General features: G+C 38.8%; 99 protein-coding genes, 3 tRNA genes, 3 rRNA genes, 4 pseudogenes and 1 other annotated feature (2 of these 110 running past the window's edge). Of the genes and pseudogenes, 99 read left to right on the top strand and 10 right to left on the bottom strand.

Annotated features, from left to right (window positions below; translation table 11 throughout):
- The 23 genes and pseudogenes from G7084_RS07580 to G7084_RS07470 all read left to right on the top strand — a co-directional run.
- Nucleotides 1-421: the 3' portion of a hypothetical protein gene (locus G7084_RS07580; RefSeq protein ID WP_166011478.1), read on the top strand. It extends 68 nt beyond the left edge of the window; only the last 421 of its 489 coding nucleotides appear in the window; its start codon lies off the left edge, out of view; it ends in the stop codon at nucleotides 419-421.
- A 115-nt stretch (nucleotides 422-536) separates the two neighbouring features.
- Nucleotides 537-923 (top strand): hypothetical protein, encoded by a 387-nt coding sequence (locus tag G7084_RS07575; protein WP_166011476.1) that lies wholly within the window; start codon nucleotides 537-539, stop codon nucleotides 921-923.
- 18 nt (nucleotides 924-941) lie between these two features.
- Complete coding sequence (locus tag G7084_RS07570) at nucleotides 942-1,283, top strand: hypothetical protein (protein ID WP_166011474.1); 342 nt, start codon at nucleotides 942-944, stop codon at nucleotides 1,281-1,283.
- 198 nt (nucleotides 1,284-1,481) lie between these two features.
- On the top strand, nucleotides 1,482-4,337 hold the full coding sequence (uvrA, locus tag G7084_RS07565) for an excinuclease ABC subunit UvrA (protein ID WP_166011472.1): 2,856 nt from the start codon (nucleotides 1,482-1,484) through the stop codon (nucleotides 4,335-4,337).
- Between the two features lie 151 nt (nucleotides 4,338-4,488).
- Nucleotides 4,489-4,608: a putative metal homeostasis protein gene (locus G7084_RS07560; RefSeq protein WP_006844941.1), complete on the top strand. Its 120-nt coding sequence runs from the start codon at nucleotides 4,489-4,491 to the stop codon at nucleotides 4,606-4,608.
- Nucleotides 4,609-4,924: 316 nt separating this feature from the next.
- Nucleotides 4,925-6,756: pseudogene (locus G7084_RS07555) on the top strand (APC family permease).
- A gap of 175 nt (nucleotides 6,757-6,931) precedes the next feature.
- Complete coding sequence (locus tag G7084_RS07550; protein WP_166011470.1) at nucleotides 6,932-7,915, top strand: DUF2785 domain-containing protein; 984 nt, start codon at nucleotides 6,932-6,934, stop codon at nucleotides 7,913-7,915.
- 62 nt (nucleotides 7,916-7,977) lie between these two features.
- Nucleotides 7,978-9,126, top strand: coding sequence for a D-alanine--D-alanine ligase family protein (locus G7084_RS07545; protein ID WP_166011468.1), 1,149 nt, complete (start codon nucleotides 7,978-7,980; stop codon nucleotides 9,124-9,126).
- Nucleotides 9,127-9,596: 470 nt separating this feature from the next.
- Entirely contained in the window at nucleotides 9,597-10,994 is a 1,398-nt protein-coding gene (locus G7084_RS07540; RefSeq protein WP_166011466.1) for an Nramp family divalent metal transporter, read from the top strand.
- 24 nt (nucleotides 10,995-11,018) lie between these two features.
- Nucleotides 11,019-11,492 (top strand): universal stress protein, encoded by a 474-nt coding sequence (locus G7084_RS07535; protein ID WP_166011463.1) that lies wholly within the window; start codon nucleotides 11,019-11,021, stop codon nucleotides 11,490-11,492.
- A gap of 149 nt (nucleotides 11,493-11,641) precedes the next feature.
- On the top strand, nucleotides 11,642-12,541 hold the full coding sequence (gene rapZ, locus G7084_RS07530) for an RNase adapter RapZ (protein ID WP_166011461.1): 900 nt from the start codon (nucleotides 11,642-11,644) through the stop codon (nucleotides 12,539-12,541).
- Nucleotides 12,538-13,545: a gluconeogenesis factor YvcK family protein gene (locus G7084_RS07525; RefSeq protein ID WP_166011459.1), complete on the top strand. Its 1,008-nt coding sequence runs from the start codon at nucleotides 12,538-12,540 to the stop codon at nucleotides 13,543-13,545. Before rapZ ends, G7084_RS07525 begins: the two co-directional genes overlap by 4 nt.
- A 121-nt stretch (nucleotides 13,546-13,666) precedes the next feature.
- Complete coding sequence (gene whiA, locus G7084_RS07520; protein WP_166011457.1) at nucleotides 13,667-14,623, top strand: DNA-binding protein WhiA; 957 nt, start codon at nucleotides 13,667-13,669, stop codon at nucleotides 14,621-14,623.
- 62 nt (nucleotides 14,624-14,685) lie between these two features.
- Nucleotides 14,686-15,276: an ATP-dependent Clp protease proteolytic subunit gene (locus tag G7084_RS07515; RefSeq protein ID WP_166011455.1), complete on the top strand. Its 591-nt coding sequence runs from the start codon at nucleotides 14,686-14,688 to the stop codon at nucleotides 15,274-15,276.
- Between the two features lie 157 nt (nucleotides 15,277-15,433).
- Nucleotides 15,434-15,685: a hypothetical protein gene (locus G7084_RS07510; RefSeq protein WP_166011453.1), complete on the top strand. Its 252-nt coding sequence runs from the start codon at nucleotides 15,434-15,436 to the stop codon at nucleotides 15,683-15,685.
- Between the two features lie 18 nt (nucleotides 15,686-15,703).
- Entirely contained in the window at nucleotides 15,704-15,964 is a 261-nt protein-coding gene (locus G7084_RS07505; RefSeq protein WP_166011451.1) for a zinc ribbon domain-containing protein, read from the top strand.
- 29 nt (nucleotides 15,965-15,993) lie between these two features.
- Nucleotides 15,994-16,374: an SMU1112c/YaeR family gloxylase I-like metalloprotein gene (gene gloA2 / locus G7084_RS07500; protein WP_166011449.1), complete on the top strand. Its 381-nt coding sequence runs from the start codon at nucleotides 15,994-15,996 to the stop codon at nucleotides 16,372-16,374.
- A 67-nt stretch (nucleotides 16,375-16,441) separates the two neighbouring features.
- A tRNA-Gln gene (locus G7084_RS07495) sits at nucleotides 16,442-16,513 on the top strand.
- A gap of 421 nt (nucleotides 16,514-16,934) precedes the next feature.
- Complete coding sequence (locus G7084_RS07490) at nucleotides 16,935-19,205, top strand: MucBP domain-containing protein (protein WP_166011447.1); 2,271 nt, start codon at nucleotides 16,935-16,937, stop codon at nucleotides 19,203-19,205.
- A 196-nt stretch (nucleotides 19,206-19,401) separates the two neighbouring features.
- Nucleotides 19,402-19,839, top strand: coding sequence for a GNAT family N-acetyltransferase (locus G7084_RS07485; RefSeq protein ID WP_206212038.1), 438 nt, complete (start codon nucleotides 19,402-19,404; stop codon nucleotides 19,837-19,839).
- A 98-nt stretch (nucleotides 19,840-19,937) separates the two neighbouring features.
- Nucleotides 19,938-20,528, top strand: a complete 591-nt coding sequence (locus tag G7084_RS07480) for a TMEM175 family protein (RefSeq protein WP_166011445.1) — start codon at nucleotides 19,938-19,940, stop codon at nucleotides 20,526-20,528.
- A 238-nt stretch (nucleotides 20,529-20,766) separates the two neighbouring features.
- On the top strand, nucleotides 20,767-21,357 hold the full coding sequence (locus tag G7084_RS07475; protein ID WP_166011443.1) for a pentapeptide repeat-containing protein: 591 nt from the start codon (nucleotides 20,767-20,769) through the stop codon (nucleotides 21,355-21,357).
- Nucleotides 21,358-21,566: 209 nt separating this feature from the next.
- Complete coding sequence (locus G7084_RS07470; protein ID WP_166011441.1) at nucleotides 21,567-22,076, top strand: GNAT family N-acetyltransferase; 510 nt, start codon at nucleotides 21,567-21,569, stop codon at nucleotides 22,074-22,076.
- A gap of 194 nt (nucleotides 22,077-22,270) precedes the next feature.
- Here the strand turns inward: G7084_RS07470 and G7084_RS07465 are convergent, their stop codons facing one another.
- The 5 genes from G7084_RS07465 to G7084_RS07445 form a co-directional block, all read right to left on the bottom strand.
- Nucleotides 22,271-22,669 (bottom strand): cupin domain-containing protein, encoded by a 399-nt coding sequence (locus G7084_RS07465; protein ID WP_166011439.1) that lies wholly within the window; start codon nucleotides 22,667-22,669, stop codon nucleotides 22,271-22,273.
- A gap of 100 nt (nucleotides 22,670-22,769) precedes the next feature.
- Nucleotides 22,770-23,456 (bottom strand): energy-coupling factor ABC transporter ATP-binding protein, encoded by a 687-nt coding sequence (locus G7084_RS07460; protein WP_166011436.1) that lies wholly within the window; start codon nucleotides 23,454-23,456, stop codon nucleotides 22,770-22,772.
- Nucleotides 23,457-23,458: 2 nt separating this feature from the next.
- Nucleotides 23,459-24,202 (bottom strand): CbiQ family ECF transporter T component, encoded by a 744-nt coding sequence (locus tag G7084_RS07455; protein ID WP_166011434.1) that lies wholly within the window; start codon nucleotides 24,200-24,202, stop codon nucleotides 23,459-23,461.
- Nucleotides 24,203-24,256: 54 nt separating this feature from the next.
- Nucleotides 24,257-25,129, bottom strand: a complete 873-nt coding sequence (gene cbiM, locus G7084_RS07450) for a cobalt transporter CbiM (RefSeq protein WP_166011432.1) — start codon at nucleotides 25,127-25,129, stop codon at nucleotides 24,257-24,259.
- 55 nt (nucleotides 25,130-25,184) lie between these two features.
- The gene (locus G7084_RS07445; protein WP_166011429.1) at nucleotides 25,185-25,856 is read right to left on the bottom strand and encodes a Crp/Fnr family transcriptional regulator; all 672 of its coding nucleotides are present in this window, start codon (nucleotides 25,854-25,856) and stop codon (nucleotides 25,185-25,187) included.
- A 215-nt stretch (nucleotides 25,857-26,071) separates the two neighbouring features.
- On the opposite strand from G7084_RS07445, the gene larA reads away from it, so the two are divergent.
- From larA to G7084_RS07320, 25 genes are all read left to right on the top strand, one after another.
- Nucleotides 26,072-27,352, top strand: coding sequence for a nickel-dependent lactate racemase (gene larA, locus G7084_RS07440; RefSeq protein ID WP_166011427.1), 1,281 nt, complete (start codon nucleotides 26,072-26,074; stop codon nucleotides 27,350-27,352).
- Nucleotides 27,353-27,355: 3 nt separating this feature from the next.
- The gene (gene larB, locus G7084_RS07435; protein WP_166011425.1) at nucleotides 27,356-28,108 is read left to right on the top strand and encodes a nickel pincer cofactor biosynthesis protein LarB; all 753 of its coding nucleotides are present in this window, start codon (nucleotides 27,356-27,358) and stop codon (nucleotides 28,106-28,108) included.
- A complete protein-coding gene (gene larC / locus G7084_RS07430) occupies nucleotides 28,105-29,397 on the top strand; it encodes a nickel pincer cofactor biosynthesis protein LarC (protein ID WP_166011422.1) in 1,293 nt (430 codons plus the stop codon). The genes larB and larC overlap by 4 nt, the downstream gene beginning before the upstream one ends.
- Before the next feature lie 2 nt (nucleotides 29,398-29,399).
- Nucleotides 29,400-30,230 carry an ATP-dependent sacrificial sulfur transferase LarE gene (larE, locus tag G7084_RS07425; RefSeq protein ID WP_166011420.1) on the top strand — a complete coding sequence of 277 codons (831 nt, stop codon included), beginning with the start codon at nucleotides 29,400-29,402 and terminating at the stop codon, nucleotides 30,228-30,230.
- A 135-nt stretch (nucleotides 30,231-30,365) separates the two neighbouring features.
- Nucleotides 30,366-31,079 (top strand): D/L-lactic acid transporter LarD, encoded by a 714-nt coding sequence (gene larD / locus G7084_RS07420; RefSeq protein WP_166011418.1) that lies wholly within the window; start codon nucleotides 30,366-30,368, stop codon nucleotides 31,077-31,079.
- 101 nt (nucleotides 31,080-31,180) lie between these two features.
- Entirely contained in the window at nucleotides 31,181-31,801 is a 621-nt protein-coding gene (locus G7084_RS07415) for a sugar O-acetyltransferase (protein WP_166011416.1), read from the top strand.
- A 186-nt stretch (nucleotides 31,802-31,987) separates the two neighbouring features.
- Nucleotides 31,988-32,161, top strand: coding sequence for a 50S ribosomal protein L32 (gene rpmF / locus G7084_RS07410; protein WP_166011414.1), 174 nt, complete (start codon nucleotides 31,988-31,990; stop codon nucleotides 32,159-32,161).
- 300 nt (nucleotides 32,162-32,461) lie between these two features.
- Complete coding sequence (locus G7084_RS07405; RefSeq protein WP_166011413.1) at nucleotides 32,462-34,528, top strand: ATP-dependent Clp protease ATP-binding subunit; 2,067 nt, start codon at nucleotides 32,462-32,464, stop codon at nucleotides 34,526-34,528.
- A 114-nt stretch (nucleotides 34,529-34,642) separates the two neighbouring features.
- Nucleotides 34,643-34,939, top strand: coding sequence for a GNAT family N-acetyltransferase (locus tag G7084_RS07400; RefSeq protein WP_166011410.1), 297 nt, complete (start codon nucleotides 34,643-34,645; stop codon nucleotides 34,937-34,939).
- A gap of 161 nt (nucleotides 34,940-35,100) precedes the next feature.
- Entirely contained in the window at nucleotides 35,101-35,640 is a 540-nt protein-coding gene (locus tag G7084_RS07395; RefSeq protein WP_166011408.1) for a dCTP deaminase/dUTPase family protein, read from the top strand.
- A 2-nt stretch (nucleotides 35,641-35,642) separates the two neighbouring features.
- Nucleotides 35,643-37,013, top strand: a complete 1,371-nt coding sequence (gene radA / locus G7084_RS07390; protein WP_166011406.1) for a DNA repair protein RadA — start codon at nucleotides 35,643-35,645, stop codon at nucleotides 37,011-37,013.
- A 29-nt stretch (nucleotides 37,014-37,042) separates the two neighbouring features.
- Nucleotides 37,043-38,167, top strand: a complete 1,125-nt coding sequence (locus tag G7084_RS07385; RefSeq protein WP_166011404.1) for a PIN/TRAM domain-containing protein — start codon at nucleotides 37,043-37,045, stop codon at nucleotides 38,165-38,167.
- A 77-nt stretch (nucleotides 38,168-38,244) separates the two neighbouring features.
- Nucleotides 38,245-39,741, top strand: coding sequence for a glutamate--tRNA ligase (gltX, locus tag G7084_RS07380; protein WP_166011402.1), 1,497 nt, complete (start codon nucleotides 38,245-38,247; stop codon nucleotides 39,739-39,741).
- 62 nt (nucleotides 39,742-39,803) lie between these two features.
- Nucleotides 39,804-40,010: a binding site (T-box leader), on the top strand.
- 62 nt (nucleotides 40,011-40,072) lie between these two features.
- A complete protein-coding gene (pheS, locus tag G7084_RS07375; RefSeq protein ID WP_166011400.1) occupies nucleotides 40,073-41,116 on the top strand; it encodes a phenylalanine--tRNA ligase subunit alpha in 1,044 nt (347 codons plus the stop codon).
- A gap of 5 nt (nucleotides 41,117-41,121) precedes the next feature.
- Nucleotides 41,122-43,542, top strand: coding sequence for a phenylalanine--tRNA ligase subunit beta (pheT, locus tag G7084_RS07370; protein ID WP_166011398.1), 2,421 nt, complete (start codon nucleotides 41,122-41,124; stop codon nucleotides 43,540-43,542).
- 309 nt (nucleotides 43,543-43,851) lie between these two features.
- Entirely contained in the window at nucleotides 43,852-45,516 is a 1,665-nt protein-coding gene (mltG, locus tag G7084_RS07365; protein WP_166011396.1) for an endolytic transglycosylase MltG, read from the top strand.
- An 11-nt stretch (nucleotides 45,517-45,527) separates the two neighbouring features.
- The gene (locus tag G7084_RS07360) at nucleotides 45,528-48,113 is read left to right on the top strand and encodes a YfhO family protein (RefSeq protein WP_246163793.1); all 2,586 of its coding nucleotides are present in this window, start codon (nucleotides 45,528-45,530) and stop codon (nucleotides 48,111-48,113) included.
- 157 nt (nucleotides 48,114-48,270) lie between these two features.
- Nucleotides 48,271-48,753 (top strand): transcription elongation factor GreA, encoded by a 483-nt coding sequence (gene greA / locus G7084_RS07355; protein WP_166011393.1) that lies wholly within the window; start codon nucleotides 48,271-48,273, stop codon nucleotides 48,751-48,753.
- Nucleotides 48,754-48,934: 181 nt separating this feature from the next.
- Nucleotides 48,935-50,962 carry a penicillin-binding transpeptidase domain-containing protein gene (locus tag G7084_RS07350; protein ID WP_166011391.1) on the top strand — a complete coding sequence of 676 codons (2,028 nt, stop codon included), beginning with the start codon at nucleotides 48,935-48,937 and terminating at the stop codon, nucleotides 50,960-50,962.
- 126 nt (nucleotides 50,963-51,088) lie between these two features.
- Nucleotides 51,089-51,640, top strand: coding sequence for a 5-formyltetrahydrofolate cyclo-ligase (locus G7084_RS07345; RefSeq protein ID WP_166011389.1), 552 nt, complete (start codon nucleotides 51,089-51,091; stop codon nucleotides 51,638-51,640).
- Between the two features lie 78 nt (nucleotides 51,641-51,718).
- Complete coding sequence (locus tag G7084_RS07340; RefSeq protein WP_166011387.1) at nucleotides 51,719-51,934, top strand: YqgQ family protein; 216 nt, start codon at nucleotides 51,719-51,721, stop codon at nucleotides 51,932-51,934.
- A 92-nt stretch (nucleotides 51,935-52,026) separates the two neighbouring features.
- The gene (locus G7084_RS07335) at nucleotides 52,027-52,992 is read left to right on the top strand and encodes an ROK family glucokinase (RefSeq protein ID WP_166011385.1); all 966 of its coding nucleotides are present in this window, start codon (nucleotides 52,027-52,029) and stop codon (nucleotides 52,990-52,992) included.
- Nucleotides 52,993-53,406: 414 nt separating this feature from the next.
- The gene (locus G7084_RS07330; RefSeq protein WP_166011383.1) at nucleotides 53,407-55,293 is read left to right on the top strand and encodes an NlpC/P60 family protein; all 1,887 of its coding nucleotides are present in this window, start codon (nucleotides 53,407-53,409) and stop codon (nucleotides 55,291-55,293) included.
- An 80-nt stretch (nucleotides 55,294-55,373) separates the two neighbouring features.
- Nucleotides 55,374-55,883, top strand: coding sequence for an NUDIX domain-containing protein (locus tag G7084_RS07325; RefSeq protein WP_166011381.1), 510 nt, complete (start codon nucleotides 55,374-55,376; stop codon nucleotides 55,881-55,883).
- A gap of 67 nt (nucleotides 55,884-55,950) precedes the next feature.
- Nucleotides 55,951-56,331, top strand: coding sequence for a rhodanese-like domain-containing protein (locus G7084_RS07320; RefSeq protein ID WP_166011379.1), 381 nt, complete (start codon nucleotides 55,951-55,953; stop codon nucleotides 56,329-56,331).
- A 56-nt stretch (nucleotides 56,332-56,387) separates the two neighbouring features.
- Here the strand turns inward: G7084_RS07320 and G7084_RS07315 are convergent, their stop codons facing one another.
- A complete protein-coding gene (locus G7084_RS07315; protein WP_166011377.1) occupies nucleotides 56,388-56,570 on the bottom strand; it encodes a DUF3042 family protein in 183 nt (60 codons plus the stop codon).
- Between the two features lie 83 nt (nucleotides 56,571-56,653).
- Between G7084_RS07315 and miaA the strand changes: the two genes are divergently transcribed.
- The 6 genes from miaA (at nucleotide 56,654) to G7084_RS07285 (ending at nucleotide 61,937) form a co-directional block, all read left to right on the top strand.
- On the top strand, nucleotides 56,654-57,577 hold the full coding sequence (miaA, locus tag G7084_RS07310) for a tRNA (adenosine(37)-N6)-dimethylallyltransferase MiaA (RefSeq protein ID WP_166011376.1): 924 nt from the start codon (nucleotides 56,654-56,656) through the stop codon (nucleotides 57,575-57,577).
- A gap of 77 nt (nucleotides 57,578-57,654) precedes the next feature.
- The gene (locus G7084_RS07305; RefSeq protein WP_166011374.1) at nucleotides 57,655-58,008 is read left to right on the top strand and encodes a MerR family transcriptional regulator; all 354 of its coding nucleotides are present in this window, start codon (nucleotides 57,655-57,657) and stop codon (nucleotides 58,006-58,008) included.
- A complete protein-coding gene (gene glnA / locus G7084_RS07300) occupies nucleotides 58,005-59,351 on the top strand; it encodes a type I glutamate--ammonia ligase (RefSeq protein WP_166011372.1) in 1,347 nt (448 codons plus the stop codon). Before G7084_RS07305 ends, glnA begins: the two co-directional genes overlap by 4 nt.
- A 204-nt stretch (nucleotides 59,352-59,555) precedes the next feature.
- On the top strand, nucleotides 59,556-60,449 hold the full coding sequence (locus tag G7084_RS07295; protein WP_166011370.1) for a hypothetical protein: 894 nt from the start codon (nucleotides 59,556-59,558) through the stop codon (nucleotides 60,447-60,449).
- On the top strand, nucleotides 60,442-61,425 hold the full coding sequence (locus G7084_RS07290) for a hypothetical protein (protein WP_166011368.1): 984 nt from the start codon (nucleotides 60,442-60,444) through the stop codon (nucleotides 61,423-61,425). The genes G7084_RS07295 and G7084_RS07290 overlap by 8 nt, the downstream gene beginning before the upstream one ends.
- A 2-nt stretch (nucleotides 61,426-61,427) precedes the next feature.
- A complete protein-coding gene (locus tag G7084_RS07285; RefSeq protein ID WP_166011366.1) occupies nucleotides 61,428-61,937 on the top strand; it encodes a dUTPase in 510 nt (169 codons plus the stop codon).
- Between the two features lie 64 nt (nucleotides 61,938-62,001).
- Here the strand turns inward: G7084_RS07285 and G7084_RS07280 are convergent, their stop codons facing one another.
- The gene (locus tag G7084_RS07280; RefSeq protein WP_166011364.1) at nucleotides 62,002-62,913 is read right to left on the bottom strand and encodes a DMT family transporter; all 912 of its coding nucleotides are present in this window, start codon (nucleotides 62,911-62,913) and stop codon (nucleotides 62,002-62,004) included.
- Between the two features lie 174 nt (nucleotides 62,914-63,087).
- Here G7084_RS07280 and G7084_RS07275 point away from each other — a divergent pair, with 174 nt between their 5' ends.
- Both G7084_RS07275 and G7084_RS07270 read left to right on the top strand, forming a co-directional pair.
- Nucleotides 63,088-63,582, top strand: coding sequence for a QueT transporter family protein (locus tag G7084_RS07275; RefSeq protein ID WP_166011362.1), 495 nt, complete (start codon nucleotides 63,088-63,090; stop codon nucleotides 63,580-63,582).
- A 15-nt stretch (nucleotides 63,583-63,597) separates the two neighbouring features.
- Nucleotides 63,598-64,329 (top strand): 3-oxoacyl-ACP reductase, encoded by a 732-nt coding sequence (locus tag G7084_RS07270; protein ID WP_166011361.1) that lies wholly within the window; start codon nucleotides 63,598-63,600, stop codon nucleotides 64,327-64,329.
- A 227-nt stretch (nucleotides 64,330-64,556) separates the two neighbouring features.
- Here G7084_RS07270 and G7084_RS07265 read toward each other — a convergent pair.
- Nucleotides 64,557-64,628 (bottom strand) — tRNA-Arg (locus tag G7084_RS07265).
- A 270-nt stretch (nucleotides 64,629-64,898) separates the two neighbouring features.
- On the opposite strand from G7084_RS07265, the gene G7084_RS07260 reads away from it, so the two are divergent.
- The 7 genes and pseudogenes from G7084_RS07260 to G7084_RS07230 all read left to right on the top strand — a co-directional run bounded on the left by G7084_RS07260 (nucleotide 64,899) and on the right by G7084_RS07230 (nucleotide 72,151).
- Nucleotides 64,899-66,245 carry an ATP-binding cassette domain-containing protein gene (locus tag G7084_RS07260; RefSeq protein ID WP_166011359.1) on the top strand — a complete coding sequence of 449 codons (1,347 nt, stop codon included), beginning with the start codon at nucleotides 64,899-64,901 and terminating at the stop codon, nucleotides 66,243-66,245.
- A gap of 40 nt (nucleotides 66,246-66,285) precedes the next feature.
- A complete protein-coding gene (locus G7084_RS07255) occupies nucleotides 66,286-66,846 on the top strand; it encodes an XRE family transcriptional regulator (protein WP_166011356.1) in 561 nt (186 codons plus the stop codon).
- Nucleotides 66,847-67,049: 203 nt separating this feature from the next.
- Nucleotides 67,050-67,907: a 4-(cytidine 5'-diphospho)-2-C-methyl-D-erythritol kinase gene (gene ispE / locus G7084_RS07250; protein ID WP_166011354.1), complete on the top strand. Its 858-nt coding sequence runs from the start codon at nucleotides 67,050-67,052 to the stop codon at nucleotides 67,905-67,907.
- Between the two features lie 87 nt (nucleotides 67,908-67,994).
- Nucleotides 67,995-69,168, top strand: a pseudogene (gene nagA, locus G7084_RS07245) (N-acetylglucosamine-6-phosphate deacetylase).
- Nucleotides 69,169-69,178: 10 nt separating this feature from the next.
- Nucleotides 69,179-69,871, top strand: coding sequence for a GntR family transcriptional regulator (locus tag G7084_RS07240; RefSeq protein ID WP_166011352.1), 693 nt, complete (start codon nucleotides 69,179-69,181; stop codon nucleotides 69,869-69,871).
- Between the two features lie 227 nt (nucleotides 69,872-70,098).
- Nucleotides 70,099-70,710, top strand: coding sequence for a 30S ribosomal protein S4 (rpsD, locus tag G7084_RS07235; protein ID WP_166011350.1), 612 nt, complete (start codon nucleotides 70,099-70,101; stop codon nucleotides 70,708-70,710).
- A 283-nt stretch (nucleotides 70,711-70,993) separates the two neighbouring features.
- Complete coding sequence (locus tag G7084_RS07230; RefSeq protein ID WP_166011348.1) at nucleotides 70,994-72,151, top strand: DUF998 domain-containing protein; 1,158 nt, start codon at nucleotides 70,994-70,996, stop codon at nucleotides 72,149-72,151.
- Nucleotides 72,152-72,205: 54 nt separating this feature from the next.
- Here G7084_RS07230 and G7084_RS07225 read toward each other — a convergent pair whose 3' ends face one another.
- On the bottom strand, nucleotides 72,206-73,513 hold the full coding sequence (locus G7084_RS07225) for an NCS2 family permease (RefSeq protein WP_166011346.1): 1,308 nt from the start codon (nucleotides 73,511-73,513) through the stop codon (nucleotides 72,206-72,208).
- A gap of 260 nt (nucleotides 73,514-73,773) precedes the next feature.
- Here G7084_RS07225 and G7084_RS07220 point away from each other — a divergent pair, with 260 nt between their 5' ends.
- The 4 genes from G7084_RS07220 (at nucleotide 73,774) to G7084_RS07205 (ending at nucleotide 78,347) form a co-directional block, all read left to right on the top strand.
- A complete protein-coding gene (locus tag G7084_RS07220; RefSeq protein ID WP_166011344.1) occupies nucleotides 73,774-75,078 on the top strand; it encodes an adenylosuccinate synthase in 1,305 nt (434 codons plus the stop codon).
- Nucleotides 75,078-75,620 (top strand): hypoxanthine phosphoribosyltransferase, encoded by a 543-nt coding sequence (gene hpt / locus G7084_RS07215; RefSeq protein WP_166011342.1) that lies wholly within the window; start codon nucleotides 75,078-75,080, stop codon nucleotides 75,618-75,620. The genes G7084_RS07220 and hpt overlap by 1 nt, the downstream gene beginning before the upstream one ends.
- A gap of 236 nt (nucleotides 75,621-75,856) precedes the next feature.
- Nucleotides 75,857-76,750: an ABC transporter ATP-binding protein gene (locus G7084_RS07210; RefSeq protein ID WP_166011747.1), complete on the top strand. Its 894-nt coding sequence runs from the start codon at nucleotides 75,857-75,859 to the stop codon at nucleotides 76,748-76,750.
- The gene (locus G7084_RS07205; RefSeq protein WP_166011340.1) at nucleotides 76,740-78,347 is read left to right on the top strand and encodes an ABC transporter permease; all 1,608 of its coding nucleotides are present in this window, start codon (nucleotides 76,740-76,742) and stop codon (nucleotides 78,345-78,347) included. The genes G7084_RS07210 and G7084_RS07205 overlap by 11 nt, the downstream gene beginning before the upstream one ends.
- 46 nt (nucleotides 78,348-78,393) lie before the next feature.
- On the opposite strand, the gene G7084_RS07200 is transcribed toward G7084_RS07205, so the two are convergent.
- Nucleotides 78,394-79,182: a hypothetical protein gene (locus G7084_RS07200; RefSeq protein WP_166011338.1), complete on the bottom strand. Its 789-nt coding sequence runs from the start codon at nucleotides 79,180-79,182 to the stop codon at nucleotides 78,394-78,396.
- Between the two features lie 268 nt (nucleotides 79,183-79,450).
- Here G7084_RS07200 and G7084_RS07195 point away from each other — a divergent pair, with 268 nt between their 5' ends.
- The 32 genes and pseudogenes from G7084_RS07195 to smpB form a co-directional block, all read left to right on the top strand.
- Nucleotides 79,451-79,882: a GtrA family protein gene (locus G7084_RS07195; protein ID WP_166011745.1), complete on the top strand. Its 432-nt coding sequence runs from the start codon at nucleotides 79,451-79,453 to the stop codon at nucleotides 79,880-79,882.
- Entirely contained in the window at nucleotides 79,872-80,693 is an 822-nt protein-coding gene (locus G7084_RS07190; protein WP_166011336.1) for a Cof-type HAD-IIB family hydrolase, read from the top strand. The genes G7084_RS07195 and G7084_RS07190 overlap by 11 nt, the downstream gene beginning before the upstream one ends.
- A 23-nt stretch (nucleotides 80,694-80,716) precedes the next feature.
- On the top strand, nucleotides 80,717-81,487 hold the full coding sequence (gene uppS, locus G7084_RS07185) for an undecaprenyl pyrophosphate synthase (RefSeq protein WP_166011335.1): 771 nt from the start codon (nucleotides 80,717-80,719) through the stop codon (nucleotides 81,485-81,487).
- 14 nt (nucleotides 81,488-81,501) lie between these two features.
- Entirely contained in the window at nucleotides 81,502-82,302 is an 801-nt protein-coding gene (locus G7084_RS07180) for a phosphatidate cytidylyltransferase (protein WP_166011333.1), read from the top strand.
- A 157-nt stretch (nucleotides 82,303-82,459) separates the two neighbouring features.
- A complete protein-coding gene (locus G7084_RS07175; protein WP_166011331.1) occupies nucleotides 82,460-84,181 on the top strand; it encodes a proline--tRNA ligase in 1,722 nt (573 codons plus the stop codon).
- Between the two features lie 161 nt (nucleotides 84,182-84,342).
- Nucleotides 84,343-84,966 (top strand): DUF1361 domain-containing protein, encoded by a 624-nt coding sequence (locus tag G7084_RS07170; RefSeq protein ID WP_166011329.1) that lies wholly within the window; start codon nucleotides 84,343-84,345, stop codon nucleotides 84,964-84,966.
- Between the two features lie 13 nt (nucleotides 84,967-84,979).
- Nucleotides 84,980-89,552 (top strand): annotated as a pseudogene (locus G7084_RS07165) (PolC-type DNA polymerase III).
- Nucleotides 89,553-90,099: 547 nt separating this feature from the next.
- Nucleotides 90,100-91,680 (top strand): 16S ribosomal RNA (locus G7084_RS07160).
- A 77-nt stretch (nucleotides 91,681-91,757) separates the two neighbouring features.
- A tRNA-Ala gene (locus G7084_RS07155) sits at nucleotides 91,758-91,830 on the top strand.
- Nucleotides 91,831-92,085: 255 nt separating this feature from the next.
- Nucleotides 92,086-94,999 (top strand): 23S ribosomal RNA (locus G7084_RS07150).
- A gap of 93 nt (nucleotides 95,000-95,092) precedes the next feature.
- A 5S ribosomal RNA gene (gene rrf, locus G7084_RS07145) occupies nucleotides 95,093-95,209 on the top strand.
- Together the 16S, 23S and 5S rRNA genes with 1 tRNA gene alongside form the textbook arrangement of a ribosomal RNA operon.
- 356 nt (nucleotides 95,210-95,565) lie before the next feature.
- Nucleotides 95,566-96,594: a DEAD/DEAH box helicase family protein gene (locus G7084_RS07140; RefSeq protein WP_246163792.1), complete on the top strand. Its 1,029-nt coding sequence runs from the start codon at nucleotides 95,566-95,568 to the stop codon at nucleotides 96,592-96,594.
- Nucleotides 96,584-97,258, top strand: coding sequence for a ComF family protein (locus G7084_RS07135; RefSeq protein ID WP_166011325.1), 675 nt, complete (start codon nucleotides 96,584-96,586; stop codon nucleotides 97,256-97,258). The genes G7084_RS07140 and G7084_RS07135 overlap by 11 nt, the downstream gene beginning before the upstream one ends.
- Nucleotides 97,259-97,396: 138 nt before the next feature.
- Nucleotides 97,397-97,960, top strand: coding sequence for a ribosome hibernation-promoting factor, HPF/YfiA family (hpf, locus tag G7084_RS07130; RefSeq protein WP_166011323.1), 564 nt, complete (start codon nucleotides 97,397-97,399; stop codon nucleotides 97,958-97,960).
- 169 nt (nucleotides 97,961-98,129) lie between these two features.
- Nucleotides 98,130-99,230, top strand: coding sequence for a M24 family metallopeptidase (locus G7084_RS07125; RefSeq protein ID WP_166011321.1), 1,101 nt, complete (start codon nucleotides 98,130-98,132; stop codon nucleotides 99,228-99,230).
- A gap of 5 nt (nucleotides 99,231-99,235) precedes the next feature.
- Complete coding sequence (locus G7084_RS07120; protein WP_166011319.1) at nucleotides 99,236-99,853, top strand: metallophosphoesterase; 618 nt, start codon at nucleotides 99,236-99,238, stop codon at nucleotides 99,851-99,853.
- 20 nt (nucleotides 99,854-99,873) lie between these two features.
- Nucleotides 99,874-101,256, top strand: coding sequence for a bifunctional metallophosphatase/5'-nucleotidase (locus tag G7084_RS07115; RefSeq protein ID WP_246163791.1), 1,383 nt, complete (start codon nucleotides 99,874-99,876; stop codon nucleotides 101,254-101,256).
- 18 nt (nucleotides 101,257-101,274) lie between these two features.
- Nucleotides 101,275-101,856, top strand: a complete 582-nt coding sequence (locus G7084_RS07110; RefSeq protein WP_166011317.1) for a YutD family protein — start codon at nucleotides 101,275-101,277, stop codon at nucleotides 101,854-101,856.
- Nucleotides 101,856-102,626: a TIGR01457 family HAD-type hydrolase gene (locus G7084_RS07105; RefSeq protein WP_166011314.1), complete on the top strand. Its 771-nt coding sequence runs from the start codon at nucleotides 101,856-101,858 to the stop codon at nucleotides 102,624-102,626. Before G7084_RS07110 ends, G7084_RS07105 begins: the two co-directional genes overlap by 1 nt.
- A gap of 196 nt (nucleotides 102,627-102,822) precedes the next feature.
- Nucleotides 102,823-103,695, top strand: a complete 873-nt coding sequence (locus G7084_RS07100) for a phosphate ABC transporter substrate-binding protein (RefSeq protein WP_166011312.1) — start codon at nucleotides 102,823-102,825, stop codon at nucleotides 103,693-103,695.
- Nucleotides 103,696-103,707: 12 nt separating this feature from the next.
- Nucleotides 103,708-104,625, top strand: coding sequence for a phosphate ABC transporter permease subunit PstC (gene pstC, locus G7084_RS07095; protein ID WP_166011309.1), 918 nt, complete (start codon nucleotides 103,708-103,710; stop codon nucleotides 104,623-104,625).
- Between the two features lie 3 nt (nucleotides 104,626-104,628).
- Nucleotides 104,629-105,519, top strand: coding sequence for a phosphate ABC transporter permease PstA (gene pstA, locus G7084_RS07090; RefSeq protein ID WP_166011307.1), 891 nt, complete (start codon nucleotides 104,629-104,631; stop codon nucleotides 105,517-105,519).
- A gap of 47 nt (nucleotides 105,520-105,566) precedes the next feature.
- On the top strand, nucleotides 105,567-106,355 hold the full coding sequence (pstB, locus tag G7084_RS07085; protein ID WP_425508995.1) for a phosphate ABC transporter ATP-binding protein PstB: 789 nt from the start codon (nucleotides 105,567-105,569) through the stop codon (nucleotides 106,353-106,355).
- A gap of 11 nt (nucleotides 106,356-106,366) precedes the next feature.
- A complete protein-coding gene (gene pstB / locus G7084_RS07080; protein WP_166011303.1) occupies nucleotides 106,367-107,125 on the top strand; it encodes a phosphate ABC transporter ATP-binding protein PstB in 759 nt (252 codons plus the stop codon).
- 21 nt (nucleotides 107,126-107,146) lie between these two features.
- The gene (gene phoU / locus G7084_RS07075; RefSeq protein WP_166011301.1) at nucleotides 107,147-107,821 is read left to right on the top strand and encodes a phosphate signaling complex protein PhoU; all 675 of its coding nucleotides are present in this window, start codon (nucleotides 107,147-107,149) and stop codon (nucleotides 107,819-107,821) included.
- A gap of 177 nt (nucleotides 107,822-107,998) precedes the next feature.
- Entirely contained in the window at nucleotides 107,999-108,625 is a 627-nt protein-coding gene (locus G7084_RS07070; protein WP_246163790.1) for a sulfite exporter TauE/SafE family protein, read from the top strand.
- Nucleotides 108,626-108,639: 14 nt separating this feature from the next.
- A complete protein-coding gene (locus tag G7084_RS08300) occupies nucleotides 108,640-108,897 on the top strand; it encodes a hypothetical protein (protein ID WP_246163788.1) in 258 nt (85 codons plus the stop codon).
- Between the two features lie 241 nt (nucleotides 108,898-109,138).
- On the top strand, nucleotides 109,139-110,848 hold the full coding sequence (locus G7084_RS07065; protein WP_166011299.1) for a septation ring formation regulator EzrA: 1,710 nt from the start codon (nucleotides 109,139-109,141) through the stop codon (nucleotides 110,846-110,848).
- A gap of 309 nt (nucleotides 110,849-111,157) precedes the next feature.
- On the top strand, nucleotides 111,158-112,411 hold the full coding sequence (gene tyrS, locus G7084_RS07060; RefSeq protein WP_166011297.1) for a tyrosine--tRNA ligase: 1,254 nt from the start codon (nucleotides 111,158-111,160) through the stop codon (nucleotides 112,409-112,411).
- Between the two features lie 96 nt (nucleotides 112,412-112,507).
- On the top strand, nucleotides 112,508-112,744 hold the full coding sequence (gene secG / locus G7084_RS07055) for a preprotein translocase subunit SecG (RefSeq protein WP_166011295.1): 237 nt from the start codon (nucleotides 112,508-112,510) through the stop codon (nucleotides 112,742-112,744).
- A 72-nt stretch (nucleotides 112,745-112,816) separates the two neighbouring features.
- Nucleotides 112,817-115,194 (top strand): annotated as a pseudogene (rnr, locus tag G7084_RS07050) (ribonuclease R).
- A gap of 16 nt (nucleotides 115,195-115,210) precedes the next feature.
- Nucleotides 115,211-115,343: the start of an SsrA-binding protein SmpB gene (smpB, locus tag G7084_RS07045; RefSeq protein ID WP_166011291.1), read on the top strand. 341 nt of this gene lie beyond the right edge of the window; 133 of the gene's 474 nt are visible here — the first part of the coding sequence; it begins with the start codon at nucleotides 115,211-115,213; its stop codon lies beyond the right edge, outside the window.

The following is a 115,343-nucleotide window of genomic DNA, read 5'->3' as shown; positions in this document are numbered from 1 at the left end:
TAATTCTGATTTTGAAGATCGTCAGCAGGTTTGTCGGGAAAAAATTTGGCGTCTCTTGCAGCAACAACCAGACCTGAAAGCCAAAGATAATCCGTACCTATTTATGATTCTCATAAATATCATGCGTGATTTTGGTCGAAAGCAGGCACGCACAGAGGCACTTCAAGCGCATTTAGAAGGGTCTTTCAAAACAACTAAGCCTACTAATAATGAACTACAATCAGTCCATTTTGCAATTGATTTAGCAGCATTTGAGCAGATGTTACCTACGGCGGAATTGAAAATAATTTTCCAAGATATACGGTGCTTTCCAGATGCGAAAATTAATGAACGCTGTCAGAGATTGGGACTCGCCCGAACGACTTTTAAGCGCAGACAAAAACGAATAGGACGGTTATATTTACGATGGTTACAGGAATAAATTAGTGAATCAGCCATTGAATTCCTAATTTCATGCTAAAATAGAATTTGAATAAAAAAATAATTACTGATCTTATGTAAAGTAGATCTGGTAGCAAATAATTAGAGGATCGAAAATGGCAAAAAAAACAAATAAAGTGGAAGCAGAACGTTTTTTAGCAATGCTTTTACAATACAGTCGTGATGGACATTTTAACCATATTATTTTTAGTGTACGTTTAAATCGTAATCCGGCATATACCAGACAAGTTATGAATGTCGATTTAAAACGAATTTCAAAGAAATATGGAAATGATGAACGTTCGTATGTCTCAATGACTGCCGAAGAGGCCAGTCAAATTTTAGCGCTCATTAATCGATTAAAGGAAGCAATGTTTGCTAATAGTGCCGAAAAAATTGTTTGGGAATCTGACTTGTTAGCTCGGCATGAACAAGAGTTTGGCTATCACCAAATTCGGGAACGTGATCAATACGATAATTTAGAATTTGAACTATTGCTGTAGTTGGGAAGGAGTCTGAACATGTTGCAACATCAAAATAAAAGTTGGTGGCAACAAATGATCGAACATATCATTTCAATGATTTTAATGGTGATCATGGTGCTCTGTGCAGCCTTAGCTCTGACAATTTTAATTGTTCTAATTGAAGAAATGATCGTTTTTATTGCTAAAGGGCGTTTGATTAATACATACACCAATGTCTATGGCAATGCGCTAGGTGTGATTGGTTGGCATTTCCTGATTATCTTTTTTATTGTAGCGTATTGGTCGTTATTAGATGTTTTTCATCCACGGGTTCCACAAGGTCAATATGATGTGGCTCAATATTTAAAAGAACCGAATAATCAACAAATAAAAAAGTAGATCATAAATAAATTGTTAAAAGTGGTTAGAACGAAAAGTTTCGTTTTTGACCGCTTTTTGATTTGGATAATTTGCATAATAGATCTGTATTTTTAATGTTTTTGATTTAAAATTTGAGGTTTAAAAAGTTAAAATTAGGTTTTATTTAATTTTTTGGTATAATATTAGTAATAAAAACATATGAAAAGAGGGAAGGTAATGGCAAATGATTGGATCACGATTCATGGGGCACGGACACATAATCTGAAAAATGTTGATGTTAAGATGCCACGCGATCAGTTTGTAGTAGTTACAGGTTTATCTGGTTCAGGAAAAAGTTCGCTGGCTTTTGATACCTTATATGCAGAAGGACAAAGGCGCTACGTGGAAAGTTTATCAGCTTATGCTCGGCAATTTTTAGGTCAAGCTGATAAACCAGATGTTGATTCGATTGATGGCTTAAGCCCGGCTATCTCAATTGACCAAAAAACCACCTCTAAAAATCCCCGATCAACGGTGGGAACGGTCACAGAGATTAACGATTATTATCGACTTTTGTATGCCCGCGTTGGTAAACCGGATCAACCCGCTGATGGGACGATCATCAAGCCATCAATTGATCAGATGTTGAATTATGTCACGGAGAACTTACCAGAAGGCAGTAAGTTACAAATATTGTCACCCATTGTTCAACATAAGCGTGGTTCCCATGCAACGGCGTTTGAGCGTATTAAAAAAGAGGGTTATATTCGGGTAATGGTGGATGGAGAACTCCATGATTTGTCGGATGATTTGCAACTTGATAAGAATAAATATCACGATGTCGCGATTGTAGTCGACCGAATTGTCCTTCGTGATGCGGCCCGTGCCCGTTTATTTGAATCATTTGAGGCGGCGATGACAATGGCGGAGGGTGTTGTAGCAGTGGCGGTTGTGGATGGACCTACCTTGCAATTTTCAGATCATTATACTGGCGTATTGAAAAATTTTGGAGTGGGAAAACTTTCACCGGCCTTATTTTCGTTTAACGCCCCCATGGGAGCATGTGAAGTTTGTGGTGGTTTGGGAGTTAAAGTTGAAGTGGATCTAGATTTAGTGGTACCGGATCCTACGCTAACCCTAGAAGAGGGTGCAATCGCAGCATGGAACCCAATTTCATCGAAATATTATCCTGAAATGTTACGACAATTTGCAGAACAATTTGATATTCCGATGGATCTGGCATTTCAAGAATTATCGAATGAACAAAAAGATTTAATTTTATATGGTGCCGGAGATAAAACTTTTCATTTCCATTATCAAAATGACTTTGGTGGTGTCCGAGATATTGACTCCGAATTTGAGGGAGTGATTAATAATATTAACCGCCGCTATCAAGAATCAAATTCAGATTTCACCCGGGAAGTAATGCAAGGGTATATGACGGCTTTGCCATGTAGTACCTGTCACGGTTATCGCTTAAACGCAGGGGCTTTATCCGTTAAAATTGGAGAAAAGCATATTGGTCAAGTTTCTGAAATGTCGATTGAAGATGAATTGGATTTCTTTGAAAATTTGCAATTTAGCGAACAGGATGCAGAAGTTGCGCGACCAATTACTAAGGAAATTCGCGACCGATTGAGCTTTTTGAAAAATGTGGGCTTAGAGTATTTGACGCTATCTCGCTCAGCGCGAACCCTCTCTGGTGGGGAAGCCCAACGGATTCGATTGGCAACGCAAATTGGTTCTAATTTATCGGGAGTGATGTATGTTTTGGATGAACCTTCGATTGGATTACATCAACGTGATAACAATCGATTAATTGCATCGCTCCAAAAGATGCGTGACTTAGGAAATACGTTGATTGTTGTTGAACATGATGAAGACACGATGCTGGCCGCTGATTATTTGATTGATGTGGGACCTGGCGCTGGTGAACATGGGGGTGAAATTATGGCCTATGGGACACCAGATGAAGTTAGAAATAATCCGCGCTCTTTGACGGGGCAGTATTTACGTGGTGAAAAGTTTATTCCGGTGCCACAAGAGCGCCGAACTGGTAATGGTCAATTTTTGAAAGTTCAAGGTGCCAGTGAAAATAATTTAAAAAATATTAATGTAGAAATTCCCTTAGGTGAATTTGTTGTTGTGACAGGTGTCTCAGGTTCAGGTAAATCTTCTTTAGTTAATTCAGTTATTAAAAAGGCGTTGAAACGTGAAATTAATCGTAATACTGAAAAACCTGGTGCCTATAAAGAAATGACGGGATGGGAGCAATTAGATAAGATTGTCGATATTGACCAGAGTCCCATTGGACGAACTCCACGTTCGAACCCTGCGACCTACACGGGAGTTTTTGATGATATTCGAGACTTATTTGCCCAAACCAATGAGGCTAAGATTCGAGGCTATAAAAAGGGTCGATTCTCCTTTAATACCAAAGGAGGGCGTTGTGAGGCCTGTAAAGGAGACGGCGTTTTAAAGATTGAGATGAACTTCTTACCTGATGTTTACGTTAAATGTGAAGTTTGTGGTGGAACCCGATTTAATTCAGAAACCCTTGAAGTAACATATCGAGGATTAAACATTGCCCAAGTTTTGGATCTGACAGCGGAACAAGCTCTCGACTTCTTCAACGCTATTCCAAAAATTCGGCGGAAGTTACAAACGATTGTTGATGTTGGCTTGGGTTACGTGCAACTTGGTCAGGCGGCCACCACGTTATCTGGTGGTGAGGCGCAGCGGATGAAATTAGCTTCTGAATTACAACGACGTTCAACTGGAAAAACAATTTATATCTTAGATGAACCAACAACCGGTTTGCATGTAGATGATATTTCACGACTATTAGAAGTCTTACAACGTTTAGTTGATAGTGGCAATACTGTCTTAGTTATTGAACATAATTTGGATGTAATTAAGACGGCAGATTGGTTGATTGATCTTGGGCCAGAAGGTGGTCAAGGAGGCGGAAAAATCTTAGTAGCTGGTCCTCCAGAAAAGATTGCTCGAACGAAAAAGTCGTATACTGGTAAATATTTAGGCCCCTTGATGAAGCGCGATATTGAGCGAGCTAAGAAGAAAATTCAGGCCTAGTTAAAGCTGGAGTTAAAATTAGGATCAGACTAATGAGCCCTTGCTAAAAATTAAATTAACAGTTATACTTATTTATAGTAAGTATTGGATTGCTAGGATCAATTTGATCCCGTCCCTTTTGCAATGATTCAAAAAAAAGGAGATCTCACCTATGACTGAAAGATTAGATTTAGCGTCAGCACGCCGGAAGATGAAGAGTCCTAATATTAAAACACGAAAACGTGCTTTAAAAGCTTTACATGATGCAAGGAAGCAAACTGTAAAGAAATAGGATCAATTAATTTTAGCGTGTTAGATTAGAAAAATTTATTGCACATAGCGTTTTTTACAAAAATGAAAAGGCCTAGATTGGATGGTCAAGTTTCAACTACCGTTTGTTCGGATAACAGTGGAATTTGGCTCTAACAATTGGGGCCTTTTTGTGTACTTTTAATTTCTATCCTGACAATGATTCTTATCACAATTTTTCAATAATAAACGATGAAATAATTTAGCTAAAAAAGATTGGTGGTTCGCCCATAGACAAAGCTAAATAAATGGATTAGAATAGCACTCTGTAGGAATATAAATATTAGGAGATAATGAGTATGTGGCGCTATTTGAAACGGTTTTTAATTGGGAAGCCATTAAAAACGTTGGAAGAAGGTTCACAACATTTAAGTCGGGGAAAGCTTTAGCTTTATTGTCCTCAGATGCATTGTCATCAGTGGCTTATGGTACGGAACAAATTACGACTGCTTTAATTGCAGCGGGAGCCATGGCTCTGTGGCTACAGATTCCGATTGCCATCTTGGTTTTGGTGTTATTAGGGGCAATTACTTTATCATATCAGCAGATTATTCATGAATATCCATCTGGTGGTGGCGCGTATTTGGTAACATCTAGGAACTGGGGTCAAAAGCCAGGACTGGTGGCTGGTGGCTCACTATTAGTTGATTATATGTTGACGGTTGCAGTTTCAGTCACAGCCGGAACGGCTGCGATTACTTCAGCGATTCCATGGTTAGGACGTTATTCCATTGCGATCGCAATTCTTTTGGTTTTGTTGTTGATGGCAGTTAATTTACGTGGTGTTCGTGAATCCGCTGGATTCCTAACTCTACCCGTATATGCCTTTATCATAATGATGGTCATTATGATAATAATGGGTTTGTATAACATTTTGACTGGTCAGGTAGAGTATCAAGCACCTGCAGCAGTGGGAACGAGTTTCAGTGGTCTTTCACTGGTCTTAATTCTACGCGCTTTCTCGAGCGGTTCTTCATCTTTGACGGGTGTCGAGGCTATTTCGAATGCAGTACCAAATTTCAAAGCGCCAAAGGCACACAACGCTGCATCAACTTTGGTTATCATGTCATTGATTTTAGCTTTCTTCTTTGGTGGCGTGACCTTCTTGTCATACTGGTATGGGATTACACCGAATGCTGATGTGACGGTCCTAGCACAAATTGGGCAAAATGTATTTGGACATGGTGTGATTTTTTACCTCTTCCAAATTTCGACGGCTTTAATTTTGGCAGTGGCAGCCAATACTGGTTTTTCCGCTTTTCCACAATTGGCTTTTAATTTGGCCAAGGACAAATTTATGCCACATATCTACATGGACAAGGGTGATCGGTTAGGCTATTCAAACGGGATTGTATCCTTAGCCTTGGGATCAATTGTTTTAATTTTAATTTTTGGTGGTTCAACAGAGGCCTTAATTCCACTCTATGCCGTTGGAGTTTTTGTGCCGTTTACATTATCCCAATCGGGGATGATCATTCATTGGTGGCGCGAACGGGATGGCTTTTGGGTTGGTAAAGCTATTATCAACTTTATTGGGGCCATCATTTCAGCTTCATTAGTCGTGATTTTATTTGCGTTACATTTTACCAATGTTTGGCCATATTTGATTATTATGCCGATTCTGCTCTATATGTTCATGAGCATTCGAGGTCATTATCGTAAAATTGGAAAGCAATTGCGTGTCTTGTCAAAAGAACCAATTAAGCGTCGGCATTATGAAGGGGCTGAGGTTGTTATTTTAGTGTCAAACCTTACCCGAGTTACTGCTGAAGCTGTTGATTACGCCAAGTCTATTGGAGATAATGTGATGGCGTTACACGTTTCATTTGATTCTAATCCGGAACGTGAGTATCGTTTAGGAGTTGAATTCAAGCGAGAATTCCCAGATGTTCGTTATGTCGACGTACACACTTCATATCGTTCGATTACAGTGCCTGCGTTACGGTTTGTTGATGAAATTTCTAAAGGGGCTAAGGAACGGAATCGGTCATTGACCGTTTTGATTCCGCAATTTATTCCCCATTCATCTTGGCAAAATGCTTTGCACAATCAAAATAGTTTACGTCTACGGACTGCACTGGCTAAAAGAGATGTAACGATTTCAACTTATTATTTCCATTTATCAGAATAATTCATAGCGAAGATTAAACCAATTTATTTGATTCATGTTTTATTGACAGAATCATAAATTGGTTTTTTAATTTAAATCGGTATTTCAAAGATTCATAAAAGTGAAAATAGTTCACTTAAATATATTTTTGTTTTAAACTAGAGATACATATTGTAACTAGAAAGGAGTCCAACAAGTGGTCAATCAAACAAGTGAAGTGAAGTTAGAAGTTGCTGATCTGCGCCAACGAGTTCATGCGGGCGAATTATTGGATTCTTTAGGGACGGTTGTTGGCAAACTATTAGATAAGTTGGAAACCGCACCTAGCACGCCAGTTACTCAATTTTCGAGCAAAGATGAATTATTACTTTTTGCCCGAGTTGATCAGTTTAAACAGCATTTGATGGAAGAAACAGTAGCAGAGTTAACCGAAAAAGATTTAAAAATATTGTTGGTCGGACTAAAGCAAACTAATCCACAGATAAGAGATCAAGGAGTCTTTATCTCGTTGATGCAAGGAATACAGCAGGGTGCGTTTAGCGTCACACAAGAACAATTTATGATTCAAGAATTATTGCAAGATAAGGTCTTATTTAATCATATTAATGAATCTGAAAATGATGGAGCTTTCCAACGTTCTTTTGCTATTTTTTTGTTGGCATTACTTATTTTCTCTGGTCGGCGTAAGAATGTTGAATTGTTAAACGCTCAGCAGTGGCACATAATGATTGAGCAAATTGGTGTTTATATTGTGCTGGAACGCGATACAAGAGGCTATGTAGCCGATAAAGGGTGGGTTCACGCGTTTACGCATTTAGGAAATTTATTGGATGAAATTAATGTGAGTCCGCAAGTGAACCGAGCGGATAAAATTTTACTAGAAACATTATTGGTGGAACGGATTAAGCGGTTGAATACGGCCTTAGTGATGGGTGAAGTAGAAAGAATGGCTCGTTATATGGTTAATCTGGCCAAAATGAACGATTTATATTTACAGTATATTTTGAACCAATTAAAACAGTGGCGCCCTGAGTTGATGCGCCAGATGCAGACAGAAAACGTAGTGAGCTGGACGCGGCACTACAATCAGACGCATCTTTTATCCGCAATGCTTTTGCAGAAAGATTTACCCCCACTGTTATATGAATATTTAGATGAAGGAAGAGCATTTTTAATTTAAAAAAGCTATTCAATTGGACCAGACTAAGGTAAGATAAAAGAAAAAATAGGAGCATAAAAACCATGACTGAAAAATTAAATGTGGCGATGTTATTTGGTGGTAATTCATCAGAGCATGATGTTTCAAAGCGTTCTGCACATAATATCTATGATGCAATGGATAAGGAAAAATACAATGTAACGATCTTTTTGATTTCAAAGGCGGGCTACATCATGAATCCAGAGGATTCATGGCGAGTCTTTGAAGGTGCGGACGAGGATCCAATCGTGGCTGCAGCCATGCAAAATCTGGATGTTAAAAACCCATTGGCACCCATTATTAACTTGGGTCAAATTGACCAAATTGATCTTTTCTATCCCGTTGTGCATGGTAATTTAGGTGAAGATGGAACGCTACAAGCGCTATTCCGACTACTACAAAAGCCTTACATCGGAGCGGGAACCGCTGCATCGGCCATATCATTTGATAAAGATTTGACTAAGCGTATTTTAGATCAAGCTGGAGTGCGAAACACCAAGTATGTTTTGCTGACAGATCAAAATAGCCAAGACTACTCGTATGAAAAACTAGTGAACGAGCTTGGAACGAAGGTGCTTTTTGTTAAGGCCGCTAAACAAGGTTCTTCAGTTGGAATTGCACGAGTAACCAATGAGAAAGAATATCAACGGGGGCTTCAAGAAGCTTTCCAGTATGATTATAAAGTCCTTGTGGAAGCTGGATTGACACGACCTCGTGAAGTGTTTATTTCAGTATTAGGAAATGAAAAGCCTCGTGTTTCAAAAATTGGGGGAATCATTTTGCCAGAAAATGACGAATGGTATGACTATAATAATAAATTCGTCGATGCATCTGGAATGGTCTTTGAATTACCTGCTGAATTACCTGAGACAACTGTCACAGAGATTCAACAAATGGCCTTGAAGGCATATAAAGCGTTGGGATTAGTAGGCTTAACACGGATGGACTTTATGTTGGATGAAGATGGAACGCCATATTTGGGTGAACCTAATACGTTACCAGGCTTTACGAATATTTCACTTTATCCGCAAATGTGGCAAGTCTCAGGAATTAGCTATTCAGAATTAATTGATGAAATTATTAATTATGGTTTGGCTGAATTTGAACGGAATGCAGCCTTATCTTATGACTTCGTGTCATTAGGTGAGGAACGTGTTGGTGAGAAAAAGTATAATGCTGATGTGAAAGAGTAAACACTATCGGTTGTATTTGAACATAACATATAAGGGTTTCGACATGTTTGCGAAGCCTTTTTGATTGCCAAGAAATAAATCTATGTTAGTGATTTTTAACGGATCGGTTGAACGATTAACGCTACATTATTCAAACGTGTTAAAATTATCATAATTAAAGATAACGCTTACATTAAATTTATCTTAAAATTTGATTGACAATTTGTGAAATTAGATAGACAATGAAACCAGCCAAGAGAGATAGGGCGCGAGTTAGGTATCATTCATAAGCTTTCAACTAATGGTTGAATGAAAACCTTTATGAATTATATTTAGCCAAGTTTTCAATAAAGACCGTATATTAACTGAGGTTAAAGTTACGGACAGGTTAGTTGCGAGACCGGTAGAACTCGCTCCTAGATCAAATGGTCAAATAATTTAATAGACGTACAGATATGTAAATATCTCAATAGTCGAAAAGGAGATTTGAAATGGTCGAAGCTACGAAGAAGCATCACATGATTGAAGATGCTGGGGATGATTTGAGCTTAGAGGAGGTCAATGGTTCCGTTGATACTCCGATGTCTGGCTCGTTTTGGCGGAAGTTAGCCGCTTTCTCTGGACCTGGTGCACTGGTGGCAGTGGGCTATATGGATCCTGGAAACTGGGTGACCTCTGTTGGTGGTGGGGCGCAATATCACTACCTTTTATTGTCAATCATCCTGATTTCATCGCTAATTGCGATGTTGTTACAGCACATGGCTGGAAAGTTGGGAATGGTTAAGCAGGAAGACTTAGCACAGGCCACGCGAGCTCGAACTGGTAAGAAAACGGGAATCGCGCTGTGGATTATGACTGAGCTGGCCTTAATGGCAACCGATATTGCTGAAGTAATTGGTGGGGCGATCGCGCTACATTTGTTGTTTGGCTGGTCAATGATTGCTTCGGTTTTGACAACTGCACTAGATGTATTTTTATTGCTATTATTAATGAAGTTCGGTTTCCGCAAAATCGAAGCAATTGTCATGACCTTGATTCTAACAATTTTAGCCATTTTCGCATATTTGGTTGTATTATCACAGCCAGATATTGTGGCCATGTTTAAGGGTTATCTACCATCGCTGCAAACTATGAATAATGGGCATGCAGTTGGCGGTGGTGAGACTCGTTTGATGTTAAGTTTGGGAATTATTGGGGCCACAGTTATGCCTCACAATTTGTATTTACACTCTTCGATTTCACAAACTCGTAAAATTGATCGTGAAAATAAAACAGAATTAAAAGAAGCGGTACGCTTCATGACTTGGGATTCAAATATTCAATTATCATTAGCTTTTGTGATTAATTCATTGCTTTTGATTTTGGGAGCAGCGCTCTTCTTTGGACATGCCGATCAAGTCGGAACATTTGGAGCAATGTACAATGCGCTACAAGATAATACGATTGCTGGAGCAGTTGCTTCACCTGTCCTATCAACTTTGTTTGCGGTTGCTTTGTTAGCCTCAGGTCAGAATTCAACAATTACAGGAACACTAACTGGAGAAGTCATCATGCAAGGATTCTTGCATTTGAAAGTTCCTATGTGGGTTCGGCGTCTAGTAACGCGTGGATTGGCTTTGTTACCAGTTATCATCTTTACCGTTATTTATGGGGGAAATGAAGCTAAATTAGACCAACTTTTGATTTATTCACAAGTCTTTCTATCAGTCGCCCTGCCATTTGCGATGGCACCATTGATTTACTTTACTTCTTCAAAGAAAATTATGGGTGAAGATTTTGTTAATCCAAAGTGGATGATCGTACTATCATGGTTAATTTTCATCATTTTAACGGGATTAAATATTCAGTTGGTAATTGATATTATTGGAAAAATTATTGCTATATTCTAATTTTCAAAAGATGGGAGAACTAATATGAGTGGATTAAATTTTGATGTTGAACCTAACCAATTTAAGACAATTTTAGTTGGGGTTGATGAATCCGAACAAGGATACTTTGCTTTGATCAATGCAGTTCATCAGGCTCGTGAAGATAATTCGAAATTAGTTATTGCAACGGTTTTGGAAATGGGTGATCTTTCAACGTTAGAGGCAATGTCATTATCAGCGGTAAAAGAAAAACGTGGTGAATATGAAGCTAACTTAGAACGTTATCGTGACTATGCCCAGTCAAAAGGAGTCAAAGATATTGAAGTGGTCTTTGAAGATGGTGCCAAAGCGGGTGACATTTTAGTCCACGAAATCGCACCTAAGGTTCAAGCCGACTTAATTGTTGTTGGTGCTCATTCACATGAAGGCTTCTGGGATTCATTAGGATCACAAGCGGCTTATGTGGCACGACATGCTCGCGTATCAACTTTAGTGGCGCGTCAATTATACCGGCATTAAGTAAGACTATTAATTTATAAATTTCAAATGTAGAACACCTCTGGTTTTGTTATCAGAGGTGTTTTTTATTTGGATGATTTAAGTATCTCAGTACAGGTCATGGTATAATTTTAGCTATAGTATACGAATAGTTGAAGGGGGGATTTGTAGTGCGTAAACCAGAATTAGTTGTCATAACCGGTGTGTCCGGAGCTGGTAAAACCGTCGCAATGCGGGCATTTGAAGATTTAAATTACTTCACAACGGATAACCTGCCGGCAGAAATGCTACCAGAATATTGGCGGTTGATGCAAAAACAAAATCCAGTGATTAATGCAGCCGTCGTAATTGATTTGCGTTCGGAAAAAATTTTTACAGATCTAAGTCACGTTGTGCAAAAAATGTTGAACCAAAATCAAGATCAGGCCTATCAACTTAAAATTCTATTTTTGGATGCCACTGATGCAGAGTTAGTGGCCCGTTATAAAGAAACTCGACGACATCATCCACTTAGTGCAGGGGCAGGAACGCTTGATGATATTAAAAAAGAACGGCATTTGCTTGATAATATTAAAAGCTTGGCGACTGAAGTGATTGATACATCTAACTTTGGTCCACGCGAGCTCCGTAAAAATATTTTGGGACAATATGGTGACCGTCAAGCACACTCGAATTTATTTAAGGTTCAAGTAATGAGCTTTGGTTTTAAGTACGGGGCCCCGCTCGATGCTGATTTAGTTGTGGATGTTCGTTTCTTAGATAATCCGTATTATGACCCGAAATTACGGAATCATACCGGGATTGATCAAGATGTTTATAATTACGTTTGGCAATCGACGGGTGCTGAAGAATTTTATCAAAAAGAATTGGATCTAATCAATTGGGCGTTGCCACGTTATAAGACAGAAGGGCGATCAACATTGACGATTGCTTTTGGCTGTACCGGTGGACAGCATCGTTCGGTTGCTTTTGCACATCGAATGACGCAAGCTTTACAGAATAATGACTGGCCCGTGACTGAATATCATCGTGATATGCAGCGACGAAAGGACAATGGCCAACAAGTATGAGTGATATTATTGGTAAAAAAACCAAAAAAAATGAAGGAAAGGTCGTCGTAATTGGTGGTGGGACCGGGCAATCCGTTTTATTAGGGGGGTTACGTTCATATCCTCTTGATCTCACCGCGATTATCACAGTTGCAGATGACGGTGGATCGTCTGGGACGCTTCGGGATTATTTAAGAATGGTTCCACCAGGTGATATTCGGAATGTAATGGCGACCCTCTCAAATGCATCGAATGATTTTTTGCACCTATTTCAGTATCGTTTTAATAGTGAAGCGGGATTTTTAGCTAACCATACAATTGGTAATATTATGATTGCTGCTTTAGCTCAGGAACATCAAGATATCAATGCGGCAATTCAAAGTTTATCAGTTATGATGGATGTTCAGGGGCATGTCTATCCAGTTGTGAATGAACCCTTGACCCTGTGTGCAACCTTTACTGATAAAACGACGATTAAAGGTGAAGCAGAAATTACGCATGCTCATAAAAAAATTCATAAAATTTGGGTTGAAGATGGAAATGGTGCTGAGCCTAAATCAGCCCCAGAAGTAATTAATGCTATTTTAGGGGCAGATGTCATTGTTTTGGGACCAGGTTCTCTATATACCAGTATTCTACCAAATATTAGTATTCCAAACGTGGCCGCTGCTTTGCGAATTACTCCTGCTAAAATTGTATACATTTCAAATATAATGACCCAAAAAGGTGAAACCGATGATTTTTCAGATAGTGATCATGTCCGCGTCTTAAATCAACAAGTCGGAGCGAATATTATTGATACTGTTATCATGAATTCGGGGCTTGTTCCTGAGGACTATATTGATTGGCAACGCTGGAATGAAATTTCACATCAGGTCAAATCGGATCCTGATGAAGTTCGTAAACAAGGCGCAGTACCGATTATGGGTGATTTAATCGAATTACGAGATGAAGGAGTCTTTCATGATTCTAAAAAAATCTCAGAACTATTGTATGCTATTATTAAAGATCCAGGAATGAAATAGCCCACAGAGTGTCTGATTAAATTAGTTTAGATTGTTGGAAGTTAATAGATGAAAAAGAACGAGGCTACGACGTAAATGTTTCAGCTCGTTCATTTTTTGATTAAAATGAAAGGAGGGGCTTATGTCGTTTGCCAGTGATGTCAAAAAAGAACTAACGATGTTAGAAATTACGAAGGCCCCCAATGCCAAAGCTGAATTATCAGCCTTGTTGCGAATGAATGGGGCTTTAGGCTTAAGTAATATGCAATGGACTTTGAATGTTCAGACAGAAAATGCGGCAACCGCGCGCCGGATATTAACGTTATTGCAGCAATTTTATGATGTGGAAGCTGAAATATCAGTCCGTCGGCAGATGAAATTAAAAAAGAATAATGTCTATATTGTCCGAATTAATCAAAATGTGAATGAGCTATTAAATGACTTACATATTTTTGAATCTGGTGAAATTACGGCAACGGTCTCCAATGCTTGGTTAGCAGATGAAGGAATGATTCGTTCATATTTACGGGGTGCTTTTCTTGCAGCTGGATCGGTGAACAATCCTGAAACGTCCCGCTATCATTTAGAAATCTACTCGCTTTATATCGAGCAGGCGGAGCAACTGGCTCAGTTAATTGATCAATTTGGTATGAAACCCAAGGTTGTTGAACGACGTTCAGGCTACATTGTTTATTTAAAAGAGTCCGAAAAAATTGTGGATCTTTTAAATTTAATGGGAGCGACAGTGGCAATGCTTAAATTCGAAGATATTCGCATTATGCGAGATATGCGAAATTCAGTCAATCGTTTGGTTAATGCTGAAAATGCAAATATTGATAAAACCGTCAGTGCGAGTCAAAAACAAGTTCAAGATATTGAATTTTTGGATGAAGAAATTGGCTTGGATCGCTTACCAATTAAATTAAGGGAGATTGCCGAGATTCGGTTAGCTCATCGTGATGACCCTTTGTCTGAGTTGGGTCAATATGTACATTCTGGTAAAATTACTAAGTCGGGAGTGAATCATCGCTTACGTAAAATTTCAGAATTAGCTGAAAGTTTGCGTGGGGGCGGGCAATTACCAAAAACGATTAAGTGATTGACCTTAAAACAAATAAAATATAGAATGAAGCAATACACATTCATAGGAGGTTTTACATAATGAATCCAATTCCATACGTCATTGAACAATCCGCTCGCGGTGAACGTTCATATGATATTTATTCACGTCTATTAATTGACCGTATTATTATGTTAACGGGTGAGATTAACTCAGCCATGGCAGCAACAATTAAAGCACAATTATTGTTCTTAGATGCGCAAGATCCTGATAAAGATATCTATATGTATATTGACTCACCAGGTGGTGAAGTCATTGCTGGGATGTCAATTTATGATACGATGAATTTTGTGCATGCTGATGTCCAAACAATTGTTGTTGGTTTGGCAGCATCAATGGCTTCTATTTTAGCTTCATCAGGAACGAAAGGTAAACGTTTTATGTTGCCTAACTCTGAATTCTTAATTCACCAACCAATGGGTGGAACACAGGGACAAGAAACTGAAATGAAGATTGCCTATGAGCAAATTTTCAAAACAAGGAAACGCTTAGCGCAAGTTTTGGCTGATAATTCTGGTCAACCTTTAGAACGCGTCAATGAAGATATTGAACGTGATCACTGGCTGGATGCTAATGAATCATTAGAATACGGCTTAATTGACAAAGTTCTAAAAAACGTTAGTGATAAATAAAGCATCAAACAGACCAGGGATTGAGGCATTTTTGCTTTGACCCCTGATTTATTTAGATTCAAAAGAAAACTTGATACAATAGAGATGTGGATTATTATGAATCATATCTTCAAGGTAGATTTTTAATGTAAAACAGCGGATTGATTGAGGTTATTTTATGCAAGAATATATCGCAGTACCAGAGCCAAACGACGGTGGACATATTTTAATTGCCCCAGTTGATCAAACTGATCAACCGATTACTTGGGGGCAACTGGCTGATTTATTAAAAGATGATGCCACGTATCAATTATTATTTGAACAAAATCGCGCTTATTTTGAAAACGTTAATTTTAAAAATGTTTTAGTTGGCTTTCGGCGGGAAGCTGATGCAGTTGTTTTACTAGAAATTTTAAATCAAGATGATTAAGGGATGGTCAATTAATTTATGGAAAAGTTTTGTCAAAGTTGCGCGATGCCACTAAATACCAATATTTTAGGCACAGAAGCTGATGGATCACGTAGTCAAAAATACTGTACGCAATGTTATTTAAATGGTCAATTTGTACAACCTAATTTAACGTTTGATGAGATGGTAGCAATTGGAATTAAAGGAATTGATCAAACTCGTGGTAATCGAATTGCGAAGTGGATGATGAAAAAATCTTATCCCATGATGCTAAAAAATACTGAAAGATTTAAACGTTAATGTATTTTAAAATTCAAGGAGTGAAGTAAATGCAATTTTCAGTCATTCACCATATTGCTATTAATGCATCGGATTATGTGGCAACGAAAAAATTTTATGTTGATCAATTAGGGTTTGAAGTGATTCGAGAAACGCCACGCCCAGCAAAAAATGATATTAAATTAGATTTGCAATTGGGTACACAAGAATTAGAAATTTTTATTGCGGATCATTTCCCTAAGCGTTTAACTTATCCGGAAGCTTTGGGGTTGCGGCATTTAGCTTTTAAGGTCGATCAGATTGAAGTCGCTTTGGCGGAATTAGCTAGTCAAGGAATTGAATTTGAACCAGTTCGCATTGATGAAGTGACGGATAAGAAGATGACTTTTTTCTTTGATCCAGATGGGTTACCATTAGAACTTCATGAATAGTTTAATAAATTGATGATTTAGTTCTTGAAATTGCCAATACGCTTGTTATATAATAGAGTGTATTGATTGGGTATTAGCCAAGCGGTAAGGCACTAGTTTCTGGTACTAGCATGCGCTGGTTCGAATCCAGCATACCCAGTATTTAACCTAATAGTAGGTATAAATAGCTATAAAAAAACTTGTGTAACAACGGTTTAACTGTAAATGGCTATAAATAGGTATAACCTAATTTGGTGCTTAAAAATTAAAGATTTGCCCGCTGGCATGTTCGCTTTGACTTAATTGTTGAAGCTTTTTTGTTAGAACTTGCAACGCTAACGTGAACGCTAAAATTTAGTTCTTTAACAAAGCTCAAGCAAAAAGTGACAAATGTGACGTTTTTAAAACGAAAAATACGTTCATCTCATGAAAAAAGCAATACTAATATACGTAATTTTTAATATATAATTTCGAAGTTGATATTAAATGAAATATAAAATTATCTATATATTAATTAGGAGTAGTCGAGATGAAAGTAAGTAAGTAAGTATTTATTATTAAGCACCACTATTTTAGGATTGATGAATCCCTTGGTGGCCTTAGCTGATGACCAATCGCATATTAGTAGTGATTCAAGTAGTCAAAGTGCATCCGAACAAATTAACAAAAACAATAACCAAGCCACTCAAAAAAGTAAGCAACAAAACAATGTTGATTCAAAAACTAATAAAGCAACTTCAGAAACTGAAGATGCGACACTGAATGGGTTACCTTACTCATACGATGCAACCACTAAGACGGTGACATATCATACTGGAACATATAACATTACTCGTGACGATTCCGTTATTAATGGGGATATTGCAGATATTAATAATGCCGAGCATGTTGTCATTGATGGTAAAATCAATTTTGTTCGTGATAATGACTACTATAATATTGCCTTATTTAGAGCTTCATCAGAAGCAAATACAATTGAAGGTCTTAAAAATGTTGATTTTTCAGGCGCTGGCCCATATACACTAAAAAGTTTATTTTTAAATACTCATTATCGTTCATTAGATCTTAGTAGTCTAGGAACTGCATCAATTGATAACACCACTGAAATGTTTAGAAATATGCCTAATTTAGAACATGTTGATTTAACAGCATTAGATATGAGCAATGTGACCAGAACTGAATCGATGTTTGCCTTTGATCCATCGCTGAAATCAGTAAAATTTGGTAAGCAAAATTTAAGTAATGTACATCGAATGACTAAGATGTTTTTCCATGATGTTAATCTTGAATCTGTAGATACTGAGAATTGGACTACTTCAGATCAATTAGATGGTGTTAAAAACATGTTTAATGGTGACTCAGCCATGAAAAAGTTAGATATATCAACCATCAATATGACGAATACTGCTATGTTAACAAGCGATAGTAAAACACAAGAACCCGGGACAGGAACTGGAGGAGGGGACTGGACACCTGGTGAGGGTTTGAATTCAATGTTGGCTAATATGATACAATTGAAGGAATTAAAGGTAGGGGTCAATAATAATTTTAAAAGTGTGGATGGTGCGGGTAACCATTATAATGTTGGTTTGCACGCCGTGGGTGAAAAAGATCTAAATGGGTATGAATATCTTGGAGGTTGGCGCAATATTGGCGCAGGAACCGTTGATAACCCCGCTGGTGAAAATTCATGGTCATCAGAGAATTTTATGCGCTTTTTCGATAGATCAAAAGATGCAGGTACTTATGTTTGGGACCCACGAAAAGCAGATGATGTAACCGTCAGATATGTTGATGAAAACAATAATTATCTCGAAAAACCCATCGTAATTCAGGGCAATGTGGGCGACCCTTATAGTACAAAGCAAAAAGTGTTTGAGGGATATACCTTTCATGATGTTCAGGGGGATGTGTCCGGTCGACTTACAGACAGTGTAAAACCTATCATATATACTTATTACAAGAATAATGGGTCAAATCATACTGTTAATTTTTATGATATGAATGGTAAAAAGATTGCTGATCAGATTAACAGAACTGGAACCTATCAAGATTCGTATGATCTAACGGATCAAGTTAATAAAACTTTGGCGGCCTTAAAAGCCAAGGGCTATCAGTCAGTTTCCAATTATGGGGTCATTAAGGGAAACTTTGGCAAAGTTCATGATGGCGCGGGCTACATCTTAACGAAGTTACCGGCCAGCGAAGTTGGAACCGTCAAAGCCAACTACGTTGATGAACAAGGCAAGACCATTACCGATAGTGAAATTAAGGGTGGAAAATTAGGTTCAAATTATAAGACCGAAAAGAAAGACATTAAAGGCTACACCTTTAAAGCCGTCAAAGGAAATGAAACAGGTCAAATTACCAAGCAAGAACAAACAGTAACTTACGTTTATACTAAGAATCCTGAAAAAGGTGCGGATGTAACCGTCAAGTATACGGATGAAAATGGTCAGGAGCTTGCCAAATCAGAAGTGAAGACTGGAAATGTTGGCGATAAGTATACGACTGAAAAGAAAGAGCTTACTGGATATACTTTCAAGGAAGTTAAGGGATCAACCAACGGCGAGTTTACTGATAAGGCACAAACCGTGACATATATTTATACTAAGAATGATGACAATAGTGTAAAACCAAGTGAACCAGCTCAGCCAAATACACCGGATAACCAGACGGATTCAAATACTAATGCCAAGAACGATACAACGAATAATATTGTAAACCAGGTAGTTAATAACGTTGAAACGATGTTACCGAAGACCTCAGCGCAAAAATTGACGTTCGCCGGTATCGTTAGTGTGGCTTTAGCCAGTATAGCTGGAATAATGATTTGGAAGAAACGCCAATAACAATTTATGATACAAAAAGGCCAAGAGATTAATGCACTTGGCTTTTTATTTATCACCGGAGATTGATTCAATGTAAAAACATTAAACAAAAATTATATTTTTATAACATCATGTTTTATTATTGTTTTCATTCTTACTATAAACCAATGATAGAGGTGGCTTTTTTTGTTATACTGTAATCTTTGGAGGTATTAGTATGTTAGAGAAGAGAATTGCTAAAAAAGTTGATTACCCAGATGTTGTTGGAGTTTGGGATAGATCAGTTAGAGCGACACATCACTTTTTATCTCAAGAGGACAAGGAATTTTACCAAAACCTTATCCCAAATTTTTTTGATGCGGTCGAATTAATGTTATGGTATGAAAATGATAATTTAATTGGATTTAGTGGTGTAGACGGATATGAGTTAGTAATGTTATTTTTGGATCCTAAATTTATTGGGAATCATTACGGAACTAACATCATCACTTGGTTGAAATCCAATAAAGGTATTAATAAGATTGATGTGAATGAACAAAATGAAAAAGCCTTGCAATTTTATTTGAAACAAGGCTTTGAAATAGATTCGAGAAGCCAGGCAGATGGTTTCGATAAACCATATCCAATTTTACATTTAAAACGAAAAGGCGATTAAGAATTATTTAGCTGGAATTTGAAATATATAATTGGGGTTAGGAACAATAATATCAAAGGATAGTCATATTAAAAAATAAATTATTGAAGGATTTTAGGATGAATAAAAGTAGGATCGAAGCATTTACAGATGCCATTATTGCGATTATTGCCACGATTATGGTTTTAGAATTTAAAACGCCAGAAACGTATCATTTGTCTGGGATTATTGAAGAATTACCTTATCTTTTTGCGTACGCTACTAGTTTTGCGTTTATCTTAGTGGCTTGGTATAACCATCATTATATGTTTTCAATTGCAGAACGGATTACGAAAAAAATTTATTGGGTTAATAATTTATGGTTATTTTCTATGTCCTTAATTCCAGTATCAACAGCTTGGGTGGGTGAATATGTTGATAAAACCGTACCCGAATTGTTTTACTTTTTTGTGTTTTTAGTTTGGTCGATTGCTTATCTTTGGTTATCTCATGAAATTGTTAAGGCGTTAGCTACTAGTAGTAAAGAGAAAGCACTGCAAATTCAAAATATGTCCGCAAATCGATTACTTAGTAATAAATATTTACTGTTGGCGCTCGCAACGGCTGCCTTATTGACGTTTGTATTTCCACCGATTATGATTATCGCGACGGCGATTGAATTGATTATCATGGGAATATCAACCCCGGCCGATGGAGATCAACTTTATTAATAGTAAAAAAATCACTCGAACTGTAGAGTGTTTTTTTATTTTTTTAAATACCATTGGCAAGAATAAAGGTATCATATTCTGGTATTAAATTGAGTTAGTACTTGATTGAGTGAAATTCATAGGTTCGATACAGCAATTGAACATGCCGATCAACTAGTGAATTGATTTATTAACAGGATCGTTTGCTATAATTTAGTAAATACAAATTAATTAACTGATGAATAAAAAGGAGAATGGTTTGATTGAAAATAAGGTAATGAGTTTGGATGAGGTTGAGATTGGTGAAAAGTATTTTAAATGTGAATTTACATTTTCAAATGGTAATCTCTTACTGGATGACATAACTTTTGATAGCTGTATTTTTAAGCAAGATGATTTTAGTTTAGCTGATATCTTGGATTGTACATTTATTAATTGTGATCTCTCTAATTTTTTGTTTAATGAAAGCAATATTTATCGCACTAAGTTTAAAAATGATCGTCTTTTGGGATCTTCTTGGATTGGTGCAAATCTTAAGGATATCAAAATTGAAGCATGTCAAGGTGACCTAAGTAATTTTTCTGCAGCTAAAATTACCAAGAGTGTTTTTTCAGATACCGCTTTACAAGAAGCATATTTTCAAGATGTTGAATTTAAAAATCAGATTATTTTTGATCACTGTAATATTGATGCCATTGATGTTACAAACACAAAATTAAAACAGGTGCAGGTAGCAAGTAGTAGTTTTTCTGCTATTTCGTTTAGTCCGGAATTGATGAAGGGGCTTCAACTAAATATTCAACAGGGTATGATTATTTTAAATGCGTTAGGGTTAGACGTTAAGGATTGAAATTATGCAAGTTAGAAATGTAAAATAATCTTTAATCGTGTTACAGCATCGTTTTGGATGTGGTAAACTTCAATTTAATCAAATCTAAAAAGGAGAATGGTAAATATGACAATTGTAATGGAACGGGGAGCTATCGCTTTCTAGAAATTTAATCACAGCTCCCCGAATCTAATGAAGTTACCGATATCATTAAATTAGGAGATTATATTTTGGAAATATTAACATATAATGACACAATGCATGAAGCAGTGAGTCATTTAATTCGAACTGCTTTTACTGCGACCGATCATGGATATGATGGTGAGGTTGAATTAACAGATGCTTTAAGAATTAGTTCAACTGTGACTTTTGAATTGGTGGCATTCAATGAGCGTAAACCAGTGGGTTATGCGATGCTTAGTGTAGCGACCATTAATTCAGACTCAGACCAACAAGGGTTAGTCTTAGCGCCATTGAGTGTGGCACCGGAATTTCAGAATCAAGGAGTGGGAAGTCATCTAATGCATGTAGTCGAAAATTTGGCGCTGCAAAGAGAATACCAGTTTATTAGTATTTTGGGTTCTCCGGATTTTTATCATCGGTTTGGCTATACTGCGGCTAGCCGGTTTGGTATCCAAGCTCCAATGGAAATTCCAGATGAATTTTTTATGTTGAAGCCAATGACCTTAAATCATAAATTTAATGGCATGTTGAATTACGCACCTGAATTTGGAATATGAAAAGATTAGCTTAAAAAGATCCTAAGGGATCTTTTTTAGATTTCAAACAAATTAGAGTGATTCATTTTTCCTGACATCGCTTGATTAGACACCTTAAGGATGATAATCATGGATTAAGATGTGCTATAAGTGATTTTATGTTAGGAATAAACGCGTAAAAAAACGCCATATTTCAGGCGTTAGTTCGAATTATATTATGATGGTTTATGTTCTTGAACAATTCCAGCTGGGTGTTGTACTGGTGCATAAACCGAGATTACTTGCATGGGAGCATCGCCGGAATTAGTAATATTGTGCCAAATGTTTTTGGGGACAATAACGGTATCGCCGGCCTTGACGGTTTTTTTAATGGTAATATGATCTTTATGATCACCCATCTGTACGGTTCCAGTTCCAGCTGCTAAGAAGAGCAGTTGATCATGCGTGGGATGAATTTCCATACCGATGTCACCATGACCAGCTGGAATACTCATCAACGTTACCTGCATCTCTTCGCCTGTCCAAATTGCTTCACGGTAATTGGTATTTTGCTTGGCCATTTCAATCATATTTTGAATAAAAGGCGTCTTACCCGTATCGCTAAATTGTTGCATAAAAGAACCTCCTATGTTGACAATGAAAACGGTTACAAAATCATTATAACATGCTTTTTTGAATTAAATTGAGATACTAAATATTAAATAACTATGAAAGTTAGTAGGTATTAGCTAGTTGAATAATGTCGGTTATATCTTTTATTGGGACGTTATTTTGACCGTTCTCAACGATCAAAACCTCATCAATCAAATTAATAATTGATTGAAAATCGTGATGGGCAATAATTATTTTATGTGTTTGTTTATATTCTTGTAAAACTTTTAAGATTAGATTACTATTTTCGAGGGAGAGTCCCCCAAATGGTTCGTCTAAAATTAAGAGCTGTGGTTGATTAATTAAAATACAGGCAATGCTGACTAATTTTTTTTGACCACCTGAAAGTTGGGTGGGTGATAAATTTAAAAGTGGTTCTAAGGCGAAAGTTTGTGCAGTTTTTTGAACCATGCTTTGCACTTTGGTGGCGGGAAAGTTTTGACTGGGTCCATAGGCTAATTCATCAAAAACAGTTGAGTTAAAGAGCATTGTTTCGGGGTTTTGCAATACGATCCCAATATTTTGGTAAAAATCACAAGGTAATTCACGAGCGTTAATCAATTGTTGTTGAAAATAAATAGAACCCTTAGCGGGGCTAGTTAAGCCGGCCATTAATCGAATTAAGGTTGATTTACCAGCGCCGTTAGCCCCTAAGATGGCGGTAATACCAGTGTTGGTCAATGTGAAATCGAATTTAAAGGTAGTTGATTGATTAGGGTATTGATATTGAACTGCTTCGAATTTAAACATCATCATTCTCCTAGAAATAAGAAACTACTAAGGCAAGTCAGGATTAGGACAGCTATATACCGATATCTGAAGCGCTCCATCGTTGGATTGATTTGCCGAATTTTCAATCCAGCGGCATGGTGCTGGCTATTAATATGAATTTTTTCCACCAAAGTTCCTAACAAATGACTGCTTTTTTGAAAAGAAAATCGAGTTAACTTAAGCGTGCGAATTTGTTGTGCTTCAAGTAATCTTACTAAGTTTTGGGCGCCATCCTGGATACTAATCAAAGAAATATTGAGTGCGAAAATCATTGTCCGAGGCAATCCAATTTCTTCAAGGGCATGTGAAAACTCTGCGATTGAAGTATTTAGTTGATATTGGATAATCAGGATTAAATTAATCGCTAAACGTAAAATAAACCGCTCAGCAAATGATGGATTTGACCAAAAAATGGTGGGTAAAACTAAAATACTGCTAAAAAAAAATAATGAGAAAAATCTCTGACTAAATTGAAAAATCCAAGTAAGAGAATGGCAGACGGTCATAATTAATAAACCGAGGCAAATGACGATCAAAAATTTGATCGGGATAATTTGAGCCGTGACTATTAAAAAACAAACTAAAGTAATTAACCGCCAAGCAGCGATCCTGACTGGGCGGTTAATTTTTTTTACAGTTGGCTGTGATTCTAAAAAATTTAGAAGCTGATTTAGTCGAAAGCGATTTTGTTGTAAAACTGATTTATGCTCTTTTTTGATCCACATAGTGTAGTCCTCTGATGAGAATGATCAGGATTAGTATCAAGACCAACGCAATAATTAATGCTGATGTAAAACTCTGCATTGAACCAACTTGGTAATCAGGGAGCAGGGCATGATATTTTTGGGTGGTTTGCATCCCCTGTGGAATATGACCTTTGAAGTAGTCCACGGACCATTCCCCCAGGCGGGCGCGGAGATGAGTGTACCAAGAGGGGTTAGCACGCCTAGACCAATTAATCCCAACACTAATGGTTTAATTTTTACGGTTTGTTGGATGATTATCTTTGGATTATGGTGTAGCACATAAGAATAAATTATCATGGCAAAGGCCCCTTCAATGATTCCAACAATGAATAAATGAGTACCCATCATCGCTGTAATCGTGATGGGTAGGGGATAGGGGTTGTATAGTGGCTGTCCGTGCGTAGTGTGAAACAATATTGGTTGTAAACCTAACTCAATTGCCACAAAGAGCGCTGCTAAATTAATTCCTAAATACGAGCCGAGGGCGACTGCTATTTTAGGGAACCCCCATTTATGGATGATCGAGTAAATTCCATAACCAAATAAAGGCATAATGACGGCCATATTAATGATATTGGCCCCTAATGCTAGAACTCCACCATCCCCAAAGATAAAAGCTTGGAGAATGAGCGCAAGGGTTAGCGCTAAAACTGCTTCATACGGGCCTAATAGAATTGCTAGAATGGTCGCGCCGACTGCATGTGCCGATGTCCCACCCGGAATTGGTAAATTTAGCATCATAATTAGAAACGAACAGGCTGCACCAATTCCGATCAGGGCAATGCGGTCTGGGGCGTTTTTGATTTTATTGGCAACTTGTTTAGTGGCGTAAGTGACAATGGGAAACGCTGTGGCGTACATTAAAAAACAGGTTTCAGGGCTCAGATATCCATCTGGAATATGCATTTTTTGATCTCCTAATTTTGTAATAAATTTAGTTTAGATCAGATGTTTAAATCAATTAAATGGCCACATTATCTAATAAGTAATCCATATCCTTAATAATAATGTGGTGATTCTTTATATCAATCACCCCCTGTTGACGGAGCGAGGTAAGAATTCGATTTACTGAAGATTGTGAATTGATTCCACAAAATCCAGCGATGTCTTCATTAGTTACCATGAAATCAATATAAGTTCCTTGACGATCCGGCAGTCGTTTACCAAAGAGGGTATTTAATTCATATAAAAAAGCACAGACAGCTCCAGCTTTACCATTCATCATAATCCGTTGGAGGTGAACAATATTTTGAGATAATTTATTGCGATAGTACTCCTTGACATAGGATTGAAGACCTTCGTCAGCGTTAACCAAGCGCCAAAAATCAACTCGGTCAATTTTATAAAATTCAGCAAACTCAGATTCAATTCGAACGTTGAAAGGTTGATCAGTATATTTGGAAACTTCATCACGTAAAAGACTGATAACGTCAGGTTTAGTAATATATGAAATGTTAAATTCTCGTCCATCTTGCAAAATAGTGGAGTTTTTCACAATTCCATTTTTCAAGATATAAGTGCTACTTTCTTCAAAACCATGATAAGTCAAATAGGTATGTCTTTTTTTTCGAACAACTGGGACGCCTTCTCGTTCTAGAGAGTTAAGTAAGTATTCAATATGGCTAAGAACCATCATAAACCTCCGGTAAGTCAAGATGATAAACATCTGATCTTTTAATATGATACTTTTAAAAAAATTTTACCACACTCCTAAATCTTTATAACAAATCATATAAATAAATGAAGATGTCTAATTACAATAATGAATCTTGTTTTTTTAAACCAAAATACGCCCTACAATGAATGTCAGTTTCACGAATGTAATATATTTCAAGGGGAGCGTTTTACATGATTGATATTGAACTACCATACGACAAAAAGACCATTACCGCACATATTGCGGATGAAAATTTTGCTGGTAAATTGGTTTCGAAAGCGGCTAATTTTAAAGCGAAATTTGATGAAAAAGAATTAGTGGAACGATCTTTGGATGAAGCAATTGGCGGACCAACGTTAGAGGAACGGGCCCAAGGCAAAAAAAATATTGTGATTATTTCATCGGATCATACTCGCCCGGTCCCATCGCATATCATTACGCCGATTTTGTTACGCCGGTTGCGGGCGGTTGCACCTGAAGCTCGGATTCGAATTTTGGTGGCGACGGGGTTCCATCGTCCGTCCACACAGGAAGAGTTGATTAATAAATATGGTGCTGCCATTGTCGAAAACGAAGAAATTGTGATGCATAAGTCTGAAGTTGACGCGGATATGGTTAAAATTGGAACTTTACCGTCTGGCGGGGAACTTATTATTAATAAAGTAGCAGCCGAAGCGGATCTTTTAATTGCTGAAGGTTTCATTGAATCGCATTTTTTCGCTGGCTTTTCAGGTGGTCGTAAATCAGTCTTACCAGGAATTGCTTCATACAAAACGATTATGGCTAACCATTCGGGTGAATTTATTGATGATCAACACTCACGCACAGGTAATTTGCACCATAATTTAATTCATGAGGATATGGTGTACGCCGCTAAGCAGGCGCACTTAGAATTTATTTTAAATGTTGTGCTTGATGAAAATAAAAAAATTATTGGTTCATTTGCTGGTGATATTGAGGCAGCTCATCAAAAAGGAACTGACTTTGTGGCTTCGTTGTCGCAAGTCAAGGCCGTTAAGTCTGAAATAACAATTTCGACTAATGGTGGTTATCCTTTAGACCAAAATATCTATCAAGCCGTAAAAGGAATGACTGCCGCTGAAGCTTCCAACCAAGATCACGGCACGATTATTATGGTCGCTGGAATGCGTGATGGGCATGGAGGAGAAGGTTTTTATCATAATATTGCGGATGTCAAAGAACCAAAAATGTTTTTGGATAAAGCCACACATACCCCACGGTTAAAAACGGTTCCGGATCAATGGACCGCTCAAATTCTAGCTCGTATTTTAGTTCATCATCGAGTCATCATGGTATCAGATTTAGTTGAGCCTAAATTAATTACTGATATGCATATGGAATTAGCTTCAACTCTTGAGGAGGCCTTAGATATGGCCTATCAAAAAGAAGGTCAACGGGCCAAGGTAACAGTAATTCCCGATGGTCTAGGTGTAATTATTTCAGAGGATTAGAAAATGCAAAAGGAACAGATGACGCAAATATTGCAAGCGGTGGCCGCTCAAGAGATTGATGTTGACCAAGCTCAAAAAAAAATATTGAATCAAGGGTTTACTGAATTAGATTTTGCGAAGATTGATTTTGATCGGCAGAAACGTACAGGCTACCCCGAGGTTATTTATGGGGCTGGAAAGACTGTGACAGAACTGAAAAAAATTATTTTTGCGATGCTTGAACAGAATCTACCAATTTTAGTAACTAGAGTAGATGCTATGAAAGCCGCAATTTTGGGTGAGCAATTTCCCACTCTGCACTATAATGCCCGCGCCGAAGTATTAGCTACTAAACCAGCCCAGGAGTTGGTTGGTAAAATTGCGATCGTGACGGCTGGGACTTCGGACCTTAAAGTTGCAGAAGAGGCGGCAGAAACGGCCTTATTTTTAGGCAATCAAGTTAATCGAATTTATGATGTGGGGGTGGCAGGCATTCACCGCTTATTTGCGCGCCTTGATGAAATTCGGGCGGCGCAAGTTGTGATTGTGATTGCGGGGATGGAAGGTGCTCTAGCAAGTGTGGTTGGCGGTTTGGTTGCTAAACCGGTAATTGCGGTTCCGACAAGTATTGGCTACGGATCAAATTTTGGAGGAATGACGGCGTTGTTAACGATGCTAAATTCTTGTGCGTCGGGAATTACAGTCGTTAATATCGATAACGGTTTCGGTGCAGCTTATTCAGCCAGTATGATTAATCAGATCGGGGTAGCAAAATGAAAACTCTATATTTAGATCCATTTTCAGGTGTAGCAGGAGATATGCTCGTTGGGGCGTTACTAGACTTGGGCTTAGATTTTGAACAGTGGCAAGTCCAATTGCAACGCTTAAATATCACTGGTTATCATTTGTCGATCGAAAAAACTAAGGTCTCAGCCATTAATGGGACCAAGTTTCATGTGCAATTAGTTGATCATAAACAAAAGATTGATACGGGATTAACCGCGTTGGAGCAGACTTCGACAGTGGATGCGCATGCTAATCAATCAGTTAAGCATCATCACCATCATCATGGACGAAATTTAGAAATGATTACAAGCATCATTGAAACCAGCGGACTTTCAACCTATGTCAAAGAATCAGCCATTGCCGTTTTTCAAGAGATTGCCCAAGCAGAAGCGCAGGTGCATGGCTTGGCAATGAACGAAATTCACTTTCATGAAGTGGGCGCTGTAGATTCGATCGTGGATATTGTTGGAACTTTAATTGCCATTGAAATGTTAGAGGTTGATCAGATTGTCTGTGGTGAAATTTATGATGGGACGGGATTAATCCAGGTAGCGCATGGAATGATGCCCGTTCCAGTTCCCGCAGTCATGATCTTACGCCAGGGAGCCGATTTGCCAATGCGTCAACGTGCTGATGTAAAGACGGAATTAGTTACCCCCACGGGGCTGGCGTTACTTAAATTTTTAGTGAATGAATTTGGACCGCAACCGCAGGATATGATTTTACTGGGCGTAGGCTATGGATTTGGGAGTCGAGAAACTGGAGCATTAAACGCGCTACGGATTAGTTTGTTTGATTCCAAAATGAGTAAAAAGATTCAACAAAGGCAGAGCGATGCGGTATTAGAATTGCATACGAATTTAGATGATGAAACGGGTGAAGCGATCGGGGCGATCACAAACCATTTAATGAATTTAGGTGTCTATGATGTCTTTTGCACGCCCATTTTTATGAAAAAGAATCGGCCGGCTTATGAACTAACTGTTATTCTTCCTGCCCGCCTCCAAAATAGCGTAATCGAATTATTATTTAGAAAAACGTCCACGGTGGGAGTTCGGTGGCAAAATATGCAACGGGCCATGATGGAACGTTCCTTTGAACAGATTGAAACCACTTTGGGGCTGGTTCAGGTTAAAAATTTTACATATCACGGTATTGAGAAATTCAGTTTTGAATTTGATGATATAAATCAGATCGCTGAAAAACATCATCTAACGTTAACTAAAGTTAAGCAAATAGTAATGCAACAAATCAAGCAAGATAAGTACAGGGAGCTTTAAAAATGAATATTTTAGATAAACAAAATCAAGTTATAAGTATGTTAAAAGAGTCAAAAAAAGTATTAGTAGCTTTTTCAGGAGGGATTGATTCAACGCTGGTATTAAAACTAGCGGTGGATACTTTAGGCACCCAAAACGTTAAGGCGGTCGTAGCAAATTCAGTGTTATTTACCCAGGTCGAATTTGATCAGGCGGTCGGATTGGGAAAGACGATGGGGGTGGAAGTAATTCAGACGGAAATTGATTACTTAACGAATGAATCCATTAAATATAATAAACCAACATCATGGTATTGGATGAAAAAATTATTTTACCAACGGCTTAATGAAATTGCTAAAGAAGAACAAGTTGATGCTGTATTAGACGGGATGATCATGGATGATCAACAGGACTTTCGTCCCGGATTACGGGCTCGTGATGAGGAAGGGGCGATCTCATTACTTCAAGCAGCTGATTTTTATAAAAGTGATGTCCGTAATTTGGCGACACAATTGGGTTTGAAAAATTGGAATAAGGTCGCTTCTTGTTCTGTCTCATCACGGTTCCCATATAATACTGAGTTGACCGTGGTGGCGATTGAACGTTTGAAGCAAGCTGAAGCCTTTTTGCGAAGTTTGGGGTTCGCAACCGTACGGGTACGAGTGCAAGATTTAACTGCTCGAATTGAGGTGCCTTTGACACAGGTAAATGAATTGATTCAACAAGCAGGCCAAATTAATGCGCAATTAAAAGAATATGGCTATCAGTTTGTGACTGTTGATCTACAAGGATTTAAGTCGGGGCGTATGAATGATCAATTATCAAATGAAGTGAAAAACGCTTTGGTAGATTAGCATTATGAGATATCAAGATGAAACCGAGATGGAATCAAGCTTGAGGTGTTCATGTGGGTGTCATTGCATTGAAGCTTAATGGGTTTAAGGCTGATCGTTTCAAGTTGATGAGTTGATAGAAAAGGAGTTTTTGGTATGTTGCACAGTTTATTTGCGGAGTTTTTAAGCACTGCACTCATGGTTGTTTTTGGAGTTGGCGTTCATGCAGATACCGTCTTGAATGATACTAAATATCACGGTTCTGGACATTTATTTGCGATCACCACCTGGGGATTTGGAATTTCCGTTGCCCTGTTTATTTTTGGAGGGGGTTGTATGAATCCAGCCATGGTCTTAGCTCAAAATATTTTGGGTTTGTTACCTTGGTCGGATTTGGTACCATATTCGATTGCTGAAGTTCTCGGTGGGGTTATTGGTTCGATGATTGTCTGGGTGATGTATGCCGATCAATTTCGCTCTTCGGAAGATAAAATTGACCCTAATGTGATTCGGAATATGTTTTCAACGGCACCGGCCATTCGTAATTTACCCCGGAATTTTTTCGTAGAATTCTTTGCTACCTTTGTTTTTATTACTGGTATTTTTGCGATTTCACAGATTAAGGTTCCAGGCGTCACACCGATTGGCGTTGGTTTATTGGTCTGGGCCATCGGAATGGGTTTGGGGGGGCCAACGGGATTTGCGATGAATTTAGCGCGTGATATGGGTCCTCGAATTGCGCATCGGTTGCTACCTATTAAAAATAAAGCTGAATCTGATTGGCAATATGGAGTTATCGTTCCTGGAATCGCACCATTCTTGGGCGCAGCAGTAGCGGCATTATTTGTTAAATATTTTTTATCTATCTAAATTTTTATAAATCAAGACAGTATTTAATTTAAGCGCATACATGGACTCTCGAATATGCTATAATTTGTTCGTATAAATAAATTAGGAGATAATTTATCCAGATGAATAAACACATGCAAGATCCTGATGTTAAAAAATTAATGCAAAAAGATGTTTTTAAAAAGGTTGATGATGGTGATTGGTACCAGTATGGTCATGAACCACAGTTACAAGCGATCGTTAAAAAAAGTGCCCAACAGATTCAAAAAATTAACCAAATAGCGATTGAAGATGATCGCAAAGCGACCGACCAATTACGTCAGTTTTTGCCGCATCTTGCCGCAGATGTTGATATATATTTTCCGATTAATTCAATCGAATACCCTGAAAAATTATCAGTGGGTTCGCGGACGTTTATAAATGCAAATTTACAGATTTTAAGTGCTGGGCAAGTAACTATCGGCCAAGATTGTTTTATCGGTCCAAATTGTCAATTGTATACGCCGAATCATCACCCTTCAAATCCGAAGCTCCGTCGGGCAGGTTGGCAATATGACTTACCGATTAAAATTGGAGATGATTGCTGGTTTGGTGGATCGGTAATTGTTTTGCCGGGTGTCACAATTGGCGATAATGTAGTGATTGGAGCTGGGAGTGTGGTTACCAAAGATATCCCAAGTCATACCATGGCGGCCGGAAATCCAGCCCGTGTCATCAAACAAATGCCCAAAATTCAGGAATGAGGGTTGAATGTTGAATTAACCATGTTAGAATGGGATAAGTGATGTTCAGTTATAGCTTTTTTGTTGATTGTTATCTTGACAAAATATAAAAAAACATGTAAATTAGAACAGTTGAAAAATAATCGATTATTAATTAATGCTGCCTCCTCAGTTTAGGCTTGGTAGCGTAAAAAGGAGGATACAACTATGGCAGTTCCAACACATAAAACTTCAAAGGCTAAGAAGCGTTCACGTCGTGGAGGACGCGGTGGAATCCAAACCACTGCAATCCACATGAACGAAAATGGTGTTTACGTACGTAACCACCACGTAGCCGCTGATGGTTCATATAAGGGTAAGCAAGTTATCGAAACTAAGTAATTTTAGTTGATAATTTAAAAGATAGAAGAGCTGATGAATTTTTAATTCGTCAGCTTTTTTTGTTGGTATTAACGATGAAAAATGTGACATGGTCAAAAAAATATATTAAAATAAGATTATAACAAAATGTTATTTAACACAGAAAAACATTAGAAATTCCGTAAAATGACTTGCACTCTATATGGTATAGTGCTAAAATAATCATGTAAGGTTAGGAAAGGTCAAAATTAAAATTAAAGTATGTGAACGCGGTGACCTTTAAACTCATAAGAATAATTTAAAAATAGGAGGATATACAATATGGCAAATTATGACCCATTTAGTTTCTCGAATTTTGATGATATTTTTAATGCGATGAACGGAACCAATGACACAGCACGGCAACGAGCGCAAATGCAGCGGGCGCAGATGCAACGAGCAGCACAAGAACAAGCTAGTCGGCAACGACAGGCTGAAGTGGCTGAAAATCAACAAAATGAAGGTTTATTAGAACAGTTTGGAATTAATATGACCGAAATGGCTCGTAAAGGTAAATTTGATCCAGTAATTGGTCGTGATGATGAAATTCAACGAGTGATTGAAATTTTGAATCGACGGACGAAAAATAATCCCGTTTTGATCGGAGAGGCTGGAGTTGGTAAGACTGCAGTTGTTGAGGGCTTAGCACAAGCAATCGTTGATGGACAAGTTCCCGTTAAATTACAGGGTAAAGAAGTAATACGTTTAGATGTTGTTTCAATGGTGCAAGGGACTGGTGTACGTGGACAATTTGAAGAACGAATGCAAAAGCTAATGGAAGAAGTTACAAAACGTGAAGATGTTGTTTTGTTTATTGATGAAATCCATGAAATTATGGGAGCTGGTTCCGCCGGTGAAGGTGGAATGGACGCTGGAAATATTTTGAAGCCAGCATTAGCTCGTGGTGAATTCCAATTAATTGGAGCAACTACATTAAATGAATATCGACAAATTGAGAAGGATGCGGCGATTGCACGACGTTTCCAAACGGTTCAAGTTGATGAACCTAGTGCAGAAGAAGCGCTTCAAATTTTGGAAGGAATTCGAGGACGTTATGAAGATTATCATAAGGTTAAATATAGCGATGATGCTTTAAAGGCTGCAGTGGAGCTGTCAGACCGGTACATCCCTGAGCGCTTCTTACCAGATAAAGCCATTGACTTAATGGATGAAGCAGGTTCCCGAAAAAACTTAGCGATTAAGGTGGATGATCCAAAGAAATTAGAAAATCAAATTAAATATGCAGAAGATATGAAACAACAGTCAATTGATGCAGAAGATTATGAAAAGGCCGGTTATTGGAAGGCACAGGTAGAACAACTCAACCGCCAGAAGCAAGCGGCGCATGATTCGCAACCTGTTGATAGTCAAGTGCAGACAATTGGGGTTGATGACATTCAAAAAATTGTTGAAGAAAAGACAGGGATTCCAGTTGGTGATTTACAGAATGCCGAACAAAAGCAATTACAAAACTTAGCGGATAATCTAGCGGATCACGTGATTGGTCAAACTGAGGCTACTAAGAAGGTAGCGCGGGCCATTCGACGGAATCGGGTGGGCTTTAATAAAGCCAATCGACCAATTGGAAGCTTCTTATTTGTTGGTCCAACTGGAGTTGGTAAGACTGAAACTGCTAAACAATTAGCTAAAGAATTATTTGGAACAACTGATAGTCTAATTCGATTTGATATGTCGGAATATATGGAAAAACATAGTGTCTCTAAGTTGATCGGAGCGCCTGCCGGTTATATTGGTTATGAAGAGGCGGGTCAATTAACAGAAGCTGTTCGGCGGCATCCTTACTCATTGATTTTGCTAGATGAGGTGGAAAAAGCACATCCTGATGTAATGAATATGTTCTTACAAATTCTCGATGATGGGCGTTTGACTGATGCCCAAGGGCATACAGTATCATTTAAAGATACAATTATTATTATGACTTCAAACGCTGGAACGCAAAATCATGTTTCAGAAGATGAATCTGAAATTAAGCTGATGGATCGTCTTGCACCATACTTTAAACCTGAATTCTTGAATCGATTTGATGGTATTGTAGAATTTAATGCGTTGACTAAGTCAGACTTGATGAAGATTGTACGATTGATGTTAACAGATATGAATCAAATGATTGCCCCAACGGGATTGACCATTGAGGTTGATGAGAAAGTTCAAGCTAAGTTGGTCGATTTAGGTTATGATCCCGCAATGGGGGCGCGACCATTACGTCGAGTGATTCAAGAACAATTAGAAGACCAGATTGCCGACTTCTATTTGGATCATCCAACAGAACATGAGCTAGTAGCACACTTAAAAGATGATAAAATTGTTATTGAGAGTGCTAAAAAATAATTAACTTGGTTGTGTTTAGATTATTAAATATTAGTTATGTAAGAAAATAGCTTTAATTTGAAATTTAATTAATTCAAGTTCGGATGACTTTCCTGTTTTGAAAGGTGGTGTGAAATGGAATTTGAAATTGAACCAGGACGCTTACTTCACCGTAACGAGCAGGGAGAAATAGATGCTGAGCTAATTTTCTCGGTTATTGAAGATGGACGAGTTTGGTCGATTGATTCGACCAATGTTGCTGTACAATTGCGGGGCCAAGGAGTTGCTGGTGCCATGTTGACGCAACTTTTTGAGATGGCACAGCAAGAGCATAAGTTATTACGACCGGTGTGTTCGTATGCTAAAAAGAAGTTCTTTGTTACGCCGGAGTATCAAAAAATCGAGTGGCATGATGGTATGCCTTTAGTGTAAATTTAATACTATTTAAGCGTCCTTTTAGGAGGACGCTTTATTATTTTTAAAATAGCAGGCGATATATATTTTATTAAATCTTAAAATCTGAGATAGATAACATTATTTTGGTTAAAGTTAGGTATAATAAGAAACAGACAATTTATTTAGGAGGATTGATGATGGGGAGAAGCTTTGCAATTGTTGAAAAGTATCAAAAAGCCGATTTGAAATTACCACAAAGAAGTACTAAGTTTGCTGCGGGGTATGATTTTCAAGCTGCTGAAGATTTTGTCGTACCATCAATTTGGCGGCACAATGTACTACAAGTGATTTGGTCAATTTGGCGTCAAAATCGAGTGACTGATGAAGCGTATCAAGGCGCTCATAAAGATTTTAAACCAGTTTTAGTACCAACTGGAGTGAAAGTTTATTTAGAAGATGACGAATATTTGATGGTAGCCAATCGTTCATCGAATCCATTAAAACGTGGATTAGTCTTGCCTAACGGGGTGGGAATTATTGATGCTGATTATGTAGATAATCCTAGTAACGAAGGTGAACTGTTCATTCAAATGACTAATTTTGGTCTACGTGATCTGAAAATTAAAAAGGGTGAGCGAATTGGGCAAGGTATTTTCATGAAATATTTAGTGACTGATCAAGATGCTCAAGACGAAAAGAATGTTCGCCAAAATGGCTTTGGTTCAACGGGGGTTTAAAGATGGCAAAAGCGAAAACCCATTTTGTTTGTTCCAATTGTGGTGACATTTCACAACGCTATTTAGGACGTTGTAGTAATTGTGGTGCTTGGGGCACTTTGGTGGAGGAAGTTGTACCAAGTGATAAAGTTGATCGAAAAAATCGAGTAAATTTAGCCGGTCAAGTGGCTAAAGTTGAGCGACTGAATCAAGTTGCGTTAGAAGAAGTTCCACGAGTTAAAACTAAAATTGAAGAATTTAATCGTGTTTTGGGGGGTGGAATTGTTCCCGGATCAATGGTCCTGATTGGTGGTGACCCGGGAATTGGTAAGTCGACCCTTTTACTCCAAGTTTCAGGTCAATTAGCTGGTCAAGGCGTGGTTTTGTACGTTTCCGGCGAAGAGAGTGCCGCACAAATTAAACTGCGGGCCGAACGATTAGGGGTCGAAGATGATCATAATTTTTTGATTTATCCTGAGACTGATATGACGCAAATTCGAAAAGCCATTGATGATTATGGACCTGAGTATGTGATTATTGATTCGATTCAAACGATGCAACAACCAGATGTCAATTCAGCGGTTGGCTCGGTGGCTCAAATTCGGGAAACAACTGCTGAGCTACTTCAAATTGCCAAAACGAACGGGATCACCATTTTTGTGGTAGGGCACGTAACCAAAGAAGGGGCCATTGCCGGGCCCAAAATTCTTGAGCACATGGTGGATACCGTTCTCTATTTTGAAGGTGATAATCAACGAAGCTATCGCTTGTTACGGGCTGTTAAAAATCGATTTGGATCAACGAATGAGTTGGGTGTCTTTGAAATGCAACAAGAGGGCCTGACAGAAGTGTTAAATCCTTCGGAAATGTTCTTAGAGGAACGGATGGAAGCGACGACTGGTTCGGCGGTAGTGGTTGCACTTGAAGGAACGCGACCGATTTTAGTGGAATTGCAGGCCCTGGTGACCCCGACGGTCTTTGGGAACGCCCAAAGGACTAGTTCGGGAATTGATCGAAATCGAGTATCATTAATCATGGCAGTGTTAGAAAAACGCACAAACATGTTGTTACAAAACCAAGATGCGTATGTTCGTGCGGCTGGGGGTGTTAAGCTGAATGAGCCAGCGGTTGATCTAGCTTTGGCAGTGGCGATTGCTTCAAGCTATCGTGAAGCTGAGACCCGCCTTACGGATGCATTCGTAGGTGAAATTGGTTTGACCGGTGAAATTCGGCGCGTACCCCATATTGAAGAACGAATTACTGAAGCACATAAGTTAGGTTTCAAACGTATTTTTATTCCCAAAAATAGTTTGAAGAACACCTTGCATGTGGAAGGAATTCAAGTAATTACTGTAAAGACTCTCCGTGAGGCCTTGGATCTGGCGTTGAGTTAGTTAATAAACAGACATAGGAGGAAGTTGACATGCGCAAAAGAATTATTCAATTAGCGTATATCCTCGGTGGTGGGGCACTTGGAATTGCCTATCTACCGGACCTGTGGAATTTAATAGGTTATTCACATATTTTATGGATCAATAATCCAGTTTCAGGATTTATCCTTGGTGCAATTATTTTTTACCTATTGAGTTTATTCACATGGTCATTTTTTGATCGTTTGCTAAGGGGGGTGGAACAAACCTTAACGGAAGAGCCACCACTTAAATTATTATTGGGGAGTTTAGGAACAATTATTGGGTTGGCGCTCGCTTTCTTAGCAACGGCACCTCTACGGAGTATTCCTAACCTATTCTTCAATACTGGAATCCCATTGTTGGCCATGATTGTTTTAGGTTATTTGGGTTATCGTATTGGGACGGGAAGAATGGATGAAGTTTATCACTTCATGACAAGTCTAATGTCACGCCTTCGGATTCGATCAACGCGAGGGAATTCTGAAGAAACCATCGTCAATGAACCACTGGATGAAGCTAATTTTCATCATTATAAAATTTTAGATACTAATATTTTGATTGATGGTCGTATTTTGGAATTAGTCAAGACGGGTTGGATTGAAGGAACGTTATTAGTGCCAAATTTTGTCTTGTATGAATTACAATACATTGCAGATGCAGGTGAACCGTTAAAACGAGTCCGCGGACGGCGGGGCTTAGATATCTTAAATGAGTTGCGTGATACACAGACGATCCCTCTTGAAATGTGGGACGGTGACTATGAGGATATTAAAGAGGTCGATGAAAAATTAATTCGGCTCGCACAGGAATTGGGTGGTGTTTTGGTGACCAATGATTATAACCTAAATAAGGTCACCACATTTCAAAATGTTGAGGTTTTGAATTTGAACGCGTTAGCCAGTGCTTTACGTGCCCAAGTAGCGGTTGGCGATCAATTACAGGTAGTTTTGGTCAAGAATGGGCGGGAACGCCAGCAAGCAATTGGTTATTTAGATGATGGAACCATGGTAGTGGTAGAGGATGGGAAAAAACATCTACAACAACACGTTAAAGTAGAAGTTACGTCCAGCTTGCAAACTGACGCCGGTCGCATGATCTTTGGTGATTATTTGGCGACGGTTGCGCTTGAAAAGTAAGCGTGAATAGCGTAAATTAATATTGTTTTGGAAATTGTTGAGATTATTAAAAAATTAATTAAAGAAGGTAGAATGGAATGACTGAAGCCACAGATAAAAAAGTACGGGTACGATATGCCCCTTCACCAACGGGTTATTTACACATTGGAAATACGCGAACAGCTTTGTTTAATTGGTTGTTTGCGCGGCATTTTAACGGTGAATTTATCATTCGAATCGAAGACACTGATACATCAAGAAATATAGATGATGGTGAAGAATCACAATTTGATAACTTAGAATGGTTAGGGCTTGATTGGGATGAATCACCCCGTAATCCCGGAAAATATGGACCCTATCGTCAGTCTGAACGGTTAGATATTTATAAACGATATATTCAAGAGTTATTAGATCGTGGGTTAGCATATTATTCTTATAAAACTTCAGAAGAGCTTGAGGCTGAGCGTGAAGCGCAAGTAGCCGCAAAGCAAGCGCCACATTATGTTTATGAATATGAAGGAATGAGCGATGCTGAAATTGTTGTTGCTCAAGAAGCGGCCCAAGCAAAAGGGTTACCTGCAGTTGTACGTTTCCGTGTTCCTAAAGAGCAACTTTTTGCGTGGGAAGACCTTGTGAAAGGGCATGTGGAGATTGGTGCGGAACAAGTGGGTGGCGATTGGGTAATTCAAAAAGCCGATGGTATGCCAACTTATAATTTTGCCGTAGTTGTGGACGATCATTTGATGGAAATTTCGCATGTTTTACGTGGGGATGAACATGTTTCAAATACACCTAAGCAATTGATGATTTATGAAGCATTTGACTGGGAAGCACCTGTTTATGGGCACATGACGCTGATTTTGAATGCAGAAACTGGTAAGAAGTTGTCAAAGCGTGACAACAATGTGATTGCTTTTATCTCGCAATATCGATCAATGGGTTATTTACCTGAAGCTATGTTGAACTTCATTTCATTGTTAGGTTGGTCACCAGTTGGTGAAAAAGAAATTTTCACCAAGAAGCAATTGATTAAAATGTTTGATCCAGCACGATTATCTAAATCACCCGCTAAATTTGATAATAAAAAATTGGAATGGGTTAATAATCAATGGGTTAAAAAGATTGATGAAGGGGTCTTATTTGATAAATTAATCCATGAATTAATTGATGCCAAGTTGATCACATCGGCTGAATTAACAACGGAAAAATTGCAATGGGTTCGGCGTGTCATGGCACTCCATCAAGATGGAATTTCATACACATCGCAAATTGTTCCTTTGGTTAAACCGGTTTTCTTTGACTTAACGACGAAGGCCGATTTAGGGGAAGATTCGATGGAATGGATGGAAAAAGACTACGTTAAAGCACTTTTGACGCGTTGGCTAGAGATGCTTGAAGAGATGCCTGTTTTTGATGCCGGTTCGATTGTGGCGTCAATTCGGAATCTACAAAATGAAACGGGTGTTAAGGGGCGTGATCTATGGATGCCATTACGAATTTCGGCTTCACGGGTCAATGAAGGTCCAAACTTAGGTGATGTGATGGAATTGTTAGGACGTGACACCTCATTGAAAAATATCCGTGAATTTATATAAGCGAATGATTATTGATAACAAGTTTCCTTGTATTTTAAAAGGAAGCTTGTATACTTTAAGTTGTAGAAACTTTGAACGGTCTAGTAGATTTTAAATCAGGATTTAGAGAGCGACGGATGGTGGAAAGTCGCCTTGATTAAGATTGAATTTCAGCCGGGAGTTGATTAATTGATAAGATTAATCCGGGTCATTTCCGTTAATGAATGCCGTAAGTGTAGTGATTTTACCTACAAAACTTGGGTGGTACCACGTTAATTAACGTCCCTTTGGCTTTTTGGCCGAAGGGACGTTTTATTTATAAGCGAGTTCGATAAAAAAGAGGAGTGTGAAAATGAGTCTAATTCAAGATTTAGAAAAATTACGCCAACAAGCTTTGCAAGATATTGATGAAAAAAGTGAAAATGCGCAGGATCTACAAAATGCTCGGGTTAATTGGTTAGGTAAGAAGGGTTCGTTAACTAATATTTTACGGGGAATGAAGGATTTAACGCCCGAAGAACGGCCCACGGTTGGTTCGATGGCCAATGAAATTCGAGATGTCATTTCAGCTGCCATTGCAGAACGCCAGGCTGAGTTTGAAGCTGCCGCTTTAAAATATCAATTACAAAAGGAAACGCTCGACGTGACTTTACCAGGGCGTAAAGTCAAGCAAGGTCAACCCCATGTTTTACAACAAATTATTGATGAATTAGAAGATCAATTTATTGGAATGGGTTATCAAGTTATCGCCGGACCAGAAGTCGAACAGGATAAATATAATTTTGAAATGATGAATTTACCAAAAGATCATCCTGCTCGTGATATGCAGGATACCTTTTATATTACATCTGAGATTCTAATGCGGACTCAAACTTCACCAGTCCAAGCACGGACTTTAGAACAACATGATTTCACGACAGGACCTTTGAAAATGATTTCGCCAGGACGAGTTTATCGCCGTGATACGGACGACGCAACACACTCGCATCAATTTCATCAGGTCGAAGGGTTAGTCATCGATCGTAATATTACGATGGGAGATTTGAAGGGGACTTTATTAGCTGTTGCCCATCAATTATTTGGCGCAGATCATGAAATTCGGTTACGTCCGTCATATTTCCCGTTTACAGAACCTTCAGTTGAAGTAGATATTTCGTGGGGTGCCGTCACAGCAGATACGAAGCCAGAAGATATTGAATGGATTGAAGTTTTGGGGGCCGGGATGGTGCATCCTAATGTTTTGAAGGCTGCTGGAGTTGATCCAAACGTTTATGGTGGATTTGCCTTTGGAATGGGACCCGATCGATTTGCGATGTTGAAGTATGGCGTGGAAGATATTCGTAACTTCTATCTCAATGATATGCGCTTCTTAACGCAATTTGACCAGAAAGGATAATTAACATGAAAGTATCAACTAATTGGCTCAAAGATTATATGACGATTGATTTACCAGTCAATGAGCTAGCTGAAAAAATTTCGCGAACTTCTGTTGAAATTGAAGGCAACTCACAAATGCAAGGTAAGATGAAAAAAGTAGTCATCGCTAAAGTTCTTACCGTTGAGCCTCATCCAGATTCAGACCATATGGTGATTACGCAGGTAGATGCGGGTGAAGATGAACCCATCCAAATTGTTACAGGTGCCCCTAATATTGCTGAAGGGCAAACCGTAATTTTAGCTAAACATGGATCAGTGATTGGTGATGGTATTAAAATTAAAAAGGGTAAGTTACGTGGTGTCCGTTCAAATGGAATGCTTTGTGCATTACAAGAAATTGGACTAGATGATAATTTAGCACCTAAAGAATTAGAAGCCGGTATTTGGGTTTTCAATGCAGAAGATGCTAAAGATCTTGTGCCTGGGGAGGATGCTTTCCATGTTCTAGGAATGGATGATCATGTTTTGGAAACTGGAATTACACCAAATCGTGCTGATATGTTATCGATGAATGGAACGGCATTTGAAGTGGCAGCAATGTTGGATGTACCACTCAGTTTACCGCAATTCAATTTACGTGAAATTGAGCAAAAGACAAGTGAGATCTTAGCAGTGGAAGCGCCTAGTGAATTAGCTTCCACTTATAGTGTACGGGTAATTAAGGATGTGAAGGTTCAAGATTCCCCACTATGGATGCAAAAGCGTCTTTGGAATATGGGGATTCGGCCGATTAATAATGTTGTTGATACTACTAATTATTTAATGTTAATGTATGGACAACCTTTACACGCTTTTGATTTTGACCAATTGCCTAGTCCTCATTTACAGGTTCGGGCGGCTAGAGATGGTGAAAAATTGACGACTCTTGATGATATTGAGCGAGAGACAAGTGCGGGCGATATTTTAATCACCGCTAATGATCAACCCTTGATGTTTGCCGGAGTGATGGGGGGGACTTCAACAAAAGTTACCGAACAGACGACTACGATTGTGTTAGAAGCTGCTATTTTTGAACCAACCGCCATTCGCCATACGGCACGGGATCAGAGTTTACATTCTGAGGCCTCACAACGATTTGAACGTGGGGTTGATGCGTCAATGACCTTAGTGGCTTTGGATCATGCGGCGACTTTGATTGCGGAACTTGGCACCGGAGAGATCTTATCGGAACCGATTATTGCACAAGCTAAAACAGTTGAATTACCCGTTGTTTCAGTCACTTTGAATCATGTTCAAAGAGTCTTGGGAATTAAAATTTCAACCAGTGAAGTGGGAGCAATCTTTGACCGGCTGCAATTTTCTTACCAAGAAAATAGTGATGAATTCAAGGTTGTAATCCCAACCCGGCGTTGGGATATTTCAATTGCTGCTGATTTGATCGAAGAAATTGCGCGAATGTATGGGTATGATAATTTACCAACAACTTTGCCAGTGGGTGAAATGACACCGGGTGGTTTAACCACGGCACAAACTTTGATGCGGGCTAGTCGCCATGTGCTAGAAGGATTAGGCTTAAACCAAGCTATGTCGTATGTGTTAACTACTCCCGAAAAAGCACAACATTTCCAACTTGAACCAGGAACGCCAGTCCAACTGAACTATCCAATGTCTCAGGATCGACAACAAACGCGTAGCTCATTGTTGACTGGTCTGTTGGACGATGTGGCTTATAATGTCGCTCACAATCAAAAGGATATAGCCCTATATGAACAAGGCCGAATTTTCATTGCTGATTCTGATCAACAGCAGCCTCGAGAAATTGAGCACTTGGCAGGGGTGATTTCAGGCAATTGGGAAGAACGTTCATGGATTGATCAAGCAGAAAATGTTGATTTTTACACTTTGAAGGGGATTGTAGAACGTTTGTTAGCAAATTATCAATTTAAACAACCGTTCAAATTTGTAGCAACCGACCAACATGCACAAATGCATCCAGGACGTACAGCGGATATTTATGTTGGGGATACTTATATTGGTATGTTGGGACAAATTCATCCATTAACTGCAAAAAGTTATAAAATCAATGAAACCTTTGGATTTGAATTAAACTTGGATACAATTATTGCTTTGCCAAAGTTAAAAACACAATATAACGCAATTTCGCGTTATCCTGAAATTGCGCGTGATATGGCTATTTTGGTGGATAAAGACTTGGATGCTGCGACACTACAGCAAGTGATTATCCAAGCTGGCGGGCGTTATCTTGAAAAAATCGAACTCTTTGATGTGTATACCGGTGTTAATGTCAGCGGAAGTCAAAAATCATTAGCGTATGCCTTAACTTTCGTTGATCGCGAAAACACATTAACTGATGAAGTAGTAACGGGAGCGATGGATTCAATTACTTCAACCTTGAAAGAAACTTTTAGAGCGGAAATTCGTTAAAATTAGCCACTTTTGTTTAAACAAATTAGGTGTTTTAGTGTTGAGATGGTAAAATAAATGAGATTGGGATATTTATGCCTAATCTCATTTTTAATAATCATTTTTAAAAGTGTTTTAAATAAACTGAAATTTTTATAAATAAAATGGAACCATTGAGAAAACAACCGGAGTATGCAGGACTATTTATAATTTTCGTTGATCTAAATTTTTCAAACAGATCACGAATGAATAATAATGTTTTTATATTGATAGAAACTTATTGTTGAAACCGTAGACTAAAATTATATAAAAGCAATCGAGGAAGTGAATATGCCATTTGAACCGCGAAATTCGCGTTATGAGAAAAAGAAAAAAGGTTTTTTAAAACGTGATAAACCAAAAGTAGAACCAAAAAAAGAGGTTGAAAAAAGTTCAAAGGTAGCTCCAAAAAGGGTTAAGCCAGATGAATCTTCGCGCGCAATGCAAAAAGAACAACCATCAATTACACAAACCACGTCAGTCAATTTACCAAATGGGGCTGAGACGAAAGCCAAGTCGGATTTAAGTCAACCAGTTGCTAACCCGGATTCAGCCCTTAAGGAGTTAAAGGCTGATCAAGTGAGCCCCATGACGACTAATCAACCTGATATGCGGTTAACTTCTAGCGAAGCATTGACCGTTGAACATCAAACGGCATCCAATCAGGTGACGCCGGTTAGTAAGACTTTATCGCGACGTGCCCGTTTGAATGAGCAAAAAACTGGTAATCATGTTATGCGCTCAAAAAAGTCGTCTCGAAAAGGGAAGCGGACGAACAATGCAACAGCCATTCGACCGGTTAAGAAAAACAAGTTAAATCGGGGTAAACAGCAACGACGACCACAAATGACTGCTAAAAATGGTAAGCGTCGATTTGTGTGGATTGTCCTGACCTTGGTGGTTTTGTTGGTAGGGATTTTAGGTTGGCGTGGCATTAGTTCTTACCGTCAATCAAATGACTACAGTGCGATGCAGCCTAAGAATGGTAAAAAGCAGGAAGTATATATTCCCCAAGGAGCGACAGTGCAACAGATCGGCCAAATATTAGTGAATAAGCATTTGGTCCATTCGAATAAAGCTTTTCTACATTATGTCAGCACGCATGATGCTAGCAACATGTTAGCGGGTTACTACCAATTAAGCCCCTCAATGCCAATGAAAACTTTGGTCGATCATCTCTTAAAAGGTGGTTCTGATACTCCAGTAAATCATGATATGGTCTTAACAATGACTGAAGGGGAAGGGATTGCGAGTTTTGCTAAAAAAGTTGGCAATTCAAATAAATTCACAGAAAGTGATTTTTTAGCCAAGGTTAATGATCAAACTTTCTTAGAAAAGTTAGCGAAAAATTATCCTAAGTTATTAACTTCAGCAATGGCGGCAAAAGATACACGTTATCGGTTGGAAGGTTACCTCTATCCGGCAACCTACGACTATGCGCAGTATCAAACAGTGGAAGATCTAATTACTGCCATGGTCGCTAAAACAGATAGTGAAATGCAACCATACTATAGTAAAATTAAGAAAAGCAATATGAGCGTTCAAGAATTGATGACTGTTGCCTCGTTGGTTCAAGGTGAAGGTGTCGGTGATAAGGACATGCGGATTATTGCCGGTGTATTCTTAAATCGTTTGGACATTAATATGCCAATTCAATCAGACGTTGCTATTAAATATGCGTTGCAGACTGATCGAGTTAATTTATCAGTTGACGATACGATGGTTGATTCACCATTTAACTTATATCGAAATTCCGGTTATGGACCAGGACCAATGAATAATCCAAGCATTCAGGCTGTGAAAGCAGTTTTGAATCCAAAAGATCGTGATAAGAAGTACCTATTCTTTGTGGCTAATCTAAAAACGGGTGCCATTACTTATACGAAGAATCAAAAAGATCACGATGAAGCTGTGGCTAAAGTTGATAAGATCAATCAAGGGATGGAAAATAGATAAAAGGATTAGACATGCACAAGAAAACGATTAATATGAATCCGTTACAGTGGCGTGCAAACACTCAAGCCTTATGGCTTAGCTTTTTAGGACCGGCTATTTTTATAGCCGGTTATTTTGCGTTTCGAGGTGTAGCACCCTTTGGTGATAATACAGTTTTAACAGTTGATTTAGGACAACAATACATTGATTTTATTGCCTATCTTAAAGGCAGTTTAAGTCATGATCCGAGTCGTCTACTATATAGTTTTAGTAAAGGATTAGGAGGTAATTTTTATAGTGATGGGGCCTACTATCTTTTTAGCCCACTGAATCTATTGTTGCTGCCCTTTTCTAGCACTGGTCTGCCCGTCGGGATTTTCCTGCTTACTATCTTGCGTTATGGTTTAGCTAGTTTAAGTATGGCTTGGTCGTTACGTTTAATGCGTTGGCAAAATGGATATATGTTGACCATGTTTGGAATAATTTATGCGTTAAGTGGCTGGATGGTGGTTAATCAATTAAATGTAATTTGGATTGATGTAGTGATATTGCTACCTTTAATTGTGGCTTTTTTTGAACGTTATTTAGCAGGCTATAGTTATTGGCCGTATATTTTAATGATTGCCTTAGGTTTTATTTGTAATTACTACATGATGTATATGGTAGGACTATTTTTAATTTGTTACTTTCTATGGCGCTTAACATGGGAACCTTACCCTTTTTATGAGTGCTTGAAAATGTTGGGTAAATTTATCTTTGCTTCCTTAATGGGGGTGGGCTTATCGGCATTTATGTGGTTACCAACTGCAGTCACCTTGCATAATTCAAAAGGTCAACATTTTTGGGAAAATGTTAAAAACGTTTTTGATCATAATCCACTTGATTTACTAACCAAATTTTTTATCGGAGCGTTTGATTTTCAGCAAATTGAGTCAGGATTGCCAAATATTTTTGTTGGTAGCTTGATTCTAATTCTATGTTGGTATTTTTTCACGACAAAGGTAGTACGCAGGTCAACCCGGGTGATGGGATTGATCATCACGGTCTTCTTTGTGGTATCAATGCTGTATCAACCATTAAATGTAATTTGGCACGGTTTCTCTTTTCCGGTTTGGTATCCATATCGATTTAGCTTTGTCTTTATTTTCTGGTTGATTTGGCTAGCGGCCAGTGTTTGGTCACCTAAGATTGAATTTAATAAATGGCAGGCTGGCGGTTTAGTTATTATTACATTCATGGTGGTGACTTTGATAATTTATCAAAGGACTCAATTTGATTACCTAAATCTATACCAAATTGGACTAGGCAGTGCCGTTTTTGGACTAATGATTTTTGGAATGATGCAAATTCGAAAACATCCAATTTGGCTTCTGATGATCGGATTTTTAGTGGTCGGTGAAATGATGATCAATACTATTTTGACTTTGAATCATCTAAGCTATCTCTCAAATCGAGAATATCATCGGGTCGTCAAGACCATTAAGTCCAGCACAGATGGCTTGCCACAGAAGCAAAATGATTTCTACCGCGTTGCTAAGAATTTTCAAAGAACAAAAGATGATCCAATGCAATTTGGTTATGCGGGAGGTAGTGTTTTTTCATCAATGTTAGAGCATCAACAAAGTGAATTGATGGCGGTTTTGGGCCAACCAGAAGGTGATAATTATATTGCCTACGGTGGCGGAACATTAATTAGTGATAGTATGTTGGGCATTCGTTACTTATTGCGAGTTGATCAAAATAATACGCGATCGATCCCGGCAACAATGTTTAATGATAATCGTTATGACACCATTGATAATTATGAAAAGGTCAGTCAGCAAGCTGAGGTTGAGACTACCAAAAATAAACAAGCTTTACCATTGATTTTTGCAGCCGATCCCGCAGTTCTTAATTTTGAGGCTCGCCATGATGATCCAGTGAAAAATCAAAGTAATCTTTGGCGTTCTTTGCTGGGAAGTGATGAAGATACTTTTGATAATTTGAATTTTAGTGGTGCGCAAGCTGATAATTTAACCGCACCAGAGACCGTGACAGGCGCATTCTTATCAAAATTGAATCCAAAACAACCGGCTAGCTTAACTTTGAACTACAAAAAACAAACGGCGGGTCCAGCATACTTAACGTTGGGATCAGCTTTAAATGCTGATAATTTAGAAATTCAAGTTGATGGACAGCCGATTTATGCGATTCCGGCGCATCGACATACGATGATTTACACTTTGCCAAACAGTGGAGAAATTTGTGCTCAGCATCAAATTAAATTTATTTTAAAGTCGAATACAGTGTGGTTACAAAACGTATCACTATACAATCTAAAAGAAAAAAATTGGGTTGAACAAGCGCAGCGTTTACAAAAACAAGGAATGCAATACCAAAAAGTACGTGCGACACAAATTCGAGGGACGGTTAATGTTCCTAAGGGTGAAACTGTTTTGATGTCGACAATTCCGTATGCTAAAGGTTGGTCAGTATATATAGATGGACATTCGGTCAATTCCGTTAAAGTAGCAAATTACTTTTTGGGGCAGTTGTGGCGCCAGGTCAGCACCAGGTGGAATATCGATATCAAGTGCCGTTTCTACATGAAGGAATCATTATTTCAATTGGGTTTATGATCTTTTTGATCGGGATGAGTTGGTCAGAAAGTTCGAAACGTCGACACTCCCTCCATGATTGATCTTTACAACTAATTCAGATCGTGGTATCTTGATTTTTAGTTTGAATGGCAAAAGCCATGACTTAAAATTATATAAATTATTTAGGGGGCCAATTATGGCAGATGAGAAAACATACCCAATGACACTTGCGGGAAAGCAAAAATTAGAAGCAGAATTAGATGAATTAATTACAGTTCGGCGTGGCGAAATTACAGCAGCAATTCAAGAGGCTCGTTCGCACGGTGATCTTTCTGAAAATTCAGAATATCAATCCGCTAAAGATGAACAGGCCTTCGTTGAAGGACAAATCAAATCTTTGCAGAATATGTTAGATAATGCTGAAGTGATTGATTCTAGCTCAATTGCCACAGATGAAGTTTCGGTGGGAAAGACGGTAACCTTCCAAGAAGAAGGGGATACGCCAGAATCTTATGCAATTGTAGGTTCAATTGAAGCTGATCCAGATGCAGGTAAGATATCAAATGAATCACCGATTGGAAAAGCGTTAATCGGTCATAAAGTTGGAGATACGGTCCAAATTACGACTGAAAATGGTTTCTCTTTTGAAGTTAAAATTATTTCAGTTACATTAGCTTAAAAATTAATAATCAAATCCAGTGGTAAGTTTTTTAAGATGAGCAATAGCTGATTTTAAAAAACTTATTTTTGTTTAATTTAATGGAAAGCTTGTATAATTAAACAAGTAGTTTTTATTAATTGTCGATGTAGAATGTGATAGAATAAAATTAAATAAATAATTGGAAATTAAGGTGTGACGAATGCAACAGCCAAGACGAAAAAAGAAAAATCGACGGGCCCCCAATTCATTGACGCGTATTCCAGTACGTTTAAATGTCTTGTTAGGAATTGTAATTTTGCTGTTGGTTTTACTAGGCTTGCAGCTGGCAAATTTGCAAATTCGCAAACAAGCTAGTTTTAAAGAGGAAATATATTCTAGTTCGAAAAGTTTAGAAAAGGAACGGGTACAACGTGGGCGTATTTATGACGATACGGGGAAAGTAATTGTGGATAATAAAGGAACCCAAGCAATTACTTATCGGAAGCCAAAGAGTATTGACGAGGCGGAGATGTATCGTGTTGCAAATGAGACGGGAAAGTATTTAAAAATTGATACTGATCAATTATCGCCTACAAATTATGCAACGTATTATGTGTTAGATCAGAAGCGAGCTAAAAAGGTTGGCGATTCTATTCAAAATTTAGCTACCTATGGTTCGGATGCGTGGATGCGTCAAGTTACTAAATATGTTATGAAGCATGAAAGTGATTTCCCATTAACTGACCAACAAAAAAATAATGCTATGCTTTATCAAAAAATGTCAGGTGCATATGCTTTATCAACGGTGTATTTGAAGACAAATGATGTCACCGATGAAGAAATTGCTAACATTGGTGAACGGCAGTCCAAGATGCCCGGAGTTAAGGTCGGAATCTTTTACACACGTGAATATCCAAGTGGTGACGGAATGAGTTCGATTATTGGCTCTGTCTCTAATTCAAAGTCAGGATTACCTGAATCAGAAGTTAACACCCTGTTAGCACAAGGCTATAGCCGTGATGATAGTGTGGGAACATCATATTTGGAACAATTCTATGAATCAGCGCTAAGCGGAAGTAAAAAGATTGTTTCTGTTGGTAGCAGCACGTCTAAACGAACGGTGGTTCAAAATGGTCAGGCCGGATCAAACTTGAACCTAACAATTAATGCTAAATTCCAAGAAGATTTGCAAAAGATCTTGGAAGATAATATTCCTGGAGGGTTGACTGAGGGGGCATACGCTGTAGCGATTAATCCTAAAACTGGTGGTATTTACGGAATGGCAGGAGTTCATCGGGATAATGATGACGGTAAATTGACTTCAGATGCATTGGGAAATATTAATCGGGCCCAAGTTGTAGGTTCAGTGGTCAAACCAGCCATGATTACGACTAGTATGATGAATAATGTGATTAGTGCCCAGAATAATGCGATTAATGATGTACCGATCCAAATTGCCGGAACGGCGAAAAAATCATCTTGGTTTAACCAAGATGGTTCGGTCCCATTAACAGCTGAAACGGCGCTACAAAATTCTTCAAATTCATACGTGATGCAGATGATGCTGAAGATGGGTGGCTTAAATTATTATCCAAATATGACTTTAGGTAACTTAGATCATGATGTATGGCAAAAAATGCGAAATGGCTTTGCTCGCTTCGGGCTGGGGGTTAAAACGGGAATTGATTTACCTGGTGAAACGACCGGAATTAAGGGATCAACGGATGGTAGCCATAGTGGTAATGCCTTAGATGAAGCTTTCGGACAGTATGATACGTTTACGCCCATTCAATTAGCTCAGTATGCCGCTACCATCGCTAATGGTGGTTATCGTGTTCAACCGCACGTGGTTGGATCGATTTCACAAAGACAACAAAATTCTGCGATTGATCAGTTGCAGACAACGATTCCAACGAAAGTATTAGGTACTGTGGGTTGGAGTGCATCCGAGCGCGAAGTGATTTGGAACGGAATGAATTTGGTGGTTAATGGTTCCGGACCTTACGTGACGGGGTCTACTTTGAAAGATGTCAAACCTGGTATCTATGCCAAGACGGGAACGGCAGAAACCTTCACCAAGGGGCAACAAACTTATAGTTCAACTGGAATTTCATTTGTGCCAAATCGGGATGTAGCAATTGCGATTGTGATTCCGGGAATTTCAAATCAATCTCAAGATGGAATTTCATCAGAATTTACTAAAAAAATCTGGGAAGCTTATTGGAAAGATGTTGAAAATGCTCAATAAGTTGGTGTAAAAATCAAATTGGTAAATCCTTGATTTGTTTGTTAACGAATCAGGGATTTTATTTTAAAAATTTGAAACTGACACCGTCAAATCGGGTAGAAGTGTTGATAAGTGGGAGGAGCATCGATGTTAGATAAAAGAATGCTTAGACGTCAAGCGTTAGAAAACTTAAGACAATTAACCACAAAGCAAAGAGCCGCATTGATGTTACAGTTGCCAAAAGCGGTTGCTCGATTAGAGAAATGGAAACTTAGTCAAGTAGTGGCATTACCCGTGTCACAGGCTTTTGAAATTCCAACCAATTTATTAATTCAAATTGCCTTACAACAGCATAAAACAGTTGTTGTACCTAGGGTTAAAACGAAAACGATGATGGAATTTATTGCGATTACGCCAGAGACAATCTATTCTAAAAGCAAATTTGGAATTTTAGAACCAGTGGAAGGGACAGTCATAGCACCTAATGCAATTGATTTTTTTGTTGTACCAGGTTTATTCTTCAGTGCTGATGGACAACGAATTGGTTTTGGCGGTGGTTATTATGATCGTTACTTAGAACGAAGTTTAGGCTATCGGTTAGGCGTGACCATTGAACTTAATTGGAAACTGAAAGCAGATTGGGATGTTGAAGTGACAGATCAAGGCATGGATCAAGTTATAAAATTAGCACCCGAATAAATTATATTGTGGTAAGATATTGCTGGGTCATCGCTGGTAAGTGAGAATTTAAAAACATTCAAAGTAATGAGGTGCAAAATGGAAAAACGACCAATGCAAACCTTTAAAGATGTATTGAATTTACTCAAAGTATATGATATTTACATTCATGTAGGTGAACGTTTATGGGATTTGGAGTTAGCTGCCATTGAAGTTGATAATTTGGCCAAAGCTGATTTGATTGATAACGACTTATATTTACGAGCGAAGTTAGTCTTAGAACGTGAACATCGATTGGAATTAAAAAAGAGTTAAACCGCTTTCATTGACTTTTATTATCCTGTTCTAGTACAATATAAAGGTTGATTGAAAACGCATACATTGAAGCTTGTGGGGGAGTATTTAAGATGCAAAAAGATAAATTAATTGGTGTTGATTTAGGTGGAACTACGATTAAATTCGCTATTATGACGTCTGGGGGAGAAATCCAACAGAAGTGGTCAATTCGGACAAATGTATTAGATGATGGTCAACATATTGTGCCTGACATTATTGAATCAATTAATCATCATCTAGATTTATATGAATTACCAAAAGAACGCATAATTGGAATTGGAATGGGAACACCTGGAACGGTTGATTACCAAAATGGAACCGTTCGAGCAGCATATAATTTAAATTGGAAAGAAACACCAATTCCAGTTAAGGCCGAAATTGAAAAAGGAACAGGGTTACCTTTGACGATTGATAATGATGCTAATTCAGCTGCGTTAGGTGAGCAATGGCGCGGGGCTGGCGAAAATGCACAAGAAGTGGTTTTCATTACTCTTGGAACAGGTGTTGGTGGTGGAATTATCAATGATGGTCGCTTGATGCACGGTGCGAATGGAACTGCTGGTGAAGTGGGTCATATTGTTGTTAAGCCAGATGGATATCTTTGTACATGTGGGAATCATGGTTGTTTAGAACAATACGCTTCAGCCACGGGAGTTGTGCATTTAGCACAAGACTTAGCTGAATCATACGCTGGAAATTCAGAATTAAAGGGGATGATTGATGATGGAGCGGAAGTGACATCTAAAATTGTTTTCGACCTTGCAAAAGATGGTGATTATCTTGCCAATGAGGTTGTCGACCAAGTTGCATTTTATCTTGGCTATGCCTCTGCCAATTTAGCAAACACCTTAAACCCATCAGCTGTTGTGATTGGTGGAGGAGTCTCTGCAGCAGGTCCCTACTTATTAGAACGTATCAAAACTAATTTCATGAAGTTTGCGTTCCAACCAGTGCGTGAACACACGGAAATTAAATTAGCTGTTTTGGGAAATGATGCAGGAGTTTATGGTGCAGGTCTATTATCGAAACAAGCATAAAATCAAATAAATTTAAAAAGAAAGAGATCTTCCAAATGACTTGGGAAATCTCTTTTCTTTCGAATAATTCTGTACCACATTTATGAAATTATAAATATTAAATTTTCTTTAAGATGGTAAAGAAAGTAAAAAGATGTTAAAATTTACTTAACGTAAAAATAAAAGAAATTTAACAGTTGCCTAAAACTGGATCAAACAGGCGTTAAACCACTTTTTAATCGCGATTTAGATAGTTCTGTAATTGAAAAAAAGTGGGAACATGCGATAATAATTGTTATGATCAAAAACTGTGAAATTTATTTTTTTACATTTATTGCCAACGTGTTTTAAGTAGTTTTATTGAACAATATTAGTAAGTGAGCCCGTTTATGATAGTAGGTTCACCACAGCAAATATACTCGAAGAGGTACCAGAATGTCGAATTTAGAAAATGTTAAACTATCAAATACAGGTAAAATGTTTGTCGCCGCAGCAGCTGTAACTGCTGGAACGTTTGTTCAAGTTAACCAAAATGAACATGCGGTTAATGCCGATGACACACAATCAGCTGTTAAAAATTTGGGAAAAACAGTTAATACATATAAAATTCAAGCAGGTGACACTTTAACTAAGATTGCCAAGGCTAATAATGTTGCTTTGGATGACTTAGTAAAGTTAAACGGCATCACTAACAAAAACATGATCATTGTTGGTCAAAGCTTACAATTATCAGAAAATGAAAATGTTGCCGTAGATGGGACTAAGATTTCTGATCTTAAGTATAATGCTAATGCTGACACGAACAGCGATCACTTCATGACGGTTTCAGAATATAATGCCTGGGTCAATGATGGTCGTCAAGTGGCTGCAACATCAGTCACTGAGACTGTTGAAGCCACAGCAACTAGCACTAAGAGTGATACTAATGCTGTTGTTGATGGCACTAATGTGGCTGACTTACAATATAATGCCAATGCTGATACTAATAGTGATGGCTACATGACGGTTTCAGAATATAACAACTGGGTGAACAATGGTCGTCCAGCGGTAAATACTGATACAACAACCACTGAAGATAATGCGGCAACATCAAATAACGATACAACAACTACTGAGAATAACACGACAGCATCAAATAACGATGCAAGCGCAACTGCAAATGTAGCAGCTGATGGAACTAATGCGGCTGACCTACAGTATAATGCCAATGCTGATACTGATGGTGATGGCTACATGACGGTTTCAGAATACAATAATTGGGTGAATAATGGTCGTCCAGAGGCAAATAACGATACAACAACAACAGCTACTGAAGATAATGCGACAGCATCAAAGAACGATAACGATGCAACCGCAAATGCGAACACAGCAGTTGATGGAACTAATGTAGCTGACCTACAGTATAATGCCAATGCTGATACTGATGGTGATGGCTATATGACGGTTTCAGAATACAATAACTGGGTGAATAATGGTCGTCCAGAGGCAAATAACGATACAACAACAGCTACTGAAGATAATGCAACAGCATCAAATAACGATAACGATGCAACCGCAAATGCAAATACAGCAGTTGATGGAACTAACGTAGCTGACTTACAGTATAATGCCAATGCTGATACTGATGGTGATGGCTACATGACGGTTTCAGAATACAATAACTGGGTGAATAATGGTCGTCCAGAGGCAAATACTGATACAAACACTACTGATGAGAGTGCAACAGCATCAAAGAACGATAACGATGCAACTGCAAATGCGAACACAGCAGTTGATGGAACTAATGTAGCTGATTTGCAATACAATGCGAACGCTGACGCCAATGGTGATGGCTACATGACGGTCTCAGAATATAATGATTGGGTTAATAACGGTCGTCCGGAAGCTAATAATAATCAAGCCACTGATAATAATGCTGGTGAAACCAGCAATGATACAGCAACAGATAATAATAGCCAAAACCAAGGTTCATGGTATGATGTTGCAATGTCATTAGTTGGAATTCCTTATGTATGGGGTGGGCACACACCATCATCAGGATTAGATTGCTCTGGATTCACGGCTTGGGTATATAACCACTCAGGAATGACTTCGAATTTCCCAGCTTACACGGTTGCACAAGAAAATGCGACAACAAGTATTTCAGTTGCGGCGGCACAGCCTGGTGATCTCTTGTTCTGGGGAACACCCGGGGCCACTTATCACGTAGGGATCTATCTTGGAAACAACCAATTTATTGCTGCACCGCAACCTGGTGATGTTGTTCGGGTACAAACACTTACAGCTAGCTGGATGCCAAGCTTTGCAGGAACATTGCGCTAAAAATTAATTAAAACTCGTGACTATACAACTAGTTATGAGTTTTTTATTTTTTGTTACCAATTAAATGTTAGGAGAAACTAATGCCGTATCAAGATTCGTACATTGCTAAAATTAGAGAGTATATTGGTCATGATTTCAAGCTAGTCATGCCAACAATTGATATTATCATTGAACAAGCTGGAAAATTGATGCTAGTCTACAATCGAGATTTCAATGGTTGGTCTTTTCCAGGTGGTTATGTTGAACCTGAGATGGCTTGGGCTGATAATGCGGTTCGCGAAGCAGAAGAAGAAGCGGGAGTGATTGTACAGCCTGAAGATCTTCAATTAATTGGCTCAATTTCTGGGCCTGGTTATCGGGCTAAATATCCGAATGGTGATGAAACTCAGCTCTTTACTAATATATTTTTGACGTCAATTGTGCAAGCAGAATCGGCAACAATTGATGAAACTGAAATTGATGCTAAACGTTGGATGACTCCGACCGAAATTGCTGAAATTAAATTAACCTTTGCTGGTCAAGCAGTCTATGATGCATATCAAAAGTATCGAATAACCGGAGAGCCACAATTAATTGCCCAAAAAGATTAGATTATGTTTGCCTATTTTATGCTAAAATTATTAATATAATCTATTAGAAATTTAGAGGGATTTTTTTATGTGGTATACGATAATTGCGATTATTGTTGTTTATTTAGTTTTGACCTTTGGACTCCGTTATTGGACGGTTTTCTCATTGAAGCGTAAGGCAACTTTATTGGATAGTGATGAATTTGAGCAACAAAGCCGCAATGGTCAAATTATTGATTTGCGGGATGCAGCTGATTTTAAAAGTAAGCATGTTTTAGGTGCGCGTAATATTCCGATGCAATATTTGTTACAGAATACCTCAGCTATTCGACGCGATAAGCCGGTCTATTTTGTGGATGCTGATAATCAAGCAGCTGAGCGGATTGCACGAAAACTTAAAAAAGAAGGTTATACGGATATTGTCGTCTTAAAGGGTGGTATGAGCAAGTATACCGGAAAAATTAAATAAAAAATGAGAGGCACGGAAGTTTCTTCCATGCCTCTCATTTACATTAATGCTACAAATTATGAACGTGGAGTATGTGAATTTCCGGCTTTGCGGGCTCCACGAATTTCAGTTGCTTCAAATTGCGCTTCTTCTTTTTCGATAGGTTCAATTGCTACTTTGTGATAGACTTTGGCTGCTCCGGCAAGACCAGCGATGGTTCCAACAATTCCTGTTAACATTCCTAAGCTAAATTTCTTCATAATACATACCTCATATTCTTGTAATACATATATTTTATCATGAATTAACTAAGATAGGCCCAAAAGCTGTGAAAGGAAATAATATGCAAAAAATAATTGTCATCGCAGGACCAACCGCCGTGGGTAAAACCCGTTTGTCAATTCAATTGGCCCAAACTTTCAATGGTGAAATCATTTCAGGCGATTCAATGCAGATTTATCGACATCTCGATATTGGAACCGCCAAAGCAACGAAATACGAACAATCACAAGTACCGCACCATTTAATTGATCTCGTAGAACCATCTGAAAAATTTTCAGTAGCTCAATTTGTACAAGTCGCACAAACTGCAATTGATGAAATTGTGGCCCGCGGGAAGCTGCCAATTATTGTAGGCGGAACGGGTTTTTACTTACAAGCGTTATTAGGTGATCGACCGTTGACAGTAATAGATGATTTTAAAATCGATCCGGTCTTTTTAACTCAATGGGAAGATCAAGTTGCCATATCTGGGGAACCTCAATTACGACAGGCGTTGGCAGAAGTTGATCCTGTTAGTGCTGAACGCATTCTGCCCGGTCAAATTCGGCGAATGATTCGAGCATTGGCTGTAAGCAAAGCTAAAGGACGCCCTTTTTCTGTGCTACAACCAGAGCCAAAACGTCGTTATGATGCTTTTGTGATCGGTCTGAACACGGAGCGTTCGGTTTTATATGAACGGATTAATCAACGAGTAGATGAGATGTTATCAACTGGTTTGATGGATGAAGTGGCCTTGGTGGCTCAGTTGCCTGAAGATGCAACAGCTAAGAAAGCTATTGGTTATAAAGAATTATTCCCTGTTTTGAATCAGGAAGCACCGTTAGCAGCGGGGGTTGAAAGCTTAAAACAAGCCTCTAGACGATATGCAAAACGACAATTAACTTGGTTTAGAAATCAATTTGACGATATCCATTGGTATGATTTGGTACAAGATGCTCAAGAAATTAACAGAATTAATAATGATGTTAAGCACTTTATGTTATAAAAGGTAACATGAAAATCCCTGTTTTTGGTTGAATTGGCTATAATAGACAATATTAGCAAGAATAAAGGAGAGTAAAGATGACACGAACGCGACAATTGAGACAAGATCTAGCTATTCTCCCAATGGGAGTTGTGGAACAGCTAACGGGATTAAGCGCGCGTCAGATTCGTTACTACGATCAACAAAATTTGATTCATCCTGAACGTGGTTCCGGTCAACAAAGGCGGTATTCATTAAACCAGATTGAACGACTCATGGAAATTGCAGATTACCTAGATGCGGGTTATTCTATCGCTGATATTCATGCGGTGGATCAGAAGAAACAAAAGAAGACTGGGGTCGTTGATCAAGATGCAGTTCGCCGATCATTGCAAGCTGAATTTATTCAAATCGGTCGGTTTGGGACTAGCAAAAGAGGGGATATATCATGACAAAACATACTTATTCTAGACAAGAGATTAAAGAAACGATTGTAGCAGAAAATGTACAATTTTTGCGTTTACAATTTACTGATGTTTTTGGTACTATCAAAAATGTTGAAGTACCAGTGTCACAAGTTGATAAAGTTCTTGATAATAAAATGATGTTTGATGGGTCATCGATTGACGGCTTTGTTCGAATTGAGGAATCTGACATGTATTTATATCCTGATCTGAATACTTTTATGATCTTTCCTTGGGCAACGGACGAGAATGGTGGCAAGGTGGCGCGCTTAATCGCTGATATTTATACGGTTGATCGTCAACCCTTTGCTGGTGATCCGCGAAATAATTTGAAGCGAGTTTTGAAGAAAATGGAGGAACAAGGCTTTAAAGAATTTAATTTAGGAACAGAGCCAGAATTTTTCTTATTTAAGATGGATGAAAACGGTGAACCTACCCTTAAATTAAATGATCACGGGGGATATTTTGATTTAGCACCGCTAGATTTGGGAGAAAATACGCGTCGTGAAATTGTTTTAGAAATGGAAAAAATGGGCTTTGAAGTTGAAGCTGCCCACCACGAAGTGGCACCTGGTCAGCACGAAGTTGATTTCAAGTATGCGGATGCTTTAGCTGCAGCAGATAACATTCAAACGTTTAAAATCATTGTTAAAACGATCGCGCGGAAGCATGGATTGTATGCCACATTTTTGCCAAAACCTGTCACAGGTATTAACGGGAATGGAATGCACGTGAATATGTCATTGTTTAATAACGATGGCAATATTTTCTTCGCTGAAGATGGTGAATTACAGCTATCGTCAAAAGCCTATGATTTCTTAGGTGGTATCTTAGAACATGCGGCTTCATTTACGGCAATTACCAATCCAACTGTTAACTCATATAAACGCTTAACCCCCGGATTTGAGGCTCCCGTTTATGTGGCTTGGTCGGCTTCCAATCGATCACCGATGGTGCGTATTCCTGCGGCTCGCGGTAATTCAACGCGTTTAGAATTAAGATCGGTTGATCCAACTGCAAATCCTTACACTACTTTTGCGGCGATTTTGATTGCTGGTTTAGATGGTGTAGAGCGAGAATTAACTCCAACGCATGCGGTGGATCAAAATATTTATCTGATGGATGAAAACGAGCGAAAACGAGCGGGCATCACGAACTTGCCGGATACTTTGCTGGCCGCCCTTGATCAATTTGAGGCTGATCCAATTATGGTGGCCGCCCTTGGTGAAAACATGGCGAATACCTTTGTGGCTGCTAAACGAGTCGAATATGCTTCTTATCGTCAGCATGTTTCCAAATGGGAAATTGACACGTATATTCAACAGTATTAATATCATTAATCCCATTTAAAAAATTTGATTTATAACCAAGTCGATTCATAGACTTGGTTTTTTGTCATGCTTTATTTGTTGAAAAGGAAGTGAGCTGGGAATTTTTAAGAAAGATTATAGAGTGTGAGATTGACGTATCAATTCCAACAGAACAGTGTAAAATTAAAAATATGAATCGTTAATAAAATTTGCAGGAGGTTTGTTATGGAGCAGACACCATATTTGAAAACTGAGATACAAGACGAACGTGTTCAATTTATGAACGCGTTAGAAGCTAAATTGCAATATATTAGTGATGTTAAACAGGCGATCAATGAAGATAATGATCGGAAGTTGTTTCAACTATTAGACCGAAAGAAATATTTAAATAAAATTGAAGAACAATTAGATGCGCCAGATAATCAACGTGATTTCAGAATGATTGATGATTTGATGGAATCTTTATCACACCATTTGGCACAACGACTCATTCAATACTTATCGGAAAAATTCCCCTTTTTTTATTATGAAGAAGATACCCGTGGGGTTTATCAACTTTACTTTGGAAATTGGTGGGATCGGCGTCATTTTGGGCTTTTAGATCCTATTACGGTTAATTTTATTTTTGATGAAGATGAGTATGAAATGTTGAGTCGCGCAGTTGAATTGGCTGAAGAGGGGCGCCGTTATCACACCAATGTGATTGAGGATACGACTAAGTCCAATGAAGAACTCCAAAAAATTGTTGATTCACAAAATGATCGTGATCAAGAACGAGCGCAATTACAAAGTGAGCTAGAAAAGATGGGCGAAAAGCCTGGTATGTTTGAATCCCAAGAAAATAAAGCGCGGCGAGAGTTTTTGAAGCAACGTTTGGCAGAAATCCGAAATGCGGATGAAAAAGCGCTCGAGGTCCCGAAGTTAATTGCGGACAATAATGCTATCATTTTGAATTACTCAAAGGAAGATACGATTCTAATCTATGAGCAACGGGCAATTAATGATCAGTTTGGTAATTTTGAAAAATTTAAGATGGCAGTTCAAACGCTCTATCACGATTATGTTGCTCAATTAGATGACCAACCATTGTCAAAGAATGGAGGGCGGATACATGACTGATCATATCCAAGGACATTTAGCGGCTTACACTGATTTATTGAAAAATGATGTTGATAGTATTTCGCGACAATTAGAAGAAATTAATTTACTTAATAATGTTACTGATCCACAGCAGATTCATGCCGGATTGCTCCAGTTGGTTAGTTACCAATTAGATACTCATTGGGTTGTGGCTCCACGTCAATATCGAGTGACCGATTGGTATTTGTTGGCAATGCATCGTTTCTTATCATTAGCGGGTGCATCTGAGTATGATATCTTAACGCCGACCGATCGAGAAGAGTTGACAATGGTTTTTCAACAACTTCAAGCTCCGGGTGTTTTTCAATTTGTAGAAAACCAGGGTAATGCCGGTGGTGTTTACTTTATGGAAATGGGGACCAAACAAAAACTTTTTTACTGGTCTTTAGATCGACAAGAATTATTATTCAATTCGCATGCATTAACTAGTTTATTGGTTTCAAATTATCGGGCTAAAGATACGGCGGACAATATTCGTAGCGTAGCTGATTTATTACGGACCTTTGCTCGTTATCTAGAAAAAACGTTTAGCTATCAGGTGGATTATAATATTCTGGAAACTCAAGATACATATCTATATCGCTTAGTTCAAACCGAAATGCCAGCGGGAATGTTGGATCGTTTGTTTGTGTTATCAGCAGAATCAAACTACTTTATGCAAGCTGTGAACAATGGAGCGGCTATGATGTTAGACCATGATGTTGAGATGCGCATTTTTTATGATCAGAACCAGCAGGCGCTCGGTGGCCAAGAATGGCATTTCCAAGTAATTGATGGTCAATCTGCAGTTTCGTGGTTAGATGTTTTGTTAGACTACGACTTTGTAGGAACATGGTATTTGAAAGAACGCCGTAAAATCGAAGTGGCATCACAAAAGCATATTTTTGATGATGGACAGTTACCCGTGAAGCCAACGGTTGTTCAGGCTGAAATTTTGCAACCACGGGGTGTTTAACCATGGAACTGGATTTTGCAACTTACTTAAGATTGGCACGCCCTATGTTTTTAGCCGCGACTGAAGAATGGGAACGTCCGATAAAACGAGATGATTTTTTGTTGAATGATTATTTGAATCTGATGCAAACTTTAACCAATTTAGCCGCTGAAACTAAGGCATTTAATCCTAATCTAGTCGGAAATAAAATCGTTGCGGCAGAGCCGATTAAAAATTTATTCGCTAAAGGTTTGGTGCAATTTCTATTGGTGAGCCTAAAACAACAATGGACTCACTTAATGGTGCTAGAACAGGATGATTTGGAAAAATTAAAAAAATTCCCACAACGCCATTTAAATCATCAATATATTGGGTTGATGACAATGGTTTTAAATAGCTATCATCAAAAACGCCAAAGTGATTTTGCACATGCTTGGCGTTCTTATTTAAAACTAGGTATATTTGAATTAGAGATTGATTCCAGTGAATTAAATGAATTGATTCTGGCACAATTAACAAATGGAAATAAATAAAAAACGGTTAACTGGACATAAATGGTGCAGCTAACCGTTTTTTAATTGAAAAATAAAATGTACATTATTGAGCCTCAAATTTTGTGCGTTTTTCTTTGGGTTGAAAGGCTTGTAAGAAGACGGTGCTGATGATTAAAATGGCCCCGATAAAGTCAATCCAGCCAAAGTTAATTTGGAATAAAGTTACACTCAAAATTGTCGCTATTAATGGTTCAACGGCCCCCACTGTACTAGCAGTTGTGGGTGAAATGAGAGTGAGACTGTGAATGAAGATGAGATAGGCAAATGCGGTTCCTAGGATGATAGAAAAGGCAAGTAAGAGACTAATTTTCGGAGTTAGGGTTGGTCCATTTTGCCAAACCGGATGGATAAAATTAGCAAAAATACCTGCGATTAGCATTGCCCATCCGGAGATAGAAACGGCTCCAAAGGTGTCAATTAATTCTTGTGGTAAGAGCGTGTAAAAAACGGTCGCTACTGCAGCGATCAAGCCCCACAACAATGCTAGTTTTGACATGGCTAAATTACCAACTTGACCGTGAGTGGCGAGTAAGAAGGTCCCAATTACAGCTAAAATGATGGAAAGCACATCCTGCTGTCGAGGAAAGCGACGGTGCACGACGGCTAGAAAAATAACAATCATTATGGGATTGGTGAATTGTAGGACGGTTGCTGTTGCTGCATTTCCGAAATGTATCGCCATCACATAAGCATATTGAATTGAAAACATCCCCACAATTGAGAAAATTAATAGTTGAATTAAACTACGTGGAGTTTTAAATGGGGCTAAAATTTGCTTGGGATTGCGGATTCCAGCGAAAATTAAAATGAGGATCCCTGCGGCTAACAAGCGAAAAGTCGCAAACCATTGTGAATTGAGACCGAGTTCTAATAATAATTTAACAGCAATACTGTTGAGACCCCAAAAAACGGGTCCAGCTATGGCAAAGATTAAGCCTTTAGTTTGATTAGACATAGTGCCTCCTAAAAAGATAATGGTCTAATTGTAGCAGAAAGTTTTCATTCCTGGTATTCTGCAACAATAAATTTGTGCTATGATGGTTTTTAGTGGTTCGTAACCATCCCACGCGTAAAGCCTTACTTTGATTGTAAAAGGTTTTATAATAAAAAACTAGGAGCAAATAAACAAATGCATGTAAAAACAAAATGGTCTGCGCGTGAAATCGCGTTGATGAGTATTGTCGCTGGTCTTTATGTAGCGGTGACATGGTTGGTGGCGCCCTTTGCTTATGGTCAAATTCAATTACGCCTATCAGAAGGATTTAATCATCTGGCAATTTTTAATAAACGTTATATTATTGCAATATCGATTGGCGTTTTTATTGCTAACTTAACATCGCCCTTAGGTATTATTGATGTTATTTTTGGAACATTAGGTACTTTAGTCATGACCAGTTTGTCATATTGGTTGGCACAGAAAGTGGAAACGTTATGGTTGAAATTGACCCTCAGCGTATTAATTGATACTGTAATGATGTGGTCAGTTGCTTTGGAACAATATTGGATTTTTAAGTTGCCGTTCTGGTTAAGCTATGGATGGTTAGCAGCGGGAGAATTTTGTTCGCTGCTGATTGGTGCAATTTTAATTTATTTCTTACAAAAGCGCGTTGATTTATCAAATTAAAAATTAGGTACAAAAATGATTTCACAAAATTATCAAAATCAAATAGTCTTTATTACTGGTGGAGCTTCAGGCATTGGATTGGCCCAAGTGAAAACTTATTTAGCTCTGGGGGCTAAAGTCTGGGCGTTAGATCGTCAAGAAATGCCGATTCAAGATGTTAATTTGCATTCATTTCAGGTTGACTTAGGAATACCGAATGCCTTGCAAGAATGGATCGCTCAGACGGATTTAAGTCAAATTGACATTTTCTTAAGCACAGCTGGAGTTCTAGACGCCTATGTGCCAGCGCTATTAACGGATTACCCAGCTATTCAGCATTTAATGGCAATTAACGTGGATTCAGCGGTACAGTTGACTTTGCCAATTTTGGCCGGGATGGTTCAACGAAAGCAAGGGACCATTGTATATATGACCTCAATTGCTGGTCAAGTTGCTGGCGGCGGTGGGGCAGCGTATACCATGTCTAAACATGCCTTAGTAGGCTGGATGAAGCAATTGGCTTTAGATTATGCGGATCAGAATATTCATATTAATGGAATTGCGCCTGGTGCGATTCAAACGCCCATGAATGCGGCTGATTTTCAAGATGATGGTCAGATCGCTAAAGAAGTGGCAGCCCAAACGCCAGTTCATCGTTGGGCGCAGGCGCAGGAAGTAGCCGATTTAACGCTGTACTTAACGAGTCCGGAAGCCCGCTATGTTCAAGGTCAAGTCTTGACGATTGATGGAGGCTGGACAATTAAATAAAATTTAAATGTAAATTAAAAGCCTACTGACGATTATGTCAGTAGGCTTTATTAGTTTGTTTTATAAACGAATATCTATGTATCAACGTTGGTAATAGATTAATATTGTAGCAAATGCTGTGGTTATGAGTAGGTTTTAACGGTAGGAAAAAATAATTCAATATGTATAAAAACAGCGTCATACCAACAATTAAGCTGATATGACGCAAGTTTGTCAAAACTTCGATATGCCCCTGGAGGGAATTGAACCCCCATCCCAGGGTTAGAACTCCTTTGCACTATCCATTATGCTACAGGGGCATGAACTAACTACTCTATTTTACAAATAATTTCAAAAAAATACAATATAATTATTTGACAATTTAAAATATGGTCGTTATGATAATAGCAATTAAGAAATTACGGGGTATTCAGCCAATGCGCAACTAATCAGTGATAAAAATTTGAGTTATTTTCCTGAAGGGGGAATATTATCTTTTTTGAGACTGATTTATGTGTTTTGACTGGAAGAAGCTTTTTTCAGTGTTTTAAACCATCAGTCTCAGTCCTACTAAGATTGGTGGTTTTTATATGATTAAAATTAATAAAGTGGAAAAAGCAAATGGACAAGGCAAGTTATTTCTCGCGGATCAATTATTGGCTCAGAAGGGTGATAAAATTGGGATTGTGGGGCCAAATGGGGTTGGAAAAAGTACACTACTCCAAATGATATTGGGTCAGGATTTAGAATATCTTGGTAAAATTCAGGTTCAAGGTTTTATTGAAAATGTTCCGCAAATGATTGTAGATCAAAAACAAGAAAGTGGCGGCGAAATGGTTTGGCGAAGAATTCGTGAAGCTATCGGCCAACGTCCTGATATTTTAATTTTAGATGAACCGACGGCTAATTTAGATGAAGCACATCAAAATCAGTTGGTCCAACAATTAAAATATTATCGAGGAATTCTTTTGGTTGTCTCACATGATGTTTACTTTTTAGAACAAATTACAAATCAAATATGGGCCTTCGAGCAAAATGTAATCACCCCATATCATTTGAATTATGTTGATTATCAACGGCAAACTAAACAAAAATTCGAACAGGCTAATCAGGTTTATAGTCGAGAACAACGGAAGAAGAAAAAATTACTATATGAAGCGCAGAAGCAAGTTCAGGCGGGTGATCGTGTGAAACGAAATAATAATACTTTGAAAGGAGATACCGTTCAGGCGCAGTTAACTGGAAATGCCAAATATTTACGTCAAAAGGCCGGGCAATTAGCACAAGGAGAACGTCCAAAGTTAGCTAAAAGTCTTAAGCTCCAAAATGAAATGAATGTGCGTTCCACGCAGATTCTGGCACGGTTAATCGATCTTGAAATTTTCGCACCAACAGGTCCATCCCTGATTGATAATGTGTCTGTAGTTATTAAAGGTGCAGATAAAATTAGTTTAAAGGGACCAAATGGTGTGGGTAAAACAACACTATTACAAGCGACTATGGAAGATGCCAAACGGCATCAACAGACGCAAGTGGGGTATTTTTCACAGAAAGTTGATCAGTTAGAGGATCAAAAAAGTATTCTCTGGAATGTGATGCAAAATTCAGTGGAGTCGATGCAAGTTGCGCGTGACTTTTTGGGTGCTTTTGGATTGCGACGAGACATGGTCGAGCGGAATGTTGCAACTTTAAGTGGTGGTGAGCGGGTTAGAGTCAGTTTAGTTGCGACATTGTTGGCGCAAGCCAACTTCTTGATTTTAGATGAACCAACTAATTTTTTGGACTTGCCGGCGTTAATGGCATTAAGTCAATTTTTAAAAGATTTTAAAGGGGCGGTTTTATTGGTATCGCATGACCAAAAATTCACGTTTGATTTAAATTGGCCAATCTGGGAGATTATGGATCATAAATTACATTTGATTGACGAAAATATTTAGCATAGAATGAAATTATTAAAATAATAGATGGGTGATGAGAATGAATAATCTAAGAACGGTACGTGAATTTTTTGATTTAAGCTTAAATCAAGCCAGCACAGGGTTAGGATGGGATAAAGATTTGTTGCAGGCATTTGAGTTAGGCCAGCAAATGCCCACCGTTTTAGCTTGGCAACATTTGGCTGAATACTATGCTGATTTATTTCATGTAGTGGCCGTGGGCGAGCAGATTGAACCAATTCATTTTCGTTTGAGTGTTGATTATTTAATGAATGTGGGCATGACGATGAATGATCTACTAGCATTTAAATGGTATTTTGAAAATACGCGTCCGGAGTTAGGTAATTTTTATGTAGCACTTTATGATCCGCAAAATGCGCAAATGGAACAGAAATTAACGGACTTAAACGTGATTTTTGAACAATTTGCAGGGTATTTACTGCTTAATCATGATGGTACCATGAATCAATTTATTGACGAAAGAAATCACAATAAGGTTTCGGATTGGCGCTTGATTCTCTATAAGCGGGATAACTTAATTATTGATGTAACAGATCAATTAAGCTACTTTGATTACCTGGTTAATTTTACGGTCATGTAAGGACGTCACGATGCGTTAATGATAGCAATAACGTAGAGTCCTAAGGTTAATATAAAACGATAAATTTTGAAGGGCGTTGATTTTTAAAATCGATGTCCTTTTTGATTGAGATAAGTGTTCTTAGAGTGTCAATGTGATTTCAAGGCAGTTTTGAGCTTTTTTTGCTATAATAAGACAAAAGCAATTAACGAAAGGAAAAGACAATGGAAGTCTTAGAACGGGCGTATGCAAAGCTGAATATTTGTTTAGATACACCTTTTGTACATGCTGATGGCTTACAAGAATGGGACATGTTGATGGTTTCAATTGATTTAGCCGATACGGTAACGATTAAGACGACGAATTGTCACCGTGATATCATGGTTGAATCAACTTCGGGCTTGTTACCAGTGAATGAGCGAAATTTGGCATTCCAAGCAGCTAAATTAATGCAGGAGTTAGCGCAAGTTGAAGAAGGCGTCGAAATTCATATTCAAAAAAGAATTCCCATTGCGGCGGGATTAGGTGGCGGTTCTTCAGATGCGGCAGCGGTGATGCGAGCTTTAAATCGGTTGTGGAACCTTGAGTTATCAGAAGCAGAGCTGGCAAAAATCGGATTAAAAATCGATGCAGATGTTCCTTATTGTATTTACTCACGACCGGCACGGGTGACTGGACGTGGGGAAATTGTGGAACCACTTCAACAAAAATTACCGCCGGTCTACTTTGTGATCGCTAAACCAGCGGTTAGTGTTTCAACCCCCAAATTATTAAGAACAGTCAAATATGACAAACTTGAGCATGGGGATATGCAAGGCTTGATGACGGCGGTGGCTCATGAGTCGTATTCACAACTAGTTCAAGGGATGTTTAATGTTTTAGAACCCGTTTCAGCGAAACAATTTCCTGAGATTATTAGAATTCGGGAAAAAATGCTGCAATTTGGAGCAGATGTGGCGCAAATGTCAGGAACAGGTCCGACCGTCTTTGGCATGACTCAAAAAGAAAGTCGGGCGAAACATATCTATAATGGCTTAAAAGGTTTTGTGGGTGAAACTTATATCACTGGCTTAGCTAAATAAAACACGCTAAAAAGCGTGTTTTTTAGTCAATAAGGTTTATAATGGAGGTGATGGTATATACCACTGCGAAAATGAAAGGGGTTTTCTATGAGTCAGGTCATAATTAATGCAAAAATATATTCTGGAACGGGCGCTAATCCGCTAATTGCTAATGGATTTATTCGGTTTGATCAAACCATCGAGATGGTTGCTTCAATGAAGCAATATGAAGCTAGGGAGATTGATACTGTAGTCGATGCAAATGGTGCTGTAATTGTTCCAGGTTTTATTGATGTTCATACCCATGGAGCGTATGGGTTTGATACGATGGATGGAGATGCTACAGAAATTGTGCAGATGGTTCGTGATGAAATTACGGAGGGAATTACTTCTGTTTTCCCGACTACGATGACACAAAGTGTTGAAAATATTGATAACGCAATGCGTGCGATTAAAATTGCGGCCCAAGAAGAACCTGCGATTCAGGGGTTCATCTTGAAGGTCCATTTGTAAATCCTCACTATAAGGGAGCACAACCGGAACAATACATCATTGCACCAAGTGTTGAATTAGTCCAAAAATGGGATGAATTATCAGGGCATCAGGTCCGTTTAATCACTTATGCGCCTGAAAAAGCAGATGACTTAACGGTCTTTGAAGACTATTTGCGTAATCATAATATTATTGGATCCGTGGGGCATTCAGATGCTACTCGTGAATTCTTACAAAATAATTCGAAAGTCAAACACGTGACCCATTTGTATAATGCGCAGCGTCCTTTAAAACATCGCGATCCCGGTGTAACTGGACATGCACTATTAGATGAAGATTTATATGCTGAAATGATTGTTGATGGCTTCCATATTGCCCCAGACATGGTTAATTTAGCCTTCAAATTAAAGGGATCGCATCGAATTGATTTGATTACTGATTCCATGCGGGCTAAAGGTTTGAAAGAAGGCATTTCAGAGTTGGGGGGCAAAAAGTTTGGGTTAAAGCTGGACAAGCACGCCTCGAAGACGGCACATTAGCTGGATCGGTGTTACAATTTAAGCAGGCCTTTTTGAATATGATGCAATTCACAGGAGCAACGGTGGAAGAAGCGGTTCAAATGGCTTCTGTAAATCAGGCCACCGAATTTGGCTTATTAGATCACAAAGGAACATTGGAAGTGGGTAAAGACGCCGACTTCAATTTGTTTGATGCTCAATTGACGCAATTAGAGACGACCTATAGTTTGGGTCGCAAATTCACACCACAAGACGCAGTCATTAAGAAATAGGGGATTTTAAATGACAGAACCAATTTATGTTCAAATTCATGATGAAATAAAGGAATCAATCGATGCTGGTCGTTGGTCGGCGGGGGACAGAATTCCATCAGAACGAGAATTGTCGTTACAATTTAATGTATCGCGAATGACACTTCGTCAATCAATTATCCTGTTGGTTGATGAGGGTTATTTAGAGCGACGAATTGGTTCTGGAACATTTGTGGCAACCCAACGCTTTCAAGAAAGTTTGGATAGTGCTTTCTCTTTTACCGAAATGATGGATGCAGTTGGTAAAAAGGCCTCATCGCAAGTTATTAACTATAAGGTGGGAGTACCAACAGGGCTTGAAGCCGAAAAATTACAAATTAGTCTAGATACCAGCGTGATTCGAATGGAACGAGTTCGGTATGGAGATGATGAACCAATTGCATTTGAAGTGGCAATTGTTCCTTATGAATTGCTAGTTGGGGTGGAAGAAGAGGTTGTGACTCAATCTCTGTATCAAGCCTTAATGAGTAAGGGGCTAATTGTAAATCAAGCTAGCCGAACATTGACAGCCACATCTGTCAATGAGCGTGTGGCACGTTTACTGGACATGAAGAGTGGGGAACCAGTTTTAGTTTTAACGCAAGTTACGACTGATGATCAAGGGAGCCCGTTTGAATTTGTCCGGACCCAATATGCAGGTAGTCGCTATGAATTTAAGATGTAATTGATTCTCGCCTTTACATTCATGGTATCGATTTGGTATACTAATCAAAGTGTTGAAAACTGCAGCGGATTATCCATAAGCTCGTCAACAATTTATCACCCTCGTTTCAGTTAATGGCGGGGCCTCACCAGTACCTGCGCTGCAGCAGTGAAAGTTAGGATAAATTGCACGAATATGAGGTGATTCTCTAGAATTCAACCAAAATAAAAATTCTGGAGGACATTAATATGTCACGTTATACTGGTCCTAAGTACCGTATCTCTCGTCGTTTGGGTGTTTCATTATCAGGAACTGGTAAAGAAATTGCTCGTCGCAACTATGCACCTGGAGATCATGGTCAAGGTCGTCGTTCAAAGCTTTCTGATTACGGAACTCAATTGCATGAAAAGCAAAAGGTTCGTTTCACGTATGGTTTGACAGAACGTCAATTCCACAATTTGTTCAACAAAGCTGGACAAATTCGTACTGGGGTTCACGGAACTAATTTCTTGATTTTGTTGGAAACTCGTTTGGACAACATCGTTTACCGCATGGGCTTGGCTACTACGCGTCAACAAGCACGTCAATTGGTAAATCATGGTCACATCTTAGTTGATGGAAAGCGTGTTGATATTCCTTCATACGAAGTTAAGGTTGGACAAGAGATCTCAGTTCGTGAAAAGTCACAAAAGAATGTCTACATTTTGGCAGCGGTTGAATCACAATTCGGTCACTTGCCATTCGTAGAGTTCAACAAGGACGCTTTGAAGGGTTCATTGACTCGTTTGCCAGAACGTGAAGAACTTGACGGCGACTTTAACGAAGCTCTTATCGTTGAATACTACAACAAGTTGGGATAATTGGATTATATTTCTTTTTGAGAAATGTCGATTTAATTTAAAATCACGAATTGTTGGTATTTGCGAGAGTTTATAGCAAAAATCGATTTATGACGATTGGCTTTAAAGTTTAATTAATATCAATGAAGGAGTTATTGGATGGTTTTATCCAATGACTTCTTTTTATATGTGTATTGTGTGGGATATTGTTTTGCTAAAAAGTGAATTTGGTATTTTTTATTTTCATTGTTAGAATAAAATGAATGTGGTTTTTATGGTGTATGGTTAGGAATGAGGAATTTGGATGGCAAAAGCAACAATTGAATTACCGGATGAATTTGTCCGTAAATTGAATCTGGATCAGAAACAATTAATTGAAATGCAAATTGTAGATGATCAAATTATCATTGATAAAAATAGTGAAGGTATTCGTCAAGCTAATAAAATTGCTTTCCGATGGGCAATGGTGACTGGCATTGTGAGTATGTTAATTGCGTTGATTAATTTTATTATGCAACGAACAACAACGGTGGGGATGACGGGAGCCAATTCATTGACCCAAATAACGATCTATTTGGGCGGTAGTTTTGGAACACTCAGTTTTTTGGTTATGGCGTTTAAAACACGGCATCAAGCCGGTCACATAATTCGTTGGTATAATATCCTAATGATCACGCTAGCGTATGGGATTTTGGGAACAGCGGTGCTCGCGTTGATTATGTGGGTAATCTCGTCTGCATTTGCGGGAGCAAGGTTAGATATTTATACGATGAGTTTGATCATTGGTGCCCTAGTTGGAACAATGAATTATATCATGGTGATTAGCGCGCAAGGGTTACGGTTTCAACAAGCGGTGTCTGTATTGATCGCCACATTATTTGGAGGCATCATCATGTCTATGGCGACGAATGGATCAGTTGGATGGTGGCAATATAATTTTAGTTATTTGGGGACAGACCGCGTAGGAAATGGATGGATCTTTAATTTTACCTTGATCTTTTCGGCGTTGATTTTATTAACTATTGTTGATTATTTATTTAGTGCCTTAGGGGCTGGAATTCATAAAAATCGTCGATTATTTATTTTACGGTTGCTATTTTCGATTACGGCGATTGCAGTTGGGTTGATTGGCGTTTTTCCAAATAATCCGGGTTGGATGCATCATGTTCATGATGGTATTGCTCAATGGTTAGTGATGATGGTCTTGGTCATGATTGTTGCCATTCGTTGGTTGATTCCAAAGCCTTCTTGGGAATTTTTAGTTATTTCATATGTGATGGCAGGGGGACTAGCTATTTCGGATATTTTGTTCAAAAAATCGGGTTATTTATCGCTAACAGCATTTGAAATGGTTGCGTTTGGATTTGCTTTTGCTTGGCTGATTTTACTTTTACAAAATCTCAGAAATTTAATTTATGATGATGATCAAAAATATGTGGCTAAAATTGAATTAATTAAATAAAAATAAAAAAAGATTTGAACAACATTGTTCAAATCTTTTTTTGTATGATCAAGATTAACGGGCAATAATAAATAAGAAAATTAAGAAGATAATGCCTAATCCATACATGATATTAGGCACTTGTTTCTGACGATGAGTTGCCCACATAGTAATCGGATAAAGAATGAAGCCAAGAGCAATTCCATCAGCAATGGAGTAGGTTAGAGGCATACCAATGACAATTAGAAATGCTGGTGCAGCGATTGCAAAGTCGTTCCAATTGACATCTTTTAAGTTTTTGGCCATCAAGACCCCAACCACCACTAAGGCGGCTGAAGTAACTTGAGGTGTTACCACAGCAAGAAGAGGAGAGAATAGTAAAGCCACGAAGAATAGTAAACCAGTATAGACTGAAGTTAACCCTGATCGTCCACCAACGGCAATTCCGGCAGATGATTCAACGAAGGCTGAGGCGGGAGAGGTTCCAGTGATGGCTCCTAAGGTCATTCCTAAGGCATCAGCACCGAGCGCTTTACCGATGCGGGGCATCTTGCCATCTTTCATAAAACCAGCTTGAGTTGCTAAACCGATCATGGTTCCAGCGGTATCAAAGAAAGTTACTAATAGGAAAGTTAAAACAACGGTTCCTAATTGAATACTATTAATATCACCTAAATGTTGAATTGAAACACCAAAGGTTGGGGCTAGTGATGGGGCCGGCGCAAGTAATTGCGTGGGTAATTTAATGAGTCCAAAGAGCATTCCGGTAATGGAAGTTAACACCATACCAATAAAGATCGCAGCTGAGACGTTTTTAGCCATTAAAACAAAAGTTACGATAATCCCAAAAATAGCTAAGAGAGATGTGCCTGAAGTTAGATGACCTAACGACACCATCGTATCAGGGTTAGCCACAATTAATCCTGCTTCATGCAACCCGATGAAAGCGATGAAAAGACCAATTCCAGCAGCGATTGCTACTTTGAGATCTTGTGGAATGGAATTGATGATTTTTTCACGGACTTTAAAGAAAGTTAATACTAGGAAAATCAAGGCGGCAACTAAGACACCCGCAATGGCCGTTTCCCAAGGAATTCCCATTCCGACAACCACAGAATATGAAAAGAAAGCGTTAATTCCTAGTTCTGGAGCAATTGCAATCGGGTAATTGGCAAAAATTCCCATAAAAATAGTCGCAACGGCTGCGGTGATTCCGGTGGCGGTAAAAACAGCTCCCTTATCCATACCTGAAGCACATAAAACTGTTGGATTGACAAAGAGGATATAAGCCATTGCCATAAAGGTAGTTACCCCCGCGATAAATTCGCGACGATGGGTGGTCTTTAGTTCAGCCAGATGAAAATAGCGTGCAATGAAGTTCATGAATGATTCTCCTAAAAATAAATATAAATTTATAACAACAAAGTTATATTATGCGATTAATATGTAAAATAGTCAATAGCAAAAGACGAACTATCTGCGTTTTTTAAATAATAAAAACGGCTAATTTAATTAACTATTGTAAAATAATAGGAAAAAATTGCTGAAATACGAAATATCTGCTATCATTAATCTGTAAAATACGAACAAATGCAAAAAATGTGTTATTGATTTATTAACTTATATAGTAGGAGGAAGCAAAAATGGCAGGAGTTGTCGTGGTTGGTGGCCAATGGGGTGATGAGGGTAAAGGTAAAATAACTAACTTTATTGCGCAAGAGGCTGATATGGTCGTTCGGTATCAAGGTGGAAATAATGCAGGACATACGATTTATGTTGATGGCCAAAAATTTGAATTATCTTCGATTCCATCAGGTATTTTTGATCCTCAAAAATTAGCGGTGATTGCTAATGGATGCGTTGTTAATCCAAAAGCATTACTAGAGGAATTATCACAAATTCAAAATCAGGCTGTTCAAACCACGAATTTACGAATTTCGGATCGTGCCCACGTTATTTTTCCTTATCATTTAGCCTTAGATCAATTAGCGGATCAAAAAAAGGGGAATCAAAAAATCGGAACAACCGGTCGAGGGATTGGTCCGGCTTATATGGACAAAGCAGCGCGGACAGGTATTCGGATGATTGACTTGTTAGATGAAGAAGTTTTGCGGGAGCGTTTAGAGGCGGTCTTAGCAGAAAAAAATGAAATTTTAGCTAAAATTTATCAACATAGTGGGTTTGAGGTGGAAACATTAGTGCAAGAGTTTTTGGCCTATGGAGCAAAATTACGGCCTTATATTACAGATACAGCCGTGTTAGTTAATGATTACTTACAAGCTGGGCGGCGAGTACTATTTGAAGGTGCACAAGGTGCATTATTAGATATTGACCATGGAACATATCCTTATGTTACATCTTCATCACCAATTGGTGGTGGGGCGACTATTGGAGCCGGAGTAGGTCCGACTAAAATTCAGAATGTCATTGGTGTCATGAAAGCCTATACTTCCCGAGTGGGGGATGGACCATTCCCGACGGAACTTTTTGATGCGACTGGCGATCAAATTCGGGAAGTAGCACATGAATATGGGGTTGTGACTGGACGCCCGCGTCGCATTGGCTGGCTAGACACTGTCGTGATGCGTCACGCTGCTCGTGTAGGCGGGTTTACGCATTTATCATTAAATTCATTGGACGTGTTATCAGGGATTAAAGTTCTGAAACTAGCAGTAGCCTATGAAATTGATGGCGAAAAAATTACACATTATCCAGCTTCATTTAAAGACCTAGAACGCGTAAAACCAGTATACGAAGAATTACCTGGTTGGGACGAAGATATTACAGAAGTGAAGCGTCGAAGCGATCTGCCACAAAACGCCCAACGATATTTAGCTCGAGTTGAGGAGCTAATTGAAACCCCATTATATACATTTGCGGTGGGACCATCAAACGAACAAACTAATATTTTGTTTGATCTATGGACAGAGGCCGAGGATAAAATCTAATGGGTAAAATTGGACGCACAATTGTAACAACTGATGAAATTAAGCAAATGGTGGAACGAGTCGCATCTGAGATTGATCAAGTATATGGAAATGAATTTGATCAAGTTCTTTTTGTTGGAGTGATGAAGGGAGCCTATTTATGGATGGCGGATTTGTTGCGGGCAATCAATGCTGATGTGCAGATGGATTATGTTCGTGTTGCCAGTTATGAAGAAGATCATTCAACGGGTGAAGTTAAAATCATTCATGATTTAAAAACGGATGTTCGTGGGAAAAAAGTAATTCTATTGGATGAAGTAATTGATAGTGGGTTAACTTTGCAGTATTTACAAGAGACATTATTAAAACGGGGGGCAATAGAGGTCACGCGAGCTATTGCGGTGGATAAACGACCACAAGCAATTCAAGAAGCTGACCCAGTTGAATTTATTGGAACGATAGCTCCTGATGAATTTTTAATTGGCTATGGAATGGACTATAATAATCATTATCGAAACCTACCATATATCGCAGTATTGGAGTTCAACCCACAAGTCGTTTGAAAAACAGAGTGGGACTTAATTCACAGCATAAAAGATATTTCAGTAAGTAATCATAACTAATGATCAACTTGTAAAGTTGGTGATTAGTTTTTTATTTGGCTTAATTGAATTCATTTATCTTGAGAATGGACAAAAATTAGTAAATAATAAAGATAAGAAATATATTTTTATTGAAAATACTTGTAGATTTGGCATAATTAAGATATAAAACGTTATTTAAAGCCATGAAGGGACTTATTATGACAAAAATATTAGAGGTGAATGATTTAAATAAGAAATTTGGCCGTTTTCAAGCTCTGACAAATGTTTCTTTTAGCTTAAATGAAGGTGAAGTCTTTGGTTTTTTGGGGCCAAATGGTGCTGGAAAATCAACCGCAATTCGAATTATTTTAGGTTTATTACGTCCTAGTTCAGGAGAAATTACCATTTTAGGAAAAGATGCTACCAAAAAAATTGTTAAAACGCATCAAAATTTAGCCTATGTCCCGGGGGATGTCTATTTGTGGCCGAATTTGACGGGTGGTGAAATTATTGAATTATTACTAAAAATGGGGGGGCATCCGCGGACAAAGCGGGTGGATGAACTAATTCAATTATTTGAATTGGATCCAAGAAAAAAAGCCCGGACTTATTCAAAAGGAAATCGGCAAAAAGTGGCGTTAATAGCGGCTCTTAGTATGGATGTAGCTTTATATATATTTGATGAGCCAACAAGTGGGCTTGATCCGCTCCAAGAGCGTCATTTTCAAAATGAAGTTTTGAAATTAAAAGCTGCCGGAAAAACAGTTCTGTTGAGTTCGCATATCTTATCTGAAGTTGAAAAAATGGTCGATCGGGTGGCGATTATTCGAAAAGGTCAGATTGTTGAAACCGGTTCATTAGCTGATATGCGGAAACATGCCGCTTTATATGTCCATGCTAAGGTGCAAGATAGTACGGTGTTTGAAAAATTTGATCAGTTTAAACAAGATGGAGATGAGATTAGTTTCACAGTGACTCGGGAACAATTACCAGTGGTGACAGGTCAATTAACTTTGCAGGGTGTTTCGGATTTGATGGTTACGCCTCCGACATTAGAAGATCTTTTTATGCAGTATTATGATGCAAAGGAGGGGGCTGATGAAGAATAATTTGGGGCGTCTGATCCGTGCTAATCTGAAAAATGATTTGAAAATTTCTGTAATTTGGTTTGTCATTATTGTATTGATGATGGGATCGGGGCTTATCAAATTGGTTGATTTATATGGAACTCAAGTTGCTGTTCAACAATTGGCAGCGATGTTAGATACACCAATGATGACGGCCTTATTTGCCAAAATTCCAGCCGGTCCATTGAATACCGCCGTGATTTTTGGGGCGATCATGTTACCCTTGATGGCGGTGATCATGGCTCTGATGAATATTCAAATGGTCCTACGAAATACAAGGCAAATGGAAGAAATTGGTGAAACGGAGTTATTATTGTCCAATGTAATGCGTCCGCAAACGCCACTTTGGGCGGCCATTATGGAAATTGTCTATTTAAACGTAATTAGCGCAGGTGGTGTCTATTTAATCTTATGGATGATACCTATGCATGGATCTTCAGTGACCGGTAATTTATTATTTGCTGTTTTAGTTGGTTTAAGTGGCTTGTTTTTTGCTGGAATTGTGCTGGTCGCAGCTCAATGTTTTGCGGAAAGTCGCTCCGTTCAACTTTTTAGCTATAGTTTCTTAGGGGTAGTATATCTTTTGCGCTCAGTCATTGATGTGCAAAATTGGCACCAAATTGAGTGGCTTTCACCTTTTAATTGGTTGGAAGCCAGCCAAGTTTATTATGGTGATATTTGGAAGTACTCGATTTATTTAGGGGTAGCTTTCATTATTTGTGGAATGCTTAGTTTAATGATGGTTAAGCGACGAGATCTAGGATTTGGAATTTTCAAATCAACTGGTCGTGGTCGCAACCACGCCCCATGGTTCTTACGTGGATGGCTTACTTTATATTTACAACTAGAAAGTAAGCTGATTTGGGGCTGGGGAATCGGCATTATGATTGTTGCTGGAATGTTTGGAGGTTTGTTTTCAAGTGTGGGCGACATGCTGAAAAATAATACCTCAATTAATCAAATTATTGGTGGAACAGCCAATCAAATGTTGGCACATGAATTGAATGCACACTTTTTAGTTATGATTAGCATGTTTATGAGCTTTCTAGCAGTGATAGCCGGTTGGAACTTAATGCAACGTTATCAACGTGATGTTAAAAACGGGTACTTTGAACTATTAAGTGCACAACCGATCAGTCGTTTCAAAATGTATTTAACTTATACATTGATGGGGATGATCTTTACGATTTTGTATTGGTTTGTGGGGATAACCCTAGTATTTGGAATTGCTAATTTAGTTTTAAACCAACCTCTGGCCTTAAATCTTTGGAGCCAAACAGTTTGGGGTTATTTGCCAGCGATTTTGATTTTTAGTGGAATTGCCAGTTTCTTTCTAGGTTGGTGGCCTAAGTTATTTGGTGTGCTATATATTTATGGTGGAGTGATGTTTTTAATCACATATTTAAAAAATTTATTGGATGTTCCAGTGAACTTTTTAAAAATATCACCGTATGGTTGGATCTACAATTTACCCGTGGTACATATCTCAGAAAAATTATTATGGGGGATGATCGGCATCTCGATTGTTTTATGGTTAATAGGTCTGTTGGGCTTTAAATGGCGAGATTTAATTTTATGATTTCATAAAATAAGCACTTAAACTAATGTTTAAGTGCTTATTTTGATTAATGAGCTTGTTGTAAGAAAATTAATAGAACGGTGATCGCTTGCAAGATTGTGAAGAAAGGCATGCGATATTGTTGCTTTAAATCTAAATTAATGAGTACCGTCCAAGTGAAAATCAAGATGATAAGGGCGATGAAAGTCCAGACGTTCCAAGGCAATGATAAAATATTTAGTAGTAAGATAGTTCCAAAAACTAATGAAGTGATTCTTTTCTCTTTGCCATCAGGAATGAAAATGATGCACATGTAGAAAAGATAGCACAAGAAGAGAGGAAAGAGACTAAATAGAAAGGGCTTTGTTAAAAAAGTGTTTTGTTGGTAAAAAATCACAACTGGTAAAGAAAGCGTTGCTAAGCCAGAAAAGAGAATTAGACCAAAAATATTCTGTAAATTGAGCCATTCTAAATGGATTAGGACAAGTGCAATCGGCATTAAGATTAAGATAATGACCTGTTGAATCGTCATCTCACGGTATAAAAAGAAAAGTAAAATAAATGGTACGATTAACAGTAAGTAGTTTAGAATACTCTTAAATTGACGATTAAAGGTAATATAGATGGTTAGGGCTAAAAAGATGGAATACGTCATTAAGAGTGGATTATTTTGCCATTGTCCAGCCGTTAGCTGTTTTGAATAAATGAGGGGATATGTCCACCACATTAATAGCTGCGCAATGGAACCCAAAACAGGGGTAACCCAAATTGTCTTATAGTTAATTCGTTGCTTCGTTTTTCGCGAACGGTGTGCACGATTTGGCTGATGATTTTCATATTCAGTTACAGGTGGCATAGTTCAATAATCCTTTTTAATAGTTTAATAATTATTTATTTAAATGATGTTTTATTTTATTATAACGTTAATAGGCCACTCTGGATGTCTTTTTATGAAAAAATTGAATAAAAAATAATTAGTTAATTATGATGTTTTATTCGCAGATAATTAATTCAATGTTACAATTAAAAAATATTTAAAACATTGAATGGACTTTATTATGGTTTGCAGTGTCTGTAAAGCTTGGAAATGATTGTAGTGAGTCTGTGGATTGAGGATAAAAATGATAAAGACATTTTGGCAGATATTTAATAAGTATCAAACACAAATTTTATATTTGTTTTTTGGTGTAATGACGACCGTGATTAATATTTTAATTTATGGAGGATTACATTTAGTCCACACGCCATATCAAATTGCCTATTGGACAGCGTGGTTTGTGACCGTTCTTTTTGCCTACTTAACCAATCGACGATGGGTTTTTAGTTCTCAGGCGCGGGGGTTTAAGCAAATTAGCGTCGAGGTTTTTAATTTCTATCTAGCTCGTTTTATTACTGGGATCTTAGGATCAGGAATTATGATAATCGGAGTAAGTTGGTTACATCAGAATGATTTTATTTGGAATATCATTCAAAACGTTTTTGTCATCATTTCAAATTATATTTTGAGCAAGTGGTTTATTTTTAAGAATAAGGAGAAATTGAAATATGACGATTAAATTAATTGCAACGGATTTGGACGGGACTTTTTTAAGAGATGATAAAACATTTGATATTAGTCGCTTTAATCGTTTATTAGATCAAATGGACCACCAAAATATTAAGATGGTTGTAGCAACTGGAAATAAGGTTGAACAGACATTGCAATATTTCAAACATGCCCAAACAGATCGTTTAACCTATATTTCAAGCAATGGGGCAATGGTTTCAGATACAAAAGAAGTTTTATATAAAAGACCAGTTTCAAAAGACCAGATTAAAAAAGTTTTGGATTGGAATACTCAAACCCGAGCCAAAATGGAAAATCTAATTATTCTATCAGGAATTGAGGCTGCTTATGTTTCAAATCATGCGACTCCTGAAATGATTCAAGCAGTTGAGCAATTTTATCCCAAGGTTATTCAAGTGGAAAAGTTTCTCGAAGTAGAAGATGATATTTTAGTAATGGAATTAATTTGGCCAGAAAATGCAAATGTCAAAGATTTCGTAAAAGTTTTACGGCAGACTTTTGGGGAGGAGTTGCATACGACGGGTTCAGGCTTTGGATCAGTCTCAATTTTAGCAGCGAATACCAATAAAGAAACGGGGTTGGCAGCATTAAGTCGAATTTGGCAAATTAAACCTGAGGAAATGGTGGCATTTGGTGATAATAGCAATGATTTGGAGATGTTACGCTATGTTGGGAATCCATTCGTGATGCCTAATGCCGAGGAATTTATGAAAGAACGAATTTCACAACAAGCGCATGCGGATAATGAGCATGATGGGGTATTAGAAACGATTGAAAAACTTTTAGCTGATCAAGCATAAGCTGAAGACAAGGAGATTATTAGATGTTTTTTAACAAAAAATCACCTAGCAAATCAACAGAAGTCGATTTAACGCGGGTTCCAAAACATATTGCTATTATTATGGACGGCAATGGGCGCTGGGCGAAATCGAAGGGCCTTCCCCGGGTTGCTGGGCATCAACAAGGAATGGAAGTGGTCAAAAAAATTACGATCGCGGCCAGTGATCTAAATGTGAAAGTTTTGACCTTATATGCGTTTTCCACTGAAAACTGGAAACGACCAGCGAAGGAAGTCGGCTTCTTAATGAAGCTGCCAACTCGTTTTTTTGATACTTTTGTCCCCGATTTGATTAAAAATAATGTTAAAGTAAGTGTGATGGGTTATATTGATCAATTACCTTTAGAGACACAAAAAGCAGTCGAACAAGCAGTCGAACAAACCAAAAATAATACAGGAATGATTTTGAATTTTGCGTTAAATTATGGTGGACGGGCTGAGATTGTTACGGGGATGCAAAACTTAGCCCAGCAAATTCAAACTGGAGCGTTGCAGCCAGAACAAATTGATGAGCAACGGATTAGCGATGTTTTGATGACAGCTTCATTGAATTCGTATCGAGACCCTGAACTGCTCATTCGAACAAGTGGTGAACAAAGAATTTCTAATTTTTTGTTATGGCAATTAGCGTATAGTGAGATGGTGTTTTTAGATCAGCATTGGCCAGATCTAGATGCAGAAGATTTGAAACAAGCTATTGTAATTTATCAAAATCGAGATCGTCGATTTGGTGGAATTAAAGAAGATAAAAAGTAAAAGAGGATATTAAAATGAAAACTCGAGTTATTACAGCGGTAGTGGCATTATTAGTTTTTATCCCAACCATTTTATTGGGTGGAACACTTTTAGAGTTTGTTGCTGCTGGTTTGGCAGTGATTGCGATGAGCGAAGTAGTCTTGATGCGAAAAAAACTCTTTGTTTCGTTTGAAGCAATCATTTCCATGGTGGGCGTTTTCTTAATGGCACTCCCGGCTGAAGTCTGGAAGCAATGGAACCAGTTTCTTCCTGTTGGATTGCGATTTTCATCATTGTTATATATTTTCATTTTGTTGATGTTGTTTCATACCGTTATTAGTCGCAATCATTTTAGTTTTGAGGATGCGGGCGTATTTACTTTGGCGATGATGTATATTGGAATGGGCTTCCATTTCTTAGTCCAAGCCCGTGAAGCCGGAATCAGTGTGATTTTATTTGGAATGTTGATTGTTTGGTTAACTGATTCAGGTGCATATATGATTGGTCGCAAGTTTGGGAAAACCCCATTAGCTCCTCGCTTAAGTCCTAATAAAACTTGGGAAGGTTCAGTTGGGGGAACCGTTGTAGCGGTAGTTGTTATGACGATTTATACTATTTTCTTCCCTCAAGCTTACAGCCTTCCCATTATGGTGGGAATTATTTTGATTTTATCGGTAGCTGGTCAGTTTGGTGATCTGATTGAATCAGGGTTAAAGCGTTACTATAAAGTGAAAGATTCTGGAAATATTTTACCCGGTCATGGGGGGATTTTAGATCGCTTTGATTCTATGATTATTGTAATGCCCATCTTGTACTTGCTGGGTGGAATGCAGTAGTCTGAAATAGAACAATATTATCTTATTTTATTGCTTTTGGTTGATTTCATTTATGAGTTCAACCTTTTTCTTTTAGTTCAATTGAATTATCGGTGAACATGGTTCTTATTATGGTAAAATAAGAGACAATCTTATTATTTAATCTAGGAAGGTAATTATGAAACAATCCAAAGTTTTTATTCCAACGCTACGTCAGGCACCAGCCGACGCTGAGGTGATTTCCCATCAAATGATGCTACGAGCTGGATATATGCGTTCAATTTCAGCCGGTGTATATGCATATTTACCACTAGCGCAACGAGTTTTAAATAAAATTGAAACTATTATACGTGAAGAAATGGAACAGATTGACGCAATTGAGATGTTAGCGCCAACTTTGTTGCCAGCTGAACTATGGCAAGAATCTGGTCGTTATGAAACTTATGGACCAGACTTGTTTAAACTTCACAATCGTCATGATCGGGATATGATCTTAGCACCAACCCATGAAGAAGTTATGACGGAACTCATCCGTGATGATATTAAGTCGTATAAACGATTACCATTGACAATTTATCAAATTCAAAATAAATTACGTGATGAGCGTCGACCACGTTCAGGTTTGCTTCGCGGTCGTGAATTCCTAATGAAGGATGCTTATTCATTTTCTGTTGATCAAGCGGGACTAGATGTTGCTTATAAAAGTATGGAACAAGCTTATACTAAGATTTTTGATCGAGTAGGCTTAAATTATCGAGTCATCGTGGGTGATGCGGGAGCAATGGGTGGTTCTGACTCTAAAGAATTTTCAGCACCAGCTGCAGCCGGAGAAGATATTATTGCATATTCAGAAGAATCTGATTATGCAGCTAATCTGGAAATGGCTAAAGATCTTTATACCCCAAACAAGTCGCATGCCGCATTTGCGGAATTAGAAAAAATTGCGACACCTGAGGTTAAGACAATTGATGAATTAGCTGATTACTTAAATAAAACGAGCGATCAATTAGTGAAGACTATCTTGATGATGGCTGATGATAAGCCAATTCTTTTGCTAATTCGGGGAGATTACGAAGTCAATGAAGTGAAGGTTTCCCATTTGACGGGAGCCAGTGAATTGCGGATGGCGACTGAAGACGAAGCTCAAAAATTGTTGGGTTCTTCTTTTGGGTCATTGGGGCCAGTTAAGGTTGATGCTGAAATAAAGATTATTGCTGATGAGTGGATTCAAGATATGGTTAACGTTCCGGTTGGCGCGAACGAAGCTGGATTCCATTATTTAAATGCTAATCTCGAACGTGATTTTCGGGTAGATGAGGTTGCCGATATTCGAACAGCAATTGAAGGCAATCAAACGATTGATGGAAAAGGTAAATTGATTTTTACTAAGGGAATTGAAGTCGGTCATATTTTCAAACTAGGTACACGTTATTCAAAAGCTTTGGGAGCTCAAGTCTTAGATAATAACGGCCGTCAGCAAGATGTGATTATGGGTAGTTATGGAATTGGCGTTTCTCGTTTGCTAGCCGCCATTGCGGAACAGAATGCGGACGAAAAAGGTCTAGTTTGGCCTAAAGCAATCGCTCCGTGGGATGTACACCTGGTCCCAATTAAGTATACTGACGTAGAACAAGGAGCTTTAACCGCACAAATTCAAGCCCAATTGGTTGAAGCGGGCTACGATGTCTTAGTGGATGATCGGAACGAACGTCCTGGTGTTAAATTTGCGGATTCGGATTTAATTGGATTACCAGTTCGCATTACGGTTGGTAAAAAAGCAAATGAAGGTATTGTGGAAGTCAAGGTCCGTACAGCCGATGAGTCAATTGAGGTTCGCGTTGATGAGTTAGTGAATACACTTTCAATTCTTTTGCAAGCAAATGATGAGATCAGTGAATAAGTAAAATGTTAAAATAAAGAGGCGTTACTATTGGAAGTTGTTCTTGCCAGTGGAATGCCTCTTTCATTTAGTATAGAATAAATTAAGTTTTAATCGTTATGATGGAAAGAAATTAGTTATGTTAATGTAAATAAAAAGTATTTACACTGAGGGGAGTAGAAATGAAGAAAAACGAAATTACGATATTTGTGATCATTAATTTGATTGTTTTAGTGTTTTATGCCACGGTTTATGCTATCCCCTCTCGTTTTGGATTTTTAATTTGGAATGTATTCTTAGCATTGATTCCATTAGATGTGGCCCTAGTTAATAAACTTCTGAAAACGAAAGGACCTTGGATTTTGCGAGCCCTTTGTTTTTTGATCTGGTTAGCATTTTTTCCAAATGCCATGTACTTATTAACGGATTTTAGTCATTTGTCTGCCATTGGTACCGGCTTAGCGACACCAGGTCAGTATTTAAACTATGGAGTTCTTTTTACCGGAGTCTTCATTGGTATGTTAATTGGGCTAGCTAGTTTGGAGTTAATTGTTGAAACTTTGCCATTGCAAAAATGGTATTTCAAAATTCCGTTTTACGTTATTCTTGCAGTCGTTTCGAGTGCGGCGATTTATTTGGGGCGTTTTCAACGTGCTAATTCGTGGGACTTAGTGACCAATTTTAGAACTCTTTTAGATCAAGTTTCTTTTGTAATGAATCCAGATTTATATTATTTTGTATTGGTTTTTGGATTGGTTCAACTATTTATTTTCAGCGTCTATCATTTAATTTGGATACGCAACTAGGATGGAGGAAAAGATGAGCTTATCAGCGTCAGAACAATTTCAAGTATTAGCACAGCAATTACAATTTGAAACAATTCCACAAGGATTACAGGCTGCTGAGCTACAGAGGTTGGTTGTTCATGAAAATTCAAAGATATGGCAATTTAAATTTAATTTGCCGACACTTCCTCCGGTCCAAGAGACTGCCGAATTAGTTCAAAGACTCCAAGCTGCCTTTCAACATTTAGCAGAACCAGATTTTCAATTTAATTTACAGCGACAACCAACCGTTGAAGAGGTTGCTCAATATTGGAATTGGGTTTTACAAGTTCATCAAAATGAAAGTGGGGCTTTTAGGCCGGCTTTTAATCAGGTGGTGCTGGATGTTACGGATAATCAAATAAATTTGAAGTTTAATTCAAAGGCATGGTTACAATATGCTGAAAAAAAGGGAATGACGATTATTGCTGATACCTTTTATAAATTAGGATTACAAGATCCGCTACCGTTTAAATTACAGGTTGACGCACAACTAGTTCAAAGTTCATTGGTCCAAAGTCAGCAAAACCGCATGCAGGAACAAGCTGCTATGGCAAAGCAAGCCCAAGAAAATATGGCGGTACAACAAGCGGCTCTACGGCAACATCAGAAAGAAACTGAAAAAATTGCGGATCAACAAAAATCGCGGATTCGTTCCAAAGTGACAGAAAATTCGATTGGCAAGGGGATTCCAAATAATGTCATTGTAACTAAAATGGCTGATGTTCAAATGGAAGCTGATTTGGTTACTTTTGAAGGTTATGTTTTTGATAGTGAAGTTAGAGAACTACGTAGTGGTCGTAAGTTGGCGATTTTAAAAATGTCGGATTATACTGATTCGTTTATCTTAAAGAAGTTTTTAAATCAGGAAGCCGAAGAACCGTGGCTAAAAGATTTAAAAAATGGTGGTTGGTATCGTGTTCGCGGAAATATTCGCGAAGATTCTTTCAGCCATGACCTAACAATGATGTTTCGAGATATTGAGATGATCCCCGGTAAAAAAGCGCGTCAAGATGATTATCAAGGAACGGAAAAACGGGTTGATTTACAAGTTCACTCGATTATGTCTACGATGGACGCCACCAATGGAATTGGTGACTATATTAAAACAGCAGCGGATTGGGGGATGCGCGCATTAGCAGTAACGGATACTGCTGGGGCGCAAGCCTTTCCCGAGGCTTCAAGCACATCTAAAAAAATCAATACTAAGTTAAGTGAGAGAGTAACCCAACAATTTATTGCAGAAGCTGAAATTGATCCTTCAGATGAAACTGCCACGAAGAAATTTCTGGCAGAGCATCAAGCTGAATTAAGCGCATTTAAACAAGCTAAACATGCCCATTTTAAAATGATTTATGGGGTGGAAGTTAATCTGGTGGATGACTTTAGTGCTTTTGCCTTAAATGAAGATTCAACTAATTTAGACGATGCGATTTATGTTTCCTTTGACGTGGAAACTACTGGGTTAGCTCCTCGTTATGATAAAGTCATTCAACTATCTGCGGTTAAGATGCAACGTGGTAATGTTATTGGGGAATTTGATCAATATATTAATCCGCATGAAGCCTTAAGCCCCATTATTATGGATATCACGCACATTACCGATCAAGATCTGAAACATGCTCGTGAGGAAGCCGAGGTTTTTGCGGAATTTAGAGCCTTTTGTGGTGATGCAATTTTGGTCGGGCATAATGTGATTGATTTTGACGTGCCTATGGTTAATACGACCTATGCGCGCTTAGGCTTGGCTCCCATTGAAAATGTGGTGCTTGATACCTTGCCGTTGGCGCGGTTTGTGCATCCAGAAATGCGGCGTTTCACATTGAGTACTTTGGCCAAAAAGCTGGGGGTGCCTTTGGATCATGCCCACAATGCCATTTTTGATGCCACAGCCACTGGTCAGGTTGCTCGTAAACTTTTGCAGGCGATGCAAGAAAAATATGGCGTAAAAAATTCGCAACAATTAAATGAATATGCAAAGCAGGCGGAGGCGTGGCGTCATGAAAGGCCCAAGCGAGCAACCGTGTTAGTTAAAAATCAAATCGGTGTTAAAAATTTATATAAATTAATTTCTGAGGCCAATGTTAATTACCTCGCACGAGTTCCTCGGACGCCCCGTTCAATTCTGGAAAAGTATCGAGAGGGTTTGTTGGTTGGAACTGGGGATGCGAGTGGTGAGTTTTTTGAAACTTTGGAGCGTAAAGGGGTAGCAGCAGCTTTAGAAATTGCTAAATACTATGATTATATTGAAATTCAACCTCTCAGCAATTACACCCAAGAATTATCTCGAGAAATGATTAAAGGAACCGATCGGCTGAAAGAAATTATTCAAGATGCGATTGAGATTGGGAAACAATTAGATAAGCCGGTTATTGTAAGTGGAGACGCACATTATTTAGATCCTGAAGATGCAATTTATCGCAAAATTTTAATTAATTCACAAGGGGGGCAAACCCCTTAAATCGTTACCCATTACCAGATGTGCATTTTAAAACGACCCAAGAGCTCTTAGATGAGTTTGCTTTCCTTGGGGATAAAATGGCACATACAGTGGTGGTTCACAATACTAATCTCGTAGCAGATCAGATTGAGGATGTGGAGGCTATTAAAACTGGAAATTATCCACCTAATATGCCAACAGCTGAGCAAGAAATTCGTGATAAAACTTATCAAACAGCTTATCGAATGTACGGAAAACCTTTGCCGTTACAAATTGAAGCTCGAATTGAAAGAGAATTAGCTTCTATAATTGGGAATGGTTTCTCAGTAATTTATTTGGTGGCTCAGCGATTGGTGGCTAAATCGAATAAAGATGGATACCTTGTTGGCTCGCGGGGATCGGTTGGTTCCTCGTTAGTGGCGTTACTTGTCGGGATTACTGAAGTTAATGCCTTGGCGCCACATTACTACAGTCAAGCAGGTGATTACGTTGAATTTGTAGATCCGCGAATTTATGGATCGGGCTATTCAATCCCTATTAAGGTGTCACCAATTGATCAAAGTGATTTAGTTGGGGATGGACATAATATTCCTTTTGAAACATTTTTAGGATTTAAAGGAAACAAAGTCCCAGATATTGATTTGAATTTTTCGGGAGACTACCAATCTTTCGCGCATAATTATATGAAATCATTATTTGGTGAAAATAATGTTTTTCGGGCGGGAACTATCGCGACAGTAGCTGATAAAACGGCCTTTGGGTATGTTAAAGCTTATGAACGTGACTTGAATGAAAAGGTCCGAAAACAAAAGCAAAAAGATTTGGGCATTAGCAATTTAGACGATGTCCATCTGGCTGAAGAAGAGGTGGTTGCTTTTAAAACGGCTGAAATTGAACGCCTCGCTGCTGGTTCCACCGGAGTGAAACGTACAACAGGTCAACATCCAGCAGGAATCTTGATTGTGCCAGATGATATGGAAATTTATGATTTTACCCCGATCCAATTTCCGGCTGATGATGATAAAGCCAAATGGAAGACCACACACTTTGACTTTCATTCAATCCACGACAACATTTTAAAGATGGATATTTTAGGTCACGATGATCCGACAATGATTCGTGCTTTGCAAGATATGTCGGGAATTGATCCGACGACTATTCCTATGAATGATGAAGGTGTGATGAGTCTCTTTCAATCACCTCATATTCTGGGGTTAAAGCCGATAATATTTTTTCAAAAACAGGGACATTGGGTGTTCCTGAGTTTGGAACGGCCTTTGTTCGCGGAATGTTGCAGGAAACGAAGCCAACTAGCTATGCTGATCTATTGCAAATTTCGGGACTTTCTCATGGAACGGATGTGTGGCGTGGAAATGCTGATGAGTTGATCGAAAACGGGTTAGCAGATATTTCTACTGTGATTGGAACGCGTGATAAGATTATGACGGACCTCATTAATTGGGGTGTTAATTCTGAATCAGCTTTTCAAATAATGGAAAAAGTGCGAAAAGGAAAAGGTGTTTCTGAAGCGTACCAAGCAGAATTACGTTCTGCTGGGGTGCAAGAGTGGTATATTGAATCGCTTCAAAAAATTCAGTACATGTTTCCCCTGGCGCATGCGGCTGCGTATGTGTTGATGGCTTTACGAATTGCATACTTTAAGGTCTACTTCCCAACGTTATACTACGCTGCGTATTTTTCAATTCGAGCTAGTAACTTTGACATTGTGACGATGGCGCGGGGGTCACAAGCCCTGAAAGGTCGAATAATTGAGATTAATGGTCAGGGCTTAGATGCTTCAGCAAAAGACCGAGATCTAGTAACCGTTTTGGAAGTTGCTAATGAGGCAACGGAGCGGGGAATTGATTTTGGGATGGTCGATCTTTATAAGTCCGATTCTGAACAATGGATCATTGATGGCAATACTTTATTAGCACCGTTTAATGCGGTTCCTAGTTTAGGTGATAACGTTGCTAAACGTATTATTGCAGCTCGGGCTGAAGGCGAATTTTTATCGAAAGAAGATTTGGCTAAGCGTGGAGGGGTTTCTCAAACACTTATGCAGTTCTTTGAAGACAACGGAGTAGTAGACGGAATGTCTGATGAAAATCAGATGGCACTCTTCTAAAAAAGTTATATAAGGCGATAACCCCTTGAATTTGATTTAATCTAATTCAAGGGGTTTTAGGTTGGGTTGATCTTCATCCTTGTTAGAAATATCTATGTTGAAGTGTGATAGTTATTCTATCAGGATGGTGCGAAGCATCTCTATATTTTTTGAGATAACCGTCGTACGGTATGAGCCTTGATTACAAATCACAATATATGATCGTTCGTAAAATAAATGTGAAATTAGGAGTTGACGAACAATCGGATCTAAGGTATATTAATTAAGTCAGCTACGAACAACGCATATATGTGCAATGGTAACTGATAAAAATAATTAGTTGTTGACATTAAATCAGCTGCTTGTTATACTAATTAAGTTGTCTCGTAAGAGGTCAGCGAGTAGAACATTGAAAACTAAATAACGTTTCGATGAAACAAATGTGCAGGTGTGTCTCATATTTACAATATGGTAGATACAAACATTTGCGAAGTCAATTTCGCTAGTAAATTCGTTTAACATCTGTTAAACAACAAAAAAAGATTGAGTTATACTCAAGCTTCAATTTTAAATTGAGAGTTTGATCCTGGCTCAGGATGAACGCTGGCGGCGTGCCTAATACATGCAAGTCGAACGCACTGTGGTTGAAATGATATGAAGAACTTGTTCAGATTTGATTTTCAACATTGCAGTGAGTGGCGAACGGGTGAGTAACACGTGGGAAACCTACCTCTTAGCAGGGGATAACATTTGGAAACAAATGCTAATACCGTATAACAATTAAAACCGCATGGTTTTGATTTAAAAGATGGTTCTGCTATCACTAAGAGATGGTCCCGCGGTGCATTAGTTAGTTGGTGAGGTAATGGCTCACCAAGACGATGATGCATAGCCGAGTTGAGAGACTGATCGGCCACAATGGGACTGAGACACGGCCCATACTCCTACGGGAGGCAGCAGTAGGGAATCTTCCACAATGGACGAAAGTCTGATGGAGCAACGCCGCGTGTGTGATGAAGGGTTTCGGCTCGTAAAACACTGTTGTAAGAGAAGAATGACACTGAGAGTAACTGTTCAGTGTGTGACGGTATCTTACCAGAAAGGAACGGCTAAATACGTGCCAGCAGCCGCGGTAATACGTATGTTCCAAGCGTTATCCGGATTTATTGGGCGTAAAGCGAGCGCAGACGGTTATTTAAGTCTGAAGTGAAAGCCCTCGGCTCAACCGAGGAATTGCTTTGGAAACTGGATAACTTGAGTGCAGTAGAGGAAAGTGGAACTCCATGTGTAGCGGTGAAATGCGTAGATATATGGAAGAACACCAGTGGCGAAGGCGGCTTTCTGGACTGTAACTGACGTTGAGGCTCGAAAGTGTGGGTAGCAAACAGGATTAGATACCCTGGTAGTCCACACCGTAAACGATGAGTGCTAGTTGTTCGAGGGTTTCCGCCCTTGAGTGACGAAGCTAACGCATTAAGCACTCCGCCTGGGGAGTACGACCGCAAGGTTGAAACTCAAAGGAATTGACGGGGACCCGCACAAGCGGTGGAGCATGTGGTTTAATTCGAAGCAACGCGAAGAACCTTACCAGGTCTTGACATCCTTTGACCACTCCAGAGATGGAGCTTTCCCTTCGGGGACAAAGTGACAGGTGGTGCATGGTTGTCGTCAGCTCGTGTCGTGAGATGTTGGGTTAAGTCCCGCAACGAGCGCAACCCTTATTGTTAGTTGCCAGCATTCAGTTGGGCACTCTAGCAAGACTGCCGGTGACAAACCGGAGGAAGGCGGGGATGACGTCAAATCATCATGCCCCTTATGACCTGGGCTACACACGTGCTACAATGGCAAGTACAACGAGTCGCCAACCCGCGAGGGTGCGCAAATCTCTTAAAGCTTGTCTCAGTTCGGACTGTAGGCTGCAACTCGCCTACACGAAGTCGGAATCGCTAGTAATCGCGGATCAGCACGCCGCGGTGAATACGTTCCCGGGTCTTGTACACACCGCCCGTCACACCATGAGAGTTTGTAACACCCAAAGTCGGTGAGGTAACCTTTTATTAGGAGCCAGCCGCCTAAGGTGGGACAGATGATTAGGGTGAAGTCGTAACAAGGTAGCCGTAGGAGAACCTGCGGCTGGATCACCTCCTTTCTAAGGAAAATCGGAAACCTGCATCTTCGTTGAAACGTTATTTAGTTTTGAGTGTTCTACACTCAATTTAATTTATTGGGGAATTAGCTCAGCTGGGAGAGCACCTGCTTTGCAAGCAGGGGGTCAGCGGTTCGATCCCGCTATTCTCCATTAACACTTCGGTGTTAAATTAGTTCTTTGAAAACTGAATCATATATATAAATTTTAAAAATTTCAATTTTATTGAATACAATATAAATTGAACCGAGTAAATCAAGGGTTGATCATCGCAATGATGATTGACAGTGAATTACACCGCGTTATTTTTTGAGTTTTTAATTAGTTCATCACGATATTTATATCGTGGTAATCGCAAGCGACCGTAAGGTCGCATACTCAAACTTGAATCATCAACGAAAGTTGATCGGTTAAGTTATTAAGGGCGCATGGTGGATGCCTTGGCACTAGGAGCCGATGAAGGACGGTACTAACACCGATATGCTTCGGGGAGCTGTAAGTAAGCTTTGATCCGGAGATTTCCGAATGGGGGAACCCAACTTGTTATGCAAGTTATCACTAGTTGAATATATAGACTAGTTGAAGGTAGACGTTGTGAACTGAAACATCTCATTAGCAACAGGAGTAGAAAGAAATATCGATTCCGTCAGTAGCGGCGAGCGAACCCGGAAGAGCCCAAACCAAAGTGCTTGCACTTTGGGGTTGTAGGACTACCGTTGTGGAGTTACAAAATTGTATGTTAGTCGAAGTGGTTGGGAAGCCACGCGAAACAAGGTGATAGCCCTGTAGACGAAAGCAGACAATCTCCCGTGTAGGATCCTGAGTACGGCCGGACACGTGAAATCCGGTCGGAATCTGGGAGGACCATCTCCCAAGGCTAAATACTACCTAGTGACCGATAGTGAACCAGTACCGTGAGGGAAAGGTGAAAAGCACCCCGGAAGGGGAGTGAAAAAGTTCCTGAAACCATGTGCCTACAAGAAGTCAGAGCCCGTTAATGGGTGATGGCGTGCCTTTTGTAGAATGAACCGGCGAGTTATGATTACATGCAAGGTTAAGGTGGAAAGACCGGAGCCGTAGCGAAAGCGAGTCTGAAATGGGCGCCATAGTATGTAGTTGTAAACCCGAAACCAGGTGACCTACCCATGTCCAGGGTGAAGGTGTGGTAAGACGCACTGGAGGCCCGAACCTGTGCATGTTGAAAAATGCTAGGATGAGGTGTGGGTAGCGGTGAAATTCCAATCGAACTTGGAGATAGCTGGTTCTCTCCGAAATAGCTTTAGGGCTAGCCTCGGAATGTAGCGTATTGGAGGTAGAGCACTGTTTTGGTGCGGGGCCCATCTCGGGTTACCAAATTAAGATAAACTCCGAATGCCAATTACGTATGTCCGGGAGTCAGACAGTGAGTGATAAGATCCATTGTCGAAAGGGGAACAGCCCAGATCGTCAGTTAAGGTCCCTAAGTGTGTGTTAAGTGGAAAAGGATGTGGAGTTGCATAGACAACTAGGATGTTGGCTCAGAAGCAGCCACCATTTAAAGAGTGCGTAATAGCTCACTAGTCGAGTGATTCTGCGCCGAAAATGTACCGGGGCTAAACACACCACCGAAACTACGGGTGCCACGTAAGTGGCGCGATAGGAGAGCGTTCTATGGGCAATGAAGTCAGACCGTGAGGACTGGTGGAGCGCATAGAAGTGAGAATGCCGGTATGAGTAGCGAAAGACAGGTGAGAATCCTGTCCACCGAATGACTAAGGTTTCCTGGGGAAGGCTCGTCCTCCCAGGGTTAGTCGGGACCTAAGGCGAGGCCGAAAGGCGTAGTCGATGGATAACTGGTTGAGATTCCAGTACCAGGTGAACATGTTTGAACGATGGAGGGACGCAGAAGGCTAATGGATCCCAGCGACTGGAAGTGCTGGGTTAAATCACAAGTTTTGGGAGTAGTTAAATGCTTATCCCTATAAGAACAAGTGATGATGAGGATCGAAATAAAGTAGAGAAGTCCATGATGTCACGCTGCCGAGAAAAGCTTCTAGTTAGTGTTTACCTGCCCGTACCGCAAACCGACACAGGTAGTCGAGGAGAGAATCCTAAGGTGTGCGAGTGAACTCTCGTTAAGGAACTCGGCAAAATGACCCGTAACTTCGGGAGAAGGGGTGCTCAGCGCAAGCTGAGCCGCAGTGAATAGGCCCAGGCGACTGTTTATCAAAAACACAGGTTTCTGCAAAATCGAAAGATGACGTATAGGGGCTGACGCCTGCCCGGTGCTGGAAGGTTAAAAGGAGTGCTTAGCAATAGCGAAGGTGCGAATTGAAGCCCCAGTAAACGGCGGCCGTAACTATAACGGTCCTAAGGTAGCGAAATTCCTTGTCGGGTAAGTTCCGACCCGCACGAAAGGCGTAACGATCTGGGCACTGTCTCAACGAGAGACTCGGTGAAATTTAAATACCCGTGAAGATGCGGGTTACCCGCGACAGGACGGAAAGACCCCATGGAGCTTTACTGTAGCTTGATATTGAGTGCTTGTGCAGCTTGTACAGAATAGGTAGGAGCCGTAGAAATCGGAACGCTAGTTTCGATGGAGGCAATAGTGGGATACTACCCTCGTTGTATGATCACTCTAACTCACACCACTAATCGTGGTGGAAGACAGTGTCTGGCAGGCAGTTTGACTGGGGCGGTCGCCTCCTAAAAGGTAACGGAGGCGCTCAAAGGTTCGCTCAGAATGGTTGGAAATCATTCGTAGAGTGTAAAGGCAAAAGCGAGCTTGACTGCGAGACTAACAGGTCGAGCAGGTACGAAAGTAGGACTTAGTGATCCGGTGGTTCCGCATGGAAGGGCCATCGCTCAACGGATAAAAGCTACCCTGGGGATAACAGGCTTATCTCCCCCAAGAGTCCACATCGACGGGGAGGTTTGGCACCTCGATGTCGGCTCATCGCATCCTGGGGCTGTAGTCGGTCCCAAGGGTTGGGCTGTTCGCCCATTAAAGCGGTACGCGAGCTGGGTTCAGAACGTCGTGAGACAGTTCGGTCCCTATCCGTCGCGGGCGTAGGAAATTTGAGAGGAGCTGCCCTTAGTACGAGAGGACCGGGGTGGACGTACCACTGGTGTATCAGTTGTTCCGCCAGGAGCATCGCTGAGTAGCTATGTACGGATGAGATAAACGCTGAAAGCATCTAAGTGTGAAACTCGCCTCGAGATGAGATTTCCCATTCGAAAGAAGTAAGACCCCTTATAGATGATGAGGTAGATAGGCTAGAAGTGGAAGTACCGTGAGGTATGGAGCGGACTAGTACTAATGGTTCGAGGACTTAACCAAGTTGAATACGACGTGGTGGTTCAAGGTATGTTGTTAAAATTTATAAAAATATGATTCAGTTTTGAGGGAATTAACTCTCAACAATTAAATCCGTGTCGTGACGATAGCACTGAGGTCACACCTGTTCCCATCCCGAACACAGAAGTTAAGCTCAGTAACGCCAAAAGTAGTTGGAGGATCGCTTCCTGCGAGGATAGGAAGTCGCGACGCAAATTTATAGTTCATCATGTCTATGATGAGCTTTTTTGTTATATTTTTTTGAATTTGGTTTCTTATTATACATGAGGTTTAAAAAATGGGAAGAGTTATATGGATGTAAGGTGTTCTTAACTACAAGTGAGTTACAACAGTTTCAACGGACATGTTTCTATCAACAAGAAAAAAGGAATATTAAAATAAGAAACCCTTTTCAATCTGAAGTATGTCAGAGATGTTTTGGCCAAATTCAAAAGCATTGGTATTACCCTGAAACAAAGATTAAATATTGCTGGCATTGTAAAGAAATGGGAACCATTCGAAGTAACGATCATTTAATTATTTTGATCGATCCTAAAAGATATACAAATATGGAAAGAATTAATTGGAAAGGACATTTAACAGCCTCCCAACAAAAAATTGCAGATGAACACTTATTGGCCTGGGATCAACGAAGGCATCATTTAACGTACGCAGTAACAGGGGCTGGAAAAACGGAGATGCTTTATCCATTGATTAACCGAGCATTAGGCCTTCAAAAACGAATAGCTTTGGTAGCCCCGCGTATCGATGTTGTCTTAGAATTAGCACGTCGAATCGAAAAAAATTTTTCTGGTGAATTTTTAATTTTACACGGAAATCAACATCATATTAAATACAATCAACTCGTTATATGTACAATTCAACAGCTTATGAAGTTTCATCAAACTTTTGATCTCATTATAGTGGACGAAGTTGATGCCTTTCCGTTAATAGATAATTCAGCTTTAAAGCGGGTGATCGAAATGGCACGCGAAAAAGATGGAGTGATTCATTATCTATCTGCGACGCCAACAAATAAGTTGTTAAAAGAAGTAGGCCACGCTCAGGGAAAAGTATCATTCTTGGCCAAGCGTTATCATGGACACCCATTACCAAAAATAAAAATTAAATTCACTAGAAATTGGAGAAAAAAATTACCGCGAACATTAAACAGAGAGTTATTGAAATATCAGAAAAATAAACGTTATTTTTTAATTTTTGTACCGCAAATCACTGATTTATCATTAGTTAGTGCAATGCTCCCAAAGTCACTCCACGTTAAAACCGTTTATGCCAATGATCAGCAGCGAAGCGATACGATCGAAATGTTTCGCCGTGGTGAATTGCATGGATTAATAGCTACGACTATTTTAGAGCGAGGAGTAACATTTTCGCCATTAGATGTTTATATTCTTGGAGGAGAGGAAAGAATATTTACTTACGAAACGATATTACAAATGGCAGGAAGGTGTGGACGATCCGCTGATTTTCCCACTGGCAATGTTTGGATTTTTGCTAAAGATTTCTCTTTTAAAATGTATCGGGCGCAACAAGAAATTATCTTTCTAAATCGTATTGGAGTTCAAAATGAAATGTGAAGCTTGTCAAAATGATTTTTTCAAGAATTGGGATTTAACCACTTTTATTTTTAATCAAATTAAATATGATTCAGTCATTTGTTTCGAATGTCAGGAACAATTTATCAAAATTGGACCAAACTATTGTTTCGGTTGCGGAAAATATCAAACGATGTCCGACATGTGTATTGATTGTATGAGTTGGATGAGGAAGGGCCAAACATTATTACAAAACCGAGCACTTTATCGCTATAGTCAGATGATGAAATGGTTTTTCAGGGAATATAAATTTAAGGGAGGTTATCATTTAAGAACAATATTTTTGGGTGAATTAGAAACCTTGATTGAAGCAGAACGCATGATTGTAATAATTCCCATCGCGGCAAATAAGTTAAAGCAACGTGGTTTTAATCAAACTAAAGGTCTTTTGCAGGATCAAACCCATGGGTCAAATTTGTTGAGGTGTAAGCAGTCGTTTCAAACCACCCAGTCACAAAAAAGTCGTGAGCAAAGAATTCATACGCCGCAATGGTTTGAGTTAAACGTTGATCGAAGTGAAGTAAAAGGACAAATGATTACGTTAATTGATGATATTTACACCACTGGTCGCACTTTATATCATGCGGCTGATTGTTTATATGTAGCTGGTGCCAAAAATGTGAATTCAATTACATTAGTAAGATAAAAAAATGTGAACGGGTTTATTTATTAATCAATGTATGTTACAATGTTATTACAGGGAAGAAGAAAACGGTTTCATTCAGACCTGTGCGGATTGATCGTAACTTAATTAATCCAATAAAAAAGAATGGAGATTAACACTATGCTAGAATTTATTGTACGTGGTGAAAATATCGAAGTAACGGAAGCTATTAAGGCTTATGTCATTAAGCGTTTAACTCGCCTAGAGCGCTATCTTAATGATGATAATAAGTATGTGGCACACGTAAATGTGCGCTCATACCAAGAACGGACTTTTAAAATTGAAGTAACCATTCAGTTACCATATCTCCTTCTTAGAGCAGAAGATACCCAAGCGGATTTATATCAAGCAATTGATTTTGTTTCCGACAAGTTAGAGCGTCAAATTCGTAAGTATAAGACCAAAGTTAATCGTAAGTCGCGTGAAAAGGGGTATAAGGGAATTGCCACCTTTATGGATGAGACTTTGGATGATTCGCAATTAGATGAGGATCAGGATACTAAATTTGAAATTGTTCGAACAAAGCATCTTTCATTGAAACCAATGGATGTCGAAGAGGCCATCTTGCAAATGGATCTGTTGGGGCATAGTTTCTTTGTCTTCCAAGATGCAGAGAGTAATTTACCAGCGGTTGTTTATAAGCGTAAGGATGGTAAATATGCTTTGATTGATACCGATTTATAAAACTAAATTAAGCAAAAAATAGATCAGCGAAACAATTGTTAAATCAGTTGTGGCTGATTTTTTTTAGTATAATAGTAAGATAAACTATTAATAACCTAAATTAATGACTTTCAAAGCTTTGTGAACTAGGGACTGTTATAATTAATAATAAGAAAATGAGGTAAGGCAAATGTATTTGAAGAGAATTGAAAAAGTTCGTAAAAACTTAACTATATTTAATGCTGATGGGATGCTAGTTGCTGATGGTGATAACTTAAAGTATCTAACTGGTTTTTTAGGCGGGACAGGAGATGGTCTTTTACTTATTGGAACCGCAGAACAAAAAGCGGCGTTAATTACTGATGCCCGATATGAAGAAGAATTGCGAACTAGTTTGCCAGACGGAATTGACTTACTTATCACACGTGATTATTATGGTGTTGCCATGCTGGCTGCTAAACGTTTTAAGATAAATAATCTTGGTTTTGAGGATACTCTGCCGTTTAAAATTTTTGATGTCTTAGATGAAAATTTTGAAGGACAAGATGAAAATTCAGATATTGTACCCATTCCTGAATTAGTTGAATGGTTACGCCAAGTAAAATCAGAAGATGAATTAGTCGCTTTGCGCCACTCAACGCAAGTGGCAATTCAAGCATACGAAAAGTTATTAGATCAAATTGAAGTTGGTATGACAGAACGTCAAGTAGCTAATCGACTGGATCAAATTATTAAAGATTTGGGCGCTACTAGTGCATCTTTTGAAACGATTGTGGCTTCGGGCTATCGCGGTGCGTTACCACATGGGGAAGCAACGGATAAACCGCTGGCTACTGGTGAATTAGTGACAATTGACTTTGGTTACTTTGTTGATGGGTATACTTCCGATATTACGCGGACCTTTGGAATCGGAACAATTGATGATGGTGTTAAGAGAGCGTATCAAGTTGTTCAAGAGGCAAATCAAGCGGCCATTCACCAAATTAAGGCGGGAACTTTGGCTGGAGACGTTGACCAGGCAGCTCGAAATGTGATTGAAGCAGCTGAATATGGTAAATACTATACTCATGCAACGGGTCATGGCGTGGGGTTAGCTATTCATGAGGGACCGGTCCTTTCAACCCAGGCAGAGGAACGCTTGGAAGCTGGAATGCTTTTGACCATCGAACCAGGTATTTATATTCCGGGGGCATTTGGAATCCGAATTGAAGATGATATTATTGTTACTCCAAGCGGTGTAGAAAACTTGACAGAGCAATTGACAACTGATTTGGTCATTATTGACAGGTAGTGAGAATGAATTATTTTACTGCTGATTTACATTTTTTTCATGAACAATTATTAAAAAGTGAGCATTTTTCACCAAGACCATACACCGATTTGTCATCAGAACACGCAGGCCTACAAAAGGTTTGGAATAGCCGAGTTACAGATCAAGACACCGTATATCATTTAGGGGACTTAGCCTTTCTCAATAAAATAAAACCAGCTAAAAAGGGTTATCAACAGTTGCTTGAATTATTATTAAGTTTAAAGGGACAAATCATCTTAGTTAAGGGAAACCATGATACACGCGATCTTTTTAAATTTTTAAAGAATCAACATATTATTTTAGCAGACGGTCGTCCAAAGTTTGAGTTTCATGACGTGGGGCTAATTGTAAAAGCTAATCATCATCAATTCTTTCTCACGCATTACCCATTGATTTTAGGACCCACAGCTTCTAGTATTAATTTACACGGACATATTCATCATAGTCAGGTGCCTATTGCTGAAAACATTAATGTTGGAATTGATAGTGAAGATTTAGAGTACTTGACAGCTGACCAGCGCCCAGCGTGGGGGATGCCTCTAAGCTTAGAGGAAATCGAACAGATTTTAATACAAAAACATAACCGATTATCAACAAAATAATTGAAAGGAAGGCCAATATAATGATTGAAAAAATCACAATTTTACACACAAATGATATGCATTCTCATTTGGAGCGTTGGCCTCAAATTCGACATTTTTTGAATAGCTACCGTAAACAACTATTAAGACGAGATGAAACTGTCTTAACATTTGATGTAGGCGATGCGATGGATCGGAATCATGTTTTAACGGAAGCTAGTCAAGGTAGAGCAAATATTAATTTACTGAATGGTGTGCATTACGATGGGGTGACGATTGGAAATAATGAAGGACTAAGCCTGAGCCATACAGACTTGAATCAACTTTACGAGCATGCTAATTTTCCGATTTTATTGGCTAATTTATTGGACAATAAAACAAATCAAATTCCAAAGTGGGCACATCCATACGAAATTATCACGACTAAAAATGGAACCCGGATTGGGGTGATCGGAATGACAGCCCCCTTTACGTTGACTTATCCTTTATTGGGATGGCAGCCTTTGCCGGTGGTAGCAACTTTAAAAATGATTTTAAAAGAATTAGCTGGTAAAACGGATTTAAACATTTTATTATCGCATTTGGGGTTACCGACCGATCGACACTTAGCAGATCAATTCCCGGAAGTACAAATCATTTTAGGAGCACACACACATCATCATTTACCAAAAGGTGAATGGCGGAACCAAACATTGTTAGCCGCTGCCGGACGCTATGGGGAACATATTGGCCAAGTACAACTAGAAATTGAAGATGGACAATTTAGGCAAGCGAAAGCCTCCACCATCGATGTCGAACTGTTACCCAAATTAACCCGTGATGCAGAAACCTCAGCACAATATCAAGATGAGGGTGCGAAAATGTTGAGTCAAAAAAAGGTGGCTGACATTCCGCAAGCATTTCAACGGGGAATCAACGCAAAATATCGCCTGATTGACCTCGGGTTAGAAGCGCTTAAAGCGCGCACAGAAACAGATTTAGCAATGCTGTCTACTGGGATGTTCTTAACGGATCTACCGACAGGACCTGTTAGTATGTATGAACTCCATCAAATGTTGCCACATGCAGTGCACCCGATGCGTACGAAGTTAAAAGGTAAAGAAGTGATTCGTTTAATGCGAGAAGTTAAGAAGAATCGAAATTATTTATTGGGTAGTCCAGTCTATGGTATGGGCTTTCGTGGAGGTAAATGGGGTGAAATTGTCTGGTCAGGGTTAGAGTTGACAAATGACGATAATGTTTTAGTTCATGGTCAACCAATTAATCTGGCGAAAGACTATTATATTGGTGGATTGGATCATTATTTATTTTTCCCTTATTTTCCGACTCTGGAAATTATGGGTAAAAACGAATTATCATATGACACCGTTTTACGGGAAGACTTTGCATCTTATTTAGCACAACAATTCCCACTTAAAAAATAAAAATTGAAGGGATTTAGCATGGATCGAGAACGAATGAAAGAGTTGGCTCAGGCCCAAAAAATTGAACGAATTGCACAAACTCGTTTGGAACATGGTGTGACAGAGATCGACCTGTTAATTAATGAACGTGCTTATAAACTAGTCACCAATTATCGAGATGCATATCAAGATGATCTAATTGCGGCGCGTTTTAGTACTTTTTTGGAAAAATATGATTATTTAGTTGGAGATATTGCAGCAGATCAACTTCGAATTCACGGCTTTTATAAAGATGGGACTCCAGGAGTTTCGAGAATGGATCAAATTAGTGCATTACAGGATTATATTTATGAATTTATGAATTTTGGGGCACCATATTTTGTATTAGAAAATTTGGAACCGCACATCGTTGAAGAAGAAGAGCCAGAGGCATCACGCCCTAGACGCCGGCGGAATCATCATAGTAATAAAAATCATGCACATATTGGCGAAAAGAAAAGTTCATTAAAAAAGAGTAACCATCAATTAAATAATAAAAATCAAAAACAGGCGGTTACTAAAGGGAATAATCGGAAACGACGCTTTGAAATTCATGAACGTAATACTGAGGGAAATAAATAATGACTTATGAAGGATACTTTATTGATTTAGATGGAACTATTTATCAGGGGAAAAATAGTTTTCCAAGTGGGAAACGGTTTATCGAACGTTTGAGACAGAATGATAAACAGTTCATGTTTGTGACCAATAATGCTACGCGGACACCCGAGCAAGTTCAACGAACCCTTGCCGATGAGCATGATATTCATGTAGATATGACACAAATTTATACCTCTGCTATGGCGACAGCTGATTATGTTTCACGACTAGCTGAAGTTAAAAAGGTGCTAGTCATTGGTGAAATTGGTTTGCATCAGGCTTTGGCAGCAAAGGGGCTTACCATTGTTACCCGGGGAAATGCTGACGCCGTAGTAGTGGGCTTAAATCGTGAATTAAAGTATGATGATTTGATGTATGCAACGTTGGCGATTCAAAATGGAGCTAAATTTATTGCGACCAACATTGATACAAATTTACCTAATGAAAAGGGGATGATTCCCGGAGCCGGCACAGTCGTAGCAGCAGTTCAAACTGCTACGCAGCAACAGCCGATCATTATTGGTAAGCCATATACACCAATTATGGAAGGTGCATTGCAACGAGCTCAACTTGATGTCAAGCAAGTCATTATGGTGGGTGACAATTATAAAACTGATATTCAAGCAGGTATTAATTTAAAAATGGATACGTTATTGGTATATAGCGGTATTTCTACAAAAAGTCAAATTAAGGCCGAGCAAATTAAACCGACCCATGAAGTAGATTCATTGGATGATTGGGTAATTGAATAACAAAATTGAAGCTAATATTTACTTTGAAGAAGTGTTCCTTTTGTTGGCGCACTTTTTTATTTTGGATTAATGTCGCAGCTTATAATTTAAAAAGAGTCATAATAAATAATTATCTTTACATTAATGTTATGGAATCACTATCCAAAAAATAAGATAATGATAGTAATGATTGTAGGACTTTGAAGGAGATAGTGCGATGAAGCAGAAGTGGATATGGGGGACTGCGTTTTTAATAGGCGTAGCAGTCTTGATTGGGGCCTATGTAACACGTGATCAGCAAAAGAACGTTAATATCAATGCGGTAGGATCAACAGCCTTGCAACCAATGGTTGAAGCAGCGGGTGAAGACTTTCAGCGAGAAAATCCCGGAGTCTATGTCAACGTTCAAGGTGGCGGCTCTGGAACAGGACTAGCACAAATTCAGGCTGGCGCTGTTGATTTAGGAAATGCAGATATGTTCGCCGAAGAAAAAAAGGGGATTAAGGCGGATCAATTACAAGACCATCAGGTGGCGGTGATTGGAATCGCACCGATTATCAACAAAGATGCTAAAGTGAAAAACTTGACAACGCAACAATTGATTGATATTTTCACAAAAAAGGTTACTAACTGGCAAGCCGTTGGTGGTGCTGATGTACCGATTGTCTTAGTTAATCGGGTGAATGGTTCTGGAACCCGAGTAACATTTGAACGTTACGGTCTTGACCAAACTCCATCTGCTGAAGGACAAGAACAAGATTCATCCGGAACGGCACGCTCAATTGTCGCTTCAACACCGGGTGCGATATCATATGTGGCATTTTCGTACATTGATAAAAAGCAAATTGATGTGCCTAAATTAAATGGAGTGGCGGCTAATAATACTAATGTTACCAATGGTAAATATCCCATTTGGTCGTATGAACATATTTATACGAAGGGTTCAATGAGTCCGGAAGTTAATCAATTTATTAACTATCTAAAATCAGATAAAATTCAAAGTACATTGGTACCTAAATTAGGATATATATCAATTCATGAGATGCAAGTTAAACGTGATGTTTCAGGTGTGATTACACCCGTCAAATAAAGAGGAATTAAAATGGATGAGATTAAAGATGCACTAACGAAAACTAGTGCTGCAACCAAAAAAGATCGGTTTGGCCGAGCCATTTCCATGGCCGCTTTAGCTTTAATTTTGATTGTGGTTATTTCGATTTTTTGGTTTGTAGCTTCTAAAGGGCTTGCAACATTTTTTACCAATCATGTTAATCTGGGTGACTTTTTATTTGGTTCAAAATGGGCTCCTGGTCAACTTGATGCACATGGTAAGCCATTGGCTGGAGCTGCTTCGATGATTGTAGGTTCATTTTTAGTAACCTTACTTTCAGCTATTATTGCAACCCCATTTGCGATTGGTACTGCTGTTTTTATGACAGAAATATCACCTAAACGTGGTGCCAAAATTTTGCAACCAGTGACTGAATTATTAGTTGGAATTCCATCAGTTGTTTATGGATTTATTGGTTTAACAATTGTAGTGCCAACAATGCGGAATTTATTTGGTGGATCTGGGTTTGGAATCTTAGCCGGGGCGATGGTTTTGTTTGTAATGATCTTGCCGACCGTTACATCAATGACTGTTGATACGTTAAAAGCGGTTCCTCGTCATTATCGTGAGTCTGCCCTAGCCTTAGGAGCAACGCGTTGGCAAATGATTTATAAGGTGATTTTGCGTTCAGCTACGCCTGGAATTTTAACGGCTATTGTTTTTGGAATGGCGCGGGCCTTCGGTGAAGCGCTAGCGGTCCAAATGGTTGTTGGGAATGCGGCGTTAATGCCACATAATTTAACGTCACCAGCGGCAACGTTGACATCAGTTTTGACACAAGGAATTGGTAATACGGTTATGGGATCATTAGAAAATAATGCGTTATGGTCATTAGCTTTGATTCTTTTGTTGATGTCATTGGTCTTTAACTTAGTAATTCGGGCAATCGGTAAGAAAGGGGCCATGTAAGACATGAATGCAAAAAAAAGTGATAAATTAGCAACCATTATCTTATTTAGTATTGCTGGATTCGTAATTTTAATTTTGGCTGCATTATTAGGATATATTTTAATTCAAGGAATTCCACATCTATCATGGCATTTCTTAACTTCGCCAGCCGAATCTTTTACGGCAGGGGGTGGAATTGGCATTCAACTTTTTAACTCGTTCTACTTATTGGTTATTACAATGATCATTTCGTTTCCAATTGCTTTGGGGGCAGGAATTTATTTAAATGAATATGCTAATCAAAAGTCTAAAATCATCGAAGTTATTCGAACGATGATTGAAATTCTTTCATCATTGCCTTCAGTGGTAGTGGGATTATTTGGATTTCTGCTGTTCGTGGTTCAGTTTAAATTTGGTTTTTCATTATTATCAGGCGCCATTGCGCTGACTTTTTTCAACCTACCGCTCTTAACGCGTTCAGTTGAAGAGTCACTAAGAACTATTCCTGATTTACAACGAGAAGCGGGAGCAGCCCTTGGGTTGTCACGTTGGGAAACGGTGGGACACATTATTTTGCCGGCCGCTTTACCATCCATTGTAACGGGGATTGTTTTATCAGCAGGCCGTGTTTTTGGAGAAGCCGCTGCGTTAATTTACACGGCCGGGCAGTCTGCTCCGGTAGTGAACTTTAATGATTGGAATCCCTTTGACTCGACGTCGCCATTAAATGTCATGCGACCAGCTGAAACGTTGGCAGTGCATATTTGGAAAATCAATTCTGAAGGAATTATGCCCGACGCGGCAGCTGTATCGGCAGGAGCCTCGGCAGTTTTGATTATTGCTGTGCTACTCTTTAACTTTGCAGCCCGTTCCTTGAGTAAATTGTTATATCGCCGTTTAACATCAAGTAAGTAAGGAGTTATTAGATGACAGATGTAGATAAATTTGTTTTTCCAGATGAAATGCCTGAGCATTATGTAATAGATATTAATGATGCTAAGCATGAAATAGCTTTGTCAGCGCATGATTTAGAAGTTTTTTATGGTGAAAAACAAGCTTTACAAAAGACAAACCTGAAATTTGAACGTTATAAGATCACCTCTTTAATCGGGGCTTCTGGTTCCGGAAAATCTACTTTTTTACGCTCATTAAATCGGATGAATGATACTGTGGGGACCGTGAATGGACAGATCATGTATCGAGGATTAGATGTGAATTCATCTGAAATCGATGTTTATGAGATGCGTAAACATATTGGAATGGTTTTTCAACGTCCCAATCCGTTTGCGAAGTCCATTCAAGAAAATATTACTTTTGCTTTGAAACAACATGGAATTAAGGATCAAGCTGTCTTAAAAGAACGTGTCGAAACTAGTCTCAAGCAGGCGGCTTTGTGGGATGAAGTAAAAGATAATTTAGATAAATCAGCTTTATCGCTTTCAGGTGGCCAGCAACAAAGATTGGTCATTGCGCGAGCCATTGCGTTGCATCCAGATATTTTACTATTAGATGAACCAGCTTCAGCGCTTGATCCTATTTCATCAGCAAAAATTGAAAATACCTTGCTGGAATTGAAAGAAAAATATACGATTATTATCGTCACGCATAATATGCAACAAGCCGCCCGTGTTTCAGACTATACCGCCTTTTTCCACATGGGTGAGGTTTTAGAATATGATTTAACCCGGAAAATCTTTACGCGGCCAAAGGTGCAGCGAACGATTGATTACGTTAATGGAAACTTTGGATAAGGGTGAAACAAATGAGTGAAAAATTGTTAATTACAGAAAATGTACGCCTCTATTATGGTGAAAAAGAAGCTTTACATGGGATTAATTTAGATTATGACCGTTTTGGAATTACGGCTTTGATTGGACCGTCTGGGTCTGGTAAGTCAACTTATTTACGTGCTTTGAATCGGATGCATGACTTAACTGACTATGTCACAGTGACTGGGACTTTTCTGTTAAATGGGGAAGATATCTATGCACCCACTATGGATACTGTTGATTTAAGAAAAAGAATTGGAATGGTTTTCCAGCAGCCAAATCCATTTCCATTTTCGATCTACGATAATGTGGCATTTGGAATGCGGACTGCGGGGATTAAAGATAAAGCGCAATTAGATGAGAAGGTCGAAACATCACTACAAGCCGCGGCCATTTGGGATGAGGTGAAAGATGATTTGCATAAATCGGCACTCTCATTGTCTGGTGGTCAGCAACAGCGTGTGTCGATTGCTCGAGCGTTAGCTACTTCACCTGAAATTTTATTATTGGATGAACCAACCTCAGCGCTTGATCCTGTGTCAGCCAATATGGTGGAAAATACTTTAATGCAACTTCGCGAGCAATATACAATGATTATTGTGACGCATTCAATGTCACAAGCCTCACGAATTTCCGATCGGACAGCATTTTTCAATCAAGGAAATTTGATTGAAGTCAACGATACGAAAAAAATGTTTCTTAATCCGGATCAAGAAATGACTCAAGATTATATTTCAGGTCTATTTGGATAATAAAAATTAAAGGAGATCAATATGCGTCGATTATTTGATGAAGAACTAGCAGATCTAGATACATCTTTTAAAGAAATGGGATTATTAGTTTCGGAAACGATTCAACGCTCTGTCCAAGCATTCTTGGATCATGATCGAGCTGGTGCTCAAGAGATTATTGATAACGATAAAGCTATTAATCAACGAGAAATTGCATTAGAGAAAAAAAGTTTTGAGATGATTGCCTTGTATCAACCAGTTACGACAGATTTGCGGGAAATTGTGACCATTTTAAAGGCAGTGTCGGTGGTGGAACGAATAGGTGATAATGCTCGAAATGTGGCATTATCAACAATTCATGTGAAGGGAAATCGCCGGGTTGCCCAAATTGAAAAGCAAATTGGTGAAACTGGGACTTTAGTTGCTAAAATGGTAGCTGATGTATTAACCTATTATATTAGCGATGATGCAGCCGGGGCGACTTCAATGTCAGAGGTGGCGATGAAAGTGGCCGATTCAACGAAAGCAATTCGAGATCTTGCCATTGGCGCCATGAAGGCTGATCCAGAAAATGTTGAAGCTGCAACAGATTATCTGGTAGTTGGTGGATATTTGAAGCGGACAGCTGATTATGTGACTGATATTGCTGAGTGGGTTATTTACAAGCGCACTGGTAAAATTGTCGAGTTAAATCCAGGGACTTCAAGTTTCATTTAATAAATTCGAATCTTTATCAATTGAGGAATGAAAAATATTTTTCATTCTTTTTATTTGGAAAATAGAAAAAATAATAAGAATGTAAAATTTTAAGTGTTATTTCGAGATATTTTTGGTAGCATGAAAACTAGCGAATTAATGGTAAGTACGTTAAAAAGATAGATTTAGGGGAAAAGTATGCACGATACACTTATTTTACGAGGATTACAGATCGTTTTAGTAATTGGGATTATTACGATGCTGTTTATCTATTATCATCAAATTAAAAAAACCGGTTTGAAATGGCATCACGGTGGACTTAAAGCTTTTATCATTGGTTTTATAACCGACTTTGGTGACACAATTGGGATTGGAAGCTTTGCAACAACGACTGCGGCGTTTAAAGTGACCCATTTTCTTGATGATGATCGGAACTTACCGGGAACGATGAATGCCGTTCATGCCGTTCCAACTATGTTTGAAGCCCTATTTTTTTTAACAGCCGTTAAAATCGACTGGCGTACTTTTATTGTAATGACCGTGGCATCAATTTTAGGGGCGTTAATTGGACCGCGCTTAACGGCCAACTGGGATGCACAAAAAATTCGTGGAGTTTTGGCGTGGATGTTAGTTTTAGCCGCAATTGTCATGCTTTATAATATTTTCTTTTTACCCGTACCGGGAATGGGTAAAAATGCCTTAGTCGGATGGCAATTATGGTTGGGATTTGGCTTTAATTTCTTACTGGGAATTATGATGACGTTAGGTTTGGGTAACTATACTCCTGAATTGATTTTTTTCTCACTGATGGGGATGAACCCTTAGTAGCATATCCAGTGATGATGATGAATTCTGCGGTAGTTATGACGACAGCAGCCAGTGGCTTTATTCGTACGAAACGAATTCAATGGTGGGGATTAGGCATGATTGTCCTAGGTGGAATTTTTGGTGTGATTGTGGCTGCCACGCTTGTCCGCAATATCAATGTTTCTATTATTCGATATGGAATTGTCGCACTCTCATTATGGACTGCCTACAGCCTTTGGAAAGAATCACGTAAAGTTTTAGCTATTGAATCAGCGGTTGAAAATCAATAAGTTAATTTTACGTCGAAGATAATTAAACTAAGCCTTTTCAAGGGCTTGGTTTTTTTTAAACTCAAATGGATTGATTTATTAAAATATAGAATTGAAAATATTAATATTATATAAAGGAAATTCAAGAATTAATAAAGCTATGGGGTAAAAACAGTTTGCAGGGATAAAACATGGTAAATTAAACTCAAGGAAAAGTAAAAAAGGAGTTTGGACGTGGCGGGCACGTTTCAGTAAAAACAACATGACCCAGGTAGGACACATTGTTATTGGTTTCATCATCGTCATTGCAGCTATTTATCTATTTATTTTTGTTGCGCAGCGTTTAATCGCCAGACAGGTTGCTAAATTAACGGTCAAGCTGCAAACATTAAAGGATATTCCAATGCAAGAACGACTGGTTAAAGGTCGTAAAATGAGCCTGATGGGAAAAACCTTAGATGATTTTCAAGAAAATGAAGCTTTATATAATCGAATTGCTACTACGGATTTTGATGCAGTATCGCAACAAGCTGATCAAGTTTTAGTCGCTGCGCATGGGTTTAATGTTTGGCAAACGAATCAAGAGCTACGTAATTTGAAAAAACAGGTGGCCCAAGTAGCCAGAAATATTGATACGGTTAATCAAGGGTTAACAGATCTAGAACGGATTGATGAAGAACATAAACAAGCGGTTCAAGATTTAGAGAGTAAGTATAAAGAACTTCGGAAGACGTTATTATCACAAAATTTTATTTTTGGTAATACACTTGATAAGTTGGAAGATGTTTTAGGTGAGCTTGAGGATGAATTTGCAGAATTCGCGCGTTTAACCGAAGCAGGTGACCATGTCGCCGCCTCGGAAATCTATGAATCATTGGCCATGGAAACCAATCAATTAGAAGAAAGAATGAATCAGATTCCAGAACTCGTCAAAGATTTAACGAAGACAATTCCTAATCAGGAAGAGGAATTACAAACGACTTTAGATCAAATGATCGAGCAAGGTTTCACTTTTCAAGATAATCTAGTTGAAAATGCATTGATGCAAATTGAAGCGGATCGCCAGGTCGCTTTAGAAACGTTGAAAGATTTAACCTTGAAAAAAGTTCAAGAACGTTTGGTGACTTTACATCAAGCCATTGATCAAATATATCAAACCTTTGAAAAGGAATATCAAGCTTCACAAATTGTACAAAATAAATTGGAAACTTTACGTGAGTATTTGGGACATTTACAACAACAAAATCAAAATTTAAATCAACTAGTTGGTCAATTAAATCAAAATTATATTTTTAACCATGATGAAGAGAATAGTATTCGTGACTTTGCTCGTCAGTTGTTACAAATTGAAAAAAATTTGGATGATATTCGTTTAGGTATTAATAAAAATGAGGTGGTTTATTCACAACTGACTGATCAATTAATGATTGATGAAAAACAACTGGATCAATTGGAAGAGAAACAATTGAATTTATGGGAGAGTTTAAATGTACTTCCAGAAATTGTTCAAACTGCACAGAATAAAGTTGAATTATTCATTGAAGCGATGCGTAAAATTAAGCGGCGTGTTGAACGGCAAGGACTGCCTGGCGCTCCAACGGCTTATTTGAATTTTTTCGATCAAGTTTCGGAAATGTTGAATAAATTACAGCAACAAGTAAATGCTCCGCGGGTCAATGTTGATGATTTGCAACGGCAAGTGAGCATTGTGGGGTCAGATTTAGATAATCTTCAGGCGGCAACCAACGACTTATTAGCTAATGCAACGCTAACAGGAATTTTATTGCATAAAGCGAATCAATATCGTGAATATCCTGAAGTCGGTCAAGCCGTTCAAAACGCACAAGTGGAATATAATCAATTTTATAATTATGAAAAAGCGGTCGAAGTTTTAGGCCAAACCTTAGATCGCATCGAGTCTGGAACAACTGATCGTTTACGCGAACAAAATCAACAGAATCGACTTTTCTAAATTTAAGAAAAGCACTTGTGACACTAGATTTAAGTATGGTAAAATTAAGTTGAAAATTAGAGACAAAGTAGAATTAGTTTAGGACATGTTAGAGATATGGCGGTTGGTGCAAGCGATACCTAAAATTAATTTGAATTACATTTCAGCAATTAACATAATTTTCCGCATCATCTTGCGATATCAAGATGCCAAGTGGTGATTATTTGTAATCACAATTTAGGTGGTACCGTGTATTAACTTGCATCCTAATGACGTTTCGTTATTAGGGTGCTTTTTTATTAAATAAAATTATTATTGGAGGTTTTAACAATGGATGTCATAAATGAATTAACGTGGCGTGATGCGATTAACCAGGTGACAGATGCAGATGGACTAAAAGAAACTATCGAAAATGAACAAATCGGAGCGTATGTGGGAATCGATCCCACGGGTGATTCTATGCACATTGGTCACTTAATTCCGTTTATGATCTTAAAGCGGTTGCAGTTAGCAGGGGTACGTCCAGTGATTGTAATTGGGGGTGCGACAGGATCAATTGGTGATCCGTCTGGTAAAAAACAAGAGCGAAAGCTATTAGATCAGAATGCGGTTGATCAAAATGTTCAAAAGATTACGGGTCAAATGGAACGTTTGTTTGGCAAAGATGGCTTTACCGTTACGAATAATAAGAATTGGTTGGGATCGATGACATTACTCGATTTCTTACGAGATTACGGAAAGTTATTTCCTATTAATGTTATGTTAGCAAAAGATGTTGTCGCCTCAAGATTAGAAGCCGGAATTTCTTTTACTGAATTCACGTATCAAATATTGCAATCAATTGATTTTCATCACCTTTGGCAAAATGAGCATGTCCGACTTCAAATTGGTGGATCAGACCAATGGGGGAATATAACGGGTGGAATTGATCTAATTCACCGTTTAGAGGGTAGTGACGCTAAGGCGTATGGATTGACAGTTCCATTACTTTTGAAGGCAGATGGGACGAAGTTTGGTAAGACCGAAGGTGGTGCAATTTGGTTGGACCCAGAAAAGACAACTCCATTCGATTTTTACCAGTTCTGGCTTAATACCGCCGATAATGATGTCGAAAAGATGCTGAAGTATTTTACGTTCCTTTCACAAGAGACCATTGCTGAATTGATGGACCAAATGCAAGTTGATGCAGCTAAACGGGCGGCTCAAACCCGCTTAGCACAAGAAGTTACTGCCTTTGTGCACGGAGAAAAGGCCGTTCCGGTTGCTGAATTAATGACATCAATTTTGTTTGGAAATGGTGATGTGAGCCAATTGTCCTTAGATGAAGTCGCGGCCTTAGCGGGAAACGTGAAGACTTTTGCACAAGACGGACACACGGTGGGAATTTTAGATTTAGTCGTAGCGGCTGGATTAGAGACGTCTAAAACCGCTGCTCGCCGCGCCGTTAAGGATGGAGCGATTCGAATTAATGGGGTTCAAATTAAGGACGATACTGCTGAAATTGATCCACAAAGTAAATTTGAGGGACAGTATGTCATTGTTAAGCGGGGAAAGAAGAAGTGGGCGGTTGGAGTCTTAAAATAGACTTTATCTTTATGGGTTTATGATTTAACTTGAAGTAATTTGCGAAACATGCTAAAATCTACCAATAGATATGATGTCTAAAGGAGGCGCAGCTAAATGTATAATACATTATTAACGGCAATGATTATTGTCGGAATTTTGATTATTATTGCTGTATTAATGCAGCCATCAAAGCAACAAGACGCTTTGTCGGCCTTGTCAGGTGGTGGCGGAGATTTATTTGCAACCCAAAAAGCACGAGGCTTTGAAGCTGTGATGCAACGTGTTACAACAATCTTGGGAGCAGTTTGGTTCCTTTTGGGGCTGGCTTTGGTATATCTTTCAGCACACTAACGAATAGCGCATTTCCCTCTCGTGATACGTTGCGAGAGGGTTTTATTTTAGAAATAGAGGAAAAGATAAAAAATGGACGCACAACAATTACAAAAAGAATTATTTGGCTTTTTAAAAGCTAATAACACACAAAGTTATTCAGCCCAAACTTTAACAGATGGATTACGCTTGAATGATGCTAATGGATTTACGCAAGTTGTACAGGGACTTGCGCAGCTAGAACGTGATGGTCAAATTGAAGAAATTGACGGAGCATTTAAGTACAATGCAAAAAGCCAAGGCTACATTGGGACTTTCCGTTCCAATGCGAAAGGCTTTGGCTTCGTGGCAGTAGATGGTTTAACGGAAGATGTCTTCGTTAATCCGGACAATACGGCGCAAGCCTTGAACTTAGATCAGGTTCGAGTAACCTTATTGACTAAAGGGGATGCTGCCACTGGTCGTGGTCCGGAAGGTTTGGTTGAAGAAATTGTTAATCACGATTTAAGTCAAGTCGTGGGTGAATTTAAACTGGGATCGGATTACACCGGTTATATCGGAACTGTTAATATTACGGACAAGAAGAATGCAAATTATAGTTTCCTAGTGAGCGAAGGCGGGATCACCGCTAATGACGGTGAAGTCGTAGTGGCTCAGATTCAACAATACCCGACCGCAGCAATGCCAAAACAAATGACGGGAATTATTTCCGAATCCATTGGTTTTAAAGATGAACCAGGTGTCGATATTATGGCGATTGTGCATCAACATAAGGTGCCAGCGGTATTTGATGATGCTGTATTGACGCAAGCCAAAGAAATTCCTGATCATGTATTGGATTCAGAATGGTCTGGTCGGGAAGATATCACCGAGCAACCATTAGTGACAATTGATTCGATTGAGTCTAAAGATTTGGATGATGCGGTGGTTGTTTGGAAATTAGAAAATGGGAATTTCCATTTAGGGGTACACATTGCGGATGTATCGCATTATGTCCCTGAGGGTACGCCGCTAGATTTAGAAGCTTATAATCGCGGGACTTCCGTTTATTTAACGGATCGTGTAATTCCGATGTTGCCACGTAATATCTCAAACGGGATTGCTTCTTTGAATCCTGGGGTGGAGCGCTTAGCAATGTCAGCTGAGATGGAATTTACACCACAAGGTGAATTAGTTGACTATCGTTTGCATCAGTCGGTGATGAAGTCACATGCCAGAATGACGTATAAAGCGGTTAATGCTATTTTGGATGGTGATACGGAGACGCGTGAAGCTTATCATGACTTGGTTCCCATGTTTGAAGAGATGGGTGAGCTCCATAATATTTTAGCGCAGAAACGAATCGAGCGTGGGGCAATTGAATTTGATGCCCCTGAAGCTAAAATTATTGTTGATGAAAAGGGTAAACCTACGGATATCCAAATTCGTGAACGTGGTCTTTCTGAACGAATTATTGAATCATTTATGTTAGCAGCTAATGAGACGGTTGCGATGCATTTTGATAAGCTTCATTTACCGTTCTTATATCGAATTCATACCACACCGGACTTAGAAAAAAGTGTTCGATTCTTTGAATTTGTGAAAGCGCTTGGCGGAAAGGTTAACGCCGATCCTAATAATGTTAAGCCAATGGATTTTCAAAAAATTCACGATGAGTTTATGGGATTACCATCAGAACAAATGGTTTCAACGATGATGCTTCGCTCAATGCAACGAGCGGCTTATAGTAATGAACCTTTGGGTCACTTCGGTTTGGGAGCAGAGTATTATACACACTTCACGTCCCCTATCCGGCGTTATCCGGATTTAACAGTGCATCGCTTGATTAAATGGTACGAGACCAACGGAACCGATGAAGCCGCCCAAGCTAAGTATCGGGATAAACTGGCGGAAATTGGTAATGATACTTCGGTCCGGGAACGTCGTGCTATTGATACCGAACGCGATACTGATGCGATGAAAAAGACGGAATTCATGGAAGATAAAGTGGGACAAGAATTTGATGCCGTGGTTAATGGTGTTATGAAGTTTGGAATGTTTGTCTCGCTTGATAATACGGTTGAGGGGTTAATTCATACTTCTAACTTAACTGATGATTACTATATGTATGATGAAAGTCATTTAGCGTTAATTGGACGTCGTTTCCACCATATTTATCAGATTGGACAAGCAGTCAAGGTTAAACTTGTCCGAGTTGATAAAGAACAAAGTTCACTTGATTTTATCTTGGTAGATCCAAAAGCAGCGCCGATTACTGATATTAAAGTTGCGGATAATCATCGGGGAGCTTTGGTAACAAGAATAAGAGTCATCATGATAAATCACATCAGGGTAAACCTAAGGCAGATCAACCCAAAAAAGATTCGGGAGCTAAGCGACGTCATAACAATGGTCAAGCCTTAGGTGCTTTAAATGATCGGCGTAAACCAAATGATCCACGAGAAAATGCTAACCGTAAGGGTCGCCACTAATTTTAGGAGGTTGTTGATGGCAAAACCTAAAAAAAATACTCAACAATATTTAGCGACGAATAATAAAGCTCGTTATAATTATGCTATTGGAGCGACTTATGATGCAGGGATGGCACTCACGGGAACGGAGATTAAATCCGTGCGCGCAG

The organism is Weissella coleopterorum (assembly GCF_011304355.1).
In the GTDB taxonomy this organism is placed as follows: Bacteria; Bacillota; Bacilli; order Lactobacillales; family Lactobacillaceae; genus Weissella; species Weissella coleopterorum.
The sequence above is the reverse complement of the archived record's forward strand: the minus strand, read 5'-3'. Positions and strand labels throughout refer to the sequence as shown.

Bases quoted from the DNA above. Each gene is read 5' to 3' on its own strand.
- G7084_RS07260 (WP_166011359.1), top strand. From the start codon at position 64,899: ATGATTAAAATTAATAAAGTGGAAAAAGCAAATGGACAAGGCAAGTTA.
- ispE (WP_166011354.1), top strand. From the start codon at position 67,050: ATGGAAGTCTTAGAACGGGCGTATGCAAAGCTGAATATTTGTTTAGAT.
- G7084_RS07280 (WP_166011364.1), bottom strand. From the start codon at position 62,913: ATGTCTAATCAAACTAAAGGCTTAATCTTTGCCATAGCTGGACCCGTT.
- G7084_RS07350 (WP_166011391.1), top strand. From the start codon at position 48,935: ATGCAACAGCCAAGACGAAAAAAGAAAAATCGACGGGCCCCCAATTCA.
- secG (WP_166011295.1), top strand. From the start codon at position 112,508: ATGTATAATACATTATTAACGGCAATGATTATTGTCGGAATTTTGATT.
- G7084_RS07275 (WP_166011362.1), top strand. From the start codon at position 63,088: ATGCATGTAAAAACAAAATGGTCTGCGCGTGAAATCGCGTTGATGAGT.
- G7084_RS07510 (WP_166011453.1), top strand. From the start codon at position 15,434: ATGCAAGAATATATCGCAGTACCAGAGCCAAACGACGGTGGACATATT.
- G7084_RS07205 (WP_166011340.1), top strand. From the start codon at position 76,740: ATGAAGAATAATTTGGGGCGTCTGATCCGTGCTAATCTGAAAAATGAT.
- G7084_RS07230 (WP_166011348.1), top strand. From the start codon at position 70,994: ATGGCAAAAGCAACAATTGAATTACCGGATGAATTTGTCCGTAAATTG.
- G7084_RS07105 (WP_166011314.1), top strand. From the start codon at position 101,856: ATGACTTATGAAGGATACTTTATTGATTTAGATGGAACTATTTATCAG.
- cbiM (WP_166011432.1), bottom strand. From the start codon at position 25,129: ATGCATATTCCAGATGGATATCTGAGCCCTGAAACCTGTTTTTTAATG.
- pstA (WP_166011307.1), top strand. From the start codon at position 104,629: ATGAATGCAAAAAAAAGTGATAAATTAGCAACCATTATCTTATTTAGT.
- G7084_RS07180 (WP_166011333.1), top strand. From the start codon at position 81,502: ATGAAAACTCGAGTTATTACAGCGGTAGTGGCATTATTAGTTTTTATC.
- pheS (WP_166011400.1), top strand. From the start codon at position 40,073: ATGAGTCTAATTCAAGATTTAGAAAAATTACGCCAACAAGCTTTGCAA.
- G7084_RS07305 (WP_166011374.1), top strand. From the start codon at position 57,655: ATGACACGAACGCGACAATTGAGACAAGATCTAGCTATTCTCCCAATG.
- radA (WP_166011406.1), top strand. From the start codon at position 35,643: ATGGCAAAAGCGAAAACCCATTTTGTTTGTTCCAATTGTGGTGACATT.
- G7084_RS07335 (WP_166011385.1), top strand. From the start codon at position 52,027: ATGCAAAAAGATAAATTAATTGGTGTTGATTTAGGTGGAACTACGATT.
- G7084_RS07225 (WP_166011346.1), bottom strand. From the start codon at position 73,513: ATGAACTTCATTGCACGCTATTTTCATCTGGCTGAACTAAAGACCACC.
- mltG (WP_166011396.1), top strand. From the start codon at position 43,852: ATGCCATTTGAACCGCGAAATTCGCGTTATGAGAAAAAGAAAAAAGGT.
- G7084_RS07415 (WP_166011416.1), top strand. From the start codon at position 31,181: ATGAATAAACACATGCAAGATCCTGATGTTAAAAAATTAATGCAAAAA.
- larD (WP_166011418.1), top strand. From the start codon at position 30,366: ATGTTGCACAGTTTATTTGCGGAGTTTTTAAGCACTGCACTCATGGTT.
- G7084_RS07480 (WP_166011445.1), top strand. From the start codon at position 19,938: ATGAATAAAAGTAGGATCGAAGCATTTACAGATGCCATTATTGCGATT.
- G7084_RS07175 (WP_166011331.1), top strand. From the start codon at position 82,460: ATGAAACAATCCAAAGTTTTTATTCCAACGCTACGTCAGGCACCAGCC.
- larA (WP_166011427.1), top strand. From the start codon at position 26,072: ATGATTGATATTGAACTACCATACGACAAAAAGACCATTACCGCACAT.
- G7084_RS07485 (WP_206212038.1), top strand. From the start codon at position 19,402: ATGTTAGAGAAGAGAATTGCTAAAAAAGTTGATTACCCAGATGTTGTT.
- G7084_RS07525 (WP_166011459.1), top strand. From the start codon at position 12,538: ATGAGTGATATTATTGGTAAAAAAACCAAAAAAAATGAAGGAAAGGTC.
- G7084_RS07110 (WP_166011317.1), top strand. From the start codon at position 101,275: ATGGATCGAGAACGAATGAAAGAGTTGGCTCAGGCCCAAAAAATTGAA.
- tyrS (WP_166011297.1), top strand. From the start codon at position 111,158: ATGGATGTCATAAATGAATTAACGTGGCGTGATGCGATTAACCAGGTG.
- pstB (WP_425508995.1), top strand. From the start codon at position 105,567: ATGCCTGAGCATTATGTAATAGATATTAATGATGCTAAGCATGAAATA.
- G7084_RS07200 (WP_166011338.1), bottom strand. From the start codon at position 79,182: ATGCCACCTGTAACTGAATATGAAAATCATCAGCCAAATCGTGCACAC.
- G7084_RS07170 (WP_166011329.1), top strand. From the start codon at position 84,343: ATGAAGAAAAACGAAATTACGATATTTGTGATCATTAATTTGATTGTT.
- G7084_RS07460 (WP_166011436.1), bottom strand. From the start codon at position 23,456: ATGTTTAAATTCGAAGCAGTTCAATATCAATACCCTAATCAATCAACT.
- pstC (WP_166011309.1), top strand. From the start codon at position 103,708: ATGGATGAGATTAAAGATGCACTAACGAAAACTAGTGCTGCAACCAAA.
- pstB (WP_166011303.1), top strand. From the start codon at position 106,367: ATGAGTGAAAAATTGTTAATTACAGAAAATGTACGCCTCTATTATGGT.
- G7084_RS07515 (WP_166011455.1), top strand. From the start codon at position 14,686: ATGAATCCAATTCCATACGTCATTGAACAATCCGCTCGCGGTGAACGT.
- larB (WP_166011425.1), top strand. From the start codon at position 27,356: ATGCAAAAGGAACAGATGACGCAAATATTGCAAGCGGTGGCCGCTCAA.
- G7084_RS07505 (WP_166011451.1), top strand. From the start codon at position 15,704: ATGGAAAAGTTTTGTCAAAGTTGCGCGATGCCACTAAATACCAATATT.
- larC (WP_166011422.1), top strand. From the start codon at position 28,105: ATGAAAACTCTATATTTAGATCCATTTTCAGGTGTAGCAGGAGATATG.
- G7084_RS07115 (WP_246163791.1), top strand. From the start codon at position 99,874: ATGATTGAAAAAATCACAATTTTACACACAAATGATATGCATTCTCAT.
- larE (WP_166011420.1), top strand. From the start codon at position 29,400: ATGAATATTTTAGATAAACAAAATCAAGTTATAAGTATGTTAAAAGAG.
- whiA (WP_166011457.1), top strand. From the start codon at position 13,667: ATGTCGTTTGCCAGTGATGTCAAAAAAGAACTAACGATGTTAGAAATT.
- rpmF (WP_166011414.1), top strand. From the start codon at position 31,988: ATGGCAGTTCCAACACATAAAACTTCAAAGGCTAAGAAGCGTTCACGT.
- G7084_RS07220 (WP_166011344.1), top strand. From the start codon at position 73,774: ATGGCAGGAGTTGTCGTGGTTGGTGGCCAATGGGGTGATGAGGGTAAA.
- G7084_RS07385 (WP_166011404.1), top strand. From the start codon at position 37,043: ATGCGCAAAAGAATTATTCAATTAGCGTATATCCTCGGTGGTGGGGCA.
- G7084_RS07065 (WP_166011299.1), top strand. From the start codon at position 109,139: ATGACCCAGGTAGGACACATTGTTATTGGTTTCATCATCGTCATTGCA.
- G7084_RS07325 (WP_166011381.1), top strand. From the start codon at position 55,374: ATGCCGTATCAAGATTCGTACATTGCTAAAATTAGAGAGTATATTGGT.
- hpt (WP_166011342.1), top strand. From the start codon at position 75,078: ATGGGTAAAATTGGACGCACAATTGTAACAACTGATGAAATTAAGCAA.
- G7084_RS07315 (WP_166011377.1), bottom strand. From the start codon at position 56,570: ATGAAGAAATTTAGCTTAGGAATGTTAACAGGAATTGTTGGAACCATC.
- G7084_RS07395 (WP_166011408.1), top strand. From the start codon at position 35,101: ATGGGGAGAAGCTTTGCAATTGTTGAAAAGTATCAAAAAGCCGATTTG.
- G7084_RS07405 (WP_166011413.1), top strand. From the start codon at position 32,462: ATGGCAAATTATGACCCATTTAGTTTCTCGAATTTTGATGATATTTTT.
- gloA2 (WP_166011449.1), top strand. From the start codon at position 15,994: ATGCAATTTTCAGTCATTCACCATATTGCTATTAATGCATCGGATTAT.
- G7084_RS07285 (WP_166011366.1), top strand. From the start codon at position 61,428: ATGGAACTGGATTTTGCAACTTACTTAAGATTGGCACGCCCTATGTTT.
- G7084_RS07125 (WP_166011321.1), top strand. From the start codon at position 98,130: ATGTATTTGAAGAGAATTGAAAAAGTTCGTAAAAACTTAACTATATTT.
- G7084_RS07295 (WP_166011370.1), top strand. From the start codon at position 59,556: ATGGAGCAGACACCATATTTGAAAACTGAGATACAAGACGAACGTGTT.
- rpsD (WP_166011350.1), top strand. From the start codon at position 70,099: ATGTCACGTTATACTGGTCCTAAGTACCGTATCTCTCGTCGTTTGGGT.
- G7084_RS07455 (WP_166011434.1), bottom strand. From the start codon at position 24,202: ATGTGGATCAAAAAAGAGCATAAATCAGTTTTACAACAAAATCGCTTT.
- G7084_RS07140 (WP_246163792.1), top strand. From the start codon at position 95,566: ATGGAAAGAATTAATTGGAAAGGACATTTAACAGCCTCCCAACAAAAA.
- G7084_RS07360 (WP_246163793.1), top strand. From the start codon at position 45,528: ATGCACAAGAAAACGATTAATATGAATCCGTTACAGTGGCGTGCAAAC.
- G7084_RS07340 (WP_166011387.1), top strand. From the start codon at position 51,719: ATGGAAAAACGACCAATGCAAACCTTTAAAGATGTATTGAATTTACTC.
- pheT (WP_166011398.1), top strand. From the start codon at position 41,122: ATGAAAGTATCAACTAATTGGCTCAAAGATTATATGACGATTGATTTA.
- G7084_RS07575 (WP_166011476.1), top strand. From the start codon at position 537: ATGGCAAAAAAAACAAATAAAGTGGAAGCAGAACGTTTTTTAGCAATG.
- G7084_RS07135 (WP_166011325.1), top strand. From the start codon at position 96,584: ATGAAATGTGAAGCTTGTCAAAATGATTTTTTCAAGAATTGGGATTTA.
- G7084_RS07545 (WP_166011468.1), top strand. From the start codon at position 7,978: ATGACTGAAAAATTAAATGTGGCGATGTTATTTGGTGGTAATTCATCA.
- G7084_RS07270 (WP_166011361.1), top strand. From the start codon at position 63,598: ATGATTTCACAAAATTATCAAAATCAAATAGTCTTTATTACTGGTGGA.
- G7084_RS07255 (WP_166011356.1), top strand. From the start codon at position 66,286: ATGAATAATCTAAGAACGGTACGTGAATTTTTTGATTTAAGCTTAAAT.
- hpf (WP_166011323.1), top strand. From the start codon at position 97,397: ATGCTAGAATTTATTGTACGTGGTGAAAATATCGAAGTAACGGAAGCT.
- G7084_RS07100 (WP_166011312.1), top strand. From the start codon at position 102,823: ATGAAGCAGAAGTGGATATGGGGGACTGCGTTTTTAATAGGCGTAGCA.
- G7084_RS07400 (WP_166011410.1), top strand. From the start codon at position 34,643: ATGGAATTTGAAATTGAACCAGGACGCTTACTTCACCGTAACGAGCAG.
- gltX (WP_166011402.1), top strand. From the start codon at position 38,245: ATGACTGAAGCCACAGATAAAAAAGTACGGGTACGATATGCCCCTTCA.
- G7084_RS08300 (WP_246163788.1), top strand. From the start codon at position 108,640: ATGATGATGAATTCTGCGGTAGTTATGACGACAGCAGCCAGTGGCTTT.
- phoU (WP_166011301.1), top strand. From the start codon at position 107,147: ATGCGTCGATTATTTGATGAAGAACTAGCAGATCTAGATACATCTTTT.
- glnA (WP_166011372.1), top strand. From the start codon at position 58,005: ATGACAAAACATACTTATTCTAGACAAGAGATTAAAGAAACGATTGTA.
- greA (WP_166011393.1), top strand. From the start codon at position 48,271: ATGGCAGATGAGAAAACATACCCAATGACACTTGCGGGAAAGCAAAAA.
- G7084_RS07120 (WP_166011319.1), top strand. From the start codon at position 99,236: ATGAATTATTTTACTGCTGATTTACATTTTTTTCATGAACAATTATTA.
- G7084_RS07330 (WP_166011383.1), top strand. From the start codon at position 53,407: ATGTCGAATTTAGAAAATGTTAAACTATCAAATACAGGTAAAATGTTT.
- G7084_RS07465 (WP_166011439.1), bottom strand. From the start codon at position 22,669: ATGCAACAATTTAGCGATACGGGTAAGACGCCTTTTATTCAAAATATG.
- G7084_RS07570 (WP_166011474.1), top strand. From the start codon at position 942: ATGTTGCAACATCAAAATAAAAGTTGGTGGCAACAAATGATCGAACAT.
- G7084_RS07320 (WP_166011379.1), top strand. From the start codon at position 55,951: ATGTGGTATACGATAATTGCGATTATTGTTGTTTATTTAGTTTTGACC.
- G7084_RS07490 (WP_166011447.1), top strand. From the start codon at position 16,935: ATGAATCCCTTGGTGGCCTTAGCTGATGACCAATCGCATATTAGTAGT.
- G7084_RS07240 (WP_166011352.1), top strand. From the start codon at position 69,179: ATGACAGAACCAATTTATGTTCAAATTCATGATGAAATAAAGGAATCA.
- uppS (WP_166011335.1), top strand. From the start codon at position 80,717: ATGTTTTTTAACAAAAAATCACCTAGCAAATCAACAGAAGTCGATTTA.
- uvrA (WP_166011472.1), top strand. From the start codon at position 1,482: ATGGCAAATGATTGGATCACGATTCATGGGGCACGGACACATAATCTG.
- G7084_RS07070 (WP_246163790.1), top strand. From the start codon at position 107,999: ATGCACGATACACTTATTTTACGAGGATTACAGATCGTTTTAGTAATT.
- G7084_RS07560 (WP_006844941.1), top strand. From the start codon at position 4,489: ATGACTGAAAGATTAGATTTAGCGTCAGCACGCCGGAAGATGAAGAGT.
- miaA (WP_166011376.1), top strand. From the start codon at position 56,654: ATGCAAAAAATAATTGTCATCGCAGGACCAACCGCCGTGGGTAAAACC.
- G7084_RS07540 (WP_166011466.1), top strand. From the start codon at position 9,597: ATGGTCGAAGCTACGAAGAAGCATCACATGATTGAAGATGCTGGGGAT.
- G7084_RS07190 (WP_166011336.1), top strand. From the start codon at position 79,872: ATGACGATTAAATTAATTGCAACGGATTTGGACGGGACTTTTTTAAGA.
- G7084_RS07445 (WP_166011429.1), bottom strand. From the start codon at position 25,856: ATGGTTCTTAGCCATATTGAATACTTACTTAACTCTCTAGAACGAGAA.
- G7084_RS07535 (WP_166011463.1), top strand. From the start codon at position 11,019: ATGAGTGGATTAAATTTTGATGTTGAACCTAACCAATTTAAGACAATT.
- G7084_RS07345 (WP_166011389.1), top strand. From the start codon at position 51,089: ATGTTAGATAAAAGAATGCTTAGACGTCAAGCGTTAGAAAACTTAAGA.
- G7084_RS07290 (WP_166011368.1), top strand. From the start codon at position 60,442: ATGACTGATCATATCCAAGGACATTTAGCGGCTTACACTGATTTATTG.